This is a genomic window from Olleya marilimosa CAM030, assembly GCF_000518485.1.
Classification (GTDB): domain Bacteria; phylum Bacteroidota; class Bacteroidia; order Flavobacteriales; family Flavobacteriaceae; genus Olleya; species Olleya marilimosa.
In genome coordinates this window covers 57,672-173,014 of the sequence record NZ_JADR01000005.1, presented here as the reverse complement: position 1 = coordinate 173,014, position 115,343 = coordinate 57,672, and the positions used below count along the sequence as shown (strand labels likewise).

107 protein-coding genes (2 of these 107 cut by a window edge) are annotated in these 115,343 nt (G+C 31.9%); 64 read left to right on the top strand and 43 right to left on the bottom strand.

Annotation, left to right across the window (positions count from 1 at the left end; translation table 11 throughout):
- Positions 1-421: the start of an NAD-dependent epimerase/dehydratase family protein gene (locus M890_RS0106745; RefSeq protein WP_028282803.1), read on the bottom strand. It extends 521 nt beyond the left edge of the window; 421 of the gene's 942 nt are visible here — the first part of the coding sequence; it begins with the start codon at positions 419-421; the stop codon falls past the left edge of the window.
- Between the two features lie 94 nt (positions 422-515).
- On the opposite strand from M890_RS0106745, the gene M890_RS0106740 reads away from it, so the two are divergent.
- The 3 genes from M890_RS0106740 to M890_RS0106730 are packed head-to-tail and all read left to right on the top strand — an operon-like array spanning position 516 to position 3,479.
- Positions 516-1,229 (top strand): glycosyltransferase family 2 protein, encoded by a 714-nt coding sequence (locus M890_RS0106740; RefSeq protein ID WP_028282802.1) that lies wholly within the window; start codon positions 516-518, stop codon positions 1,227-1,229.
- A complete protein-coding gene (locus M890_RS0106735; RefSeq protein ID WP_028282801.1) occupies positions 1,229-1,852 on the top strand; it encodes a lipid-A-disaccharide synthase N-terminal domain-containing protein in 624 nt (207 codons plus the stop codon). The genes M890_RS0106740 and M890_RS0106735 overlap by 1 nt, the downstream gene beginning before the upstream one ends.
- Entirely contained in the window at positions 1,845-3,479 is a 1,635-nt protein-coding gene (locus M890_RS0106730; protein WP_028282800.1) for an ArnT family glycosyltransferase, read from the top strand. Before M890_RS0106735 ends, M890_RS0106730 begins: the two co-directional genes overlap by 8 nt.
- Here the strand turns inward: M890_RS0106730 and M890_RS0106725 are convergent, their stop codons facing one another.
- From M890_RS0106725 to mnmA, 7 genes are all read right to left on the bottom strand, one after another.
- Positions 3,480-4,055, bottom strand: a complete 576-nt coding sequence (locus M890_RS0106725; protein ID WP_028282799.1) for a phosphatase PAP2 family protein — start codon at positions 4,053-4,055, stop codon at positions 3,480-3,482.
- Between the two features lie 60 nt (positions 4,056-4,115).
- Positions 4,116-4,343 (bottom strand): DUF8828 family protein, encoded by a 228-nt coding sequence (locus M890_RS0106720; RefSeq protein WP_028282798.1) that lies wholly within the window; start codon positions 4,341-4,343, stop codon positions 4,116-4,118.
- Positions 4,344-4,372: 29 nt separating this feature from the next.
- Positions 4,373-5,755, bottom strand: a complete 1,383-nt coding sequence (locus M890_RS0106715) for an MATE family efflux transporter (RefSeq protein WP_028282797.1) — start codon at positions 5,753-5,755, stop codon at positions 4,373-4,375.
- Between the two features lie 39 nt (positions 5,756-5,794).
- Positions 5,795-6,559: an FkbM family methyltransferase gene (locus tag M890_RS0106710; protein WP_028282796.1), complete on the bottom strand. Its 765-nt coding sequence runs from the start codon at positions 6,557-6,559 to the stop codon at positions 5,795-5,797.
- Positions 6,560-6,582: 23 nt separating this feature from the next.
- Positions 6,583-7,524, bottom strand: coding sequence for an NAD(P)H-dependent flavin oxidoreductase (locus tag M890_RS0106705; RefSeq protein ID WP_028282795.1), 942 nt, complete (start codon positions 7,522-7,524; stop codon positions 6,583-6,585).
- Positions 7,525-7,586: 62 nt separating this feature from the next.
- Positions 7,587-9,218, bottom strand: a complete 1,632-nt coding sequence (locus tag M890_RS0106700; RefSeq protein ID WP_028282794.1) for a S8 family serine peptidase — start codon at positions 9,216-9,218, stop codon at positions 7,587-7,589.
- A 25-nt stretch (positions 9,219-9,243) separates the two neighbouring features.
- Positions 9,244-10,434, bottom strand: a complete 1,191-nt coding sequence (mnmA, locus tag M890_RS0106695; RefSeq protein ID WP_028282793.1) for a tRNA 2-thiouridine(34) synthase MnmA — start codon at positions 10,432-10,434, stop codon at positions 9,244-9,246.
- A gap of 181 nt (positions 10,435-10,615) precedes the next feature.
- On the opposite strand from mnmA, the gene M890_RS0106690 reads away from it, so the two are divergent.
- The gene (locus tag M890_RS0106690; protein WP_028282792.1) at positions 10,616-12,022 is read left to right on the top strand and encodes a fasciclin domain-containing protein; all 1,407 of its coding nucleotides are present in this window, start codon (positions 10,616-10,618) and stop codon (positions 12,020-12,022) included.
- Positions 12,023-12,127: 105 nt separating this feature from the next.
- Here the strand turns inward: M890_RS0106690 and M890_RS0106685 are convergent, their stop codons facing one another.
- From M890_RS0106685 to M890_RS0106675, 3 genes are all read right to left on the bottom strand, one after another.
- Entirely contained in the window at positions 12,128-12,817 is a 690-nt protein-coding gene (locus M890_RS0106685) for a toxin-antitoxin system YwqK family antitoxin (RefSeq protein ID WP_028282791.1), read from the bottom strand.
- A gap of 143 nt (positions 12,818-12,960) precedes the next feature.
- The gene (gene yidC, locus M890_RS0106680) at positions 12,961-14,865 is read right to left on the bottom strand and encodes a membrane protein insertase YidC (protein ID WP_028282790.1); all 1,905 of its coding nucleotides are present in this window, start codon (positions 14,863-14,865) and stop codon (positions 12,961-12,963) included.
- Positions 14,866-14,950: 85 nt separating this feature from the next.
- Complete coding sequence (locus M890_RS0106675) at positions 14,951-16,567, bottom strand: CTP synthase (protein WP_028282789.1); 1,617 nt, start codon at positions 16,565-16,567, stop codon at positions 14,951-14,953.
- Positions 16,568-16,869: 302 nt separating this feature from the next.
- Here M890_RS0106675 and M890_RS15865 point away from each other — a divergent pair, with 302 nt between their 5' ends.
- From M890_RS15865 to M890_RS0106660, 3 genes are all read left to right on the top strand, one after another.
- The gene (locus tag M890_RS15865; protein ID WP_051437470.1) at positions 16,870-17,388 is read left to right on the top strand and encodes a Crp/Fnr family transcriptional regulator; all 519 of its coding nucleotides are present in this window, start codon (positions 16,870-16,872) and stop codon (positions 17,386-17,388) included.
- Positions 17,389-17,470: 82 nt separating this feature from the next.
- Positions 17,471-17,881 (top strand): DoxX family protein, encoded by a 411-nt coding sequence (locus tag M890_RS0106665; protein ID WP_028282788.1) that lies wholly within the window; start codon positions 17,471-17,473, stop codon positions 17,879-17,881.
- A gap of 117 nt (positions 17,882-17,998) precedes the next feature.
- On the top strand, positions 17,999-18,868 hold the full coding sequence (locus M890_RS0106660) for a cation diffusion facilitator family transporter (protein ID WP_028282787.1): 870 nt from the start codon (positions 17,999-18,001) through the stop codon (positions 18,866-18,868).
- Positions 18,869-18,901: 33 nt separating this feature from the next.
- On the opposite strand, the gene M890_RS0106655 is transcribed toward M890_RS0106660, so the two are convergent.
- The 6 genes from M890_RS0106655 to bshC all read right to left on the bottom strand — a co-directional run bounded on the left by M890_RS0106655 (position 18,902) and on the right by bshC (position 26,384).
- Positions 18,902-19,132, bottom strand: a complete 231-nt coding sequence (locus tag M890_RS0106655; RefSeq protein ID WP_028282786.1) for a DUF3820 family protein — start codon at positions 19,130-19,132, stop codon at positions 18,902-18,904.
- 1 nt (position 19,133) lies between these two features.
- A complete protein-coding gene (locus tag M890_RS0106650; RefSeq protein ID WP_028282785.1) occupies positions 19,134-19,676 on the bottom strand; it encodes a DUF922 domain-containing protein in 543 nt (180 codons plus the stop codon).
- A 26-nt stretch (positions 19,677-19,702) separates the two neighbouring features.
- Positions 19,703-21,646: an amino acid ABC transporter substrate-binding protein gene (locus M890_RS0106645; RefSeq protein WP_028282784.1), complete on the bottom strand. Its 1,944-nt coding sequence runs from the start codon at positions 21,644-21,646 to the stop codon at positions 19,703-19,705.
- Between the two features lie 146 nt (positions 21,647-21,792).
- Positions 21,793-23,325, bottom strand: coding sequence for a glutamine-hydrolyzing GMP synthase (gene guaA / locus M890_RS0106640; RefSeq protein ID WP_028282783.1), 1,533 nt, complete (start codon positions 23,323-23,325; stop codon positions 21,793-21,795).
- A gap of 80 nt (positions 23,326-23,405) precedes the next feature.
- The gene (locus M890_RS0106635) at positions 23,406-24,779 is read right to left on the bottom strand and encodes a pyridoxal phosphate-dependent decarboxylase family protein (RefSeq protein ID WP_028282782.1); all 1,374 of its coding nucleotides are present in this window, start codon (positions 24,777-24,779) and stop codon (positions 23,406-23,408) included.
- Between the two features lie 3 nt (positions 24,780-24,782).
- A complete protein-coding gene (gene bshC, locus M890_RS0106630; RefSeq protein WP_028282781.1) occupies positions 24,783-26,384 on the bottom strand; it encodes a bacillithiol biosynthesis cysteine-adding enzyme BshC in 1,602 nt (533 codons plus the stop codon).
- Between the two features lie 130 nt (positions 26,385-26,514).
- On the opposite strand from bshC, the gene M890_RS0106625 reads away from it, so the two are divergent.
- Positions 26,515-27,774, top strand: coding sequence for a carboxypeptidase-like regulatory domain-containing protein (locus M890_RS0106625; protein WP_028282780.1), 1,260 nt, complete (start codon positions 26,515-26,517; stop codon positions 27,772-27,774).
- A 6-nt stretch (positions 27,775-27,780) separates the two neighbouring features.
- Here M890_RS0106625 and M890_RS0106620 read toward each other — a convergent pair whose 3' ends face one another.
- The 3 genes from M890_RS0106620 to rimO form a co-directional block, all read right to left on the bottom strand.
- Positions 27,781-28,416 carry a YiiX/YebB-like N1pC/P60 family cysteine hydrolase gene (locus tag M890_RS0106620; RefSeq protein ID WP_028282779.1) on the bottom strand — a complete coding sequence of 212 codons (636 nt, stop codon included), beginning with the start codon at positions 28,414-28,416 and terminating at the stop codon, positions 27,781-27,783.
- Positions 28,417-28,914, bottom strand: coding sequence for a DUF4878 domain-containing protein (locus tag M890_RS15860; RefSeq protein WP_036597245.1), 498 nt, complete (start codon positions 28,912-28,914; stop codon positions 28,417-28,419).
- Between the two features lie 78 nt (positions 28,915-28,992).
- A complete protein-coding gene (gene rimO / locus M890_RS0106610) occupies positions 28,993-30,300 on the bottom strand; it encodes a 30S ribosomal protein S12 methylthiotransferase RimO (RefSeq protein WP_028282778.1) in 1,308 nt (435 codons plus the stop codon).
- Between the two features lie 94 nt (positions 30,301-30,394).
- Between rimO and M890_RS0106605 the strand changes: the two genes are divergently transcribed.
- On the top strand, positions 30,395-31,471 hold the full coding sequence (locus tag M890_RS0106605) for a serine hydrolase domain-containing protein (protein ID WP_028282777.1): 1,077 nt from the start codon (positions 30,395-30,397) through the stop codon (positions 31,469-31,471).
- A gap of 52 nt (positions 31,472-31,523) precedes the next feature.
- On the opposite strand, the gene ftsY is transcribed toward M890_RS0106605, so the two are convergent.
- The 8 genes from ftsY to M890_RS0106565 form a co-directional block, all read right to left on the bottom strand.
- The gene (gene ftsY / locus M890_RS0106600) at positions 31,524-32,498 is read right to left on the bottom strand and encodes a signal recognition particle-docking protein FtsY (RefSeq protein ID WP_028282776.1); all 975 of its coding nucleotides are present in this window, start codon (positions 32,496-32,498) and stop codon (positions 31,524-31,526) included.
- A 296-nt stretch (positions 32,499-32,794) separates the two neighbouring features.
- Positions 32,795-32,947 (bottom strand): DUF4295 domain-containing protein, encoded by a 153-nt coding sequence (locus M890_RS16610; protein ID WP_084553580.1) that lies wholly within the window; start codon positions 32,945-32,947, stop codon positions 32,795-32,797.
- Between the two features lie 34 nt (positions 32,948-32,981).
- Entirely contained in the window at positions 32,982-33,164 is a 183-nt protein-coding gene (rpmG, locus tag M890_RS0106590) for a 50S ribosomal protein L33 (protein ID WP_028282775.1), read from the bottom strand.
- Positions 33,165-33,191: 27 nt separating this feature from the next.
- The gene (gene rpmB, locus M890_RS0106585) at positions 33,192-33,428 is read right to left on the bottom strand and encodes a 50S ribosomal protein L28 (RefSeq protein WP_028282774.1); all 237 of its coding nucleotides are present in this window, start codon (positions 33,426-33,428) and stop codon (positions 33,192-33,194) included.
- 82 nt (positions 33,429-33,510) lie between these two features.
- Positions 33,511-34,761, bottom strand: coding sequence for a competence/damage-inducible protein A (locus M890_RS0106580; protein WP_028282773.1), 1,251 nt, complete (start codon positions 34,759-34,761; stop codon positions 33,511-33,513).
- Positions 34,761-35,102, bottom strand: coding sequence for a hypothetical protein (locus M890_RS0106575; RefSeq protein ID WP_028282772.1), 342 nt, complete (start codon positions 35,100-35,102; stop codon positions 34,761-34,763). The genes M890_RS0106580 and M890_RS0106575 overlap by 1 nt, the downstream gene beginning before the upstream one ends.
- Positions 35,103-35,105: 3 nt before the next feature.
- Entirely contained in the window at positions 35,106-35,717 is a 612-nt protein-coding gene (locus tag M890_RS0106570; RefSeq protein WP_028282771.1) for a fumarylacetoacetate hydrolase family protein, read from the bottom strand.
- 3 nt (positions 35,718-35,720) lie between these two features.
- Positions 35,721-36,494 (bottom strand): 3'-5' exonuclease, encoded by a 774-nt coding sequence (locus tag M890_RS0106565; protein WP_028282770.1) that lies wholly within the window; start codon positions 36,492-36,494, stop codon positions 35,721-35,723.
- Positions 36,495-36,566: 72 nt separating this feature from the next.
- On the opposite strand from M890_RS0106565, the gene M890_RS16425 reads away from it, so the two are divergent.
- Genes M890_RS16425 through M890_RS0106550 form a run of 3 tightly spaced genes read left to right on the top strand, consistent with a single transcriptional unit; the run spans position 36,567 to position 37,982 of the window.
- Positions 36,567-37,205 carry a glutaredoxin family protein gene (locus M890_RS16425; protein ID WP_084553579.1) on the top strand — a complete coding sequence of 213 codons (639 nt, stop codon included), beginning with the start codon at positions 36,567-36,569 and terminating at the stop codon, positions 37,203-37,205.
- Between the two features lie 48 nt (positions 37,206-37,253).
- On the top strand, positions 37,254-37,679 hold the full coding sequence (locus tag M890_RS0106555; protein WP_028282769.1) for a hypothetical protein: 426 nt from the start codon (positions 37,254-37,256) through the stop codon (positions 37,677-37,679).
- Positions 37,680-37,682: 3 nt separating this feature from the next.
- Positions 37,683-37,982 carry a hypothetical protein gene (locus M890_RS0106550; protein WP_036597243.1) on the top strand — a complete coding sequence of 100 codons (300 nt, stop codon included), beginning with the start codon at positions 37,683-37,685 and terminating at the stop codon, positions 37,980-37,982.
- Positions 37,983-38,070: 88 nt separating this feature from the next.
- Here M890_RS0106550 and M890_RS0106545 read toward each other — a convergent pair whose 3' ends face one another.
- The 5 genes from M890_RS0106545 to recR all read right to left on the bottom strand — a co-directional run bounded on the left by M890_RS0106545 (position 38,071) and on the right by recR (position 42,127).
- Positions 38,071-39,384 (bottom strand): dihydrolipoamide acetyltransferase family protein, encoded by a 1,314-nt coding sequence (locus tag M890_RS0106545; protein WP_028282767.1) that lies wholly within the window; start codon positions 39,382-39,384, stop codon positions 38,071-38,073.
- Positions 39,385-39,499: 115 nt separating this feature from the next.
- Positions 39,500-39,937 carry an HAD family hydrolase gene (locus tag M890_RS0106540; protein WP_157243264.1) on the bottom strand — a complete coding sequence of 146 codons (438 nt, stop codon included), beginning with the start codon at positions 39,935-39,937 and terminating at the stop codon, positions 39,500-39,502.
- 178 nt (positions 39,938-40,115) lie between these two features.
- Positions 40,116-40,694 (bottom strand): phosphoribosyltransferase, encoded by a 579-nt coding sequence (locus M890_RS16420; RefSeq protein WP_028282765.1) that lies wholly within the window; start codon positions 40,692-40,694, stop codon positions 40,116-40,118.
- Positions 40,695-41,501 (bottom strand): glycosyltransferase, encoded by an 807-nt coding sequence (locus tag M890_RS0106530; protein WP_028282764.1) that lies wholly within the window; start codon positions 41,499-41,501, stop codon positions 40,695-40,697. It abuts the gene before it with no gap.
- A gap of 8 nt (positions 41,502-41,509) precedes the next feature.
- Positions 41,510-42,127 carry a recombination mediator RecR gene (gene recR / locus M890_RS0106525; RefSeq protein WP_028282763.1) on the bottom strand — a complete coding sequence of 206 codons (618 nt, stop codon included), beginning with the start codon at positions 42,125-42,127 and terminating at the stop codon, positions 41,510-41,512.
- Positions 42,128-42,296: 169 nt separating this feature from the next.
- Here recR and M890_RS0106520 point away from each other — a divergent pair, with 169 nt between their 5' ends.
- Positions 42,297-43,784, top strand: coding sequence for a sodium:solute symporter (locus M890_RS0106520; protein WP_028282762.1), 1,488 nt, complete (start codon positions 42,297-42,299; stop codon positions 43,782-43,784).
- Here the strand turns inward: M890_RS0106520 and M890_RS0106515 are convergent.
- Positions 43,768-44,130 carry a CoA-binding protein gene (locus M890_RS0106515; RefSeq protein ID WP_028282761.1) on the bottom strand — a complete coding sequence of 121 codons (363 nt, stop codon included), beginning with the start codon at positions 44,128-44,130 and terminating at the stop codon, positions 43,768-43,770. The genes M890_RS0106520 and M890_RS0106515 overlap by 17 nt on opposite strands.
- 101 nt (positions 44,131-44,231) lie before the next feature.
- Here M890_RS0106515 and M890_RS0106510 point away from each other — a divergent pair, with 101 nt between their 5' ends.
- A complete protein-coding gene (locus M890_RS0106510) occupies positions 44,232-46,673 on the top strand; it encodes a TonB-dependent receptor (protein WP_028282760.1) in 2,442 nt (813 codons plus the stop codon).
- A 403-nt stretch (positions 46,674-47,076) separates the two neighbouring features.
- On the opposite strand, the gene M890_RS0106505 is transcribed toward M890_RS0106510, so the two are convergent.
- Positions 47,077-48,087 (bottom strand): 3-oxoacyl-ACP synthase III family protein, encoded by a 1,011-nt coding sequence (locus M890_RS0106505; protein ID WP_028282759.1) that lies wholly within the window; start codon positions 48,085-48,087, stop codon positions 47,077-47,079.
- 246 nt (positions 48,088-48,333) lie between these two features.
- Between M890_RS0106505 and htpG the strand changes: the two genes are divergently transcribed.
- From htpG to M890_RS0106295, 42 genes are all read left to right on the top strand, one after another.
- Positions 48,334-50,250 carry a molecular chaperone HtpG gene (gene htpG / locus M890_RS0106500; protein ID WP_028282758.1) on the top strand — a complete coding sequence of 639 codons (1,917 nt, stop codon included), beginning with the start codon at positions 48,334-48,336 and terminating at the stop codon, positions 50,248-50,250.
- A 142-nt stretch (positions 50,251-50,392) separates the two neighbouring features.
- Entirely contained in the window at positions 50,393-51,262 is an 870-nt protein-coding gene (locus M890_RS0106495; RefSeq protein ID WP_028282757.1) for a DUF5694 domain-containing protein, read from the top strand.
- Positions 51,263-51,373: 111 nt separating this feature from the next.
- Positions 51,374-51,712 carry a PadR family transcriptional regulator gene (locus tag M890_RS0106490; RefSeq protein WP_028282756.1) on the top strand — a complete coding sequence of 113 codons (339 nt, stop codon included), beginning with the start codon at positions 51,374-51,376 and terminating at the stop codon, positions 51,710-51,712.
- Positions 51,709-52,140, top strand: coding sequence for a GldL-related protein (locus M890_RS0106485; RefSeq protein WP_028282755.1), 432 nt, complete (start codon positions 51,709-51,711; stop codon positions 52,138-52,140). The genes M890_RS0106490 and M890_RS0106485 overlap by 4 nt, the downstream gene beginning before the upstream one ends.
- A 24-nt stretch (positions 52,141-52,164) precedes the next feature.
- On the top strand, positions 52,165-52,350 hold the full coding sequence (locus M890_RS0106480) for a hypothetical protein (protein WP_028282754.1): 186 nt from the start codon (positions 52,165-52,167) through the stop codon (positions 52,348-52,350).
- A gap of 332 nt (positions 52,351-52,682) precedes the next feature.
- Positions 52,683-54,920, top strand: coding sequence for an FIDD domain-containing protein (locus M890_RS0106475; protein ID WP_084553578.1), 2,238 nt, complete (start codon positions 52,683-52,685; stop codon positions 54,918-54,920).
- Positions 54,921-55,292: 372 nt separating this feature from the next.
- Positions 55,293-55,724: a hypothetical protein gene (locus M890_RS0106470; RefSeq protein WP_028282752.1), complete on the top strand. Its 432-nt coding sequence runs from the start codon at positions 55,293-55,295 to the stop codon at positions 55,722-55,724.
- 135 nt (positions 55,725-55,859) lie between these two features.
- Positions 55,860-56,528, top strand: a complete 669-nt coding sequence (locus M890_RS16415; RefSeq protein ID WP_028282751.1) for a hypothetical protein — start codon at positions 55,860-55,862, stop codon at positions 56,526-56,528.
- Positions 56,529-56,726: 198 nt separating this feature from the next.
- Positions 56,727-57,944: an FRG domain-containing protein gene (locus M890_RS15840; protein WP_157243263.1), complete on the top strand. Its 1,218-nt coding sequence runs from the start codon at positions 56,727-56,729 to the stop codon at positions 57,942-57,944.
- A 224-nt stretch (positions 57,945-58,168) separates the two neighbouring features.
- Positions 58,169-59,011: a hypothetical protein gene (locus tag M890_RS0106455; RefSeq protein WP_028282750.1), complete on the top strand. Its 843-nt coding sequence runs from the start codon at positions 58,169-58,171 to the stop codon at positions 59,009-59,011.
- A 120-nt stretch (positions 59,012-59,131) separates the two neighbouring features.
- Positions 59,132-59,827 carry a hypothetical protein gene (locus tag M890_RS16410; RefSeq protein ID WP_084553575.1) on the top strand — a complete coding sequence of 232 codons (696 nt, stop codon included), beginning with the start codon at positions 59,132-59,134 and terminating at the stop codon, positions 59,825-59,827.
- A 162-nt stretch (positions 59,828-59,989) separates the two neighbouring features.
- Complete coding sequence (locus M890_RS0106445; RefSeq protein WP_028282748.1) at positions 59,990-60,652, top strand: hypothetical protein; 663 nt, start codon at positions 59,990-59,992, stop codon at positions 60,650-60,652.
- A 113-nt stretch (positions 60,653-60,765) separates the two neighbouring features.
- A complete protein-coding gene (locus M890_RS15830) occupies positions 60,766-61,329 on the top strand; it encodes a hypothetical protein (protein WP_036597241.1) in 564 nt (187 codons plus the stop codon).
- A gap of 380 nt (positions 61,330-61,709) precedes the next feature.
- Positions 61,710-63,545 (top strand): Xaa-Pro dipeptidyl-peptidase, encoded by a 1,836-nt coding sequence (locus M890_RS0106435; protein WP_394331861.1) that lies wholly within the window; start codon positions 61,710-61,712, stop codon positions 63,543-63,545.
- A complete protein-coding gene (locus M890_RS0106430; protein WP_028282746.1) occupies positions 63,545-63,892 on the top strand; it encodes a hypothetical protein in 348 nt (115 codons plus the stop codon). Before M890_RS0106435 ends, M890_RS0106430 begins: the two co-directional genes overlap by 1 nt.
- Positions 63,893-63,896: 4 nt before the next feature.
- On the top strand, positions 63,897-65,198 hold the full coding sequence (locus tag M890_RS0106425; protein ID WP_028282745.1) for an MFS transporter: 1,302 nt from the start codon (positions 63,897-63,899) through the stop codon (positions 65,196-65,198).
- A gap of 70 nt (positions 65,199-65,268) precedes the next feature.
- Entirely contained in the window at positions 65,269-65,880 is a 612-nt protein-coding gene (locus M890_RS0106420) for a YkgJ family cysteine cluster protein (protein WP_028282744.1), read from the top strand.
- A 43-nt stretch (positions 65,881-65,923) separates the two neighbouring features.
- A complete protein-coding gene (locus tag M890_RS0106415) occupies positions 65,924-66,871 on the top strand; it encodes a tRNA dihydrouridine synthase (RefSeq protein WP_028282743.1) in 948 nt (315 codons plus the stop codon).
- A gap of 48 nt (positions 66,872-66,919) precedes the next feature.
- Positions 66,920-68,251, top strand: a complete 1,332-nt coding sequence (locus M890_RS0106410; RefSeq protein WP_028282742.1) for an LTA synthase family protein — start codon at positions 66,920-66,922, stop codon at positions 68,249-68,251.
- A 5-nt stretch (positions 68,252-68,256) separates the two neighbouring features.
- On the top strand, positions 68,257-68,895 hold the full coding sequence (locus M890_RS0106405) for an MOSC domain-containing protein (RefSeq protein ID WP_028282741.1): 639 nt from the start codon (positions 68,257-68,259) through the stop codon (positions 68,893-68,895).
- A 67-nt stretch (positions 68,896-68,962) separates the two neighbouring features.
- The gene (locus tag M890_RS0106400; protein WP_028282740.1) at positions 68,963-71,164 is read left to right on the top strand and encodes a B12-binding domain-containing radical SAM protein; all 2,202 of its coding nucleotides are present in this window, start codon (positions 68,963-68,965) and stop codon (positions 71,162-71,164) included.
- Between the two features lie 51 nt (positions 71,165-71,215).
- The gene (locus M890_RS0106395; RefSeq protein WP_028282739.1) at positions 71,216-73,474 is read left to right on the top strand and encodes an FUSC family protein; all 2,259 of its coding nucleotides are present in this window, start codon (positions 71,216-71,218) and stop codon (positions 73,472-73,474) included.
- Between the two features lie 25 nt (positions 73,475-73,499).
- Positions 73,500-74,057, top strand: coding sequence for a hypothetical protein (locus M890_RS0106390; RefSeq protein ID WP_028282738.1), 558 nt, complete (start codon positions 73,500-73,502; stop codon positions 74,055-74,057).
- Positions 74,058-74,194: 137 nt separating this feature from the next.
- Complete coding sequence (locus tag M890_RS0106385; protein WP_198018201.1) at positions 74,195-74,857, top strand: carboxypeptidase-like regulatory domain-containing protein; 663 nt, start codon at positions 74,195-74,197, stop codon at positions 74,855-74,857.
- An 11-nt stretch (positions 74,858-74,868) separates the two neighbouring features.
- Positions 74,869-75,873, top strand: a complete 1,005-nt coding sequence (locus M890_RS0106380; protein WP_028282736.1) for a transglutaminase domain-containing protein — start codon at positions 74,869-74,871, stop codon at positions 75,871-75,873.
- A 77-nt stretch (positions 75,874-75,950) separates the two neighbouring features.
- Positions 75,951-77,192, top strand: coding sequence for a DEAD/DEAH box helicase (locus M890_RS0106375; protein ID WP_028282735.1), 1,242 nt, complete (start codon positions 75,951-75,953; stop codon positions 77,190-77,192).
- 19 nt (positions 77,193-77,211) lie between these two features.
- Positions 77,212-78,195, top strand: a complete 984-nt coding sequence (locus M890_RS0106370; RefSeq protein WP_028282734.1) for a peptidase associated/transthyretin-like domain-containing protein — start codon at positions 77,212-77,214, stop codon at positions 78,193-78,195.
- Between the two features lie 135 nt (positions 78,196-78,330).
- Positions 78,331-80,550, top strand: a complete 2,220-nt coding sequence (locus tag M890_RS0106365; protein ID WP_028282733.1) for a RelA/SpoT family protein — start codon at positions 78,331-78,333, stop codon at positions 80,548-80,550.
- A gap of 95 nt (positions 80,551-80,645) precedes the next feature.
- Positions 80,646-81,113: a Fur family transcriptional regulator gene (locus M890_RS0106360; protein ID WP_028282732.1), complete on the top strand. Its 468-nt coding sequence runs from the start codon at positions 80,646-80,648 to the stop codon at positions 81,111-81,113.
- A 2-nt stretch (positions 81,114-81,115) separates the two neighbouring features.
- Complete coding sequence (locus M890_RS0106355; RefSeq protein WP_028282731.1) at positions 81,116-82,387, top strand: adenylosuccinate synthase; 1,272 nt, start codon at positions 81,116-81,118, stop codon at positions 82,385-82,387.
- A gap of 171 nt (positions 82,388-82,558) precedes the next feature.
- On the top strand, positions 82,559-84,355 hold the full coding sequence (locus M890_RS0106350) for an OstA-like protein (RefSeq protein WP_232219135.1): 1,797 nt from the start codon (positions 82,559-82,561) through the stop codon (positions 84,353-84,355).
- 5 nt (positions 84,356-84,360) lie between these two features.
- On the top strand, positions 84,361-85,548 hold the full coding sequence (locus M890_RS0106345) for an aspartate aminotransferase family protein (RefSeq protein WP_028282729.1): 1,188 nt from the start codon (positions 84,361-84,363) through the stop codon (positions 85,546-85,548).
- A 142-nt stretch (positions 85,549-85,690) separates the two neighbouring features.
- Entirely contained in the window at positions 85,691-87,085 is a 1,395-nt protein-coding gene (locus M890_RS0106340) for a tetratricopeptide repeat protein (RefSeq protein ID WP_028282728.1), read from the top strand.
- 47 nt (positions 87,086-87,132) lie between these two features.
- Positions 87,133-88,143, top strand: coding sequence for a DUF368 domain-containing protein (locus M890_RS0106335; protein ID WP_028282727.1), 1,011 nt, complete (start codon positions 87,133-87,135; stop codon positions 88,141-88,143).
- Positions 88,144-89,163 carry a DUF368 domain-containing protein gene (locus M890_RS0106330; protein ID WP_028282726.1) on the top strand — a complete coding sequence of 340 codons (1,020 nt, stop codon included), beginning with the start codon at positions 88,144-88,146 and terminating at the stop codon, positions 89,161-89,163.
- A complete protein-coding gene (locus M890_RS0106325; protein ID WP_232219134.1) occupies positions 89,132-89,899 on the top strand; it encodes a shikimate dehydrogenase family protein in 768 nt (255 codons plus the stop codon). Before M890_RS0106330 ends, M890_RS0106325 begins: the two co-directional genes overlap by 32 nt.
- A 94-nt stretch (positions 89,900-89,993) precedes the next feature.
- Positions 89,994-91,901: a DUF349 domain-containing protein gene (locus M890_RS0106320; RefSeq protein ID WP_028282724.1), complete on the top strand. Its 1,908-nt coding sequence runs from the start codon at positions 89,994-89,996 to the stop codon at positions 91,899-91,901.
- 166 nt (positions 91,902-92,067) lie between these two features.
- Positions 92,068-92,292: a hypothetical protein gene (locus tag M890_RS0106315; RefSeq protein ID WP_028282723.1), complete on the top strand. Its 225-nt coding sequence runs from the start codon at positions 92,068-92,070 to the stop codon at positions 92,290-92,292.
- 32 nt (positions 92,293-92,324) lie between these two features.
- Positions 92,325-92,726 (top strand): OsmC family protein, encoded by a 402-nt coding sequence (locus tag M890_RS0106310; RefSeq protein WP_028282722.1) that lies wholly within the window; start codon positions 92,325-92,327, stop codon positions 92,724-92,726.
- A 188-nt stretch (positions 92,727-92,914) separates the two neighbouring features.
- On the top strand, positions 92,915-93,550 hold the full coding sequence (locus tag M890_RS0106305; RefSeq protein WP_028282721.1) for an arsenate-mycothiol transferase ArsC: 636 nt from the start codon (positions 92,915-92,917) through the stop codon (positions 93,548-93,550).
- Positions 93,551-93,552: 2 nt separating this feature from the next.
- Positions 93,553-94,599: an ACR3 family arsenite efflux transporter gene (arsB, locus tag M890_RS0106300; RefSeq protein WP_028282720.1), complete on the top strand. Its 1,047-nt coding sequence runs from the start codon at positions 93,553-93,555 to the stop codon at positions 94,597-94,599.
- 477 nt (positions 94,600-95,076) lie between these two features.
- Positions 95,077-96,201, top strand: coding sequence for a DUF5050 domain-containing protein (locus tag M890_RS0106295; protein WP_028282719.1), 1,125 nt, complete (start codon positions 95,077-95,079; stop codon positions 96,199-96,201).
- A gap of 213 nt (positions 96,202-96,414) precedes the next feature.
- Here M890_RS0106295 and M890_RS0106290 read toward each other — a convergent pair whose 3' ends face one another.
- Positions 96,415-97,875 (bottom strand): aminoacyl-histidine dipeptidase, encoded by a 1,461-nt coding sequence (locus tag M890_RS0106290; RefSeq protein ID WP_028282718.1) that lies wholly within the window; start codon positions 97,873-97,875, stop codon positions 96,415-96,417.
- Between the two features lie 197 nt (positions 97,876-98,072).
- Here M890_RS0106290 and M890_RS0106285 point away from each other — a divergent pair, with 197 nt between their 5' ends.
- The 3 genes from M890_RS0106285 to M890_RS0106275 all read left to right on the top strand — a co-directional run bounded on the left by M890_RS0106285 (position 98,073) and on the right by M890_RS0106275 (position 103,583).
- Complete coding sequence (locus tag M890_RS0106285; protein WP_028282717.1) at positions 98,073-99,140, top strand: DUF3810 domain-containing protein; 1,068 nt, start codon at positions 98,073-98,075, stop codon at positions 99,138-99,140.
- Between the two features lie 84 nt (positions 99,141-99,224).
- Positions 99,225-102,209, top strand: a complete 2,985-nt coding sequence (locus tag M890_RS0106280) for an amidohydrolase family protein (RefSeq protein WP_028282716.1) — start codon at positions 99,225-99,227, stop codon at positions 102,207-102,209.
- Between the two features lie 75 nt (positions 102,210-102,284).
- Positions 102,285-103,583 (top strand): amidohydrolase family protein, encoded by a 1,299-nt coding sequence (locus M890_RS0106275; RefSeq protein WP_028282715.1) that lies wholly within the window; start codon positions 102,285-102,287, stop codon positions 103,581-103,583.
- 70 nt (positions 103,584-103,653) lie between these two features.
- Here M890_RS0106275 and M890_RS0106270 read toward each other — a convergent pair whose 3' ends face one another.
- On the bottom strand, positions 103,654-104,472 hold the full coding sequence (locus M890_RS0106270; protein ID WP_028282714.1) for a DUF6503 family protein: 819 nt from the start codon (positions 104,470-104,472) through the stop codon (positions 103,654-103,656).
- Between the two features lie 245 nt (positions 104,473-104,717).
- Here M890_RS0106270 and M890_RS0106265 point away from each other — a divergent pair, with 245 nt between their 5' ends.
- Together M890_RS0106265 and M890_RS0106260 are read left to right on the top strand one after the other, a co-directional pair.
- On the top strand, positions 104,718-105,515 hold the full coding sequence (locus M890_RS0106265) for a TrmH family RNA methyltransferase (protein WP_028282713.1): 798 nt from the start codon (positions 104,718-104,720) through the stop codon (positions 105,513-105,515).
- Between the two features lie 4 nt (positions 105,516-105,519).
- On the top strand, positions 105,520-106,752 hold the full coding sequence (locus tag M890_RS0106260; protein WP_028282712.1) for a M48 family metallopeptidase: 1,233 nt from the start codon (positions 105,520-105,522) through the stop codon (positions 106,750-106,752).
- Positions 106,753-106,771: 19 nt separating this feature from the next.
- Here the strand turns inward: M890_RS0106260 and M890_RS0106255 are convergent, their stop codons facing one another.
- The 4 genes from M890_RS0106255 to M890_RS0106240 form a co-directional block, all read right to left on the bottom strand.
- A complete protein-coding gene (locus M890_RS0106255) occupies positions 106,772-107,674 on the bottom strand; it encodes a TIGR01777 family oxidoreductase (RefSeq protein ID WP_028282711.1) in 903 nt (300 codons plus the stop codon).
- Positions 107,675-107,768: 94 nt separating this feature from the next.
- Positions 107,769-108,458: a tRNA (5-methylaminomethyl-2-thiouridine)(34)-methyltransferase MnmC2 gene (gene mnmD / locus M890_RS0106250; protein ID WP_028282710.1), complete on the bottom strand. Its 690-nt coding sequence runs from the start codon at positions 108,456-108,458 to the stop codon at positions 107,769-107,771.
- A gap of 1 nt (position 108,459) precedes the next feature.
- Entirely contained in the window at positions 108,460-108,852 is a 393-nt protein-coding gene (locus M890_RS0106245) for a hypothetical protein (protein ID WP_232219133.1), read from the bottom strand.
- A 40-nt stretch (positions 108,853-108,892) separates the two neighbouring features.
- The gene (locus tag M890_RS0106240; RefSeq protein ID WP_028282708.1) at positions 108,893-109,414 is read right to left on the bottom strand and encodes a DUF4920 domain-containing protein; all 522 of its coding nucleotides are present in this window, start codon (positions 109,412-109,414) and stop codon (positions 108,893-108,895) included.
- A 107-nt stretch (positions 109,415-109,521) separates the two neighbouring features.
- On the opposite strand from M890_RS0106240, the gene M890_RS0106235 reads away from it, so the two are divergent.
- The gene (locus M890_RS0106235; protein ID WP_028282707.1) at positions 109,522-110,589 is read left to right on the top strand and encodes a branched-chain amino acid aminotransferase; all 1,068 of its coding nucleotides are present in this window, start codon (positions 109,522-109,524) and stop codon (positions 110,587-110,589) included.
- 74 nt (positions 110,590-110,663) lie between these two features.
- On the opposite strand, the gene M890_RS0106230 is transcribed toward M890_RS0106235, so the two are convergent.
- Positions 110,664-111,050, bottom strand: coding sequence for a pyrophosphohydrolase domain-containing protein (locus M890_RS0106230; RefSeq protein WP_028282706.1), 387 nt, complete (start codon positions 111,048-111,050; stop codon positions 110,664-110,666).
- A gap of 308 nt (positions 111,051-111,358) precedes the next feature.
- Between M890_RS0106230 and M890_RS15825 the strand changes: the two genes are divergently transcribed.
- Positions 111,359-112,687: a DUF5723 family protein gene (locus M890_RS15825; protein ID WP_051437464.1), complete on the top strand. Its 1,329-nt coding sequence runs from the start codon at positions 111,359-111,361 to the stop codon at positions 112,685-112,687.
- Positions 112,688-112,756: 69 nt separating this feature from the next.
- Here the strand turns inward: M890_RS15825 and M890_RS0106215 are convergent, their stop codons facing one another.
- Positions 112,757-114,796, bottom strand: a complete 2,040-nt coding sequence (locus M890_RS0106215; RefSeq protein ID WP_028282704.1) for a dipeptidyl-peptidase 3 family protein — start codon at positions 114,794-114,796, stop codon at positions 112,757-112,759.
- A gap of 92 nt (positions 114,797-114,888) precedes the next feature.
- Between M890_RS0106215 and M890_RS0106210 the strand changes: the two genes are divergently transcribed.
- A protein-coding gene (locus M890_RS0106210; protein ID WP_028282703.1) for an SRPBCC family protein crosses the window boundary here: on the top strand, positions 114,889-115,343 show its start. The gene runs 592 nt beyond the window's last position; 455 of the gene's 1,047 nt are visible here — the first part of the coding sequence; its start codon is at positions 114,889-114,891; its stop codon lies off the right edge, out of view.

Genomic DNA, 115,343 nt, shown 5'->3' with positions numbered 1-115,343 from the left:
TAGGCACTTCGGTTTCCGGAAAAGTTGCTTCTAATCCATAAATGGAAGATGTCCCAATATTTACAAATAATTCTAAATTTGGGCAATGTAAAGCATAATCTGTAAGATTTTTAGTCGCAATAATATTGTTAGTAAAATAATCTTCAAAAGTAGAACTTGCAGAAATACCTGGTTGTGCAGCAAAATGAAAAATATAGTTGATGTCTTTTGGTAAAACTTCTGCCAAATCCTGGTTTCGTAAATCGGTAGTAATTACTGTAACACCTTTTTGTAACAGTGCTTTTTCGTTTAAAGTTTTCAGCGCTAAGCTATAATAATTATTAAAATTATCTAAACCAATAACTTCATGACCTAAATCGTGTAAACGCTCACAGGTGTGAGAGCCTATAAAACCTACTGCTCCAGTGACTAATATCTTCATATGTGTTTTTCTGTATTACAAAGAAACAGATTTTTTTTCGATACTAATTTCAATTCTATAAAAAACAATACATTTGTAACACTAAAAAAGGTTTATGAATTACCAATTTACCATCGTCGTTCCTGTTTATAATGAGGAAGATAATTTACTTAGAGTGGAAAAAGAGTTATTAGCTTACACGCAAATAGCAACAAAAACTACTAAAATTTTATTTGTTAATGATGGCTCAAAAGATAAAAGTCAAGAATTAATTGAAGCTATTTGTAGCAGACATGATGCTTTTGACTACATATTATTTAAAGATAATCGTGGTTTAAGTGCTGCTATAAAAGCTGGTTTTGACTATACTACCACGCCTTTAGTGGGATATATTGACTCTGATTTACAAACTGCACCAGAAGATTTTAATTTATTACTAGCACATATTGGTGAGTACGATTTAGTTACTGGTGTACGTGCCAACCGTAAAGATAGTTTTGTAAAAAACATGTCGTCTAAAATTGCAAACGGAATTAGACGTGCTTTTACAAAAGACGGAATGGATGATACTGGTTGTCCATTAAAAGTGATTAAAACGGACTATGCTAAACGTATTCCAATGTTTAAAGGCTTACATCGTTTTTTACCAGCTATGATAATGTTGCAAAATGGTAAAACAAAGCAAATACCTGTACAACATTTTCCTAGAGTAGCTGGCGAAGCTAAATTTGGTGTTTGGAACAGGTTATTAGGACCTTTAATGGATTGCTTTGCGTATTTATGGATGAAGAAAAAATACATTAACTACGAAGTCGCTAAGCAAAAATAATGAGTAATTGGATTATACTTAGCATAGGTTTTTTAGCGCAAACCTTATTTTCTTCTCGGTTAATAATCCAATGGATTACTAGCGAGAAGCAAAAACGTGTGATCACGCCTACTCTATTTTGGACGCTTAGTTTAATCGCTTCATTTTTACTATTTATTTATGGGTATTTACGCGATGATTTTGCTATAATGCTTGGTCAAGGGTTAACCTATTATATTTATATCAGGAATTTACAATTACAAAACCAATGGAAAACCTTTTCTGTTAGTATACGATGGGTTTTATTATTAATGCCTGTTTTTATTACTGTATTTTATTTTAATAATAATGAAATTGATACCGTTAAGTTATTTAAAAACGAAGCAATCCCGTTTTGGCTACTTATGTTAGGGATTGTCTCTCAGATTGTGTTTACACTACGTTTTGTATATCAATGGATATATTCCGAAAAAAACAAAGAATCCTCTTTGCCTCTTGGCTTTTGGGCTTTAAGCTTGATTGGATCCTTATTAATTTTAACTTATGCTATTTTTAGAGTAGATTATGTGTTATTAGTAGGACACTCATTAGGAGCTATAATTTACTTCAGAAATTTGTTAATCCTAAAAAAGCAAGATGCCTAAACTATTAAAAGATTATCCAATTATCATTATTTGTTTGTTGTTAGCAATCATGCTACTACCTAATTTGGACACCATACAGGTAACTATAATGGAAGCGCGTAATTTTATTACTGCTAGAGAAATGTTATTGGATGATCATTGGTTATTAACTACCATGAATGGCGAGGCACGTTACGAAAAACCACCTTTACCAACATGGCTTACTGCTATTTCCGGATTAATATTTGGTGTTAAAAGTGTTTTTGGTATGCGGTTGGCAGCAATTATCATGATTATGGTATTAGCAGTTTACAGTTTTAAATTATCTAAAACCATATTAAAAAGCCGAGCACATAGCATGATTAATACTCTAATATTAATCACTTCTTTTTATATAATAGGGATTACTATCGAAGCGCCATGGGATATTTTTACACATGGCTTTATGATGGTTGCCATTTATCATTTATTTAAATTTTTTAAATCTGAAAATACAGATTGGAAACACGCATTATTTGCTGCATTAGGTATTGGCTTTTCATTATTAAGCAAAGGACCAGTTAGTTTTTATGCCTTATTACTACCTTTTTTACTAGCATTTAGTTTTAGTTTTAACTACAAAAACATTAAAAGTAAAGTGTTCCCATTAATCCTAATTGTGGTATTAGCACTAATTGTTGGAGGTTGGTGGTACTTTTATGTAAGGTTAGAGGATCCAGCAACTTTTGCAGCCATTACAAGCAAAGAAACTGGTAATTGGACTAGCTATAACGTAAGACCTTTTTACTATTATTGGAGCTTTTTTACACAAAGTGGTTTGTGGACTATTCCTGCCTTTATTAGCTTACTGTATCCCTATTTAAAAAAACGTGTTGTCCATTACAAAGCTTATAAATTTACTTTTTTGTGGACCATACTTGCGGTAATTTTATTGTCAATTATTCCTGAAAAAAAATCAAGATATTTGATGCCAGTTTTAATTCCGTTGGCTTTAAATATTGGATTTTATATCGAGTATCTAATCAGAAAGTTTAAAACGCTTAAAGATAAACGCGAAACCATACCTGTCTATTTTAACTTTGGCTTAATTGCCTTAATAGGTATTGTAGCTCCTTTTGTGTTGTATTTTCAGTATAAAACTCAATTAAATGATAGTTTATTCACTTTTATAATATTTGCAATTGTTGTATTTACTTTAGGTTTGGCTATACTTTCGCAATTAGTAAAAAAAGAGATAAAACATGTGTTTTTATTGACTACTGCTTTTTTTGGAGCTTTATTTTTATTTGGGTTACCATTGTTTAAAACTTTTACGAGCGACAATTTTAAACCCATAACAAAGTTATTACAAACACATAAACAGCAAGATATTAAATTGTATGCTATTGATTATGTTTCGCCAGAAACTATATGGCAATATGGAGCTAAAATTCCGCAAATTAAGCAAGGAAACAATGTTTATAACTTTCCGCTTGAAGCGGAATTTGGAGTTTTATCCAATGAAATAAATCCAAGGGATCAAGCTATTCTTTTTGAAAAGTATACCATAAAAAAAATAGCTACCTACGATTTAAATGAAAGCGAACCTGACAGTAAGCAATATAAAGACCGATTGATAAATACTTATTATTACTTTACTAAAAAGTAATTATTTTAACTGAAATCTAGATTGTAAGTACTTATCAAGTTTGTAAAACATAAATCCTGAAAGTCCACCAAATAGCATTCCGCTAATAACATCCAACGGATAATGAACGCCTATGTATATTCTGCTATAAGCCATAGTTAAGGACCAAACAATTAGAAAATAAATTAGGTATTTGTATTTATATCTTAGCATTAAACCTGAAAAAATAGCAACTGCCATACTATTACTAGCATGTCCAGAAAAGTAACCATATTTACCACCACACCATGATTTTAGTAATCGCATAGCTTGGACTAAATCATCCTCATGACATGGTCTAGGGCGCTTTACAAGAAAGTTTTTAAACAGATTTGTAATTTGATCTGTAAACAAAATCATTAAGGCAATGACCACTAATGTTAGTACAAACATTTTAGTATTCAACTTTTTATACATTAAAAAAGCTAATACAGCGTAAAACGGAATCCAATGTAATTTATCTGTGTAAAACAGCCAAAATCCATCCCAAGACGCTGTTCCTAAGTTATTTAAAAATAAAAAAAGTTCTTTATCGTATTGTACTAATTGGTCTAACATAAATTTGTTTTGCGGTTACCTAAAGTTAGGTTGTTTAGAAAAAAGCGTATTAAAAAGCGTTTACTCTTCGTATCTAGCGACCTCTCTATCGTAAAACGCTGTAGCTTCTTTAATTAAGTTTTCAGTCTCCAATTCTAATTCTTTTTCATCGTGTTGGTCAAAGTCTTCAAACCACTCTACATCATCATCTTCTAGATTAATTATAAATCTAGGAAATTCTGTATGAATCACAAAGATTGCGTTTGGTAAATCTGTATTATCACCTAATATAAATTTTGGTAATTCCATAATATATTTGCTTTTTTAAAGGTTAGCGACTAGTTTTTTTCAGAGCTCAAAATTAACCTTTTAGTTAGATAATTAAAACGTATAAACAATAAAATAGCAGCTGTTGTTAAACCAGCTAATAATCCTAACCATATCCCAAAACTACCATAGGCATCTGCTTTACCTAGATACCAACTAACCGGAAAACCAATTAACCAATAAGACACAAATGTGATTATTGTTGGTATTTTAACATCCTGAAGTCCACGTAAAGCACCAAGTACAATAACTTGTAAACTATCACTTATCTGGAATATAGCTGCTGCTATTAGTAATTGTGATGCTATTGTAACCACCTCTAGGTTATCTTTAAAATTAACAGCATCATCAAAATCGACGTATAATCTTGGGAAAAATTGATTAAATATTAAAAATAAAGAGGCAAAAATGACAGCAAAAATAAAACCCATTAAAAATAATGATACTGCAACACGTCGCAACTCAAAATATTGATGTAATCCTTTTTGATTACCTACTCTAATCATTGACGCCACACTTAATCCCATAGCTACCATAAAGGTCATTGAGCTTAAATTTAAGGCGACTTGGTTTGCTGCCTGAGGATTTTTACCTAATAATCCACTAAGCCAAATAGCAGCTGTAAAAATAGCAACCTCAAAAAACATTTGCATAGCACTTGGTGTACCTAGTCCTATAATTTTTTTTAGCATTAATTTATCCAAAACAAAAAACTTAATATTAGTAACATAGTCTTTGGACTTTTTACGACCTTTTAACAACCACCATAAATAAGCAACCATAATAACACGCGACACTAAAGTACCATATGCTGCTCCTACAATACCCATTTCTGGGAAACCAAACTTACCAAAGATTAGTAAATAATTTAAACCAACGTTAACGATATTAGCAGCAATTGTAGCATACATAGGATATTTAGTCAATGAAAGACCATCACTAAACTGCTTTATACCTTGAAAAATAATTAATGGAATTAAAGAGATTGCTACCAAATCTAAATACGGAATAGCTAGCTCTACCACCTCAATAGGTTGCTTCATTAAATACATTAATGGTTTAGCTAATAGCAATAGTAAAAAAAGTAAAACCCCTAAAACGGTACACAAAAACAGACCATGTTTAAATGCAGATTTACCCTTTTCAAAATCATTTGCACTGTCTGCTTCTGCAACTAAAGGTGTTATTGCTGTACTAAAACCAATACCAATAGACATTGCTATAAACATAAAGCTGTTACCTAAAGACACAGCAGCTAACTCTGCTGTTCCAATTTGACCAACCATGATATTATCCACAAAACTAACAAACGTATGACCTAACATTCCTAACATTACAGGTGCTGCCAATTGCCAATTATATTTAAATTCTTTAGTATAAGTGCTTAATACCATTTACTATTTGTGTGTGTTAAATTTTAAAAACTTCAGTATTTATCTTTTAGAAAACACAACGTTTTCTCCAGATTTAGAAATATCAAAATTAAATGTTCTTAATCTTAAGTACACTAAATCTGTGACACCTGGAGCATAAGTTTCGTGTAATTCTAAAAAGCCAAAAGTAGTCTTAGATAACCAATATTGATAGTTTTGTTCAAAAACTTTTTTTTCAGAACCTTCAATGTCCATTTTTAAAATATCAATAGTTTTTAAATCGTGCTCCAACATTATGGCCTCTAGACTATAACCTTTAAACTCTTTTGTATTATCCGATGCTTCTACCACTCTAAAAGCCCATTTACCAGCATTTTTATCTAAAATTTTTAAGTCTGCATTTACATCCCAAATACCGCCTTTTACTATATGAATATCTTTAATTCCTGATGTGTTTTTTTTAATCATCTCTATATTAGACATATCAGGTTCAATAGCTATTAGCTTAGCATTTTTAAACTTATTTTTAAAATATACTACAGAATATCCACAATTGGAACCAGCGTCCACAATAGTATTAACTTGGTCAGGATAATTGACATTATATTCTTCTTCAATAAAAATTTGCTTAAAAATTTTATAATCAGACGTATTTGGTCTTAAATAAATGGGTTGGTTATACCCTTTTAAATTAAACGTCAAATAGTTTTTTTTACTTGTTGTAGAAGTTAATAATTTAAAATATTGAAACCACCCAAGTACACTAATCCATTTAGGAATCCATTTAATTTGAGAGGTTCTACTAAGCAGTTTATGGAGAATCATTTAAAGTTATATAATAACTACTGTTATAGTTTAGAGACATTTATCTTAGCCTCCTCAAACTCAGAAATCATGTTCTTTACAATTTCTGAAACAGGTTTTATGTCATGAATTAATCCAGCTATTTGACCAATTTCTAATTCACCATCCTCCAAATCGCCTTCAAACATTCCTTTTTTAGCACGCGCACGACCTAATAATTCTTTTAGTTGTTCTGGTGTTGGACTTGTTTTGTACAGCTCTTGTAATTGGTTATAAAATTTATTTTTTACTAGCCTAACAGGCGCTAATTCTTTTAACGTTAATTGGGTATCACCTTCTTTTGCATCTACCACAACTTGCTTAAATGCTTGATGCGCACTACTTTCTTCACTTGCAACAAATCGGCTTCCTACCTGCACTCCATCTGCACCTAAAACCATACAAGCTAACATTGCTTTTCCAGTAGCAATTCCTCCAGCAGCTATTAATGGAATATGCAATTGCTCGCGTACCATTGGAATTAAGGTTAAGGTTGTCGTTTCATCTCGTCCATTATGTCCTCCTGCTTCAAAACCTTCTGCTACTATTGCATCAACTCCAGCCTCCTGAGCCTTTAGTGCAAATTTCACACTACTAACTACATGAACTACTGTTATCCCTTTATCTTGTAGCCATTTAGTCCATGTTTTTGGATTTCCTGCAGAAGTAAAAACTATTTTAACCTCTTCCTCTACAATTATATTCATGATTTCCTCAATGTTAGGATATAGCATTGGGACATTGATACCAAAAGGTTTGTCTGTCGCTTTTTTACATTTTTGAATATGCTCTCTCAACACATCAGGATACATACTTCCTGCTCCAATTAACCCTAATATTCCAGCATTACTGGCTGCTGAGGCTAACTTCCAACCACTATTCCATATCATTCCAGCTTGAATGATTGGATATTGTATATTAAATAATTGAGTAATTTTATTTGGCATTTTCTGTAAATATCTTTTGGTTATTTTTTAAAGTGAAAGGGGTTTTGCATCAACTAAAACCTCTAGTTTTTAATTATCTTTTTTGTCACAGCTAAACCATCCGAGTCAATCTTAACTAAATAAACACCTTTAGATAATGTGCTTGTGTTTATAGTTTTATTAATTGCTGTCACTTTAGTATCTAAAATTTTCTTTCCTAAAACATCATATAGTCTGACTCTGGCTTCTTCCAATTGACTAGGCATCTGCACAGTCAATTGATTAGACACAGGATTAGGATATATTTTAAGACTTAAGTTTTCATTTTGAAACTCGCTAACAGATAAACCTTGCGCTAACGCTAATGATAAATCAGGAATACCATAGCCTAAAAAGAAATCTGGAGCGTTATACTGCGAAGCAGATTCTCTAACTAATTGCATGATTTCGGCATTTGAAAGACTAGGTAACGCTTGCCATAAACACACAATTCCTCCTGCCATAATTGGCGAACTAAATGATGTACCATTAGATGTGGTAACCACATCCGAAGTTGTAATAATATAATTAGCTTGACCTTGTGCAACTACATCTGGTTTTTGGGTTGGTTGTGCGCTACTACCTCTAGAACTAAATGATGCATAAGTACCATCTGCCTTAACAGCACCAATACTAAAGACACCTGCTGCATCTGCTGGAGCACCAACAATTTGCCAACTTCCGCTACCAGAATTACCTGCAGAATTAACCACTAAGATTCCTTTTTGAAAAGCAATATTTGCTCCTTTAGTAATGTATGCTGTGTTACCATCCATTTCTGCAGGAGTATAATTGTAATTAGGGTTATCAAAAGTGGTGTATCCTAATGAAGAGTTAATGACATCCACACCTAGACTATCTGCACGTTCTGCTGCTTCTACCCAAAGACTTTCTTCTAAAGGGGTTTCAGTAGCTGCATCTTCTGTTCTAAATAAATAATAATTAGCGTCTGGTGCTGTCCCTACAAATTGATCTTGTAAATATCCAGCCATATCACTTAATACCCATGTTCCATGAGAGTTTCCTGTGTAGGCGTAAACATCAGTGTTTCTGTCTACAAAGTCATAACCACCTAAAATACCACCATTATCTCGCAAACGTTGAAAACCATTCATTGTGCTAACATTAGTAAAACCAGCGTCTATAACTGCAACAGTCATTCCTGTTCCTGTGTAACTATTAGGATGTTGATGTAAATCGTCTGCACCTATCATTACTGCTTGGTTTGCTGCATTACCATAATTAAATGTAGTTAGACTTGCTTCAAACTCATGCTTATCTTGATTTTGACTTATTCTAGCATCAAAATTATCGTCTGCAAAATCTATACTACTAACTATGGCTGTACCATTAACGGTTAAGGTATTTAATGCCATGATATCTGTTGGATTACCTATAACATGTAAGGCATTAAACCATTTAGATTTGGACATTACAGTGATACCTGGTTGTGCCTTGATTACAGTAATGTAGCTTTCATCTACAGGAACATCTTTAAAATCTATTGCAACATTATGTGCTGCTTTACGATCTAAAGCTTTTTGGGTTAAAATTGTATTGGGATTAGCTAATGCTGTTGCGCTATTTGGTTTATCCGACAAATACACCCAAGCGTGCTCTTGTCCAAATGACGAGACTGAATACGCTAAAATTAAAAAAAGAAGTAGGTTTCTCATAACAGTAACTTTTTGTTACTGCAATTTAAGAAATTACACCTGAACCAACTAATTCTTCATCTAAATACCATGCAACAAATTGACCTTCTGTAATTGCTGATTGTTGGTTTTCAAACTCAACATACATACCGCTTTCGACTTTGTGCAATATTGCTTTTTGTAAAACTTGTCTATATCTTATTCTTGCTAAAACCTTCATGGTTTGGTCTGTATCTAATGCTAAATCCTCTCTAACCCAATGCAACTCTTCATTAGAAACAAATAGTACATTTTTATAAAGTCCTGGATGCGTTGAGCCTTGACCTGTATAGATCACATTTTCTTTTACGTCAGTATCAATTACAAATAATGGCTCAGCTGTACCACCAACTGCTAATCCTTTACGTTGTCCTTTGGTAAAATAATGTGCCCCTTGATGCTTTCCTTTTACTACACCTTCGGTTATACTATAACTAGGTTTTCTAGAACGATATTTTAATTCTTCTAACTTATTATTAAAGCTAGGAAGCGTTTCATTATAAAAAGGGTTGTCTCTTGGTATTTCTACAATAACTCCTTCTTTTGGCTTAAGTTGTTGTTGTAAAAAATCGGGTAATCTAACTTTACCAATAAAACATAATCCTTGAGAGTCTTTTTTGTCTGCTGTTATTAAATCCTGAGCTTTAGCAATGTCTCTAACTTCTGGTTTTAATAATTCGCCAACAGGAAACAAAGCTTTAGCCAATTGCTCTTGAGATAATTGACATAAAAAGTAAGATTGATCTTTATTTGTATCCTTACCTGCTAATAATTGGTGAACCTCTTCTCCATTTTTTGTAATGGTTGTTTTTCTGCAATAATGACCTGTAGCAACATAATCTGCACCCAAATCTAAAGCGATTTTCATGAAGACATCAAATTTAATTTCTCTATTGCATAAAACATCTGGATTAGGTGTGCGACCTTTTTCATATTCGTCAAACATATAATCAACGATACGTTCTTTGTATTGCTCACTTAAATCTACCGTTTGAAAAGGTATTCCTAGTTTATCTGCAACTAACATTGCATCATTACTATCATCCAACCAAGGACACTCGTCAGAGATTGTCACAGAATCATCATGCCAATTCTTCATAAAAAGCCCTATAACCTCATAACCTTGCTCTTTTAATAAATAAGCAGCAACACTAGAATCCACTCCTCCTGATAATCCAACAATAACTCTTTTTTTCATGACTAATTTTAATAGACTGCAAAGATAAGTCTTTCTAAAAAAAATCAAACACTTATATATAAATGGAATGACTTATTAAATAATTGAAAAACAGTCTAATAAATAACTTTAACAAATCTTTAATTCTTTTTGTTTAATCTTTTTATAGATTTGTTAAACAAACCTATTAAAAAATATTATTATGAAAACATTGAAAAAATTATCGTTACTATTTTTAGCAACATTTGTCTTATGGTCTTGTACTGACGATGACGACGCGTCAACACCTATGACAACACCAACGCCAACAACTTTAAATATTGTTGAAACAGCACAAGCTACAGCTAGTTTAAGTAGTTTAGTTGCTGCAGTAGTAGAAGCCGATTTAGCCATTACTTTAAGTGGTCCAGGACCTTTTACAGTATTAGCACCTACAAATGAGGCATTTGCAGAATTTATGTCAGCTAACGGATGGGCAACTGTACAAGACATTCCTGATGCTGCTTTAGCACAAACATTATTAAACCATGTTGTTAGTGGTACTGTTACATCTACTGATTTAGTAAGTTTAGGTGGTGGTTATACTAACACTTTAGCTGATGGTGCAGGAGGAAATAAAGTTAGTTTATTATTTGATACATCAAATGGTGTAATGTTTAACAACATGTCTGAGGTGTTAACTGCTGACGTTACTGCATCTAACGGTATTGTACATATAGTAGATAAAGTAATTGCTTTACCTACAGTAGTTGATCACGCAGTAAATAACAGTAATTTTTCTAGTTTAGTAGCTGCTTTAGGTGCAGCAGATGGTGATTTAGTAAATGTCCTATCAGGAACAGGACCTTTTACAGTATTAGCACCAGACAATACTGCTTTTTCAACATATTTAAATGGTGCTGCCTTAGCTGATGTACCAACTGACGCTTTATCACAATTATTATTAAATCATGTTGTAGGTGGTGCATTATCATCTAATGACTTAACAACTTTAGTTTCTGGATATACAAACACATCTGCTAGTGGTCCAGGAGGAAACGCATTAAGTTTATACTTTGACACAACAAATGGTGTTAGCTTTAACGGAATATCTACAGTAACTGCTGCAGATGTAGTAGGTACAAACGGAATTATTCACGCTGTAGATACTGTAATAGATTTACCAACTATAGCTACTTTTGCAACTTCAAATCCTGCATTAAGTAATTTAGTTGCTGCATTACAATATGCGGACTCTGGGACACCAACAGTACCATATATTACAACTGTATCTGATGCAACAGCTGGACCATTTACAGTATTTGCACCAACAGATGCTGCTTTTGGAAGTTTATTAACAGAATTAAATGCAACTGCTTTAACAGATTTAGACACTGCTACAGTTGACGCAGTGTTAACTTACCACATTGTTGGAGCTAACGTACAATCTAGCATGTTAATGAGTGGACCTGTAACAACATTAGGTGGAGATATTACTGCAGACGCAACTAACTTTACCTTAACCGATCCTAACGGAAGAGTAAGTAACATTGTTACATCATTAGTAGATATTCAAGCAATTAATGGTGTTGTACACCCAATTGATAAAGTAATTTTACCATTACAATAAAAATATAGATTCTTAATTAAATAGTTTATTCCCTTAAAACAAACAATTTAATAGCAAAAACGCCTTAAGAGATTAAGGCGTTTTTTAATTTATAATAGCTAAAGCTTATTTTTTTGCTTTTTTATCTAAGTCTTTTTCTTCGACTAACTTCCCATCTTTATAGCGTTTCCAAACACAACATTTAAGATCATCTTTGTAATGTCCTTCTGTAGCAATAAGACCTTCTTTATTATACGTTTTATAAGGACCATCAAATTTGCCTGCTTTATAAGTAATCATTTTCATTAATGTACCATTTTCTGCGTACCATTTAGATTCGCCATCTAGTAATCCATCCTTATAAAAAGCTTGCTCTGCAATCTGACCATTTATGTAATAAACCAAACGCTCACCTTCAAGTTTACCTTTATCGTTATACAACTCTTGTGTCATAATTTGATTGATATTTTTATGATAAATAACCCATTTACCAATATAATCATGACCACGCATTTTACCTTCACTTATCTTTTTTCCGTTACTAGCATAAAAGGTTACTAAAGCAACATCATTATCTGTATTAAAAACCTTGGTGGCAGTTAAAACCGCTTTGTTATCAATATTTTTATAAAACTTAAAGGTACCAACCTCTTTTCCGTGGTCAAATTCACCTTCATATCTGACTACTTTAGTATTATCAAAATTCTTTTTCCATTTACCATGACGCTGTGCATTAGCATCAAACTGATTAAGGCTCTGAGCCATTACTAAACTAGTAGTAATTAAAAACACTAATAGGAAACTTATTTTTTTCATTGTTTAAATGTATTATATCGCTTTCGCGGAAACTATACCTTACGGTTTAACGTTATTATTTACTATTTGTTATAACAAAAAAGCTGCCAAACTAAAATTATAGCAGACAGCTTTTATTTATAAAATAAAAAAAATAAATCGACTTATTTACCTTTATTTTTTTGTTGCATTTGTTTTTGCTTTTCAGCTTGCTCCATCATTTCTTTCATTTTTTTCTGGAACTTGCTTTCTTTTTTAGGTTTAGCTTTTTGAACCTGAATGTTTGCATGAATTTTTTCTTCATCCAAAATAAAGTTCTTAATTACTAATAATATACCAATACTAATTAAGTTAGAGATAAAGTAATATAAACTTAATCCAGAAGCATATTGATTAAAGAAAATAAGCATCATGATTGGTGCAAAGTAAATCATATACTTCATCATCTTAGCCATATCAGGCATCCCTTCTTGTTGAGGCGCTGACATTTGGTTTTGACCTGTAGTTAACTTCATGTAAAAGAAAATAGCTACTGCTGCTAATATTGGAAATAAACTTACGTGATCTCCATATAATGGAATGTTAAACGGTAATTCTGCAACAACATCATATGATGATAAATCTTCTGCCCATAAAAACTTCTTTTGTCTTAAAGCAAATGCTGTTGGGAAAAACATAAATAAGGCATAAAATACTGGCATTTGAATTAATGCTGGTAAACATCCTGCTAAAGGACTAGCTCCTGCCTTGTTTTGAAGTGCCATAGTTTCTTGTTGCGCCTTCATTTTATTGTCTTTATACTTCTCTCTAATAGCATCAAGTTCTGGTTTTAAAACTTTAAGCTTCATTTGTGATAAGTATTGCTTGTATTGTACAAATGACATAGCTAACTTAATAAGTACTGTCATTACAATAATTGCAATTCCGTAAGGTAAGAATGAACTTAATCCGTTAAATAATGGTATGAATAAAAACTTATTAATCCATCCAAAAATTCCCCATCCAAATGGGATACTTTCTTCTAGATTATCATCATATTTTTTTAATATCTCACTATCTGTTGGACCATAATACAACTTTAAATTATTGTTTATTGAGGCTCCATTTAAAGCTAATGCTGTTTTAGTAGAGAATTGTTTTGTAAATACAGAATCTACTGCTTCATCTTCTACTAAGTTTTTAGATGTAATTGATACTTCCTTAAAGGCTTTATCAGACACTAGAATAGTACTAAAAAAGTGTTGTCTGTATGATAACCATGTTACGTCTTCTTCAACCTCATCATCGTCACCCATTTGAGATAACTTGTCTACATCACCATCGGTTTGATAGGTTAAACGTGTGTATCTATTCTCGTAACTTATACTTTGATCGTGTCTGTATGTTTTTTGTGTCCAATCTAAATTAATAGGGTTTGACGTATTTATTGCAGACTCCAATCCTTGAGATTTAATGGTAAAGTCTACCATATAATCATTAGGCTTAACTACATAATTGTACTCTAAAAATTTATCTTCGGCAGTTTTTAACTTCATGGACACTATCGTGTTAGCTCCACTTTTAGTAACTGTAGGCTGAAAATATAAATCTTTAGTATTTAAAGTACGATTATCTGTTGTTTGGAAATTGATATTAAATACTGAGTTACCATCTTTTACTAAGTAAATTGGAATGGAATCAAAGTTTACAAAGTTTTTTAGCTTAACTTCAGATAAATGACCACCTTTAGTATTAAATTTTAATGCCAACACATCATTTTCAACTGTCACCTCATTATCAGTTGCATTTGTAGTTGCTAAAGAATATGCAAAATCACCAATTTTAGATTGCAATGCTGCAACTTGGCTAGAATCTTTAGGCTTAGAAAAATCCAATGCAGTAGTAACTTTAGTCTCTGATGGAGCTGCAGCATCTGCTTTTTTCTGAGCATCAATTTGTGCTTGCTTTTCTAACTCTTGCGCTTTTAAATCTTCAGGAGTAGGCTGGTTTTGCCACATCATGAATAATAAGATCCCGAAAATTAATACAAATCCTATTATCGACTTAACGTCTAGTTTTTTTTCTTCCATAATTGTTTGGTTCCTCTAACTTATTTTAAGGAATAATTAATTAGTCAAATATACGACCACTTTTAAAATGGTGTCAAATTGACACTTATTTTTTCTTACTATGCTTTAAACTTGCTTTTACAAATGCCACAAATAAAGGATGTGGATTTGCTACTGTACTTTTATATTCTGGATGATATTGTACACCAACAAACCAAGGATGAGAAGGGTTTTCAATAATTTCTACCAATTTGGTTTCTGGATTATAACCAGTTGCTTTTAATCCAGCAGCTTCAACTTGATCTTTAAAATTACTATTAAACTCGTATCTGTGTCTGTGACGCTCTTTAATATCTTGTGATTGGTATACTTTATATGCTATTGATTCTTTTTCAATATGACAATCCCAAGCACCAAGACGCATAGTTCCTCCCATATCTGTTATGGTTTTTTGGTCTTCCATAATATCAATAACTGGATTTGTAGTCTTAGGATCCATTTCTGTTGAGTTAGCATCTGCTAATTCCATAACGTTACGACAAAATTCAATAACTGCCATTTGCATACCTAAACAAATTCCTAAAAACGGAATGTTATTTTCACGTACATATTTAATAGCTGTTATTTTTCCTTCAATACCACGTTCTCCAAAACCTGGAGCTACTAACACACCATCAAGATGTGATAATTTCATTTTAATATTATCTGCATTTAAATACTCAGAATGTACAGACTCTACATTAACTTTAACTTCGTTTTCTGCTCCAGCGTGAATAAATGCTTCTAGTATAGATTTGTAAGAGTCTTGTAACTCCACATACTTACCTATTAATCCAATTGTAATTTCGGATTTAGGATTTTTATGACGCTTTAAAAACTCGTTCCAACGTGTTAAATCAGGCACATCACTATTTAATGCTAATTTTTTAAGCACCACTTTGTCAAGACCTTCGTCTAACATCATATTTGGTACATCATAAATGGTTGATGCATCAATAGATTGTATAATTGCTTCTTCGCGCACATTACAAAACAGGGCTAATTTTCTTTTTAAATCTGAAGGCAATTCATGCTCTGTACGACAAACCAATATGTCTGCTTGTACACCACTTTCCATTAGTGTTTTAACACTGTGTTGAGTTGGTTTTGTTTTTAGCTCTCCAGCTGCTGTTAAATAAGGGATTAAAGTTAGGTGAATCACTAATGCGTTATTATCTCCTAAGTCCCATTTTAATTGTCTAACTGCTTCAATGTATGGTAAAGACTCAATATCTCCAACAGTTCCACCAATCTCAGTAATTACTATATCATAATCTCCAGAGTTTCCTAAGATTTGGATTCTGTGTTTAATTTCGTCTGTAATATGAGGGATAACTTGTACTGTTTTTCCTAAAAACTCACCTTTACGTTCTCTGTTAATCACGCTTTGATATATGCGTCCAGTGGTAACGTTGTTAGCTTGACTTGTAGGCACATTTAAAAAACGCTCGTAATGTCCAAGGTCTAAATCGGTTTCTGCACCATCATCTGTAACATAACATTCGCCATGCTCATACGGATTTAGTGTACCTGGATCTACATTAATATAAGGGTCTAATTTTTGGATTGTGGTTCTGTAACCTTGCGCTTGAAGTAGTTTAGCTAGAGATGCTGCTATAATTCCTTTTCCTAAGGAAGATGTTACTCCTCCTGTTACAAATATGTACTTAGTTTCTGATGTCATGTTGCGTTGTTAAACGCGAGCAAATTTACGATTTTATGTTGAAACTATTAGTCTTTACTCTTTTATTTTTGGAAGACATTGGTATTAAATTTTAAAACCTAGTAAACCGTTAACTGCGTTATCTTTAGACTTGTAATACTTTTAATACATAACATATTTCTTTAATAATTATTATATTTAAATTATCTAAAGCCTTAAACAAAATTATGCTAAAGTAAATAGACGTAAAATAACCTTATGTTTGTTTAAAGATTATGACAGCATAGCATTTTCTGTTAATTAAAAAAATGTAATCCATTATAATGAATATTATTAATTTAAATAAAACCGTTACAATTCCAAAAGGAGATATTTTATTAAAACAAGGGGATATTGCCAAATATGGTTATTTTGTTAAAAGTGGCTGTCTTAAAAGCTACACTATTGATCATTTAGGGAAGGAACACATAATGCAATTTGCGCCAGAAACATGGATGATAACAGACTTGGATAGTTTTTCTAACCAAGTTCCGTCTTTAGTATATATTGAAGCAATTGAAGCGTCTGAAGTATCCATAATATCAAATGCAGATGTAAAGGATATCAATCAATTTGAAAAAGCAGATTTAGTAGAAATGAACACTAAATTTAGAAATAATTTAATTGCAACTAACAAACGTATAATAGGTCTTTTAAGTGCTACAGCAGAGCAACGTTATACAAACTTTACAGATACCTATCCTTCTTTAGTACAACGATTACCTTTAAAACTTATAGCTTCATATATTGGTGTCACACCAGAATATTTAAGTGATATTAGACGTAAGATTGCTAAAAACTAAACTTAACTTATTTCTTAAGGTATCTTATTTTTATTAGTCATGCTTTACTGCAATTTTGCTGTATTAAACTAATATAAATACAATGACAGATCAAAAAAACAACAAAGCAATACATATATCGCTATGGATTGCTCAAGGATTACTAGCTATTATGTTTTTAATGGCAGGTGTAATGAAAATTTCTCAACCTATTGAAACCTTAGCTCAATCACTTCCTTGGGTTAACTCTACTCCTACTGGATTAGTTAGGTTTATAGGTTTAAGTGAATTTTTAGGTGGATTGGGAATAATTTTACCTTCTATACTTCGTATTAAACCTTTTTTAACTATTTGGGCTGCAATTGGCTTAGCAATAGTAATGCTGTTAGCTGCAATTTTTCATGGTGTTAGAGGAGAGTTTTCGGCAATAGGAATGAATTTTGTTTTATTTTTACTAGCAATATTTGTTGCTTGGGGAAGACATAAAAAGTCAATCATTACCGCTAAAACTTAAAAGGGTTAGTTAGTTAAAATTGATGCTTACACTTATAGCTAATACTGATATTATTTATATATTGTGTCTAAACGAACCCTAGTAAGGTTATCAGATTTTAAATGCATCAAAAAAACAATGACTAACGAGCAAACTGCAATACGAACAACTTACTTTAGTATTATCGGAAACACACTGCTTGCACTTATTAAAGGACTTGCAGGTGTTTTTGGTAATTCTTATGCATTAATTGCAGATGCAATTGAGTCTACAACAGATATATTTGCTTCACTATTAGTTTTATTTGGTTTTAAATATGCTAAACGTCCTGCAGATGAAAATCATCCTTATGGTCATGGGAAAATTGAACCTTTAATCACTTTTGCTGTTGTAGCCTTTTTAGTGGTATCTGCTACTATAATTGCATCAGAAAGTATTAATAATATACTAACGCCTCATAAAACGCCTAAATCATGGACACTAATTGTATTGGGTGTAATTATTATATGGAAAGAAATATCGTTTCAGATTGTAATAAAAAAGAGTAAACAAACTCATAGCTCCTCATTAAAAGCAGACGCTTGGCACCATCGTAGCGATGCTATAACGTCAGTGATGGCATTTATAGGTATCTCTATAGCAATAGTATTTGGTAAAGGTTACGAAACTGCTGATGATTGGGCAGCATTATTTGCTTCTGCCTTTATTTTATATAACAGCTATTTAATTTTAAGACCTGCTTTAGGTGAAGTCATGGATGAGCAAGTTTATGATGAACTTATTATTGATATTAGAGAACAATCCTTGAAAGTAGAAGGTGTCTTGGGTACCGAAAAATGTTTTATACGTAAAGCTGGTATGAAGTTTAATGTAGATTTACATGCTATTGTGGATGGTAACATTTCAGTAAAAATTGGACACGACATCTCTCACAACTTAAAAGATTATTTACGAGAACAAATTCCAAATTTAGGACATGTGCTTATTCATATAGAACCCAATGAATAATAATGTTGAGGCTCTTGAAAGTATAAGAATACTCTATTTAGGATATTGTTTTTTGATATTTCGGATTAAGTCTTCCAATCCATTTAACTTAACTGTGTAAATGGTTTCTAACATCTCTCCTAATTTTCCTTTAGGAAAACCTTTATTATGATACCAAACAATATAATACTCTGGTAAGTCTATCAAGAAACGATCTTTATACTTACCAAAAGGCATTTTGGTATGTGCCAATTTTATTAAAAATTCTTTATCTGGTTGAAGCAAATTATCCTTTAGATTTAAACTTATTTAAAGCCTTTAGTCGAACAGCAATACTGTCCTTCCATTTTTTTTGACCATCTACGTTAATTGAATATTCGCTTTGTACATCGTAAGTATTTTGCATCTCTGCTAATTGGCTATCAATAGCACTATGCATATCTTGAAGTGTTTTAGCTAAACCTTCATGTGGTTTTAATGCTGCAATGCGTTGTCTAAATAACCTTGCATGCAACTCTGTAATATCAAAATGTAATTGCTCGTGTCCTAAAACATGCGTATCTACTTGATCTGATTTACACCAAGAATGTTCTGGATAAAAAAAGGCTTTAACTAATGTTTTAAAACCATAAACTTTATCATCACGCTTGTTAATAGAATAACTAAAGGTAATACCAGATGCTGTTACTGCAACAGCATCTGTATCTTGATTAGGCTGTCCTTTAAAATCATCCCAACTTAGTTTGTAGTTTTCACTCCATGACATTTCTTCCATTACATCACTATGTAACAAGAAAAAACTTATGAATATTAATACGTATTTAAACATAATTGCTAAAAACTACTGACTTATTTTTAATTTTTTACTTCTACTATTTTTAAATCTTGGTATTTAACAATGTACACTGTATTGTTATAATATCCTCCAAATAACTTCTTTTTATAAGCAAATTTATTTTCGACATAAGATGTTATTGGTGTCTCATTTACAGAGGTATAAATATCCTCTGAAGTAACTAAACGTAAAACAACATCCATTGTTAAATCAAACCCTCTTACAGCATAAGTATTTGGTGATTCATTATAAATAGCTTTATAACGTTTTGCAAAACTATTATTTTCATCTTCACTAAAAGATTTATTAATAGATGCATAGGTAAACCCTAAATTAGACAAGTGTGTGCTTCTAACCTCATCGTCCTCAAACGCATTGTTTTTGTCTGTTGTAGTTAAAACTACAGACATGTTTGGTTTAATTTTAGAATTTAAAATACTAGAAACATTAGATACAAATCCTGCATTTTCAGTTTCTAAAAAGACAATATTCTTACCTGGTTTTAACACATTAACCATATCCTGATCAAATACGTAATAAGCATCTGCTCCTGTTTTTGACACTTTTCTAGATTTTACCATAGCAGCTTTAGGGAAAGACACCTTAAGTGCATCTGCTGTAGCTTTGTTTTTCATATCAGACACAATAATAAAGTGTGATGTGCTGTCTGTTTGAAAATAATTTAAAAGTTTATCTTTTAACAATGATTCGTCTGGTCTAGACTGAAACACATTTTCCTGTAAGTCTACCGTTTTTGTAATTGGAGATACTAATGGTATTTTTCTACTTTTTAAAGTGGCTGCTGCTGTATTAAATAGTTTAGGCATAACTGGTCCAATAACCACATCTACATCGTCAAAATTATTAGATTGTAATAAAGTTACAACCTTACTTTCTCTGTTTTCAGTGTCGTAAACATCTACTTTAAGGTTTACACCTAAAGTTGCTAAACTATCTATAGCTATTTTTACACCAGAATAAAAATCTAAAGAAGTACTTACATAAGGATCAGTTTTTATCAGTTTTTTTGCATCATAAACCGAGTCTGCATTTACCTTACTTAATTTAAAAGGTAGCATAATTGCTATGTGCTTAGTTTGGGTATCAAGATCACGTGTTGTTAAGTCTGATGTATATAACTTCTCTCCTGCTAAAGTGATACCTAAGCCTTCATTTTTTGCTCTAACATTAGCATCAAATGGTATTTTTAAAACCATACCTTCTTTTAACCCTGTCGTTAAAAGCTCTGGATTTAATTGCTCTAATTGTTCCTGTTCTAATCCAGTTTTTAATTTTAATCTGTAAAATCCTTCAGATTTTAAAACAGTATAATAACTGTATTTTTCATCGATTGTTTTAACTTCCTCTACTTCTAAATTAGGAACGTTTATAATGTCTCCTGGTTGTAAAACAGCTGACATATCAGGATTTAAATCTTCCAACTCTTGTACTGTTATACCATATTGGTAAGCAATACGCCATTTACCTTCTTTTGGTTTTACGGTATAACTTTTTGTTGCCAATTTAGCCTCAACTACTGTATTAGTTACTTTATAAAGTGGAATATTAATTTTATCTCCTTTACGCAAATTATTGGCGTATAAATCTGGATTATGCTTTTTAATTTCCTCCTGCTCTACATTGTACTTTTTAGATAAGCTATATAATGTTTCTTTACGCTTTACTTTATGTGTTTTAAATCCATCTAAAGTTTTAACTTCTGTTAAAGTTGGTGTTGCTTGTACTGCTTTACCATTTGGTATTATTAATACCGAATTTACTTTTACTTCTTTTCTTGCATCTGGATTTAATGCATAAATCTGAGATTTTGTGACACTATATTTTGCAGCAATTTGCTCTATAGTTTCTCCAGATTGCACTTTATGCGTTTTGTAATTTTGCGCTTTCGCGGAAACACAGCCAAACAATAAGACTACGCTTAGGATATATATTAATTTTCTCATATGTTATTTATACGTTTCAAACTGCGTTAGCGGTTGTAGTGGCATCCTTTTTTTTGCTGCCATATATGGCAAAAAAAAGATATAACGAAAAACGCGACCCTTGTGGTAACGCCCTACTTATTATACATGCATTAAAAAAGCGGTTATTATTCCCACTCAATAGTTGCTGGTGGCTTACTGCTAATGTCGTACACTACCCTATTAACGCCTTTTACTTTGTTTATTATATCGTTACTTGTTTTTTGTAAAAACTCGTATGGTAAATTTACCCAATCTGCAGTCATACCATCTGTACTTTCTACAGCTCTTAGTGCTACACACTTCTCGTAAGTACGCTCATCTCCCATTACTCCTACACTATTTACTGGTAGTAAAATAGCACCTGCTTGCCATACTTTATCGTATAATCCTGCGTCGCGTAATCCGTTTATGAATACTGCATCTACTTCTTGTAAGATACGTACTTTTTCTGCTGTGATGTCACCTAAAATCCTAATTGCTAAACCTGGTCCTGGAAATGGATGACGTCCTAATAGGTCTTTATCCATACCCATACTTGCACCTACACGTCTTACTTCATCTTTAAACAAAGCACGAAGTGGCTCTACAATTTTAAGTTTCATGTAGTCTGGTAATCCACCTACATTATGATGACTTTTTATAGTTGCACTTGGTCCTCCTGTTGCACTTACACTTTCTATCACATCTGGATAAATTGTCCCTTGTGCTAACCATTTTACATCTTCAATTAAGTGTGCTTCTTGGTCAAAAACTTCGATAAATGCGTTACCAATAGCTTTACGTTTTTTCTCTGGATCACTCAGTCCTGCTAATGCATCCAAAAAGCGTGCCGAAGCGTCTACACCTTTTACGTTTAAGCCCATTCCTTTGTATTGCTCTAATACATCAGAGAATTCGTTTTTACGTAATAATCCGTTATTTACAAATATGCAGTATAGGTTTTTACCTATTGCTTTGTGCAATAACATGGCTGCTACTGAAGAGTCTACTCCACCTGATAATCCTAGAACGACTTTATCCTCACCTAGTTTTGCTTGTAAATCCTCAACGGTTTCTTGCACAAATGCATTTGGTGTCCAATCTGGATTTACATTGGCTATGTTTACTAAAAAGTTTTCTAGTAATTGTTTACCGTCTTTAGAGTGGTATACTTCTGGATGAAATTGAATGGCATAAGTGGTTTCGCCTTCTATCTTAAAAGCTGCATTTTGCACATCGTGTGTACTAGCTAGTAATTTACCATTTGTAGGTAAACTTTTTATAGTATCACTATGGCTCATCCATACTTGACTTCCAATAGAAATTCCGTTAAAAAAAGCATCCTCTTCCACAAAACTTAAGTTGGCACGACCATACTCACGTGTGTTAGATTCGGCTACTTCACCTCCAGAAAAATGTGCTAAATATTGCGCACCATAACAAACAGCTAACATTGGTTTTTTGCCTCTAATCTCTGATAGGTCAGGATGAAAAGCATCCTCTGATCTTACAGACATTGGACTACCAGAAAGTATTACTGCCTTGTAATCGTCTACGTTTTTTGGTGGTTTGTTAAATGGGTGTATTTCGGAATAGATGTTAAGCTCTCTAACTCTGCGCGCAATTAGTTGTGTGTATTGCGATCCGAAATCTAAAATAAGTACTTTATCGTGTTGCATGCACAAAAATAGTAATTGCATTGATAAATACTATTTATGATTTATGAAATTTACACTATTTTTTTAACAATTAACAAATACTATTTCATTGACTCTAAAATTGCTTTAATATCCTGAGTTGTTGTATCTGGATTTATAAAGCAAAAACGCGAAACGGTTTCAAAACTATCACCTGTTTTCCATTTGGTTGGTGTTACTAATGCAAAGCCTTTGTCATGATTTTTAAAGGTCCAATCTCTGTAATCATTTGGTGTCCAACCTTTACGTCTGTAAAGCACACATGATAGACTTGGCTCTCTAACCAACTCGACATGATCCATCTCTTTAATTAATTGACCTGCTATAGTTGCTAACTCTAAACCACGCTCTACAGCTTCTTTATATCTATCTGTACCATGAGTAGCTAGACTAAACCATAGAGGTAATCCACGTACACGACGTGTTAATTGTATTTGATAATCTGTTGGGTTAAAACCATGTGCTCCTTCGTCTTTAAAAATATCTAAATAGGAACCTTCTTGTGCGTGCGCTTTTTTAGCTAATTCTGGTTGCTTATATATTACTGCACCACAATCGTATGGAGAAAACATCCATTTGTGCGGATCAATGGTAATACTGTCTGCTTTTTCAATTCCGTTAAATAAGTGTCTAACAGAATCTGCAGCTAAAGCACCTCCTCCATATGCAGCATCAACATGAAACCATAGGTTTTCTGCTTGACAGATAGTAGCTACACCATCTAAATCGTCAATAATTCCTGCATTTGTTGTTCCTCCTGTTGCCACCACAGCAAATAGACGTTGTTTTTGTTGTGGTGTTAAATTATCTATTGTATGTTGTAATGCGCTACCTTTTAAACGGTCTTCTGTATCTACCAACAACACATCCACATCTACAACTTTAGCCATAGCTTTAATAGAAGAATGCGCGCCAATTGAGGTAATTATTAAGCCTTTTCTATTTTTATTGTCGTCGTTTAGACTTCTCCAATACTCTCTAGCTGTTACAATTGCAGATAGGTTTGCTGCAGTACCACCACTAGTAAATACACCAAAAGCCCCTTGTGGTAATCCTGTTAAGGACACAATCCACTTCATAGCTTCGTTCTCGCAAAAAATACCTCCTGCTCCTTCCATCCAATAGGCACCATGAATGCTTGATGCAGAGGTTACCAAATCAAATAAAATGGACGCTCTAGTTGGAGATGCTGGTACAAATGCTAAGTGACGTGGATGGTCAATTTTTACATTGGCATGCATTAAATGTTGCTTCCATAGGTTAAAAGCTGTCTCGCCACCAATACCCTTGTTTGTCACTGTTTCTCCTACAAGTGCCTTTAAAGTTTCGGCTTTTTGAGGCTTACCAATAACGTCTTCGGTTTTTGAAATACGATCAATAGTATATTTCATGACGTCAAGCGTCATTTCAACTAAATCTAAATCTATTTTATGCATGGCTTATAATTCAAGAATTAAAAATTGACCTTGCAAAGGTTTTAAATTTTTAATTAACTGAGGTATTAAATCCGTACCAAATTCTAAATATAATTCTGAAAAATTGATGTTACGCTCTTGCAAACTATAATTTGGGAACAACTGATATTGTAAATCTGTCATCCGCTCGACTTGATCTTTTAGTTTTCTTTTTTGAGCGGTAAGCAATCTTTTTTCCAAGTGTACTAAGCCATTAATTTGCTTTTTTTCTTGAGAGGCTACTGCACCTACAAAAGACTGATCTGTCAATTCTGCGAGTTTATAAAGTGACTCAAATTGTGATTTCAGGTGTTTAACTTGTTCTGAAAAATCAATATCAATATTAGAAATTTCTCTTACTTTTTTATTTATAAAACTATCACGTTTTAAAAACAAATCTTTATTAGAAATGCCTAGTTTATTAAGTTTATCTGCTTGCTGTTTTGTTTTTATTAATACTGAATTACGTAATAATAATATTGGAAAAGCAATGTTATTGGCTTCAAAATTAGCTTTTAACTGAAACCAGTACGCTAACTCTCCGCCTCCACCTATGTAACATAAATTTGGTAAAATAACTTCTTGGTATAAAGGACGCATGATCACGTTAGGGCTAAAACGTTCTGGAGCTTCTTCTACATGTTTTAATAGTTGTTCCTTAGTCCACGAAAATGTCGTATTTAAAACAGTATATTTTTGATCTTTATAAACAATACGTTCTCTTACATTTTTAGTGATGTAAAATAGATTTATATCTCTAGGATTTACTTGTATTGAATAATTTTCTGATATTTGACTTAAGTGTTTTGATGTTTCTGTAACTTTTTGAAATGATGTATTATTAAATAACTCTGTTTTAATTTGAGGTATAAATAATGTTTTTAAATCTTTATTGTTAGCATCTATAATTACCAAACCATGCTCTCCAAATAAAGCATTTGCCAAATAATGTGTGGCTTGCGCTAAATTATCATGTTTTAAATAGGCATTTTCAAATAATGATTTTAAATATTTTGCATTATTGCCAATACCTAACTCTTTAGCAAAAAGGTCTAAAACGTCAGCTAATCCATTAGTATCTATATCACCAACTGCTCCTGATGCATTTTTGTTCCAGCGTATTTTTTTTCCTTTAAAATTAAAATAATTTATTTCTTCAAAATCATGATCCTCTGAAGCCATCCAATAGATTGGCACAAAATTATATTCGGGATATTGTATTTTTAATTGCTTAGTTAGATTTATTGTTGATACAATTTTATACAAAAAATATAAAGGCCCTGTAAATAAATTAAGCTGATGACCTGTCGTAATTGTAAAGGTTTTGTTGTCTGCTAACAACCTAATATTAGTATCTGTAGCTTCTGAAGTTTGTAACAGATTGTATTGCTCTTGCAATGTTTTTACTAAAACACTTCTATTTTTTTGCGAGAAGTTTTCTTGTTTTTGCTTTATCTGATCTTTAAAGTTTTCAATACTTGGAAACCTATTATAAAACGGTTTTAGTGATTCAGCTTCAGCTAAATAATCACAAATTAATTGAGAAAAATATCCTGTTTCTTTAAATGGTATACAATCTGTTGGCATAGTTGCAAATTAATCTGCTGTAAAGATAAGGCAGTTTACCCTTTATTATGTCTTAAAATTAACATAAAACCCTAGAGTAAAGTGTTGAAATTTGAGTAACTTTATAAGATAATCCACAAATATAACATCAGTGAATTCTCTCCAATTAACTTTTAATTTAAAGCACTATTTAGCCTTAATAATACTTATTACTTGCTCCATTAGTTTTGGTCAAAATGTTACAGAATTTAAAGGTATTGTTTTAGATAAAGACACAAACAGTCCTTTAGCTTTAGCAGACTTAATAATTACAAACTCTAACGTTAGTACTATTGCCAATAGTGATGGAGAATTTTTATTAAAAGTTCCGGAAAACTTGCTACAAAATACGGTTACCATATCTTATTTAGGGTATCAAAAATTAGAAGTTGCTTTATCCAATTTTAAACCAACTGACACTAAAATATATTTACAGCAAGCTGCAACAGTATTAGCTGCTATTGACATTGTTGCTCCTAAAGACGCTAAAGAATTAGTTGAAAAAGCCTTAGCCCTTAAAGGAGAAAACTATGCAACAGAAACAGTTTTTATGACTGGTTTTTATAGAGAAACCATAAAAAAACGTAATAGAAATGCATCATTATCTGAGGCAATTGTAAGCATTGATAAATCGTCTTATAAATCTAGTAAAAATGACCAAATCACCTTAATTAAAGCTAGAAAAAACACAGATTACTCTAGATTAGATACCATAGCCCTTAAAATTCAAGGTGGTCCTTTTAGCAGTCTTCATACAGATATTATTAAATATCCTGAATACATTTTTAATGATGAAACGCTGAGTGACTACACGTTTACTTTTGGCAGATCTACTCAGGTTGATAATCAATTGGTATATGTAGTAAATTTTAAACAAAAAGAAAATGTATACAGACCTTTATACTATGGCACACTGTACATTGATGCAAACAATTATGCATTAACTAGTGCTGTATATAAATTAAATGTTGAAAACCAAGTAGAAGCGACCAAATTATTTGTACGTAAAAAACCTAGAAAAGCTAATGTATATCCAACTGAAGCTTCCTATAAGGTAAATTACAGAACAAAAAATGGCAAATGGTACTTTGCTTACAGTAATATATTAATATCGTTCAAGGTGAACTGGGATAACCGATGGTTTAACAGCAGATACACTTTACAAAGTGAAATGGCTATAACAGATTGGAATATTAATAAAGATTTATTAACCAACAAACAAACTAAAAAACTTAAATCAAACAGTATTTTACAGGATCAGGTGTCTGGCTTTAGTGATCCAGATTTTTGGGGAGAATACAATATTATTGAACCTGAAAAATCTATTGAAACTGCCATTAAAAAGATTAAAAGGCAAGTTGAAAAAAACTAGGTACTTTTACTTTTGGTGGTTGATAATAATATCAAAATAATTTGGGTCGTAAAAGGTTTTAAGTGTATTATATTTTTGCTGATCTGTAAGACTATCTGCTACATTTAGAATTTTTAAATTATGCTCATAAATACGCCAAATTAACTCAGAGCAATAATGCTCAGTCGTATCTTTATAATTAAAACTATGATCAAAGGGTAATTGTTTTTTGTAGTAATACTCTATTTGCTTTACAATTTTATCTTGTTTTAAAACATCAATATTTTTTAATCGAGTTACCAAAATAGTGCTATCATGAGAGTTATGTACAAATGAATCTATAGCTTGCAAACGCAAACCATCTTGATTAGACACGCTACTTGACAGCGCATGTGCAATTTTTAAATTATCATTCTGCTTGATAACAACACCAAGATGCGTGACATCATAGTCTTCATTCATCATTTTAGAAATCATGGTGCTAACAAATCCGTAACCACGTCGCAAAATAATATCTCCTGTTTGAAGTTGTTTTTTTTCTCCTGAAGATAATTTATATAAAAAAGACGATTCATACGGTCTGTTTGAATCGTCTTTAAAAAATTTGTATGCTATAAAAATAACGACTAGAACTAGTGATATCTTAATAGTTGTTTTTATCATTTACTCAGCAGCTTCATAATCTTCTTCCTCAATCATCTCCTCATCCATGTCGTCATCAGACTCCATATCAGGATTTCCTGTTTCTTTATTAGCTTTATCTAAGCCTTCTTTATTCATAGACTCTTTATCCATACTTACCAACCATTTGCCATCAACTTTTACAAGATTCATTGGCATATCTTGGTCTTTTTCGTCTTGGCTGCTTGACATTTTAACAGTACAAACTGCTTTATCTCCATCAATTTTAGAGTCAACTACTTTAAAAGTAATATCAGCTTCTTTCATCTTATCTGCAAATTGATCCTTAGCACCAAAGGACTCTAACATAGACAACATAGATTTTGTGTCTGTAGTTGCATGTTTTTTAGCTGTTTCAAAATCTCCAGAATACATAGCCTCTAAAAAGCTAATTGTAGCACTTTCAGGTCCACCTCCTCCACAAGCTGTTAACATAAAAAAGCAAGCTACTACGACTGTTTTTAATACTGATTTTTTCATTTTTTTGGTTTGTTTAGTTTTTGTAAATATACTTTTTTAGGCTTAACATTCAAATTGTTTTATTTTGAATACCTTAATTTAAGCTTTTACTAACTCACCATAAAGGTCAAAATCTTCAGCTTCTGTAACTTTAATGTTATAATATTCTCCAGTTTTTAAATACGTATCAGTAGCATCGATTAGTACTTCGTTATCTACATCTGGACTATCAAACTCTGTACGACCAACAAAATAAGTACCTTCTTTACGGTCAATAACCACCTTAAAAGTCTCTCCAATTTTTTCTTGATTCAACTCCCAAGAAATTTGAGATTGAATTTCCATTATTTGGTTAGCCCTATCTTGCTTGACCTCTTGTGGTACATCGTCCTCTAAGTTATAAGCATGTGTGTTTTCTTCATGAGAATAGGTAAAACAACCTAAACGCTCAAAACGCATGTCTTTAACCCATTGTTTTAACTCTTGAAAATGTGCTTCAGTTTCGCCTGGATATCCAACAATTAATGTTGTTCTGATAGTCATTTCTGGAACAATTGCTCTGAATTGATGAATAAGATTTGTTGTTTTTTCTTTAGTAGTACCACGACGCATACTTTTTAATAAATCGTCACTTATATGCTGTAATGGGATATCTAGATAATTACAAATTTTAGGCTCACGCTTCATTAAATCTAATACGTCCATTGGGAAACCTGTTGGAAAAGCATAATGTAATCTAATCCATTCAATACCTTCAACTTTAACTAAGTTTTCAAGTAACTCTGCTAAGTTTCGTTTTTTGTATAAATCTAAACCGTAATACGTTAAATCTTGAGCAATTAAAATTAACTCTTTAACTCCATTTGCTGCTAATTTTTCAGCTTCTGTAACTAGATTTTCTATTGGTGTGGACTTATGCTTACCTCTCATTAATGGAATAGCGCAAAAACTACATGGTCTATCACAACCTTCAGCAATTTTTAAATAAGCGTAGTTTTTTGGTGTCGTAGTAAGACGCTCTCCTATTAACTCATGTTTGTAATCTGCACCTAAAGCCTTAAGTAAACCTGGCAACTCTGTAGTTCCAAAATATTGGTCTACATTAGGTATATCTTTTTGTAATTCTGGTTTGTAACGCTCACTTAAACATCCTGTAACAAATACTTTATCAACCTCGCCATCTTCCTTTTTCTGCATGTACTCTAAGATTGTATTAACACTCTCCTCTTTGGCATTATTAATAAAACCACAAGTGTTAATTACTACTACGTTACCTTCCTCTTCATGCACAACTTCTTTTCCGTTAGCTTTTAATTGTCCCATTAGGACTTCGCTATCATAAACGTTTTTACTACAACCTAAGGTTATAACGTTGATTTTGTTCTTTTTAAGTGACTTTGTTCTCATACCTCATTTTTGGACTGCAAAGATACTATCTAATTTTAATATAACAGATATTAAACCATTATGATTTATATTGGTCTAAATAAAAAACTATAGTATGAAACCAATTTATTTAACTTTAAGTTTACTATCTATAATTATATTAAGTTGCTCATCAAAAGATGATACTATTTTAATTGAAAATCCTACCACGCAAAACATATATTTCCCTCCTATAAATAGTAATACTTGGGAAACTAAAACTCCTTCAGAGTTGCAATGGAATACTTCTGCTTTAGCTGAATTATCTTCATTTTTAGAAGACACAAACACCAAATCGTTTATAATTTTACACCAAGGAAAAATTGCGTGGGAACAGTATTATAATGGACATAACGAAAACTCTATCTGGTATTGGGCTAGTGCAGGTAAAACATTGACTGCTATTACTACTGGTATTGCTCAAGATCAAGGTCTATTAAATATTAACAATAAAGTATCGGATTATATTGGTACACAATGGACTAGTCTAAATTTAGAACAAGAAAACTTAATTACCAATAGACATCTTTTATCAATGACCTCTGGACTAGATGATAGTTTAGGAGATGATGTAACACCCAACAATTTACAATATGTTGCAGATGCTGGTACTCGTTGGGCATATCACAACGTTTATGTCAAGTTACAGGATATTGTGTCACAGGCTAGCAATACAAATTGGTCCGATTATTTTACTGAACATTTAAAAGATAAAATAGGAATGACAGGACAATGGATTGATTTAGACAATTTAAGTGTTTATTGGAGTAACACCAGAAGTATGGCTAGATTTGGTTTAATGATTTATGCAAATGGTCGCTGGGAAAACAATCAAATTATCTCTCAAGATTTTTTAAATCAAGCGACTAACACGTCTCAAGATATTAATCAAGCCTATGGTTATTTATGGTGGCTTAATGGTAAATCAAGTTTTAATTTACCACAATCTCAAATCCAATTTAATGGTTATTTAATACCTAATGCTCCACAAGATATGTACTGCGCTTTAGGTAAAAACGATCAAAAGTTATATATAGTACCAAGTAAAGACTTGGTAATTGTTAGAATGGGTCAAGCAGCTGATGATTCTAATTTTGCTTTATCAGATTACGACAATGACTTATGGTTTAAGCTTAATGCTGTTTTTAATTAAAGATGAAAATTATTAGGTCTGACACTATCGCTTAAACCTTAAATAATCTACACTATTTAAAAAAAGAATCTACAAACTCAAACTTATTAAAGACTTGTAAATCCTCAATACCCTCTCCTACACCAATATATTTAACCGGAATTTGAAACTGATCACTAATACCAATTACAACACCACCTTTAGCTGTACCATCTAATTTAGTAACCGCAAGGCTTGTAACCTCTGTTGCTGCTGTAAACTGTTTAGCTTGTTCAAAAGCGTTTTGACCAGTACTACCATCTAAAACTAATAATACGTCGTGTGGCGCATCTCCAACCACTTTTTGCATGACACGTTTAACTTTTGTTAACTCGTTCATTAAATTGATTTTATTATGTAAACGTCCTGCTGTATCAATGATAATGACATCTGCATTTTGATTAACACCTGACTGTAAAGCATCAAATGCAACTGAAGCTGGGTCACTTCCCATATCTTGACGTACCATAGGTACATCTACACGATCTGCCCAAACTTGTAATTGGTCAATAGCTGCTGCTCTAAATGTATCTGCTGCTCCTAAAACTACTTTTAATCCTTGTTTTTTAAATTGATAAGCTAATTTACCAATGGTTGTCGTTTTACCAACACCATTAACACCAACAACCATTAAAACATAAGGTGTTTTAGATCCATCTTGTTGTTTTGGTAATTGCGGAATTTTATAGTCTGTATCCTCTCCAGAATTAGTTTCTGACAATAAGCCTGCAATCTCCTCTCTAAGTATTCTATTAAGCTCATCTGTACCAAGATATTTATCTTTGGATACTCTAGCTTCAATACGCTCTATTATTTTTAAAGTGGTATTAACACCAACATCGCTTGAGACCAATACTTCTTCTAAATTATCTAAAACTGCATCATCCACTTTAGACTTTCCAGCAACAGCTTTACTTAATTTACCTAAAAAGCTTGTACTAGATTTTTCTAAGCCTTTATCTAAGGTTTCTTTTTTTTCTGAAGAAAATATTTTTTTAAAAAAACTCATTTCAAATTATTGTTTTTGTTTATGTACTGATTCCTAAAAAGGAATCCAGGTTTAATATACAGTAATAATTACATGTGACACAATCCCTTATAAAAGTATATTTTACAACTTTAAATAAAGCGTATGTTATTACATAAATCACTTAATATTATTACCAACATAACAATTATGAAGCCTAATTTATCAGACTGCTACATTGTCATATTTTTATAATGTAAAGTAACGTAATATTTTAAAAACAAAAAAGCCACTTTCCAAAGGTAAGCAGCTTAATACTATATTAAAATAAAGTAAAATTATTTCTTATCTAAGAAATCTTTTACTAATTCTGGTGCCATGATTGACTCAACAAACATGTAAGCTCCAGTTTTTGGAGATTTCACCATTTTAATTGCTTTTGATAATCTTTTAGACGATGTCTGTAAAGATGCTACGGTTTTCTTTGCCATGACTTATATGTTTTAGTATTCCTTTAAGGGAATATTATTTAATTTCTTTGTGTACGGTCATTTTCTTCAAGATAGGATTGAATTTTTTAATTTCCATTCTATCAGGAGTGTTCTTTTTGTTCTTCGTTGTAATATAACGAGACGTTCCTGGCTTTCCAGACTCTTTATGCTCTGTGCACTCTAATATTACTTGTACTCTATTACCTTTCTTTGCCATAATACTTTAATTTACCTAATTGGGTAATTATTTTATAAATCCGTTTGCTCTAGCTTTTTTCAAAGCAGCAGCAATACCAATTTTGTTGATTGTTTTTAATGCTGATGTAGAAACTTTTAAAGTTACCCACTTATCCTCTTCTGGAAGATAAAAACGCTTTTTTATCAAATTAGCATCAAATGTACGCTTTGTTCTATTCATCGCGTGAGACACGTTGTTTCCAACCATCGCCTTCTTTCCTGTAAGTTCACAAACTCTTGACATTACTTTATAACTTTAAAAATATGTTATTAAAAATCGAGGTGCAAATATACTAATTATTTACTATTTGGCAATAGCTAAATAATTAATTTTCAAAAATTTCTTTTTGAAGCAACTCTAAAGCCTTATTTACTGTTTTATTTATTACGCGTTCTCTATGGTTTCCCATGTTAAATTCGTAAGCTTTTACTCCGTTTTTTGAAGCTATTGCTATAAAAACTGTTCCAACCTCTGCGTCTGAGTCTCCTTTTGTTGGTCCAGCATTACCTGTTGTAGCAACAGCATAATCTGTTTTAATTATTTTTCTAATATTGGTTGCCATAGCTTCTGCAACCTCTAAACTGACCACAGATTTCTGATTTATAACCTCTTCTGACACACCCAAAAGATCAATTTTAGTCTGTGTGGCATAACTAACAATTGCGCCTTTAAAAAATGCTGATGCGCCTGCATGTGACGTAAATTGTTCGGCTAATTTTCCACCTGTACAACTTTCTGCTAACGCTAATGTTTGTCCTTTTTTTGTTAATTGCCTAGCGATACTTTGCTCTAAACCTTCATCGTTATCTTGAAATCCAACAAAAACATCTTGAATTAATGGTAGTATTTTATCTATTTGAGACTGAATATCCAACGCTAAATTAGCTTCGTCCTCTCCTTTTCCTGACAAACGCAATCTTACTTTACCTAAACTTGGTAAATAGGCTAATTTAATATGTTTTGGAAGTGTGTCTTCTATTGCTTCTATACGTTCTGCTATAATGCTTTCGCCTAAACCATAAGTTAGTATAGTTTTATGCAAAATGTATGGTCGCTTATATTTTTTGATTAAGTTAGGAAGGACTTCATTATCTATTAAAGCCTTCATCTCGTATGGCACACCTGGTAAAGAAACAAAGGTTTTGTTTCCTTTTTCTAACCACATTCCTGGAGCTGTCCCAAACTTATTCATTAGCACTTTTGCCTTAGTTGGCACTAATGCTTGTTTTTTATTTATTTCGGAAATAGGTTGATTGATATACTTTTTAAATAATTGTTCTACGTGTTGTAAAACTTGATCATTTTGCACTAAAGTATCTTCAAAATAATCTGCTAAAGTATGTTTTGTAATATCATCTTTGGTTGGACCTAATCCACCTGTTATAATGATAATATCTGCATTATTTTCTGCTTCAGCAAACGCTTTTAACAAGTGCTCTCTATCATCTTGAATAGAGGTTATTTGATAAACAGAAACACCAATAGAGTTTAGTGCTTTACCTATAAATGCTGAGTTTGTGTCTACTATTTGTCCAATTAAAATCTCGTCACCAATAGTAATTATTTCTGCTTGCATTATAAATTAAAATCTTGAATAATCTCGTTAGTTGCTTTATCAATAGCGTCTAAAACGATGTTTAATTTATCAGTAATATCGATCTCTTTTTTTTCAAATTTACCCCAATCTTGCACCTCAATTATATCGTCTAAAATACCTAACTCAAACATATCTACTGTAGGTTTCATTTTGTGTGCTGTTTGATACGTCAATAGATAATTTTTATTTTCTACTGCTAATTTAAGCACTTTAGCATCACTTGGTACTTCATCTATAAAAGTTGAAGCTAAAGCTAAAATAAACTCTTGATCGTCGTCTGCTAATTCTTTTAGCCTATGAAGTTTGTAATATTGTTCCATGTATTATTTAACTGTTATAGAAAATAGTTCTTTATCTTCTAGATAACCTTTTAATTTATCATTGGCAACTACCTTGCCAACTCCTGAAGGTGTTCCCGTAAATATAATATCTCCAATCTTTAAAGTAAAATATTTTGACACATATTCAATCAATTCGTCAATTTTCCACAACATTAAGCTTGTGTTTGCGGTTTGAACCACACTTGAATTTTTTTCTAATCTAAAATTCAAATTATCGACGTCAGAAAATTCTGATTTATCAATCCAATCACCAATCACTGCTGCTCCATCAAAAGATTTAGCTTTTTCCCATGGTAAACCTTTTTCTTTTAATTGTTTTTGTAAATCACGCGCAGTAAAATCTATCCCTACACTTAGTTGATCATAATATTTATGTGCAAACTTTTTATCAATGTGTTTTCCTAATTTTGTTATTTTAACTAAAACCTCAACTTCATGATGCACATCGTTTGAAAAATCTGGAATAAAAAAAGGTTGTTTTTTTAAAAGTATGGCATTATCAGACTTAATAAACACTACTGGATCTGTAGGTTTTTCGTTTTCTAATTCTTTGATATGATCTGTGTAGTTACGACCTATACAAATTAATTTCATATTTTAAAATTTATTATTTAAAGCTCTTAATTTTATTGCTGTCAACACTTTTTTAGTGTACAACGGAAAATCTGCATTAAGCAGCCAACCAAAATATCCAGGCTCTTTATCAAGGACTTCTGTTACTAATTTACCTTTATGCTTTCCAAACGAAAACACTTCTTTGCCTTCCTTGTCATAACTTATAAAACCTGCAAAATCAGCAAATTTTTTGCGTGAGCTAAACTCGGCTAAAAATTTCGTGTCATTTTCAAGCTCGTCATAGCGTTCTACCTGAGCTTTTAAAACCTCATAGGTTGCTAATGTATCTGCTTCTGCAGTGTGAGCATTTTCTAAACTTTTATCGCAATAAAACTTATACGCTGCACCTAAAGTACGTTGTTCCATTTTATGAAAAATTGTTTGCACATCTACAGCAACACGACCTTTCATGTCAAAGTCTAAATCTGCGCGTAGCATTTCTTCCGCTAAAAGCGGAATATCAAAACGGTTAGAATTAAAGCCTGCTAAATCTGCATCTTTAATCATCGCATTAATCTCTGGTGCTAATTGCTTAAATGTAGGCTCGTTGGCTACTCTTTCGTCTGTAACACCATGAATTGCAGACACCACAGCTGGAATTGGCATTTCTGGATTAACTAACCAGGTTTTACTCTCTTTATTTCCGTTAGGAAACACTTTTAATATAGAAATCTCTACGACCCTATCGTTGGTAATATTGACTCCTGTAGTTTCTAAATCGAAAAAGCAAATTGGTTTTGTTAAGTTTAATGACATAAAAGAATTTATTGGTATGGTTTATGCAAATATAATTCTAATCTGTTACTTTTACTTTGTAATACTTTGAAAATGATTAGAAACCTTATACTGCTGTTTATCACTTTTACTACTATGACTGTTTATTCTCAAAACAATCACAAACATGTTTCTTTAAAAGAAGAGGTAAAAGGAAAACGTTATGAGCTTTATATTGAAAATACCGACTCCATATCCTATGATGTTTTTTTAAAAGTTGAAACTAATGATTTTAGACGTAGTAGTGAGCGTCCGATTTTAGAGACTATTCCTGGTAAAAGTAAAAAACGTGTATTAACGATGGTAAAGCTAAATAATACCGAAGGAAAATACACCTATATATTAGTGGTTAACGAGGTGTCTTACAGTTTAGAAATTGATAAAGACTTTGAAATAATAGACTTTAAATTAGACAGAGCATTAAACAACAAAAACGTCATTCTATATACTAAAGACGATTGTACAATTTGTCCTGATGCTAAACACATACTAACAAAAAACAAAATTAATTACACTGAATACAATTTAGATAAGGACACCGTAAATTATGATAAAATAATTGAAGAATTTAAAGCCATTAAGCCTAAAAGCGACTTTAATCAGATCCCTATTTTAAAGATTGAAGACAAACTTTACAACAATATCACTGGTTTAGACGAGTTTATTCAAGCTTTACGCGAAGGACTAAATTAACAAAAACTGCTGCCTAATTGGTTTTAAATTAATTATTCTTATCCTAGTATGAAAAAAATATACTTTGACAACCTTTCTAATTTTAAGAGTTCGTGGTTATCTAAAACTGTTTTTATAGTGGCCCTGTTATGCATCTTTTCAGGTTTTATTTTTCAAGCTATTGATGCAATTGATGACGTTTGGACTAAAAGAATACAACGTTTTGGATACATGCTTTTTACACTTTATTTTTTGAATAAAGTTTTTAGAAAAAACTATGTGCAATGGAACAAATTAGGAATGACTATTCGAATTAATAGTTATTTTAAAGAACACCGATTGACTTTTTCAAAAGTTAAATATCATACGTTTGAAAATAATAACTTAACGGTCCACCAAATAGACAACACGTTTACTGTAGACCTGAGTAATACAAACACATCTGATACTGATCAATTAATAAAAATTATTACCGACAATACAACTAATAAATAAGTTATGAGGCTTAACAGACTGTTTTCTGGCTTAGTCACGTTATTAAATGTGTCTTATATAGGTGCCTGGATATTTGTTTTTAATACTATTAGTAATCAAACGGATAGACAGCTTTCTTTTTTAAACGGTTGGTTTAATCTTTTTAAAAACATTAACCAACTAGACATAACGTTAGTTGTTTTAACACTAACCTCTATAGTTTCTACCATTTGGATACATAAACCAAATTTAAAACGGTTTGCCAAAATCACATTACTTGTCCATCTGCTATTTTTAGCCTACATGCTATGGTCACATTTATAAGATGCGTACTATTATAACCTAATGTAATTAAACACAAAAAAGCACAATCAAATGATTGTGCTTTTTTTTATAAAATACTTTATGTTATTTAAATCTCTCTGTTTTTATCCCAAGATTCTAAGTAATCTTTGACAGATTTAACAAACTGTCCTCCTAATGCTCCATTTACAACTCTATGGTCATAACTGTGCGATAAATACATCTTGTAACGAATTCCGATAAAATCGCCTTCTGGTGTTTCAATAACTGCAGGGACTTTACGAATTGCTCCTAAAGCTAAAATACCAACTTGTGGTTGATTAATAATTGGAGTACCCATTATACTTCCAAACGTACCAACGTTAGTTACAGTATACGTTCCACCTTGGATATCATCTGGTGCTAACTTACCATCTCTAGCACGTCCAGCTAAGTCATTTACTTGCTTAGTCATACCCACTAAGTTTAATTGATCTGCATTTTTAATAACAGGAACAATTAAATTACCATCTGGTAAAGCTGCAGCCATACCAAGGTTAATATTTTTCTTTTTGATAATCTTATCTCCTTGAACAGAAATATTCATCATTGGATGGTCGCGTAATGCCTTAGCAATAGCTTCCATAAATATTGGAGTAAAGGTTAAGTTTTGACCTTCACGTTTTGCAAAACTATCCTTAACTTTTTTACGCCAATTCCAGATATTAGTAACATCTGCCTCAATAAAACTTTGTACGTGTGCACTAGTTTGAGTAGACTCTACCATATGATGAGCAATTAATTTACCCATTCTAGTCATTTCAATAACTTCGTCTCCTGCAGCAACTTGCATTGGTGCCTGAGGTTTAGCTTGTTGTTTTGGTGCAGGTGCTGAAGTAGCAGGTTGCGCTGCTGCTTTAGCTGGTTGACTACTTCTATTTTCTAGATAAGTAACCATATCGTTTTTTGTAACACGACCATCTTTTCCTGTTCCAGTAATTGCATCTAGTTCTGATTGTGAAATCCCTTCTGCTTTAGCCATATTTTTTACTAATGGCGAATAAAAACGATCATCGTTTGATGCTATTGGAGCTGCTGCTTGTTGCGCCACTTCAACCGTTTTGGATACTTCTTTTACTGCTTCTGGTTCTGGAGCAGGACTACTGTCTTGCTTAACAGTTTCGGTTGCAGTGTCTCCTTCTCCTTCTGTTTCAATTATAGCTATGGTTTGACCAACCTGAACCACATCGTCCACATTAAATAGTACTTCTACTAAAACACCGTCAACCTCACTAGGTACTTCGCTGTCTACTTTATCTGTTGCAATTTCTAAAACTGCCTCGTCTGCTTCTATAGTGTCACCAACTTCTTTTAACCATGAGGTAATCGTTGCTTCTGCAACGCTCTCTCCCATTTTTGGTAATTTAAGTTCAAATCTTGCCATATTAATAATCTAATAGTCTTTTTACTGTGTTGAATTGCAAAATTAATAAAAAAATCAATCAAACGATTAAATAAGTTTAAAACATCAACTTAAAAAAACGTTAATAGCATTTTTATTATACAATATTAAAAAATATTTGGTTTTGTTTCAGGATATTTTGTGTCTGTTTACTAGGATTTACTAAAATTACTTGCTTAGCTATCTTAATTAAAGGTAAATCATCGTAATGATCTGTTACAATAGTATCCACATGTTCTATGCCTAATGATTGTAAATAATTGATAACAGACTGTTTTTTAACTTCTTTTACATTTTCAAAATCTTGTTGATAGTTATTTATTGGAGTATTAGTTGCCAAACAAACATCAAATCCTTCTTGTAAAGCAATGATTTTTGAGTAGCAGTTTGGTGCTGCTGTTGCTAATACTTTAATATCAAAAGTGGCACCTTCCATTATTTGTAATTGATTTTTATATTTTGACAAACTAGACACAAAAGCCTTACAGTTTATTTTATCATTTCCCTTAACAGCTTTTAAGATTATAAATTTCATTTTTGAATGATTAATAACTCTAAAAACTCTAAAAATCATGGCTTTTATAAGAGTAAAAAGCAATTTTACATTAAAAGTTATTAAACTAAAACGCACCAAATATTTGATAAAAAAATGAAAGGTATTAACGCTATACAACGTACCATCCAAGTCCATTACAAGTACTTTTTTATGTGATTTATTGCTGTTTATAATCATTGGACCAAGGAAATCTTAGTAATGTATTTTTATATAAATAATAGTCAGGTTTTACTATGGAAATATCGATAGTCCACGTCAATACTGCTATTTCTATTTTAGCCTCAGGAAACTTTTGCTTCAAATTATTTTTTACAATAAACATAGTTTTTCCTGTATCTATTGCATCATCTACAATAAGAATATTTTTTATTGATTTTGCTTTAGTATTTTCTATTTCAAATTTTAACACAATATTTTGCAACTGTTTTAAATTTATTTTAGAAATTTTGGATGTTACCTGCGTTGACTCTAAAACACGAAGCTTATTTAAGATACGATAAGGTAATACAGATAAAAAAGGTTTTAAGTAACGCTGCTTTATTTTGGTAGATTGTCTTTGTAAAGTTATTAACTCAAATAAACCATCGTTAATAGTTGGATGTTTTTTTATTGCTTCTAAAACATAGCTTCCACCTTTAACTATACCTACAACTAAATCTGGTTTAACTTCTAGTTTAGAAATTAATTTGAGACTCTCTTTTTCAAAAGTTTCATTATTTAATGTAAGTACTTTCATTTATTTATAAAAAAAAGTTTTTTTAAAGTATAGTAAAATAGTTTTAGGTATTAGACTAGTCGCAAAAGCTCTGACCAAACCTAAAGTTGCAGTAAATGTATAATTATAATTATCCTTAAGTAGTTTAATTCTGCTTTTAGTTTGCTGCTTTCTTTTTAAATTAGAAATACTATTTGGATTAACCTCATACTCTAGCAATAACTCTGGCAGTACCATTGTTTTAAAATGTTTAATTACTTTAAAAAAATAAGCATGATCTTCAAGAGCTGGATAATTTTCTGGATATAACCCAATTGTTTTAACAACTTCCACTTTATACATTACAGCTGGATGTATAAATGGATTGTATTTATATATCGCTTGTTGTAATTTGCTATGAGTTGTAGGTGGTTTAAAGTTAAATAAAAATGTGTTATTGACCGTTACAAAGGTCACATAACTAGAAACTAAACCTAAACTTGCATTTGCTTGTAATGCTTTGACCTGCTTAGCAAACCTGTTATTAATACACTTATCTCCTGCGTCTAATCTTGCTATATATTTAAAATGCGGTTGTTTGAGAATATAACTTAACCCATTATTTAATGCTGCAGTTACACCAAGACATTTTGTTTGCTTTATTAATGTAATATCCAACTTAGACTTAAAAGCAGCTATTAATTCATCTACTTCCATCTGGTTAGTGCTACCATCATCAATGACAATTAGTGTAAACGATTCTGTTTCTGGTAATAGCGACTGTAATGTAGCAGTTAACCCTTCAATATTATTGTAGTGAGGCAATAAAATGGCTAAGTGATGCTCCATTAATTAGATTATAATTTTAATGAAGACTCAAACGGAATTCTATTAATTATACTGCGTCCTAAGGTAATTTCATCTGCATATTCCAACTCATCACCAACTGAGATTCCTCTAGCAATCGTTGATGTTTCTATATTATAATCCTTAATTTGCTTGTAGATATAAAAGTTGGTTGTATCTCCTTCCATAGTTGGGCTTAAAGCAAAAATCAACTCTTTAACCTGTCCACTTTTTACTTTCTGAATCAAACTAGGGATGTTTAAATCATGTGGACCTACACCATCCATTGGTGATATTTTACCACCTAAAACGTGATATAATCCTTTATGTGACGCTGTATTTTCAATAGCCATCACATCTCTAATATCCTCCACAACACACACAACATCATCCTTTCTTAATGGGTTAGAACAAATATCGCATAGTTCGTTATCACTAATGTTATGGCATGATTTACATAGTTTTAAATCATTTACCATATGTAGCAAGGCGTTGCTTAAATTATGTGTATGCTCTTTAGGTTGTCGTAACAAATGCAAAGCTAAACGCAATGCTGTACGCTTACCAATACCTGGTAATTGCGAGATTTCGTTTACTGCGTTTTCAAGAAGTTTTGAAGAAAATTCCATAGCCACAAAATTAAGGCTTTTACTAATGATTCACGAATTTATTTTTGTTAAGAATAGACTAATAATAACTATTAATTTTAAATCAATATTATCAGACTTACAACTTTAAGCATTATATACTATAGTGCTTTTTAGTAATTTTGTACTTTGGCACTGATAAAACCCTTTTATGACTTCAATACAAATACTATTACTAATTGCAGCCTATTTTGGAGTGCTAATTTTAATCTCTTATTTTACAGGTAAAGACGACTCAAACGATGTGTTTTTTAAAGGTAAAAAACAATCGCCTTGGTATGTTGTGGCTTTTGGTATGATTGGCGCATCACTATCTGGTGTAACTTTTATATCTGTTCCTGGCTTGATTGCAGGACAACAATTTGCCTATATGCAAGGTGTTTTTGGATTTTTTGTGGGTTATCTAATCGTGTTACTAGTACTTCTACCTTTATATTACAGGCTTAACGTAACATCTATTTATCAATATCTAGAACAACGTTTTGGAATAGTAAGCTATAAAACTGGTGCCTTTTTCTTTTTGCTATCTCGTGTTACTGGTGCTGCCTTTAGATTGTTTTTAGTGGCTTTAGCTATGCAATATATTGTCTTTGAAACATTAGGTGTTCCGTTTTGGTTAACCGTAGTTATATCCATTGCATTAATTTGGTTATATACTAATCGTGGTGGTATTAAAACAATTGTTTGGACAGATACCTTGCAGACATTAGCTATGTTAACCTCTGTAATTGTAGCTATATTTTTAATTGTAAATAAATTAGATTGGTCTATAACTGAGGTTTTTAGCCAAGCATCTTTTAAATCAAAAAGTCAATTGTTCTTTTTTGATGACGTAAATAGTAGTACTTATTTTTGGAAATACTTTATTGGCGGAATTTTTATAACCATTGCTATGACTGGTTTAGACCAAGATATGATGCAAAAAAACTTAACCTGTAAAAACCCTAAAGACGCTAAAAAAAATATGTTTAGTATGTCTGTATTATTGGTCTTTGTTAATGTTATATTTTTATCATTAGGTGCTTTACTTTTTATTTATTCAGAGCAGTTTGGCGTATCAATACCTGAGGTAGATGGTAAAGTACGTACAGATTTATTGTTTCCTGAAATAGCAATGAATCAAGGTTTAGGTTTAGGATTACAAATCACCTTTTTAATTGGACTTATTGCTGCAGCTTATAGTAGTGCAGATAGTGCATTAACCTCTTTGACAACGTCGTTTTCTGTAGATTTTTTAAATATTGAAAAACTGCCAATAGCACAACAAAAACCTTTACGTAAAAAAGTACATATTGGTGTCTCTTTACTATTGATTATTGTTGTTGTTATTTTTAATGAATTAGAAGGAAGCGTCGTTAACAACCTATTTAAATTTGCAACCTTTACTTATGGTCCTTTATTAGGTTTATTTGCTTTTGGTATTTTAACCAAACGAAGCATTAAAGACAACTATGCTTGGATTGTTGGTTTAGCCTCTATTATTATCACCTATTTTATTACAGAGCTTCCTGCAAACTTTCCGGATAGTTTTATAGGTAAATATGCCTTCCATTGGGAAATCCTTCCTTTAAATGGACTTATAACTTGTTTTGGATTGTATTTAATTTCCGCGAAAGCGAAACCTAATACTGATTTGTAGATAATAACACCAAAGTACAAGCAACTTCGTAATCTATTCCGTTAGCTTTTAAAATTTGATATAATTCTGGGTTTTCTGTACCAGGATTAAATATTACGCGCTTTGGATGTAGACTAACTATATAATTATAGTAGTCCTTTTGTCTTGAAGGATTTAAATATAAAGTCACTGTATCTAAAGCGTCATAGTGTTGTAATTGTGTGTCAATTGCAACACCTACCACCTCTCCTGCTTTCATCCCAAAAGCCACAGTATCATGATTATACTTAACTAATTTTCGCAACGCAATGTTGCTATATCTATCAAGCTTTAAAGATGCGCCAAGCACTAAAGTTTTCTTATTCATAAATGTTAAATTTTAAAATAAATGTTATTCAAGCGTAACAGATCACTAATTAAGGCGTCTTTATAGCATAACCAAGTTTCATCAATCAATCAAAATCAAAAATGAAAAAACTACTCACTATTGCTTTACTATTGGTAGCCTTTAGTATTCAAGCACAAGACAAAACCAATTTACCCAAAATAGGAACCATTACTGGTACTGTATTAGACGTAACACTTAACCAACCCTTACCTTATGTAAATGTAATTGTTAAAGACACTAATAACAAATTAATTACTGGCGGAATTACAAATAACGATGGACAATTTGAGGTTAAGCAAATCCCAGAAGGGACTAATATTGTTACTATTGAATATCTAGGTTTTTTACCTCAAAACAAAACTATTGTTATTAGCAATGACAACAAAATAATAGATTTAGGAACTATAAACTTAGAAGAGGCTGCAACCAATTTGGACGAAGTGACTATTGTTGCAGAAACCTCAACAATACAACAAAAAGTTGACCGAAAAGTCATTACTATTGGTAAAGATTTACAGACTGCTGGAGCAACTGCTAGCGAGATTATGAACAACCTACCATCCGTTAGTGTGGACCAACAAACTGGTTCTATTAGTTTACGTGGTAACCAAAACGTTAGAGTTATGGTGGATGGCAAATTGTCTAATATTCCTGCAGAGCAATTACTTAAGCAAATACCATCGTCTTCTATTAAAAGTATCGAGTTAATTACCAATCCGTCTGCCAAGTATAATCCTGAAGGCATGAGTGGATTAATAAATATTGTACTTCATAAAAACACTAAAATTGGATTTAACGGAAACATAAATATTGGTCTATCGCATGATATTGAAGCTAAATTTAACAGCTCAATAGATGCCAATTACCGTAACGGAAAATTTAACGTCTATGGATCGTACAATAATAGTGTGACTAAAAACTTTAATTTTGGTGAAATAAACCGAATTGAACAGGATATTCAGCAAAAATTTGAAATTTTAAATAATAACAAATCACACTTATTTAAAGTTGGTGTGGATTATTATTTAGATGAAAAAAATACGATTTCAGTCTTTACCAATCAAAACCTATTTGATGGTTGGGTTAACGTAAATTCTGGAATAAACTATTTAGCTAATCCGTCTTTAAACGAATCTCAGTTTACAAGAAACGACAACGATAACGATTCAGAACAATACAACTTTAATTACAAACACGACATAAATGATGAAGGTCATAGTATCGAGCTAGAAGTTGACCATAATACATATAATGGTTTTGGATTTACAAGAAACACTTTTTTTAGCTCGCAACGTCCAAATTTTATTGAAGACACAGATACAGACAGACAAAGTACTACTATAAATTTAGATTATAGTAATCCTTTATCTGAAACAACTAAACTAGAATTAGGCTTGCAAGCACGATTGTTTAATACCAATATTTTTTATCAATCTGATGCCAGAGAAACAAATCAATTAGGTCAATATATACCTACAACGACAACGTTTGATTACACTAGAGACATCTATTCTGCTTATGCAACATATGGAAAAACTTTAGACAAATGGAGCTACCAATTAGGTTTACGTGCAGAGACTGTAAATGTAAATTCTGAGGCTTACAAAAAAGACTTAGCGTCTAATGAGCAAACTAATATTCCGTTTACAAATGATTATTTTAGATTATATCCTTCTGGATTTTTAACCTATACACCATCCGAGAAAAACGCGTACCAATTTAATTACAGCAGACGTGTAGATCGTCCTGGTATAAATCAGGTTAATCCTTTACCAGAATGGAATACGCCTTTAATTTCTCAGTTTGGTAACCAAGCGTTACGTCCACAGTTTACAAACTCGTTTGAAACTAATTACACAAGACAATTAGAAAAAGGAAGCATTACAGCTGGTGTGTTTTACAGAATTATTGAAGACGAAATACAACAAGCCATATTAATTGACAGAACAGATACAAATAGATTAATTTTTACAGATCTAAACTTTGATAACTCAACTGCATACGGAATTGAGTTATCTTCAAATTACAAGCCAACAAAATGGTGGAGTGTTAATGCTAGTTTTGATTTGTTTTCGCAAACTCAAAAAAGTATTGCCGAGTCTTTTGACACCAACCAAAACATTGTTTTAAATACGGTTAAAATTGACAATATCGTTTGGAATGTAAGAGCCTTTAACAACTTTAAAGTTACTAAAGACCTTAGCTTATCTGCTTTTGGAATGTATAGCGGAAAAAACAAAAACATTCAATTTGAAATGAATGATATGCTTATGGTAAACCTAGGTATGCGTTACAGCTTTTTACAAAACAAAGCTAGCTTTAGCTTAAGCTACAATGATATTTTTGATACCATGTATGCACAGTTTGAAGGTGACAGACCTTTTGCCCAAGTGGGACGTTTTAACTGGGAAAGCCAACAAATTTCCGGACGTTTATCGTACCGTTTTGGTGGTGGAAATTATAAGGCTAAATCAAGAAAACAAAGAGATGATGACACAAAATCTGGAGGCGGATTTATGTAATACTATAAACAATACCATCTAGAGGTTATTTAGTAGCTAATAAACAGTTAATGGTTAGTGTTTAAGTTAGTTGCTAAATAAAAACCCTAAAGCCTGATCAGCTTTGGGGTTTTGTTTTTTAACACGTTTTTTAGTTTAACCCCTTAACATTGTTAAAAACACGTTAAATATTGATTATCAGCGTAATAAAATTGACTTTTTGGCGTCTTAATAGTAACAAGACAGTAAATCGTTTTTATTTTTTATTTGAATTAGTCTTCACAAAAAACCCAAAAAAAGATTTATAAAGTTAAGTTTAAGTAGTTAGTTAATAGAAAAAGCCAGAAACATAAATATATGTTTCTGGCTTTTCGTTTTTATTTTTTTAAGCGTTGTTACTTGACCATTTAATAACTTAAATGTATTACCATTTAATTATTGCACTTCCCCAAGTAAATCCACTTCCAAAAGCAGCCAACACGACGTTGTCGCCTTCTTTAATTTTTCCTTCTTCCCAAGCTTCAGTTAATGCAATAGGTATGGATGCAGCAGTTGTGTTACCATATTTCATAATATTATTAAATACTTGGTCGTCACTTAAGCCAAATTTCTTTTGTATAAATTGTGCGATACGCAAATTAGCTTGATGTGGTATTAACATATCAATTGCGTCTTTATCCATATTGTTTTTAGCTAATCCTTCCATAATCACTTCACTAAAACGGACTACAGCATTTTTAAATACAAACTGACCATTCATATGCGGAAAATAACTTTCGTCATTAGGATCATTATCTGCTATAATATCATTCACCCAACGTTTACCCATTCCTGGCGCAACTAAAACTAGCTCTTCAGCATGTTCTCCTTGGCTATGTAAATGTGTAGATAATATCCCTTTACTAGTATCTTCTTCTCTTGTTAAAACTGCTGCTCCTGCTCCATCACCAAAAATTACAGTCACACCACGACCTCTTGTGGTTTTATCTAATCCATGAGAGTGCAGCTCGCTACCAATTACCAATATGTTTTTATACATACCAGTTTTAATAAAATTATCTGCAACAGATAACGCATATACAAAACCAGAACATTGGTTACGTACATCTAAAGCTCCAACCGTTTTAATATCTAAAGCATGTTGTACTTGTACACCTGGTCCAGGAAAATACATGTCAGGACTTAACGTTGCAAAAATGATAAAATCTATATCATCTTTATCTATTCCAGCACGTTCTATTGCTTGTTTGGCAGCTTTTACTCCCATTGTTGCAGTGGTGTCACCAGAGCCTTCTTTTACCCAACGTCTTTCTTTAATTCCAGTACGTTCTGTAATCCACTCATCATTAGTATCCATCATTTTGGATAAATCGGCATTTGTGACGATGTTGTCAGGTACATATTTACCTAAACCAATAATTTTTGAATTGTACATTAATTTTAATTTTATAAATTCTAAGCTATTTTTCTGTTTAAAAAAAATAGTATCGCAATTTACTGCTTTCATAAATAATCAATTCACAATTATTTTTTATTCGTTATGCATGCATAATACTTTTCGTTTATTTTTAAATGTCATCTTGTCACCTTTCAGCAATTGGCATTTTTGTTGTCTATTAACTAATCAGAAATTAATAAAAGGGTTTCGCTTAAGCGGAACTAAAAAAACAAACATAAAATCATGGCAAAAGGAAATATTAACGTTTCAGTAGAAAACATTTTTCCGTTAATCAAAAAATTCTTGTACAGTGATCACGAAATCTTTTTACGTGAGCTAATTAGTAACGGAACCGATGCAACATTAAAATTAAAACATTTAACTAGTATTGGAGAGTCTAAGTCTGAGTACGGAAACCCAATAATTGAAGTTAAGATTGATAAAGAAGGTAAAAAACTTCATATTATTGATCAAGGGTTAGGGATGACAGCAGACGAGGTTGAAAAATACATCAACCAAGTGGCTTTTTCTGGTGCAGAAGAGTTTTTAGACCAATATAAAGATAGTGCTAAAGATTCTGGAATTATCGGACACTTTGGTTTAGGATTTTACTCTGCTTTTATGGTTGCAGAAAAAGTTGAAATCATTACAAAATCTCATAAAGAAGGGACTACTGCTGCACATTGGACGTGTGATGGTTCGCCTGAGTTTACTTTAGAGCCACACGATAAGACTGATAGAGGTACTGAGATTATCTTACACATTGCAGAAGACTCGACTGAGTTTTTAGAAGAAGCACGCATTAGCAGCTTACTGTATAAGTATAACAAGTTTATGCCTATTCCAATTAAATTTGGAACTAAAGAAGTAAACGATCCAGACCACAAACCAGAAACGACTACAGATGCTGAAGGTAAAGAAACTACTGAACCTCAGAAAAAAATTACTGTAGACAACATCATCAACAACCCTAATCCAGCTTGGACTAAACAACCAACCGATTTAGAAAGCGATGACTATAATAACTTTTATAGAGAGTTATATCCATCTCAATTTGAAGACCCATTATTCCATATTCATTTAAATGTGGATTATCCGTTCAACTTAACAGGTATTTTATACTTCCCTAAGATGACTCAGGATATGGCTATGCAAAAAGACAAAATTCAGTTATACCAAAACCAAGTTTACGTTACAGATAATGTAGAAGGTATTGTACCTGAGTTTTTAACGATGTTACGTGGTGTGATTGACAGTCCAGATATCCCATTAAACGTATCTAGAAGTTACTTACAAGCAGATGGTGCAGTTAAAAAAATTAGCTCGTACATTACACGTAAAGTAGCAGACAAACTTAAATCACTATTTAATAATAATCGTGAGGAGTTTGAAGCTAAATGGAATGACATTAAAATTGTTATTGAGTACGGAATGCTGTCTGAAGACAAGTTTTTTGACAAAGCAGATGCTTTTGCTTTATACCCAACTGTAGATGGTAAATATTACACTTACGACGAGTTATACAATGCCATTAAAGCTAAACAGACAGATAAAGACAATAAATTAGTAATCCTTTACACAAGTAATCAAGAAGAGCAACACAGTTATATTGAGGCTGCTAAGGACAAAGGTTACGAGGTCTTATTACTAGACAGTCCAATAGTATCGCATTTAATGCAAAAATTAGAATCTACTAAAGAAAACATCACATTCTCTCGTGTAGATGCTGACTCTATTGACAAGTTAATTGCTAAAGACGAAACCGTAATCTCTAAATTAGACGAGGACCAAACAAAAGCTTTAGATGCGTTATTAAAAGACGTAATCCCATCAGAAAAGTTTATGGTACAGTTAGAGCCAATGGATAGCAACGCAACACCATTTATGATAACACAACCAGAATTTATGCGTCGTATGAAAGAGATGCAAGCGTCTGGTGGTGGAGGCGGAATGCAAATGTTTGGTAACATGCCAGAAATGTACAACCTTGTGGTTAACACAAACTCTGACTTAGTTAACGAGATTTTAAATACCGAAGCTAAAGACAAACAAGCACATTTAATTACACAAAGTTTAGACTTAGCACGTTTATCTCAAGGTCTTTTAAAAGGAAAAGAATTATCAGACTTTATCAAACGTAGCTACGAGTTACTAAAGTAAATCACATAATTATATCGCTTACGCGGAAATTAAAAACCACCTGTAATAGGTGGTTTTTTTATGCTTGAATGTCTCGATTTTAAAAACTAACTTCGTTATTAATCAACAACATATATTTATCAATCAAAAAAATCAATCCAACATGAAACAGTTTATCGTATTAGCTTATTTACTTTTTATTGTAAGTTGTAATAACACAAATACACCACCCAAAACAATAAAACAAAACAATGAGGTAACCACCAGTAACAACAAAATTAAAGTTTTAAACTTTGGAAGCTTTCATTTTGGCGAAACCACAGATGCTAACAGCACAGAATTTGACGAGACTAGTCCTGAAGCCCAAAAACAAATAAAACAAATTGCGCAAATGCTAGCAGCATTTAAACCTACCATTATTTGTGTAGAAAATTTACCAAGCCTAAATGACACCTTAAATAAAGACTATCAAGCGTTTCTTAAAAACCCAGACCAACTAGACACTAGTTTTGGCGAAACTAGTATGATTGGTTTTGAAGTAGGACGCTTAAATGCAGTTAGCAAATTATACGGAATTGACAATCACATGGGTTATAATTATAGCGTTGGCGATTTTTTTGAATCCAGTCCAGAATACACAAACGCTATAGATCCAAAAACCTATTTGCAACTAACTAATCAGCCCTTTAAAGATTATCCTGAAATGGCTAAACGCGATCAAAATTATGAGAAGCTTTCACTTTTAGAAAAACTAAAACTAATTAATGAGCCTTTACAATTGGATCAATCCATTGTTGCCAATGCCGACAAATTACTATATGTTGGTACTGAGGATAATTTTGAAGGCGCAGATAATGCTGCTAAATTTTATCATAGAAACATGAAAATATATTCTAATTTAAATAGAATACCAATGACTAAGCAGGATAGGGTTTTTATTATCATGGGATCTGCACACACAGCATTTTTAAGAGAATTTATAAACAGAAGTCCAAAATTTGAAATGGTCAATACCTTAGAGTACTTAAAATAATGTAAAATCTATAAATTATAAAACCACCTATTTCTGGTGGTTTTTTTATACCAATCAAAAAAAATAATACCTTTTATTAAAATGTATTCAAAAAAAATGTATATTTGACCTATGTATAGCAAAGAACTCACAAAAGGAACATTACAACCTATCATTTTAAAGCTACTAAGTCAGCATGATAAAATGTATGGTTACGAGATTACTCAAAAAGTAAAAGACCTGACTAAAGGTAAAATAGACATCTCAGAAGGTGCCTTATACCCTATTTTACACAAGTTAGAAAGCAATAATATTCTCGAGACCGAAAAAGTTTATATTGGCAAACGTGTTCGTAAATACTACTCGGTAACCAAATCTGGTCAACAAGTCATTATAGATCAAAGCAACCAGATTAACGACTTTATCAAAACCTTATCGTTAATATTTAACCCTAAACCAACGGTAAAATGAGACTAACAGACCAAAACATAGACTACATAGCTAATAATTTAGAGTTATATGGCTTAAAAAATCCAGATTTAAAAGAGGATATTTTGGATCATATTTGTACGTATCTAGAAAACGAAGAGCAACTTAGTTTTGATGAAGCTTACAAACTAGCCATCCAACAATTTGGTGGTTATCTGTCCATTACCCAAATACAACACGAAACCAACGCTCAACTATATTTTAAATCGGCTAAAAACCGTAGCAAAGTGCTTATAAGTTTCGAGTTTATAACAGCCTTATTAATCATTACAGGAAGTTTATTTAAAATCATGCATTGGCCTTTTGCAGGCATTTTAATATTCTCTGGATTTATAGTGTTAATACTAATCACACTGCCATTATACTTTTACAATAAGTATAAAGCGCAGACACTTAAATATCAATCTTAATACGAACATTAAATCAATCAAAAAATGAAAAAATCAGTTTATGTTTTAGGCTTTCTAGCCTTATTTACACTAAGTACAGCCTCTTTATTTAAAATTATGCATTGGCCTTATGCAGGCATCCTAATCTTTATAGGTTTTTTGTTACTAAATTTTGGATTTTTACCAACACTATTTTATAAATTATATAAAAAAGATGCCATTAGTAACTAATGTAACGCTGTAGCGGAAATTTAAACAACCACCTTTTAAAGGTGGTTTTTTTAGTTTTAAACAAAAAAAATAATAAAAACAACCCAGAACACAACACGAGTTAAAACACTGTAAAACAGTACTTAAAAACTAACTTCACACGTAATAATTCTCCCAATGAAAACAACCGTAAATGCTTAATGCCAAATCCATTAAACACAAAACCTGTTGATTAATAAAAAAGTGTAGCTTTGTTACACGTGTAAAATCCCTAACTAAAATCGCTTTTACTAAACAAGATTTTATACAAACGCTAATCAATCATTTTAACCAACTTCGCTAAACCAAACTTAATGAAATCACTTTTCAGTTGTCTAATTTTTATTTTATGTATTTCCTTTAGCTATTCGCAATGTAACAACAAAGTATTGTTTATTGTGGACGACTCAGGCTCTGTTGACTTTTCCGAACGTCAAGACATGCAAGCCTCAATTCAGCAATTATCAAATCAAATATTTATTCAAAACCCATCAACCGAAATTGGTTTAGTGCAATACGGACAACCTGATGCCTCATCAAACTCTCAACCTAGTTATTATGCCACTTACCCTTTTTCAATCAATCCAACCATTACCATTTTAGATAATCCTGGAGGAAATAATTTAATTCAAGATGTACTACCCAACTCCATTAACACCATGATTAATGATGGATTATTCACCACTGGTGGATTATTTGAAAACACTTCGGCTATATTTATTTTTACAGATGCCTTATTAAATTCTGGTTGCTCGTCTGTGTTAACTAATTGTACAAGTTGTAATGTATCAGATGTCTCTTGCGGATTTGGTTATTTAACAGATTTAAGTAATAGCTTAGGTGGTATTCCTATTTCTACCTATCGTGTCATTTCCGCTTTTAATCCAGCTACTGCAGATGGTATTCAACAAGGTGCAGGTGTTTTAATAGAAGGTTCAAACTTTCAGTTAAACAGTACACAAATAGATATTTTAACCGACAGTTTAATATGTATCGATGCCGATTATGATGTTTTTAATACCTGTGTTGGAGACACCACACAATTCACTTTAACAACCTCAGAACCTATTACTTCAGCCTTATGGGATTTTGGAGATGGTAGCCCAACGTCTTCTGACTTAAACCCAACGCATACCTTTCCTAATCCTGGAGATTATGTTATTACATTAACGTTAAATAGTAATGGCGAGGTCATTACAACCACAAATACCATTACAATAAGCCAGATTCCGGTTGCTAACCCAATACCAGATTATATCCTTTGTGATGACAGCTCCAATGACCAAACAGAAGGGTTTGATTTATCGACCAGAGACACTTTTATATTAGCAACGCAAAGCGACATAGACTTTATTGTAAATTATTTTGCAAACTTTACAGACGCAGACACCAATCAAAACCCATTAAACATCAATTACTTTAACACCTCTAACAACCAAGTTATATATGCTAGAATCCATAACATCGATAATCCCGAGTGTTATAGTATCACAGACTTTACACTAATTGTAGACGCACAACCTATTGCTAATCCAGTACCAGATGTTGTGGTCTGTGATGACGACTCCAATGATGGTGTAGCCACCTTTAATTTATCAAGTATTGATAATGCTGTATTAGCAGGACAATCGGCAACCACCTTTACCGTTACTTATTATGATTCTAATACAGATGCAGTAAACAATAATAATCCACTACCAAATAATTATACAAGTAACTCATCAAATCAAGTTATTTACGCTAAGTTATTTAATACCGCAAACACAGACTGCTATGCTATAACCACTGTAAACCTTGTTGTTAATGTTAAACCATTAGCTAATCCAGTTGCAGATGTTGTTATATGCGAAAACCAGTCTAACCTAATTAACCTTAATCAGTTTACAGACACAGTACTTGGCACACAAGACAGCACAGATATAACAGTCACGTATTATACCTCTAATAGTGATGCCATTGCTGGACTAAACCCATTACCTAATAATTATCAAGTAGACCAAAATACTACAGTATACATTAAAGTAGAAAATGTAATTGGTGAAGGTTGTTACGCTATTACAACAGTAAACCTATCTATTTTTGAATTTCCGTTTATGGACACTCAAACACTAGAAGATTGCCTACCTAATAATTACACGATTAATGCAGATATTGGACTAAGTAATGCCACTTATTTGTGGGATTCAGGTCAAACCACAGCAGCCATTAACGTTAATAATTTTGGCGATTATACAGTACAAATCACCATTGGTAATTGTACAAAAGACAAAACCTTTACGTTTGTAAAAGCAAATAATTGCGAAATACAACAAGGGATTTCGCCAAACAACGACAACAAAAACGACTACTTTGATATTAGCTACTTAGACGTAGACAACATTATAATTTATAACAGATACGGAACCGAAGTGTACAGTAAAGCCAATTATGCTAAAGAGTGGTATGGACAGTCTAACTCTGGACAAGAACTACCAACCGGAACCTATTACTACGTTATAAAAACCAAAACAGACCCTAAACCATTAACGGGTTGGATCTATTTAGCAAAATAACATAACGCTTTCGCGGAAATTAAAAACCACCTTTTAAGGTGGTTTTTTTATGCTTTTATTTAATTAATCATTCTTGGTACAATCCAATATTTCTGAGTTGTAATTACTTTTAAAAAAAATCTAATGCTAAATAATTGTAAATGAAGACTTAAAAAAAGGCACTTTAACTTTTTTGTTTTTTATAAACATTCTAAACAACTATAATCATCTGAAATCCAGAATACATAGGGTTTACCAAATAAAATATACGTAGTTCTACGTATACAAATGTTTCAAAAAAAGATATAATTTTGCTTAGCATCTAATCAAAAACAATAGATGTAAAATAAAAAATAAACAAACCAATATTAACCAAATCTTAAACATTTTTTTATGAAAAAAAGTACTTTACTAATTATGGCTATTACCTTATCATCTTCATTTTTACTTTCAAGCTGCGGAGTGATTTTTGGAGGTAGCAAGTACAACGCTAGAATTGAAGTAAAAGAGCATCCAAACGCATTAATATATGCAAATGGTGAGAAAATAGGAATGGGAGTTGCAACTTCTCAGTTTAAAAGAAACCAACCTTTAAAAATCGAAGTAAAGCAAGACAACTGTGAACCTAAAACAAAAAATTTCGAAAACAAATTCAGAACTGGTAATTTTATTTTAAGCACAATATCTTTCGGATTAATTGGAGTTGGTGTAGATTTAGGTACAGGAGCTTCATACAAACCAGACCACATAAATGACCCTAACATTGAGAAGATTTCTACTAAAAATTTCAGATTTACCGTAGACTACTCAGAATGTAAAGAATAATAATTATAGCCTATTACCAAAACCACCTTCTAAGGTGGTTTTTTTATGCTTTTATTTTTAGTTTACGGTTTACCGTAAACAATAATGAAACAAGTGTTATAACTTGGCTTTGTTAAAAAATCTAAATTTAAATAAATGAAAAAAATTATTTTATTAATCGCTATTACACTTATGTCTTGTGGTACAACTATAAATGCTGTTTATCCAGAAAGACTATCTGAAAACGATGTACTTCTAGAAAAAGAATACACAAAAGAAATAGGTAGCCCAATTGTCACCAAAGGAGATTTCTTACAGCAAAAAGCCTTAAAAATAACTAAAATGAAACCTTTCAAAATTAGTATGATGAATTTCCCTTATACTATCGGTGAAAAACTGCCAATGAATGGTCAAAACAATTTATATTATTTCTATTACAACAACAATGCTTCACAAAATAATACCTACCAAATAGGTATTGCTGAAAACAAAAAAACTGGAGATTTTAAAGCTTTTGTAAACTCATATTCTGGTGGTTTTTATACCAAGGAAATAACTGATTTTGAATATGAATTAACAAATGCTACACCTAAGGATTGTGATAGTTGTTTTAAACAAGAATTCATATATAATGGTAGAGTAGATAATGATTTAAAATTTGTATATCGCGAATACGTAGACAATTTAGCACGTTCTAGTTTTACTCAAGAATTACAATATGACATTAATAGTAGTAATATAATTGGCTTTAAAGGTTTAAGAATAGAAGTCTTAAACACAACTAACACATCGATTACCTACAAAGTATTAAATCCTTTTAATTAGTTAACCTACTTATATATTACTAAAGCCTAACAACTCTTGTTTTAGTTTAATTGTAGCAATAAATTTACGTAGTTCTACGTATATTATAGTTTGAAAAAATAACCTAGTTTTGACAGACACTAAAAAAAAAGGATAGCAAATAGGAATAAACTCCTTTGGGAGTTTAATTGATTGTTAGGCACAATTAAAAAAACACAATTGAGAAGATTACAAGAATACATAACGACCTTCTTTTATAGAGAAATCGAGAAAAAAGGTTTTTGTCATATAGCGGATAAAGATTTATTTGTTCTTGATGAATTAGCTGATATAATTAAATCTTACGATGTTAATTTTAAGGAATCAAAAATTACTGATAGAAAAAAGACAATTGAAAATTTAATTGCGATTGTTAACAATGAAGAAGCGTTTAATGATAAGCCACAAATAAAACAACATTTTTTGATTTTAGTAGAATATCAAATGTTTTTAGACGAAAAAGGCTTTGACAATAGATTCAAAAGAAAAGTAAGAGAATTAATAACAAAAGAGTTTTTAAAATTACACAAGAATGTTAAAGTAGTTAGAGAAAATTATTTTTTTGACCCTAAAAAAGTAGAAATTAATTTTATTGACAACCTCAATAATTTAATTAACTATCTTCAAAAAGAAACTAAAAATAATACTGACTTTTTTTATCGTGGACATTCAAATTTAGATTGGGAACTTTTACCAGCTATATATCGGAATGATTGGGTTAAAAATGAGCATAATATGTTCAGAGAAATCATTTTACGTAATTCAGAAGAATTTGCTTCAACAAAATCTGCATTTGAGAAATTAACAATAATGCAACATTACGGACTGCCTACTAGATTACTCGATATAACAAAAAACCCTCTAGTTGGACTCTTTTTTGCTTGCAATGACAAATCACAAATCGATGTGCCTGGAGAATTAATTGTTTTTAATCCAAAGCCAAATCTTGTTAAATATTATGATAGTGATACTGTAAGTATTTTGTCTAATTTATCAAAAGCAGAAAGAACGCTAAAGTTAATTTCTAATAAGGTGAAATTTAATTCAGATTTATCAGGTTTAAAACTACTTCATCTTATAAAAGAAGAGAAACCATATTTTCTTCCAGAAATTGTACCAACTGATTTAGAAAAAACACTAGTGGTAAGACCAATTAATAATAATGAAAGAATTAAAAGACAACTAGGGTATTTTTTCTTGTTTGGGTTTAAAAAGACTGTCACAAAACCAGCTGATATAAATTCTTTATATATTACAAAAGGAATACAACCAAAATTCTTTATAGAAGAAGATAAAAAAGATAATATTCTTGCCGAATTGGAAAGTTTAGGAATAAGTCCTAATACGTTATTTCCAGAAATTGAAAACGGAACTGAATATATAAAAAATAAATATTAAAAAACTTTGCCTAACACCGTTTATAAAACATAGCTAATAAGTGCTAAATCCAAGGGTTTGTGGTTATTTACAAAGTCCGCCAAAATTTTTAATTTGGCTTATTAAAAGAAAGATAATAAGAAAATTAAATAATTCGGCTCGCACTTAACCAAAAGGCAATCGTTAATTTGCACGCAACAAAACATATGCAAACACGTTAGACACAAGTAAAAACAACGACCTATATGATTAAACAAAACCCTTTTTCCGTTTACGATTTTCTTGGCTATTTAATCCCAGGTTCTTTAGTTATTTACTCATATCTAGTTATTGACTACCTAAAGAAAAATAGTTTATTTGACGTTTCTGAATTCATAGAAAATTTTTCAAACGTAAAACTTGAGGGGATTTTTTTCTTTGTTATTCTTTCTTATACTATCGGTCATTTAATAAGTTTTGCTTCATCAATAACAATTGAAAAATATGCAAATTGGAAATATAGTTACCCTTCAAAATATTTACTTGATATTGAATATAAAGGCTACTGGAAATCTTCGCAAAATTGGAAAGACATTGTGTGGAGAATTAGTATGATTTTCACACTATTTCCTTGTGTGTTTTTTGATTGGATTTTTGGTCAATTTTTAGGGTTTAAAAGATTTTACACAAAATCACTAGATGAGTTTTTACAAGATATGATTGTATCTAAAGCTAATAGACTTATTAATCAACTTGGATTAGAAAAGTTAGAGCAACCTGAAAAATATGATAATGGAAAAGGGAATGATTTTGATTTTCATAGAATTATAACTCATTACGCATATGAAAACAGTAAAAATCATCAAGCAAAAATGAGTAATTATGTAGCTCTTTATGGATTTTTAAGAACTTTAAGTTTAATCTTTAATTTTCTAGCCATTTATTTTTTAATAAGAGTGTTTTTTTTCTTGGAATTTAATCTAAATAATGGTATTATATTATTTGTATTAAGTGGAATTTCTTATTTATCATTTATGGCGTTTATGAAATTTTATAGAAGATATACATTAGAGGGATTAATGATTATAGTAATAGATAAAGAAATTTAAAAACCAGTGCCTAACATCATGTAAAAATAATTGTTTGTGACTTGCCTACTTACTAAATTAGATTCTCAAACACATAAAAGACCATAATACAATCAAGTTGTGATGCTTTTAAAAAATATTATGAATACAAGACTATTACTTTTCATTTTTTCAATGACTTTGATGTCATGTGCTGGAGTTAAAAAAAATATCGTCGTACCTGAAACGTATACAAAACTACTACCAGAATTAAATAAAATTAAAAGCTCTGAAATTGGAAGCATTGTTGTTTATAAAGAAAATGGGTTTCAAGATGATGCTATTGAAATTGCAAAAACATTTAATATTAAACCAGATGGTGTTTTAAAAGTAATTGAAGAAGGTCAAATATTTATCCATCAATATAATACCAATGATTATGAATTTTATGGCAGTGCTTCTAATTCAGAATTTGGCGTTGCGATTCCTATAAATGGAGAAAACCCATTGATTTACTTTAAAAGCATTATTGATGGCATTTACTCAACCGGAATTAATTACAATGGACTAACCTTAATAAAACCAAAAGAACAAATAGATTACAATCACATAAAAGTAAGAACAAAGAATAAAGATTATTTTAAAGAAGAATTCATTTATAATGGTCGTGTTGGTGAGGCACTTAAATTTATTTATCGCGAATATCTAAATGATTATGCAAGACCTGCTTTTACACAAGAAGTGCAGTATGATTTATCAGAGAATAAAATTATTGGTTTTCGTGGCATGCGCATTGAAATTATTAATGCCACAAACACAACAATTGAATACAAAGTTTTAAATTATTTTGAAAAATAAAAACATGGTGCAATTGTCAGTATTATCAATTGCTGATTAATAAGTGTCTTACGAAAATCCTCGCGGATTTTCCGTTTTGTTTATATTTACTAATTTACGCACACAAACCACGCAACTAACCAAACACAATCACATTTTTAACCAGCATAAAAATCAAAACTCATGAAATACAAATTTAATCGTAAAACAAAATTTGGATTCCAAAATATAATGGTCATTTCAACCATTTTTAGTGTTTTACTGTGCTTTTCTTGTAAGGAAGAATCTAACGCTTTAAAAACCACAGAAAGTGATTTAATGACAAAAATAAATGCTGTTCAGGAACAAGTGATGGCTCAAGGTAATATGACAGCAGAAGAAGAACAGGCTTTATTAAGTTTATGCAGCATTGTGTCGCATGATGACGGATTAGCAACTTATACTACCGACAATAGTATGTTATTAAAAGATGTAGACATTGCTCCAGTCTATAATGGTTGTGAAGCGCGCTCAAAAGAAGAAACAAGAGCATGTTTTGATAATAAAATAGCGACGTTTATTAAAAGAGAGTTTAACTTAAGTATCTCTAAAGATTTAAATCTTTCTGATCCTAAACAAGTGGACGCCTTTTTTATTATCAACGAAGACGGTAAATTAACAGGAATGAAAGTGAGAGATTCAGAAGTAACCATTCAAGCAGAAATATTAAGAGTGCTTAGAAAAATGCCTGTAATGCAACCTGCTAACCACAATGGAAAACGTGTTTCTGTATTATGTTCCATAGTCGTAACATATGGAAACACAATAAATGTAGACGTTGTTTATATTCCTGAAAGACCAGAATAATCTTTAATATACTAACAAAAACATATTGGCAACAATGGCTCTAGACCATGGCTTGTTGCTAATTACTTCTCAAAATCAAAACCCAACAAAACAACCAACCACCAAAACCAAAAATGAAAAACACCCTTACCCTATTGCTACTTGTATTAACTACAATGGTTACTCAAGCACAAATTACCAAAGACAAATCGTTAAATGTACAATTGGGTTATGGTATTTCTGTACCTTATAACAGTATTACAGACGTAGCAGACAAAGGTGTTTTTGCACAAACCGAGTTAGTCTTAAAAGTAAAATCTTGGTTAGAGCTAAGACCTTACGCTGGTTTTATTATAACAAACTCTAATGGTAAGGATTTAAACAACAATCCTACGTTTGAGATTGCCGAAACTAAAGCCTTTTTACTTGGTGGTAAAGCCAGATTACGTGCACCAATTCCGTGGGTTGCGCCTTATCTAGAATTAGGTATCGGAACATCTATTGGTAGTTTTAAAACCTTAACTGCTTTTGACACTGTGGACAAAGGTGGTATTATTTATCATATTCCGTTAGCGTTTGGTTTAGAACTAGGAAAAAATAATAATGTGGATTTAGGCTTCACTTATTTTTTTCAACCTTCGGTTAAACAATTTGCTGGTGCAATTGCTGTTGGTATGACCTTTCCGCTTAACAATTAAAAGTGCAACACTACTCTATACTAAAAAGTAAACCAAAATAAGACGCAACACTCCAAGTTTAATACTATACATAGTACTTGTTTTAGCAACCCTAATTCATTTAGCCATTCATGGATTCCCTAAAAACGATAACACTTATTAATCCATTGGATTAGTAGTTATACTTGGCGTGTTAAGTTATTTAATTTTTAAAGACACTCAGTCTAGACTCAATAAAAAGACGCTAAAATCTAGTGTAGTGTTGGGCTTAGTAAACATTAGCTGTAATAAATGCGCTAAAATTCACCTTTAAAACATTTACAATTCCCTTAACATTTAAGCGCTTTAGGTGTTATAAAAAATAACTAACTTGTAACCAACAAACTTTACAACCAGTTATTATGACAACATTAAGCATGACGTCAAGGCTTTTTGCAGCACTATTTTTTGTGGCTACAATGGGTTTTGCACAAGACAAAACGGTTCCTGTTTTTGAAAATGGAGAAGCGCAAATTGTCGAAGGATTTAAAAACTACAAAGACTATATAAGACATGACCTTTGGGTACAAACTACATTTAATACAGATGGAGACGACACATTAGATCGTGTACACGTGTCTGTAACTAGACCAAAACAAACAGATACTGAAGGTTTAAAACTACCTGTAATATACGTGACTAGTCCTTATTTTGCTGGAGTTGCACCAGATGTTCCTGGTATTATGTGGAATGTAGAGCATGAGTTAGGTGAGCTACCAACCCAAGAGCGTGCACATCCTGAGGTAAAACGTTTAGGAGCGCGTCCAATTATATCAAATTCGCATATCTCTAAATGGGTACCACGTGGTTATATTGTTGTACACTCGTCGTCTCCAGGTACAGGATTATCGCAAGGTAGTCCAACCGTAGGTGGACCAAACGAAGCATTAGCACCAAAAGCAGTTATTGATTGGTTAAATGGTCGTGTAAAAGGATACACAACACCTGATGGTGATGAAGAGGTTAAAGCGTATTGGTCTACAGGAAAAGTTGGTATGACAGGGACTTCGTACAATGGTACGTTACCTTTAGCTGCAGCAACAACTGGAGTGGAAGGTTTAGAGGCTATTATCCCAATTGCACCTAACACCTCATCATATCATTATTACAGATCTAACGGTTTAGTGCGTCATCCTGGAGGTTATTTAGGTGAAGATATTGATGTGTTATATGACTTTATACACAGTGGTGACGAGAGCAAACGTCCTTACAACAACAAAACGGTTAGAGATACCGAAATGGCTAACGGAATGGACAGAAAAACAGGAGATTTAAATGACTTCTGGAATGATCGTGATTACCTAAACCAAATGGATGGTATGAAAGCTGCGTTATTAATGTCGCATGGTTTTAATGACTGGAATGTGATGCCAGAACATAGTAACCGTATTTACCAAAAGGCTAAAGCAATGGGATTACCAACCCAAATTTACTACCACCAAAATGGACATGGTGGACCACCACCAATGACTATGATGAACCGTTGGTTTACACGCTATTTACATGGTGTAGAAAATGGTGTAGAAAACGATAAACAAGCTTGGATTGTAAGAGAAAATGACCAACGTGATCAACCAACTGCTTATGATGCTTATCCAAATCCAGAGGCTAAAGACGTGACTTTATATTTAAACAAAGGTGGTAACCAAATAGGAATGCTATCTACAAAAGCTAGCAAACGTCAAAAAACAGAAACGTTAGTGGACGATTTTACCATTTCTGGGAAAGACCATGCGCAAGCATCAAACTCGACACACAGATTATTATACGCAACACCAACCTTAAAACAAGACTTACATTTATCTGGAGAAAGTACTATTAGCATAAGCTTATCTAGTAGTAAACCTGCTGCTAATTTATCGGTTTGGTTAGTCTCGTTACCATATACAGATAACGCCAAAGTGTTAACAGATAATATTATTACACGTGGTTGGGCTGATCCACAAAACTATAAGTCCTTAACCGAAAGTGAACCTTTAAAACCTGGTAAATTTTATGACTTATCGTTTAAATTACAACCAGATGATCAAATTATTAAAGCTGGTCAGCAAATAGGATTAATTATTTTTTCAAGCGATAAAGACTTTACCATCCATCCAAAACCTGGAACTGAGTTAACTGTAGATTTAGACAAAACTACATTAACGTTACCTGTTGTTGGTGGTTTAGAGGCTTTAAAAGCTGGAACTGAATACTAATGACTATTGTTATAAATAGTATTGAAATCAATAAGACCAACATCCTAAATTTAGTATCTAAAGGCAAAAAGCTTCAAGCTATTAAAAGCGTTAGAGAACAATTGGATGTTGGACTTTATGAAAGTAAAATTATAATCGAAAATTTAGAACAAAATCCTAATTTTTACGACGGAAGACCTCACACGATTACAACAGATTTCCCAGACATGGATACCATTGAGACCCAGTCGACAAGATCCAAAAGTGGTCATATTATATCTAATACTTCTAGCAAATTTAAAGACACTGTCATTATCCTTTTAATTATAGCTATTGTGGTATTATTATTAATTCAATTTAGCAACTAACCTTTTGTCCTTAACCGAAAAATTATATCGCTTTTTAAACAACGAAACAGAACAACGTGTTTGTAAAGACATCTCTGAACAAGCTTGTAAGGTTGTCCCTAAAAACTATTTTTTATTAATTTTTAGTAGTGTGTTTACCAAATTAGGAGACACATTAAGCAACCCAAAAACGGTATTAACGTGGTTGATGAGTTATGTTAGTGCGCCTGTATATTTAATTAGTTTAATTGTACCTATTAGGGAATCTGGCTCAATGGTTCCGCAGGTATTTTTATCTATATATGTCAAAAAGCAACCTATTAGAAAATGGATTTGGGTCTTTGGTTCTTTTTTACAATTTCTAGCAATTGCTTCTATTGGCTTTATAGCCTTAAATTTTGAAGGTACAACTGCAGGATGGCTAATCATAATAGCAGTTATAATATTTAGTCTGTCCAGAAGTATTTGCTCGTTATCGTCAAAGGATGTAACCGGAAAAACCATTCCAAAAACAAGACGCGGAAAACTGAAAGGTTACACAGTATCTGTTTCTGGAATTTTAGTGCTTGCTGCTGGATTGTTTATTTTATATCAATCTAAAAGCGAACAAACCATTACCTTTTATAGCTATTTAATCTTTTTTGCTTCGGCAATGTGGTTAATTGCTGCTGTAATTTATTCTAGAATTAAGGAGTTTCCAGAAAATACTGATGCGTCGGACAACGACGACACTTCTTTTATTTCAAAATTAAAACTATTAAAAAAGGATGCGCATTTTAGAGATTTTGTAATCGCACGATCGCTATTATTATGTTCGGCTTTAACAGCACCTTATTACATATTATTAGCGCAAAAATACATTGGTAAAGAAGTGTATTTGCTTGGATTATTTATAATAGCCAAAGGGATAGCATCCATTGTAAGCTCGCCAACTTGGGGAAAACTAGCTGACAAATCCAGTAAAAATGTGATGGCAATTGCTGTATTAATTGCATCTGGATTAGGGATTACATTATTTTTTATAATTACCTATTTTGATACAGTTAGAAATCTAGTTTGGTTATATCCTGTAGCTTTTTTTATTTTAGGAATTGCTCATGGAGGCGTCCGACTAGGTCGTAAAACTTACATTGTAGATATGGCTAAAGGCAACCAACGTACAGACTATGTCTCAGTTAGCAATACAGTTATTGGTATAATATTGTTATTTACTGGTGGACTTAGCGCGTTAGTATCTTTAATATCTATTGAAGGTGTGGTTTTAATTTTATCTATATTCGGTATTTTAGGCGCTTACAAAAGCTACAAGCTACCTGATGTTGAGTAAATAGTAGTATTATATAAGTGTAATAAACATAGTAAACGGTAGATTTATAGTGTACCTTCAACAAAAAAGGATGTCTATAGAAAGAAGAGTGCAATTGGTGGAAGCGTTATTTGAAAAGTTAGACACCCAAATTTCAACCTTTCAGCATAAAACAAATTTAAAGTGTCAAAGTGGTTGTGGTCATTGCTGTACTAATCCAACTATTGAAGCCTCTCCTTTAGAATTTTTACCCTATGCCTTTCATCTGTTTTTAAACGGTCAAGCCGAAACTACTTTAACAACCCTAAAGACCAAACAAAACACTACTATTTGCCACCTGTATAGTCCTTTAAACATTGTAGACAATACAATAGGTCGTTGCGGAAATTATAAATATCGTGGTCTAATTTGTCGTCTTTTTGGCTATGCTGCTTCCAATGACAAGTATGGACAAAAACGACTAGTAACGTGTAAAATAATCAAGGAAGGTCAACAACATGCCTACCAAGACACACAGGACGCAATTAATAAAGGCTTGTATATTCCCATGTTTACAGAGTATTACATGCAATTATCACAGATAGACTTTACAATGGGAAACGTAATTGTACCTATAAACAACGCTTTAATTTTGGCTATTGAGGCTGTTCTACAATATTATGCTTATAGACCTTTTCCAAGTGGTTTAGTAAATATTGCGTAATTGTAATTTTTTGAAACTATATTTGCGCAACTTAATTTTACCAATGTCTACTACTTTATTGTCTTCGCCTTTACAAGGTTTTACGGATTTTAGATTCCGTAACGCGTTTAATCATTATTTTGGTGGTATCGATACATTTTATGCACCTTATATTAGACTTAACGGTAAACTAAAAATTAAGCAATCGTATCAATTAGATTTACAACCAGAAAATAACACGACTTTAAATGTGATTCCGCAAGTCATGACCAATGATGCTGATGAGTTTATGTTTGTCGTAGATTATGTGCAAAGTTTAGGTTATAAAGAGTTAAACTGGAATTTAGGTTGTCCTTATCCAATGGTTACTAAATCCGGAATGGGTTCTGGTTTGATATGCAATCCAACAAAAATTGACGAAATTTTAAAGCGTGCACATAACGAGAGCGACATAACAGTTTCCATGAAAATGAGAATGGGTTATGAACATGCTGCCGAAATTTTAGACACCTTCCCTATTCTAGACAGTTATCCACTTAAAAATATTGCGATACATGCCAGAATTGGTAAACAATTATACAAAGGACCTGTAGATTTAGAGGCTTTTGAACGTTGTATTACTGGCACTAAGCACAAACTGTATTACAATGGAGATATTACATCTGTAAACGCTTTTAAAGCTATGGAAGCACGCTTCCCTAGTATTGACCATTTTATGATTGGTCGTGGACTAATTGCAGATCCTTTTTTACCAAGTATGATTAAAAATAATACCACAACATATCCTAAAGACCGATGGGAGATTTTTAGTCAATTTCATGATACGATTTACCAACAGTACGACGCGTATCTTTCTGGTCCAACACCAATAAAAATGAAAATGTTAGGCTTTTGGGAGTTTTTCTCGCAGTCGTTTTCTAATCCTCAAAAAACTTATAAAGCTATTAAAAAAGCTAGTAATCCTGTAAAATACAAACAAGCAGTAGCCACTATTTTAAATAACGAAAAGTAGTTTTTCAATATTTACTCTATATTTACAAAAACCAACTAGAGTAACACCATGCAAAATAATTATAGATCCAAAGCTTTTAAAGCTTGGCTTGACAAACTACAACAAGAAAGTTGGCAGTTAGAATTAATTATTTCTGGGTTTTCTATATATGGATTATCACAAGCGTTTGAACCTTTAGAGTTATATTTTAATATTTCTCAAAACGAAAGCAACTCATATTTAACCACAATCTTAATGATTGCGCTTATCTCTTGTACTATTTTATTATTTACACTATTACTACATGTTGTACTTAGAGGTTTATGGATTGGTGCCTTAGGATTACGCTATGTCTCAGGAGATATAGACTATAAAAAATTAAATTACAGACCTAAATTTGACCGTTATTTACGTAAAAAAGTAGGGTCTTTTGACAAGTATATTGCAAAACTAGAGGATTATTGTAGTATCCTTTTTGCGGTTTCGTTTTTGCTTATTTTTTACATACTATCCGTATTTATAGTTATTGGAAGTATTGTCGCAATTGCCTATCTGTTTCTTCGTAATCACCAAAATCAACACTTTGTGTTATTTGTAATAGGCATGGTATTATTGTTTTTTATACTTATTGGGATGCTACTTACTTTTTTAGATTTTGTCACACAAGGTTATCTTAAAAAAAACAAATGGTTGGCTAAAATTTACTTTCCGTTTTATTGGGTGTTTAGCTATTTAACGCTATCCTTTTTATATCGTCCATTAGTTCATAATTTTTTGGATAACCGCTTTGGTAAACGACTAAGCTTCACTTTAATTCCTATTTATTTTGTTATTATGCTTTTAGCTTCCTATAATTATAATCGTTCCAACTATTTTTCAGCAGTGGACGACTCTAATAGTTTTATTGCTAATGCTAATAATTATGACGAAAGCATCACAGAGAAAGGCGTATTTATTTCAGATGCCTCTATTCCTTCTAAAATAATAAACACCAACTATTTACCTGTTTTTATAGAATACCAAAATGATATAGAAGATATTGTTTTTGAGTACAACACATCTCTTAAACCAGAACAAGATAAACGTGGCTTAAAATCGGATATATTTTTCACAACTAAGCAATTAGTTGCTAAAAAAAATAAAGATAGTATTAAGGCAGAATACATAAAAACACTATCATCCATTTATAGTTTTAAAATAGACAGTTTGGACTATGATAATCCTGACTTTATTTATGCTAAACACAATAATAACCAACAAGGTTTTGAAACGGTTTTATCATTAAAAAATATTACAGAAGGCAAACACGTTTTAACCATTAACAGGCTAATTAAAAAGGATAGTATTTTTAATAAAAAACCAATTTTAAGTATTCCATTTTGGTATTTTAATAGTAATTAAAGTTTATGAAAATTATTGCTACCAATATTGCAAAACCTACAACCATTGTCTGGAATGGAAAAACACAAACAACCGGAATTTATAAATACCCAACAAAAGAAGGGATTTATCTAAATAAGGAGGAGGTTAAAGGTGACGAGGTCTCTGATCGCAAACACCATGGTGGCATTTTTAAAGCCTGTTATTTATTTTCTGAAGACCATTATGCGTATTGGCAAAACTTATATCCAAATTTAGATTTTAATTATGGTATTTTTGGCGAAAACCTAACCGTTAAAGGTTTAGACGAAACTAAAATTAGTGTTGGCGATATTTATAAAATTGGCACTGCTTTAGTACAAGTCACCCAACCAAGAGAACCTTGTTTTAAATTAGGTATTCGTTTTGGTACGCAAGCCATTTTAAAACAATTTATTAAGCATGCACGACCAGGAACTTATGTTCGTGTTTTGGAAGAAGGCTTGATAAAACCTGGAGATAAAATGATTTTGGTACAAGCAGCAACAAACAGCTTAACCACTACGCAATTATTCAGCTTGCTTTTTGCAAAACAAAAAGACCAATCTCAATTAGCTTTAATTGTAAATAATGATGCAATTCCACTAAAAAAACGTCAAAAACTAGCTGCTTTTATAAAAAACTAATAGAACACAAAACCGATAAGCTACATTAACTTATCTTTGCTGCAATCTATTTTTAAAGCCATTTTTTTTGAAAGATCTTTTACTAATAACGCCTCCTTTTACGCAATTAAACACACCTTATCCTGCAACTGCCTATTTAAAAGGATTTTTAAATACGATAGGTGTTTCTGCCTTTCAGATGGATTTAGGGATTGAGGTGATTTTAGAATTATTCAGTAAAAAAACATTTGAAAAACTTTTTGATTTAGCAATAGAAAACGATTCAATTGCAACTGAAAACTGTCAACGTATTTACACCTTAAAAGAGGATTATTTACAGCCTTTAGATGCTATAATTTTATTTCTTCAAGGTAAAAATCAAACCTTAGCAAGACAAATATGCACCACAAATTTCCTACCACAAGCCTCTAGATTTGAACAACTAGAAGATATGGATTGGGCTTTTGGCGAAATGGGAATGCAAGATAAAGCCAAGCATTTAGCAACCTTATATCTTGAGGATTTATCGGATTTTATTATAGAGTGTATCGATCCTAATTTTGGGTTTAGCAGATATGCTGAGCGTTTAGGACAAAGTGCCAATGCGTTTGACGAGCTGTACGATAGTCTACAAAATAAACCAACATTTATAGACGACCTAACACTTAACATATTAGAAGACAAACTAAAAACGGTACAACCAAAGTTAATTTGTTTTTCGGTTCCCTTTCCAGGGAATTTATACAGTGCGTTTAGATGTGCACAATTTATAAAAGCCAATTATCCTGAAATTAAAATAGCAATTGGTGGAGGTTTTCCTAATACCGAATTACGTCAGGTCACAGACACACGTGTTTTTGACTTTTTTGACTTTATTACTTTAGATGATGGTGAACTGCCAATTGAGTTATTGCACCAAAACGTATGTAATACTCAAAATAAAACACTTTGTGAACAAGAATTTAAAAGAACTTTTATTCTTGACAAGGGTACAGTTGTATATAAAAACAACACCACACGACCTGATTACAAACAATTACAAGTTGGCACACCAGATTACTCAGATTTGTTGCTAGAAGATTATATTTCGGTTATTGAAATTGCTAATCCAATGCACAGTTTATGGAGCGATGGACGTTGGAATAAACTAACTATGGCTCATGGTTGTTATTGGGGAAAATGTACCTTTTGTGACATATCCTTAGATTATATTAAAATTTACGAACCCATTGCTGCGTCACTTTTAGTGGATCGTATGGAGCAATTAATTGCGCAAACAGGAGAAAACGGATTTCATTTTGTGGACGAAGCTGCTCCTCCTGCATTAATGAAAGCCTTAGCTTTAGAAATTTTAAAACGTCAATTAACCGTTACATGGTGGACCAACATCAGGTTTGAAAAAAACTTTACACAAGATTTATGTTACTTACTAAAAGCCTCAGGTTGTATTGCAGTCTCAGGAGGTTTAGAAGTAGCATCAGACAGACTATTAAAGCTAATTGATAAAGGTGTAACTGTGGAGCAGGTCGCACAAGTTACGCGCAACTTTACACAAGCTAACATTATGGTCCACTCCTATTTAATGTATGGTTATCCTACACAAACAGTACAAGAAACTGTTGATAGTTTGGAGATGGTCAGACAGTTGTTTGAGCTTGGTATTATACAATCCGGTTTTTGGCATCAATTTGCGTTAACAGCACACAGTCCTATTGGATTAAATCCTTCTTACTATGGGATTACACCAAACTACAAGTCTATAACATTTGCAAATAATGATATTGATTTTACGGACAAAACTGGCATTGACCATAATATGTTTAGTTTCGGATTAAAAAAGTCGTTATTTAATTTTATGCATGGTATTGGTTTTGACATGGACTTACAAGAGTGGTTTGATTTTGACATTCCGCAAAGTACAATTACACCTTATTATATTGAGGATTGCTTAAACACCCAAGCTAGTTTAACAACCAAACCAACTGCCAAAATAGTGTGGTTAGGTCATTTACCTTTAGTTAGAGAATACACAAAAAATAAAAAAGGATTTGTAAATGAATTGCTAGAGCTAACGTTTCATGATAAAACGGATCGACTTCAAATTACGGTTAATAAGCCTGAAGGCGAATGGTTGCTTGATACGCTAGAAACCTTAAAACCAACCACAGGAAAAGCACTGTCTTTTTCAGCATTAAAAAAAGATTTTGAATCCCATTTTGAAGATTTTGAGCTCTTTTGGTTTTCTAAACAAATGCAAAAATTAAAGGATTTTGGATTGCTTCAATTATAATTAACACAACATTAATCTAGCTAATACACATTAAAAACTACCTTTGCTTTAATGCAAAACAAGCTAAAAATACAGTTAAAAACTATCGAATTATTCCTTAAAGGCTCAAGCTTTTACAGAGGAGTTGTGCTTACCATTGCTGCTGTGTTACCTTTAGTAATATTTAGTGCTATAGACTTATTTGTCTATGCTCCTTCCATAGCTGTTGGTGCGTTTTTGAATGCTCCAAGTGATGTTCCTGGTAGTTTAAGACGTAAAATTAATGGGATACTAATTAGTATTGTACTTACCATGTTGGTAACGTTTATCATTTTTATTACTAAACCTGTTTTTGTCTTATTAATACTTGCTATTGCAGTGTTAAGCTTTGCAATTAGTTTAATATCTGTTTATGGATTTAGAGCTTCTTTAATATCGTTTTCTGGATTATTAGCTATTGTTTTAGCTTTAGCTATTAGTAAACCAGATCCTGCTGCTATTTTTTTACATGTTGGTTTAATGGGAGTTGGAGGTTTATGGTACTTATTGGTTTCATTATTTTCTAAATGGATTGCGCCTAAAAAGGATGACGACCAGTTATTATCTGACACTTTAGCTTTAACTGGCGAGTATTTAAAAATTAGGGGTAAACTGCTAACTAAATCTAATAAACGAGAAAAATACGCTAAAAAAGCACTGATCCTACAAACACAAATAAGCGAAAAACATGAAACTTTAAGAGAACTACTATTGGAAGGCAGAAAACGTTCTGGTCGCTCCTACTCTAATGAGAGACGTCTTTTAATTTTTATATCGCTAGTTGATATTTTTGAATTAGCCTTAGCAAACACCTTAGATTATTCTAAAATAGATACGTTATTTGGACTTCAAAAATCATACTTAACACCTTTTAAAGATTTAAATAAAGCTTTAGGTAATCACCTTATTACCTTATCTGAGTTATTAATAAAAAAAGATACATTACCAGATATTGAAGCTATTAATAATGTTGCAACTAAAACTAATGTTGCTATACAAGACTATATAGCAGAAGTAACTTTACCAAAAGCAAGAGAAGGTGCGATTACACTAAGAAACCTTCAGGATTACCAAAAGCAATTATTACAAGAGGTTAAAGCCATAAGACGTGTTTTAAGCAAAGTAAAGGACAATACTAAAGCTGCTTTAAAAACACAGGATTCTAAACAGTTTTTAACCTCACAAGATTACAATTTAAATATTTTAGTACAACATTTTAGTTTAAAATCGCCAATGCTAAGACATGCTTTTAGGGTCAGTTTAGCAATGGTTTTTGGTTTTTTACTAGGAAGTCTTTTTGATTTAAAAAACGCCTATTGGATTGTATTAACTATAGTGGTTATTATGCGACCTAACTATGGATTAACAAAAGAACGCTCTAAAAACCGAATTATAGGTACTATTATTGGAGCAATTATAGCAACAACCATTGTATTGATTACCCAAAACACCATTGTATATATGGTATTGGCAGTCATATCTTTAACCTTTGCTTTTTCATTAATACAGCAAAGTTATAAAGCAGGAGCTGCATTTATAACCTTAAACATTGTTTTTGTATATGCATTGATTGATCCAAATGCATTTGCTGTAATTCAATACCGAGTAATTGATACTGTTATTGGAGCAACCATTGCTGTTTTGGCAAATTACCTATTGTTTCCTAGTTGGGAATATAAAAATTTAGATGCAGTTATAATCAATGCCATTACATCTAACAGTAATTATTTAAAGGCTACTAAACAGTTATACCATAATAAAGAAGCTAAAAACTTGGACTATAAAATTTCTAGGAAAGAAGCCTTTTTAGCTATGAGTAATCTAAATGCAGCTTTTCAAAGATTAACGCAAGACCCAAAATCGAAACAAAAAGAATCGGTTTTAGTTTACGATATCGTTACTTTAAATCACACCATTTTGTCTGCTGTAGCATCAATTGGAAGTTATATTTTAAATCACAAAACAACATCTGCTTCAGAAGAATTTGATACTATTATTGATGGTATAACAGACACCTTAAAACATGCCACTTTAAAATTAGAACAAGACAAAACCATTCCTTTTACAGAAGTTAAAGATATTAACCAAGCGCATAAAACGTTACAAAACAAATATGCAAATCTTTCTGAAAAACGAGATATTGACATACAAGCAGGTCAGACTGAAATTGACTCAAACACCTTATTAGATCTTCAAGAAGCACATTTAATAAGCAATCAATTGCTTTGGTTAAAATCGTTATCTGTTAATTTAACCAATGCAACGTCTAAATATAAATCTGTTTTTAATTAACTTGCTAAGTATTTAAAATCTATCATTGAAAACTACCTTTTCAGATCGTAAAAACTTTATAAAGCAAGCCACAAAACCACACTTCGGGATTTTAGGAATTGGTTTTGCTATAATTTTATTTGGTGTTTTATTTGCTTTTATAGGTTTAAAAGTTGAAAATGGCTTAGGATTTATAATATTTGGAGGTCTTTTTATTGCCCTAAGCTTGGCCTTTATGCTATATACATTACCTTCTAGTTTTATGTATTATTATGAGCAAGCCGAAATAAAAAAATATGGTAGTTATACAACTGCTAAAGTTATAAATAAGCGTGTAGACGACTATTCGCATAGTAACTCCACGTTTAATGGTGGTTCAAAAAAAACTATTGAAACCTACTTGTACGTTATTGTGTTTGAGTTTACTTATAACAATACCATTTATAATAGCGAATGTTTTTTTGAGCATAAATCCACATACGATGCAATTGCAATCCACTCAACATTACCTATTAAGTTTTTAAAAACAAAACCTCAAAAAGTTACTTTACGTCGCAAAAAGTTAGCTAATCAATTAGGTGTTTCTGCTAAAATGTGTCAATAATCAACCAACTGTAATTTTGCTTCCTCTGTAAAAGACATGCTTTACTCATCCAAAAGGAGGATTAACTAAGTGTTGGTTTTATGACTTCAATTGTTACCATAGGTTTGTTACATAATAATGTATTAAACTTATATATCATGAAAAATCAAATAAACTTAGACATCACGACGCCTTGTAATCAAAATTATAATCAATTTACGCCTACACCTAAAGGTGGTTTTTGTAACGCTTGCACAAAAGAGGTTATCGATTTTACTAAAATGACTACAGAAGACATCAGTATGTACTTCAATACTAGAAACACAAATAATGTTTGTGGAAGATTTAAAAACAGTCAATTAACAACATATCCTTCTCAAGCTAAAAAAAGTAAACTTAGTTTTATAAGCGCCATTGGATTAGCTTGTTTAGCTTTATTGTCTTTAACATCTGCAAAAGCACAAGACAATGTATCCAGAGTCAAAACCCCTAAAATAAAAATCAATCAAAATCAAGCCAATATTACTGTAAAAGGAACTGTATATGATAACGATGGTTTACCTCTTCCTAGCGCAAACGTAGTTTTACAAGGTACAACTATAGGTGTTACAACTGATTTTGATGGACAGTTTACATTTCCTGAAAAGCTAAAAGAAGGTGATATTTTAGTGTTTAGCTATGTTGGTTATGAGTCTAAAAAGATGGTTATTCAAAATCCAGACAGCATGTCTAACGTACTTTTAAATGTAAGCTTAAGTAACGATTCTTATATTATGATGGGTAAAGTTGCTGTTAAATCCGTTTATTCTTCTAAAAAATAAAGCGTTTTAATATGAAAAAACTAAGCCTACTCTTTTGCTTATTATTTAGCTTCTTGTTAACAGCTCAAATCACCGATTTTGATGACATCAATTTTAACAGAGCTGATAATATAGCAAAACGTCATAGCAACTTAGATTTAAAAAACCTTCCCTTACTTGCTCATAATTTGACTTTTGATTTACCTACTGAAGCAGAAAAATTTAGAGCAATATACACTTGGGTTTGTAGAAATATTAAAGGTGACTTAGTACAAGATAGTAAGGTTAGTAAAAACAGAACAAAGTTTCAAAAGGATAGTGTTGGATATTTAAATTGGAATAATGCGTATAAAAATAAAGCCATAAAAAAGCTATTAAAGCAAAACAAAACCATGTGTACAGGTTATGCTTATTTAATAAAAGAATTATGCTTCTTGGCTAATATAGAATGTAAAATAATTAATGGTTATGGACGTTCTACAACCACTAATGTAGATACCTTACAGTTAGTTAATCATTCTTGGAATGCAGTTAAACTAAATGACAAATGGTATTTATGCGATGCCACTTGGTCAAGTGGTTATTTTATAAATGATGTATTTATTAAAGACTATAATCTGGGTTACTTTTTAACGGAACCTATTCTATTTGCAAAAAACCATTATCCAATTAATAAAAAATGGTTATTGGATAGCACTTTAATATCAAGTGATTATACAGCATCTCCAATGGTTTATGGTAAGACGTTTACGCATCAAATCACACCTATTAGTCCTTCAAATTTAAACACAACTGTAAAAGAAAACGAAATCATTAATTTCAGCTTTAAAATTCCTGACACTATTAATACAAAGGATGTCACATTAATACAATATTCTGGTTTTAATGAAATTACTCGTGATTTAGAATACATAAAACAAGACAATGGTCAGGTAACATTAGCTAGTAAATTTAAAAACATAGGTACTTTTGACGTACACTTAAAACTAAAAAATGATATTGTCACTTCCTACACCATCCAAGTAGCAAAAAAGTAACACCTTGTATAGTGTAAAAAAATATTAAGCCTCAATAAATGCTTGGAAAAAACTACCTTTGTAGCAAATCTTAATTCATGTCATTTAAAGACTTACAACTTAATAGACCTATTTTACGCGCAATTGCCGAAAAAGGATACGACAACCCAACGTTAGTACAAGAAAAAACAATTCCTGTAGTACTTAACAAAAAAGATGTTATTGTCTCTGCCCAAACTGGTACTGGTAAAACAGCTGCTTTTGCATTACCTATTTTACAGTTATTATTTGACAAACAAGACGCGCCTAAAAAAGGAAGAAAAATTAAAGCATTAATTGTTAGTCCAACGCGTGAACTGGCAATACAAATTGCCGAAAATTTTGAAGCCTATGCGACTTACACTACCTTAAAAAGCGCAGTAATATTTGGTGGAGCGTCTATCGATCCACAAAAAGAAATACTTCGTGATGGTGTTGATATTTTAATTGCAACGCCAGGACGTTTATTAGATTTACATAAGCAAGACCTTGTCAATCTTGACTATGTCCAAACATTAGTGTTAGATGAAGCAGATTTGATGCTAGACATGGGCTTTATTGATGATGTCAAAAAAATTGAAAGGTTATGTCCTAAAACTAAACAAACCCTATTATTTTCGGCAACAATACCTTATAAAGTAGAACAATTAGCAAGTACAATATTAAACCAGCCACAACGTATAGAGGTTGCCCAAAACAGTTCGACGTCTAAAAATGTCAATCAATTACTATACTTTGTTCCTAAAAAAGACAAAATAGAATTAGGTTTACATTTACTACGAAACACCATAAAAGGTAACATCATTATTTTTAGACGTACTAAATACGGTGTAGATAAATTAGAAAAAACGCTGCTTAAAAACAGTTATAAAGTGGACAGTATCCATGGTGACAAAAGTCAAACAGCAAGACAAGAAGCATTAAATAAATTTAAGAAAAAAGAAGTCAATATATTAATTGCAACAGATGTTGCTGCGCGTGGTATTGATATTGATAATTTAGATGCAGTAGTCAATTTTGACCTTCCTAACGTCCCAGAAACTTATGTGCACAGAATTGGTCGTACTGCGCGTGCTGGACAAACTGGTATGGCTTACTCGCTTTGTAGTGCAGACGAGAAAACTTACTTATTGGAGATACAAAAACTGATTCATTTACAATTAGATATTATAGATGATCATCCTTACCCATTAGACCCAAAAGCAAAACCAATCATTCATAAATCTGCAAAAAAAGGGAGTAAACATAAAAAAGGACGTAAAAGCGAAGCGTCGAAAAAGAAGAAAAAGCGTTGGTATTAATCATTATTACATAAACTGTATGCACTTTAGACATTTCATTATTTTACTTTCAATACTATTTACAATTAATAGTTTTAGTCAAACTAGAATTATTGATAGTATTACAAAAAATGGCGTCTCGTTTGCTACAGTTTCGTTTGGAAACGGAAATGGAATATTTGCTGATGATGATGGCAAATTTTTCTTTACCAAAAAGCTATATTCAGATATCGATTCGCTTTTCGTTTCAGCATTAGGTTATAAAGATGTCAAACTTGCTTCAAAAACACTAAAAGACACCCTTTATTTAACACCACAATCTGATCTTTTAGATGAGGTTATCGTTACTGCAAGACCTTCAGGAAAACACAAAGAAGTTACACTAAAGCCAACAGCACACGATGACTATTATAAATGTTGGTTACCCACTATTGAAAGCGAAATTGCTGTATTTTTTCCTAACACTGACAACAAGCCAAAGCATGTTACTAAAGTGCTAATTCCTATTAAAACCGAAGCTAAAGATTGGGACAAAAGAGGTAAAAGTAATAAGGCAAAACGTCCTTTTTCAACGTTATTTAGAGTCCAATTTTACGAAAACAATAATGGGCTTCCTGGTGATGTTTTAACCTACGAAAAAGTAATATTCATTGCTACGCAAGACACCAAACCTGTTTTTGAATTTGATGTCTCTGGATTTGATATTTTTATACCAAAAGATGGTATTTACATTTCCATACAAGTTTTAGGCTTTACAGACAAAAACGGAAAATTACTTCCAAATAAAAAATATCAAGAAGTCAAAACTAGACGTGGTATTGTTAAAGTATCGACAACCTTTAGACCTTTGCTACCTTTTACAGACCAAATTTCTGAAAAAACTACCTTTGTAAAACGTGTTTTTCAAAACAATGGACAATGGGTTCTTTTTGACAAAAAAAACATCGATAACTCTAATCTTTTAAACGCTGGTTTAAACAATTATGGTATGGGTTTAAAAATGGAAGTCTATAAAGAAGAATAGTCTTTTTATTTTAAAAAAAGCGTCACAAAATATCCTTATTCAGTTTTAATCAAAATTAGACAAATGTGTGTTGTCTATTCATAATTTTGTAGTATTTTTAGTATTCATTCTATTTTAAATGAAGGAGAGCAATCTATGACAGAAATCGATATTGAAAAAGAAAATGCAGACATTGCCAAAGCGTATAAACAACTGTTAAAAGTTAGTTATCGCACATTGTCTACAGAGGACAAAAAACTAATACGAAAAGCATTTGACGTAGCTGTTGAAGCGCATCGTCCTCAACGCAGAAAAAGTGGAGAAGCCTACATCTTCCATCCTATTGCTGTTGCCAAAATTGTTGCGCAACAAATTGGTCTAGATGCAACATCTATTGCTGCTGCGTTACTACATGATGTGGTTGAGGATAACGAAAACTACACCATTAAAGATATCGAAGATTTATTTGGATCTACCGTTTCTAAAATTGTAGATGGCTTGACAAAAATTTCGTCTTTAAGTAAAGAAAAAGACATGGACGTGTCTTTACAAGCCGAAAACTTTAGAAAAATGCTACTAACTTTAAATGACGACGTTAGAGTTATCATTATAAAAATAGCAGACCGTTTGCACAACATGCAAACCATGGACAGTATGCGTCCTGATAAACAAGAAAAAATAGCATCCGAAACCCTATACATTTATGCACCTTTAGCGCATAGAATTGGGTTATATAATATTAAAACAGAATTAGAAGATTTAGGACTAAAATATACTGAGCCTGATACTTACAACAAGATTCTTAATAAAATCAAAGAAAGTAAGGAAGAACAAGATGCCTATATAACCGAGTTTAATGATGTTATTAAAAAATCCTTAGACAAAGAAGGCTTAAACTATACCATAAAAGGACGACCTAAATCCATTTTTTCCATCAAACGTAAAATGGACAAGCAAGGCGTCACGTTTGATGAGGTTTACGACAAATTTGCAGTCCGAATTATATATAAAAGTGATCGTGAAAACGAAAAGTTTTTAGCCTGGAAAATCTACTCCATTGTAACCGACCATTTTAGACCCAACCCAACCCGATTACGTGATTGGATATCCTCTCCAAAATCCACTGGTTATGAAGCTTTACACATTACTGTAATGGGACCAAAAGGACGATGGGTAGAAGTGCAAGTACGTAGTGAACGCATGAATGAAATAGCCGAAAAAGGTTATGCAGCACACTACAAATATAAAAATGCCGAAGACAAAGAGGATAATTTAGACATGTGGATTAATCGTTTGCAGGAAGCGCTAGAAAATGCGTCTACCAATGCAGTCGATTTTGTAGAGCAGTTTAAACTAAACCTGTATTCTAAAGAAATTTTTGTTTTTACACCTAAAGGAGAATTAAAGTCCTTACCTAAAGGCGCTACACCTTTAGACTTTGCATTTAGTATACACACAGAAGTTGGTAAAAAAACTAGAGGCGCCAAAGTTAACGGAAAACTAGTGCCTTTAAGTCACGAATTAAGTAGTGGTGATCAAGTAGATATTATCACTTCAGAAAACGCAAAACCTAATCCTAACTGGTTAGATTACGCAACCACAGCAAGAGCTAGAGGTAAAATTAAATCGTTATTAAAAGAAGATACTAAAGTAATAGCCGAAGAAGGAAAAGAAATTTTAAGACGTAAACTAAAACAACTTAAAATTACGCTTAATGAAAAATCGGTTAATGAAATGGTAAGCCATTTTCATTTAAAAACTAGTTTAGATTTATTTTACCGTGTAGGTACAGGTAATATTGATAACACGATGCTTAAGGAGTATGCTGCTTCGCGCAGTAACGCTTTAGTAAGTTTCTTTAAAAATAAAATTACCAGAAAACAAACTATATCTGCAGAGGAGGTTAATAAAGATGAAATTACAAATAAATATGACCTATTAGTATTTGGTAAAGAAGAAGAAAAACTAGATTACAAATTAGCCAATTGTTGTAATCCAATTCCAGGAGACGCAGTATTTGGATTTATAACTATTAATGATGGTATTAAAGTCCACAAAAAAAACTGCCCAAATGCTATAAGTTTACAATCTAATTATGCGTATCGCATCATGCAAGCAAGATGGATAGACTCTTCTCAACAAGAGTTTGCAGCTCAAATAATACTATCTGGAATAGACAATTTAGGATTAGTAAACCACATTACTAAAGTCATATCTTCAAACATGCATGTCAACATGAACAGTATAAGTTTTCAGAGTGATGATGGCATTTTTAAAGGAAAAATAAATGTTATTGTACGCAACAAATCCATGCTTAAAAAGCTAATGGATAATCTTAAAAAGCTTAACGGAATTGATAAAGTAACTAGGGTTTAAAGTAGCGTTGTTAATAACTGTCTAATAACACATCTGTCAAAGTCTAAATTTTATGATTACAACCTCAAAAAAAGATGTAAATTTGCTTGGTATTTATGAGCGCAAAAACAGATATAAAAAATCAAGAGATTGTAAAAAACGTATTCACTTCTTTTTTAGAAGCGAATGGTCATAGAAAAACACCAGAACGTTACGCTATACTTCAAGAAATCTATTCTAACGATGAACATTTTGATATAGAATCCCTATATCTAAACATGAAAAACAAGAAGTATCGTGTTAGTCGTGCTACGTTATACAATACTATCGAGCTGCTTCTAGATTGCGGCTTAGTTAGAAAACACCAGTTTGGTAAAAATCAAGCACATTACGAAAAGTCTTATTTTGATAAACAACATGACCATGTTATACTTCAAGATACAGGAGAAGTTATAGAATTTTGTGATCCAAGAATTCAGGCAATTAAAAAAACAATTGAAGAAGTCTTTGATATCGAAATCTCTAAGCACTCACTATATTTTTACGGAAATCGAAAAAAAAATAATAACAACACAACTAATTAAAAATGGCAGTAGATTTACTACTTGGTTTACAATGGGGAGATGAAGGCAAAGGAAAAATTGTCGACGTTTTAACTTCAAATTACAATATCATAGCACGTTTTCAAGGTGGTCCAAATGCAGGACATACACTTAAATTTGACGGAATAAAACACGTACTACGTACTATACCTTCAGGAATTTTTCATAAAGATGCTATGAATGTTATTGGAAATGGTGTAGTAGTCGATCCAGTTGTTTTTATTAAAGAATTAGAGGGTTTAGACCAATTTGATGTTGATTACAAAGCCAAACTAATTGTATCTAGAAAAGCACATTTAATTTTACCAACGCATCGTTTATTAGATGCAGCTAGCGAAGCCTCTAAAGGAAAAGCTAAAATTGGTTCTACTTTAAAAGGTATTGGTCCAACATACATGGATAAAACTGGTAGAAACGGTATTAGAGTTGGTGATCTAGAACTAGATAGCTGGAAAGAAAAATACAGAGCTTTAGCTAATAAGCATGAAGCTATGATTGCATTTTATAATGTAGACGTACAATACGATCTAGAAGAAATGGAAGTTGAATTTTTTGAGTCTATTGAAAAACTCAAAGAATTACAATTTATAGATAGCGAAGCTTATTTACACCAATCCCTTAAAGATGGTAAAACCATTTTAGCCGAAGGTGCTCAAGGATCGCTTTTAGATATCGATTTTGGTACCTATCCATTTGTAACATCAAGTAATACAACTGCAGCAGGAGCTTGTACTGGTTTAGGTATTGCACCAAACCAAATTAAAGAAGTCTTTGGTATTTTTAAAGCATACACAACACGTGTAGGTTCTGGACCTTTTCCAACAGAATTGTTTGATAAAGATGGAGAAGAAATGGCTAGAGTTGGTCAAGAATTTGGAGCAGTAACAGGTCGTGCTAGACGTTGTGGATGGTTAGACTTAGTGGCTTTAAAATACACTTGTCGCGTTAATGGTGTTACACAATTAATGATGATGAAAAGTGATGTTTTATCTGGTTTTGAAACTTTAAAAGTAGCAACTGCTTATAAATATAAAGGTGAAACGATTACGCATTTACCGTTTAACATAGAACCGGAAAATGTAGAACCTATTTATACCGAGTTTAAAGGTTGGAGCGAAGACTTGACTAAAATGAGTGAAGCTTCTCAACTACCAAAAGAACTTAATGATTACATCGCTTTCTTAGAAGAAGAATTAGAAACTCCTATTAAAATAGTATCTGTTGGACCAGACAGAAAACAGACTATTTTTAGGTAATTAAAAAATAAATTACAATTACTAACCTGCTATTCAATATAATAGCAGGTTTTTTCATCTTAAATAATTCCTAATAGATAATACTAAGTCTATTAAATCGTTATTTTTGTGCCAAACAATAACATCTTGAAAATTAATAAACACATATATTTTTTATTCTTAATGCTAACTATGCAATTAGGAATAGCGCAACAAAAAACCATCGAGATTAAAGACTCTGGTGCTTTTGGTGATATTGACGAAGAAAACTTTCCAGGAGCAAGTATCCTAACCAGAAGTGATCAAGGTCAAGTCCATATTTACCATGATGGTATTGATATGTTTTGTGACAAAGCCATATTTTATGGTAAAGAAGATTTTGTCGAAGCCTACGGAAATGTTAACATGAAGCAAGGTGACACCATTAACTTAACGTCTAAATACGTGGAGTATTCTGGTAAAACACAATTAGCGTTTGCAAGTGGTGATGTTGTATTGACAGATCCTCAATCTACCATAACATCTGACACGCTATACTTCAACAGAGCAAAACAGGAATCCTATTATAAATCTGGAGGTAAAGTTGTAAGGGACTCATCTGGGACAATTACAAGTCGTATTGGTCGTTATTATATGAATGACAAAAAATACCGTTTTGTAGATAGCGTTAAACTCGTCAATCCAGATTACGAGCTTAACACAAAAACCCTGGATTATTATTCTGATAATGGTCACGCATACATGTATGGTCCTTCAACAATAGTTGGTGATAGCAGTAAAATATATAGCGAGCGTGGTTTTTACGACACCACAAACGATACTGGCTATTTTGTCCGAAACTCAAGAATAGACTACGATAATCGTGTTATTGTTGGTGACAGTTTACATTTTGACAGAAGATTAAATTTTGCATCAGCAACCAATAATATAACAGTTACAGATACCATTAATAGCAGTATCATTAAAGGACATTATGCAGAGGTCTATCGTGCTAAAGACTCTGTGTTTATTACCAAACGTGCATTAGCAATTACTATCCAAGAAAAAGATAGTATATACATGCATGCAGACACGTTGATGGTTACAGGAAAACCAGAACATCGTGTTACTAGAGGGTATTACAATGGTAAAGTGTATAAATCAGATATTAGTGCCAAAGCAGATTCGATTCATGCAGACCATAAAACAGGACTAACACAGTTAATCAACTTAAAACGATTAAATAAAGGCGATGCGTTTTCGGCTGCAAGAAAACCTATACTTTGGAATCTGGACAATCAAATGACAGGTGACACAATTCATTTAAAATCAAATCCTAAAACCGAAAAATTAGATTCACTCATCGTTTTTTATAATGCTTTTTTAATTAGTAAGGATACGATTAGTAAGGACTCATATAATCAAATTTCTGGTAAACGCTTAATAGGAATGTTTGATGATGATAATCAAATCAAGCAAGTAGATATACTTAAAAATGCAGAATCTATTAACTTTAGTAGAAATGATAAGCAAGAGTTAATAGGTATAGAAAAATCAAAATCTTCAGATATTATTATTTATTTTGAAGAAAAAGAAGTTGTTGAGCTTAGAAAACTTTTACAATTTGAAGGTAAGCTTTACACAGAAGAAGATTTACCATTAAACGCTAGAAAACTTAGAGGTTTTGATTGGCGAGATGATGAACGTCCAAAATCTGTTGAAGACTTATTTAAAGACGATCCACCATTTACATTACCTGTAATTAAAGGACTAGAACCCTATCAAGAAGGTGAAGAGTTTTTTGGTGAAGCCTTAATTGGACGTGTTAAAAAAGCAGACGACGAAGCTGAAAAGAAGAATTTAAACAAAAAAGACGAAGCTCCTAAAGCCTCTAGAAATGTCCCTAAAAAATTCTTAAATACAAATACTAACACTCCTGCTGTACAAAAAGCAACTTCAAAAAAGAAAACAGTTAATCAAAAAGTACAATCTAAGACTGACCAGGATTAGGAGTTATGAAGGATAGATTTTTTAAACATCAAGCACAAACGTCACCATATCCTTTAGCTCTAGAAATTTCTCATGCTAAAGGAAGTTACATTTACGACACCAATAACAAAGCTTATTTAGACTTTGTTGCAGGTGTATCTGCATGTACATTAGGACATAGCCACCCAAAGGTAGTAAATGCTATTAAACAACAAGCAGACAAGTATTTACATGTTATGGTTTATGGAGAATATGTCCAAAAACCAGCAGTAGATTTATGTAAATTTATAGCAGATCATTTACCAGAACCATTAACGTCTACATATTTAGTAAATTCTGGTACAGAAGCTATTGAAGGTGCTATAAAATTAGCACGACGTGTTACTGGACGTAGTCAGATTATTGCAGCACATAATGCCTATCATGGTAATACTTTAGGATCTTTAAGTTTAATGGACTTTGAAGAACGAAAAGCACCTTTTAGACCATTACTGCCAGATATTAGTCACATTACGTTTAATTACCAACCTCATTTTAAACATATCACAACAAAAACTGCTGCAGTAATAGTAGAAACTATTCAAGGTGGAGCTGGTTTTATAGAGCCTAAAAACGACTATTTAGCAAGTTTAAAAGCTAAATGTCAGGACGTTGGAGCGTTATTAATTTTAGACGAAATACAACCAGGTATTGGCAGAACAGGACAATTATTTGGTTTTCAAAATTATAATGTAGTTCCAGACATAGTCGTTACCGGAAAAGGATTAGCTGGAGGCTTACCAATTGGCGCATTTACAGCGTCTAAAACGCATATGGATGCCTTTCAGGATGGACCAAAGCTAAGCCATATTACAACTTTTGGTGGTAACCCATTAATTGCAGCTTCGGCTTTAGCCACATTACAAGAGGTAACAAATAGTGACTTAATGTCACAAGCTTTAGAAAAAGAACAATTATTCAGGCAACACTTACAACATCCTTTAATTACCGAAATTAGAGGTCGTGGTTTGATGTTGGCAGCAATTACAACAGATGCTAAAGTCACTGACCAAGTGGTACTACAAGCGCAAAATCAAGGATTAATACTTTTTTGGCTGCTGTTTGAGCCTAAAGCAATACGCATTACACCACCTTTAACCATCAGTAATGAAGAAATTATTAAAGGGTGTGGCATTATTATTGACTTATTAAATAAAATAACGGACTCTAATTAAAGAGTAAGACGCTTTCAATCAATCAAAAACACATCAAAACCCGTAATTGTTGATTACTTTGTTAAAAACAAAAGTGGCAAATGCCATTTAAAAAGTAATAGAACATTACATTTATTACAATAGAAACACCTAAACAGTGCCTATGGAGTTTAGTCAAGAAGAACCAAATAAAGTATCGCTTAGCAAGTTTGAATCGATGTTAAAAACAAACAATGTGTTGTTTTTTGACTCGGACGAATTTGAAAATATAATACACCATTACCTAAACCAAGGTAAAGTATCTTTAGCAAAAAAGGCTATTAAATTAGGCTTAGAGCAACACCCTACCTCTACTAATCTAAAATTATTTAAGGTAGAAATTTATGTGTTTGAAAATAAGCTAAAAGAAGCGAATCAGTTACTAGATGCTTTGTATGTATTAGAGCCTTCAAATGAAGAAATATACATTCAAAAAGCAAATATATTATCTAAAGATGATAAGCATCAAGACGCGATTAAAGTTTTAAATATAGCTTTAGATTTAGCAGAAGAATCCTCAGAATTACATTCTTTAATAGGAATGGAATATCTATTTTTAGATAATTTTGAAGAAGCAAAACAAAGCTTTATGCGTTGTTTAGAAGATGACATGGATGACTATTCTGCGTTATACAACATTATGTATTGCTTCGATTTTTTAAATGAAAATGATGAAGCCATTACCTTTCTAAATGATTATTTAGACAAAAATCCATATTGTGAAGTTGCTTGGCACCAGCTAGGTAAACAGTATTTTACATTAAAACAATACGAAAAATCTTTAGGAGCTTTTGAATTTGCTATTATATCAGACGACACATTTGTAGGTGCCTATATTGAAAAAGGTAAAGTCCTAGAAAAGTTAAAGCGTTACAACGAAGCAATAGAAAATTACGCAGTAACCTTGGAATTGGAAGACCCTACATCTTTTGCTTTATTAAGATTGGGACGATGTCATGAAAAACTAGGTCAGATAGAATTAGCAAAACAATATTATTATAAAACTGTAAAAGAAGATCCATTACTTGATAAAGGTTGGATTGCTATTACAAAGTTTTATAACAAACAAAAAAACTATCAAAAAGCATTATATTATATTAATAAAGCTATTAATATTAATGCAGATAACGCTGTATATTGGAAACTTTATGCACAAATAAACCACAGACTAAACTTTTTAGAAGAATCTGAACGTGGCTATAAGCGAGCTTTAGAACTTGGAAATTACGAGTTAGCCTCTTGGTTACAAAGAGCTGATATTTTAATTCAGTTAGGAGAGCCTGAAGCTGCAAGCTTAAATTTAATCCAGGCAGCAGAATTTTATCCAGAGGATGCTGAAATTGAGTTTAGATTAGCTGGTATTTATTATAGTTTATTAGAAACCGAAAAAGCAAGCTACCACTTAAAAAATGGACTGACTTTTGACGAGGAGCTAATTTTTATAATTGAAGAAATTTTTCCGATGGTGTACCAATCTACAACCTTTAAAAACGCGTTAAAAAAGTTACATAAATCATAACATAAAATGATTTTTGCATACCTTTGGTTACCAACAAAACTCAAATTATGCAAAGACGCTTAAAAGATTATCTTGTCATTAGCTTAAAAGGTATTGCTATGGGAGCAGCAGATGCAGTTCCTGGCGTATCTGGAGGGACTATTGCTTTTATCTCTGGTATTTATGAAGAGCTAATTAGTACAATAAGTGGAGTAAATTTATCCTTACTAAAAACCTTAAAAAAAGATGGTTTTTTCGCCTTTTGGAAACAGTTAAATGGTAATTTTATTTTAGCGCTATTAACAGGTATAATAATTAGTTTTGTCTCTTTTATGAGATTAGCTAAATATCTAATAGAGCAGCATCCCGTTTTAATTTGGTCCTTCTTTTTTGGATTAATAATAGCTAGTATATTTTTTGTTGGTAAACAAATTAACAAATGGTCTGTTAAAACCATTATTGCTTTAATTTTAGGTACCATTGCTGCTTTTTATATTACTAGCTTACCATCTTTAGCTAGTAATACCAACGCCTATTTTTTATTTGTTGCTGGAGCATTAGCAATTTGTGCTATGATTTTACCAGGTATTTCAGGTAGTTTTATACTAGTTATTTTAGGAGCTTATAAAACTTTAAGTGACGCTTTTCATGACTTTGACTTTAAAAAAATAGCCTTATTTGCAACTGGAGCAATTGTTGGTTTATTAAGTTTTAGTCACGTTTTAAAATGGCTTTTTAAAAACTATCACAACACAACTTTAGCAATACTAACAGGTTTTATATTAGGATCATTAAACAAAGTTTGGCCTTATAAAAAAACTATTTCTGTAATGGATGATGCCTCAGGTTCTGTTGTAGATTTTATGGGACTGTCAGACTATCAAACATTAAGTGTGTTTCAAAAAAATAGCTTGGATTTTGATAGCTACAAAACAGTTTTAGAGCAAAGCGTACTACCATCAACTTATTCTCAAATTAATGCAAATACAGATGCACAGTTAGTCTTAGCTATAGGATTAATGATTGCTGGTTTTTTTACTATTTTTATTCTAGAAAAAGTAGGTAACAAAGCTAGATAAATGCAAAACACACGTACATTTAAAGATAAACTATTCTTAATCTTAAAAGGATTAGGCATGGGAGCTGCTAATAAAGTTCCTGGTGTATCTGGTGGTGTTGTAGCATTTGTTGCTGGTTTTTATGAAGAGTTTATACATTCTTTACAAAAAGTAAATAGTACTGCTTTTAAATTGCTTTTAAAAGGACGTTTTAAAGCCTTTTACAATTACATAAATGGACGCTTTTTAAGCTTACTTTTTTTTGGAATGATAGTCAGCTATTTTAGTGTTTCAAAAATCCTAGATTACCTAATTACACACTATCAACTATATGTTTGGAGTGTTTTTTTTGGGATGATTATTGGATCCATTTATTATATAAGCAAAGATTTTAAAGACTGGAAAACAACAACCTATTTTGCTTTAGCTATAGGAGCTGTTTTAGGTCTTGGTATTAGTTTTTTAGATCCTGCAACTGAAAACGACAATCTGATTTTTGTGTTTTTCTGTGGCATTATTAGTGTTTCTGGAATGACATTACCTGGTTTTTCAGGTTCGTTTATCTTAATTTTACTTGGCAATTACGTCTTACTTTTAGTAGATTCTGTCAATGCGTTATTTGATACTTTTTCCGAGGTTTTAATTGGCGATTTTAGTTTTACATCAAATCTAGAACGCTTAAGAATGTTAAAAGTATTAGCGGTATTTACATTAGGTTCTGTTGTAGGTTTAGTCACCTTTTCACATGCATTAAATTACATTTTAAAACATTACAAAAGTGTTACTTTAGCCTCTATCATTGGATTTATTGTCGGCTCACTTGGCGTTGTATGGCCATTTAAACACACCATTTTTAAAACAAAAGCTACGGGAGAATTTTTAGTTGACTCTAGAGGTCAAAAGATAATTGAAAATTACGAACGTTTCTTACCAGAACTTAATACCGAAACTTTAATTGCTTTTTTCTACACCATAATAGGAATAGCAATCGTATTAGGATTAGAAATTTATGGACAAAAAACAAAGCAAACACATGCGTAACTATGGATTAATTGGTAAGGATATCTCCTACTCTTTTTCGCAAAACTATTTTTCAATAAAATTTAAGGACGAAAATATTACTGATGCTAAATATCAGAATTTTGATATTCAGAATATTAATAAATTTAAAGAAAACATATTAACCACCAAAGGGTTATCTGGTTTAAATGTTACCATCCCTTATAAAGAAAGTATTATTCCCTTTTTAGATTCTTTGGACAAAAAAGCAAAAAAAATTGGAGCTGTCAATACGATAAAATTCACTAAAAAAGGACGCCTTAAAGGTTACAATACAGATATATATGGTTTTAAAAAAAGCATAAAACCACACATTAAAAAGCATCACAAAAAAGCTTTAATTTTAGGTACAGGTGGAGCTAGCAAAGCAATTGCGTATGTTTTAAAACAGTTAAATATCCAGTTTCATTTTGTATCAAGACAGCAGTCAAAAGCAGTTAGTTACACCTATGACACTTTAACAGAAACCATTATTAATGATCACCAAATCATCATAAATTGTTCACCTGTTGGGACGTTTCCTGATGTAAATGAGGCACCAAATATACCTTATGGTGGTCTTTCAAATAAACATATATTATTCGACTTAATTTACAATCCCTCACAAACCGTTTTTTTAAAACATGGCAAAAACCATGGTGCCACTACAATTAATGGTTATGACATGTTAGTTTTTCAGGCTGAAAAATCATGGAAAATTTGGAATAAAACTCTTTAAATTAAGACTTAATCAACAAATTATTGGTAGTTTTTCAACTTGTCACTATCTTTAAAAGCTAAATACATAAATATCAACTAAAAACATTTTAAAAATGTCAGAGCTAGATAACCTGCAAAATGCAGATGGAACGAAAGAAAATACTGAAAACGTACAACCAAAAACACCACAAGAAGTAACTTCTAATACAGAAGATAACGATGATGTTTTAAATGAAATTGAAGATTCTAACGCGGAAGACGCTGAAGATGAAGGTAACGTTGACAGACACAATATTGAAGACAAAGATTACGAGTCGCTTAATTTAGAGCAATTGGTAATAGAGCTTGAACGTTTGGTGAAAAACGAAAAAGTACAAGCCATTAAAAAGCATGTAGACGCTATTAAAACAGAATTTGACAAGCAGTTTCATGAGCTTTTAGATGAGAAAAAAGAAGAATTTTTAAGTAGTGGTGGTAATGAGATTGATTTTAGATATCACACACCTTTACAACAAAACTTTAAAGACATATATAAAGATTACAGACAGCGTTTAAGTGCTCACTACAAAAATATAGAGCAAAACCATAAGCAAAATCTTACTAATCGATTAGCCATCATAGACGGTATTAAAGCATTAACAGAAGATGCTGAAGACTCTATGAATACTAAATACAAAAAATTTAAAGACTTACAGGACCAATGGAAAACTGCTGGTCCAATACCAAGAGACAAGTATAACAACGCTTGGAATAGCTATCATTTTAATGTAGAACGTTTTTATGACTTACTACATTTAGACAGAGACCTACGTGATAAAGATTTTGAACATAATTTAGAGCTTAAAACTAAAATTATCGAACAAGCGGAAGCGTTAGCTGATGATGAAAACACAAACAGAGCTTTTAGAGAACTTCAAAATTTACATAAAATTTGGAAAGAAGAGCTTGGACCTGTAGCAAGAGAGCATAGAGAACCAATTTGGGAACGCTTTAAAGAAGCGACTAAAAAAATTAATGCTAAGCGTCAAGATTACTTTAAAAACTTGGACACTGTTTATGAGCAAAACTTATTAAACAAACAGGCTATTATCACGCTTATTGAAGAGAAAGCAAATGAAAAAATTACTAACCATAGTGGTTGGCAAAATAAGATTAAAGAAATTGAAGCCTTAAGAGAAGAGTTTTTTAAAGCAGGTAAAGTACCTGTTAAGGTTAACGAAGCAACATGGGCTAAATTTAAAGAAGCGGTTAGACGTTTTAACAGAAACAAAAACGAGTTTTATAAAAACTTAAAAAAAGACCAATACGACAACCTAGAGAAAAAACTAGCGTTAATTAAAATTGCCGAAGACAATAAAGACAGTGAAGATTTTGAAGCAACAACACAGTTGATGAAAAAAATTCAAGGCGATTGGAAACGTATTGGACATGTACCTAGAAAAGATAGTGACAAAATTTGGAAGCAATTTAAAAGTGCTTGTAACCACTATTTTGATCGTATTAAAGAACAACGTAATGCTGCTAGTGCAGAAGAGGAAGAGGCTTTTACACAAAAAGAAGCCTTACTATCTGAGGTTAAAAACCTGACACTTTCTGGAGATCAAAAAACGGATTTAGCAACTATTAAAACACAAATTAATAGCTGGAAAACTTTAGGTCGTGTACCACGTAATAAAAGACAAATAGAAAGTGACTTTAACGATACACTGGATGGATTATTTAAATCTTTAGATTTAAACAAAACTGAAGCAGAGCTAATTAAATTTGAAAACAAATTAGATCAATTAGCGTCTGGAGATGACAGCAGAGCTATTGATAACGAACGTTTTTATATCCAGAAAAAAGTTGACGACATTAAAGGAGAAATAATTCAATTAGAAAATAACCTTCAATTTTTCTCTAATGTAAAATCGGATAATCCTTTAGTTAAAGAGGTGCATAAAAACATCAAAAAACATAAGGACGACTTACAATTATGGAATACAAAACTTAAAAAAATAAAAGGATTGTACGACCAATAAAATCTAACAATAAAATAACTAAAGTTGTTATAAACATTACCTAAGTAATGGATATAGCAACTTTTTTTTTGCTTTAACAATGCTAAACAAAAACTAAATATAGTTTAGTAAAATAATAACCTTATACATATTAAAGTATATGGTTTTAAATTACTAAATTACTGTTATGAAAATAAACCTATTATCCTGCGACGCGATTAGACCTGACAAAAAAGGAATTGCTAATTGTATCGAAGCTATTGCAAAAGATATTAATGCAGCACAAGCCTTTCAATTTACAGAAATTTTATTAGAAGGAGATCCTGTAGATTTTGAAGTAAATGACAAAAACTCTGGATCTGCGTTAAGAGCCTTGCGCAAACTGGATATAGATTATCAAATATTAGACTAAAATATTAGTAACAACATTGTAAGTTATTTATTATGACATATACTATTAACGCTAAATCCTTTGCCAATAAGGACGCTTCCATCACTATAAAAGAGACTTCGATACAATTTGGTACTACACCACAATCTAACGATACGCTTGCTAGTCCAGCTGATTTATTTTTAAGCGCATTTGCTGCTTGCATTTTAAAAAATGTGCAACGTTTTTCTGTTTTAATGAAATTTGAATATGCTTATGCAGACATTACAGTAAACGCAATCCGATTAGAAAAACCTCCTAGAATGGATCATATAGACTATCAACTAACAGTGTACACAAACGATCAAAATCTAAATAGTGCTTTACTAAAAAAGAATATTGAAAAGTTTGGCACCATTTATAATACAGTTAAATTAAGTTGTACTATAAACGGAACCGTTACAACAAAAACATAAATCCATTAACAGACTACAATTCTAAGATTAACTTTATGTAAAGTAATACATAATTGAGATATAATTTATTTGAATGTTAAAATATTAATCGTAACATTGCAATGAATTAATTAATAATAGAATTAATTTAAATATCAAAAAATATATTAGTCATATAATACAAACTGTTTTTTTAAAATCAACTTACAATGAAGTCTAATACACAGCCTATACTATTTGAAGACATAGAAAAAACAATTAAGCAATTAAGACCAGATACCATTTCTGAATCACGAAAAGAAGTATTACAGCCTTTAGCTGATTATATACAATCAAAGGTGAATAATAACCAAGAAATACGTATTAATTTTATTTGTACACATAATTCTAGACGCAGTCATTTATCGCAAATTTGGGCACAAACAATAGCCAGCTACTTTGCTATTAAAAACGTATTTTGTTACTCTGGTGGTACTGAAGCAACAGCAGTATACCCAATGGTTATCAAAACATTAAACCAATCTGGGTTTAAAATAAATGCTCTATCAAACGATAAAAATCCAATTTATTCAATCAAATATTCTAATAACGAACATCCAATTATTGGTTTTTCAAAAACATTAGATAACGATTTTAATCCGCAATCACAATTTGCTGCAATTATGACTTGTAGTCAAGCAGATGGTGGTTGTCCATTTATTGCTGGTGCAGAGCAACGTACACCTATTACTTTTGAAGATCCAAAAGCATTTGATAACACACCACAACAAGAAGAAAAATACAAAGAAAGAAGTTTGCAAATAGCAACTGAAATGTTATTTGTTTTCTCTCAAATAAAATCATAGAAATGGCTACAAAAAAATTAAGTTTTCTAGATAAAAATCTAACACTATGGATATTTGTAGCAATGATAATTGGTGTTGGACTTGGGTATTTTATACCAACCTTTCCAGATATTATAAATTCCTTTAGTAGTGGATCTACAAATTACCCAATTGCAATTGGTTTAATTTTAATGATGTATCCACCATTAGCAAAAGTTAATTACGCTTTATTACCAAAGGTTTTTAGAAACACTAAAATATTGTCAATTTCGCTTATTCTAAATTGGATTATTGGACCTGTTTTAATGTTTATTCTGGCTATTACGTTTTTAAAAGACTATCCAGAATATATGGTTGGGTTAATTTTAATTGGTTTAGCACGTTGTATTGCAATGGTCTTGGTTTGGAATGATCTTGCAGAAGGTAGTAGCGAGTATGGTGCAGGTTTAGTCGCTTTAAATAGCATTTTTCAAGTATTTGCTTATAGTTTTTACGCTTGGCTTTTTATAACCATATTACCTCCTTATTTTGGATTTGAAGGTGCTATAGTAGATATTGCAATAGGTACCATTGCAGAAAGTGTAGCTATATATTTAGGAATCCCTTTTCTTTTAGGGATTTTAAGTAGACAAATCTTAGTAAAATTAAAAGGTGAAGATTGGTATACTAATACATTTATACCAACAATATCTCCTATGACTTTAATTGCACTATTATTTACAATAGTCATTATGTTTTCGTTAAAAGGTGAGTTAATTGTACAAATACCAATGGATGTTTTGATTATTGCAGTACCATTACTTATCTATTTTTTACTAATGTTTATTATCGGATTTTTCTTTACAAAAGCTTCTGGTGCAAAATATGATAAAACCGCTTCTGTTGCTTTTACTGCTGCTGGTAATAATTTTGAATTAGCTATTGCTGTCGCTATTGCTGTTTTTGGACTTAATTCTGGACAAGCTTTTGCTGGTGTTATTGGTCCTTTAGTAGAAGTTCCTGCACTGATTTTATTAGTGAGAGTCTCGTTCTGGCTAAGAAAAAAATATTATGGAAATGCTGCTTTGTAAAAGACTGAAACCATTATAAATAAACAATTATTGTATAGATAATTACAAGTAATAAAATATAAAAAAGCACAATCTATAGATTGTGCTTTTTTAGTATAAAGTTAACCTTGCTAAAAACGTTTACTTTTTAGAAATCTCCTTTAAAATCTACATTACAAAGTTCCAGTATTTTTGAGCAGAAGATATTTGCGTGTATTAATCAACTTTATCTTAACCTTTATTCCGATACTGCATTAATTGCAAATTTGACTTTGTCATTTTTTTCAACTAAATTCGTTTAACCTCGAATATAATTCATTGAAACGGAATCATATTCGCTATGCTTTGGTAAACATTCATCAGAATTCGATTAATTCCTCGAGCTAACAAGGTCAAAAAGATAATGAAAATGGAAAAGTATAATTAACTGATTATCAATAACTAAATTTGACATTAGTCAAGATTTTAAAGAATAACAACTTAAACAACAAATGAAATATGGAGTTAATACAAAAATCTAATGAAGCTTCTCACAACAAGCTTACAAGAGTTCTCTGCTTTAAATTGATATTAATCACTAGTTTATTTCAGGTCAATGCTCAAAATGCCCCGAGATTATTAATAAACCATTTTGGTGGAGCAGGTGGTGCTTCTGCATATAACCTAAGAATTAACCAATCCTCATTATTTCACGATGTTATTGATACTTATTATAATAGTTATATCCTAAAAATTAATGTTGATGAACAGAATCCAACTCCCATTAATGTTGCATCCAGTAGTAATGATGGGTTTCTAGGAAATTATGAAGTGAATAATAATTATATTTTTCAATCTTTTATAGGTAGTAACGAGATAATAAAAAAAGATAGAATAACTGGAAATATCAGTAATGTATGTTTGTCATGTGAAGCAAAATGGATAAGACAGCATGGTGATTATATATATTATGTTAATGAGAATGAAGATATATACAGAACAAATTTTATAGACTCTGATTTAAATGATAAGGAATTAGTAGTTAATATTGCCTCTAGCGGAATTAAATTGTTAACATTTTATGGGGATGAATTATTTTTTTTAGATAATGCAAATAAAAAAATTTCAAAAATTAATGCAAGTAATAATATTGTAGATATTGTTTCTTTCACTAATAATGGTACATTCACAATAGATGGAGATTTTTTATATTACATAGACATTAATGATGATTATAGTGAATCATCATTATTAAAGTTTGACTTGATTAACTATGACACACCAATTGTTTTATCCTCTGATTTTTGGTCTAGTAGTATTGTTGCTAAAGATGATTATTTGTATTATATGGTTGGTGCTGGCACTGGCATTTCGATTTATGAAATTAGCTTAGAAAGTTTAACTCTGTCAATTGAAACACATAATAATATCAGTGATGTTCAGATAGAATATACAACAACGAACTATATAAAACTTATTAATTTGAAAACCTCAAAAGACTATCTAATTTATGATTTATCTGGTCGAGAAGTTCTAAGTGGTATAGTTTTTCCAGATGGAAAAATTGATATAAGTAAAATATCATCAGGATTGTGGGTTTTAAAGTTAGATAATAGTAGTGCCTTTAAGTTTATAAAAAAATAAACGTTTGCCAACAACATATATAATTTATTGCTAGTTCTAGCCTACTTACGAAAATCCTCGCGGATTTTCTAGTTGGTTTTTATTTACTAAATTACGTGCTAAACCACGCAACAAACCATATACAAACACGTTAAACGAACATTAATAAATCACATAAAAAAGCACAATCTAAGATTGTGCTTTTTCTATTTTATATAATACTATTTAAAACGATTACTTTTTAGGAATCTCTTTTAAAATCTCTAATACAAAGTTCCAGTATTTTTGAGCAGAAGATATTTGCGCACGCTCATCAGGACTATGTGCACCTTTAATATTTGGTCCAAAACTAATCATTTCCATATCTGGATAATTCTGACCCAAAATACCACATTCTAAACCAGCGTGACAAGCAGCAATATGTGCTTTTTCGCCATTAAGTTTTTGGTATAAATTATCTAATACTTTTAATATCGAGCTATCCATGTTTGGTGTCCATCCTGGATAATCTCCAGAAAACTCAACCTCACAACCAGTAAGCTCAAAAGCAGCACGTAGCGTATTTGCTAAGTCCATTTTACTACTTTCTACAGAGCTACGTGTTAAACACCCTATTTTTACGTGACCATCCTTAACAATTACTCGTGCAATGTTATTAGATGTTTCTACCAATTCAGGGATGTCAGCACTCATACGATACACACCATTTACTGCTGCATATATAGCACGTGTTAATCCTTCTTGCACACCAAGATCCATAATTAATTCAGGAGCTTCAGTTTTAGAAACTTCAATCACTAAATCAGGTTCCATAGTTTTAAGTTCGGTTTTAATGGTGTTACCTAACTCCTCCATTTCGTTAATAAAAGCAGCTTCATGTATCGCATCTATTGCTACTACTGCTCTACTTTCTCTTGGTATAGCGTTACGTAAACTACCACCATCAATCTCTGAGATACGTAAACCAAAGTTTTCAAAACCATCAAATAATAAACGGTTCATTATTTTGTTAGCATTACCTAAACCTTCATGTATTTGCATACCTGAGTGTCCACCTTGTAAGCCTTTTACTTTTATTTCAAATCCAATTTTAAATTCAGGTGTTTCTTCTTGCTCATAGGCTCTTGTTGCAGTCACATCAATACCTCCTGCACAACCAACACCAATCTCGTCATCTTCTTCTGTATCTAGGTTTAACAAGATTCCGCCAGTTAATAAACCACCTTTTAATCCCATTGCACCTGTCATACCAGTTTCTTCGTCAATTGTAAATAAAGCTTCAATAGCTGGATGTGGTATGTCAGTACTTTCTAAAATTGCCATAATGGTTGCTACTCCTAATCCGTTATCTGCACCAAGGGTTGTTCCTTTTGCTTTTACCCAGTCACCTTCCACTACCATTTGGATGCCTTGTGTGTCAAAATCAAAATTGGTATCTGCGTTTTTTTGGTGTACCATATCTAAATGCGATTGCATTACAATAGTTACACGATCTTCCATACCTGCAGTTGCTGGTTTTTTGATAATCACATTTCCAACCTCATCTTCTATAACTTCTAAACCTAAATTGGTACCAAAGTCTTTCATAAATTTAATCACGCGCTCCTCCTTTTTTGAAGGTCTTGGTACTGCGTTTAAATCTGCGAATTTATTCCATAATGCTTTTGGCTCTAAAGCTCTAACGTCTTGACTCATTTGTATCGTTTTTATTGAATTACAAAAGTACAAATTGCAGTTGCATTTAGAAACCTTTTTGGGTTAGAAATAACATTAGTCGCTACTCCTGATGGTAGTGACATCCTTTTTTGCAAAAAAAGATATAACGGACAGCAGGTAGAAACCTTTTAAATAAACCTAAGTGATTGGTCCTAATTTTTAATTATTTTTGAGTCATGCTAAAAAACAAAAAACTGTGGATTGCCCTACTGATTATACCAATGTATATATTGGTTAAAGTTTCGGCTAAATTTCCGGACACAATCGAGGTTGTGTATAGTACTGGTTTGTATCCTTTTATCTCTAAATTGTTTAGGTATACTTTGGGTTGGTTGCCTTTTAGTTTTGGCGATTTGTTATATGCTTTTAGTATAATTTTTATAATCCGTTGGCTAATTTTAAACGTAAAACGCATCTGGAAAGATACTATCCATTGGCTAATTGATGTATTTGCTGCTGTTAGTGTTATTTTTATGGCATTTCATTTATTTTGGGGTTTTAATTATTACCGAAATCCTTTGCATAAAAATTTAAATTTAGAGGATGATTACACCACTGAGCAATTAGTTACAGTAACTAAAAACTTGATTGAAAAATCAAATACCATCCACCTACAGATTACTAAAAATGATAGTTTGAAGGTCGAGTTACCTTTTACAAAATCCGAAATTTTAGCATTAACGCCTAAAAGTTATGAGGCTTTAAAAACTGATTTTACACATTTGGAATACCATCCTAAAAGTTTAAAAAAATCGTTATTTAGTGTCCCATTAACTTACATGGGTTTTAGTGGTTATCTTAATCCATTAACCAACGAGGCACAGGTGGATTATATGATTCCTGTGTATAAATTTCCGACCACTGCTGCACATGAAGTGGCACACCAATTGGGTTACGCTAAAGAAAATGAGGCTAATTTTATTGGCTTTTTAGCGACTATTAGCAATCCTAATATCTACTTTAAATATTCGGGTTACACCTTTGGTTTAAGGCATTGTCTAGGTGAAGTTTTTAGACGTGATCCTGATCTATACTACCAATTATTACCAACTATTAATATAGGTATTTTAAAAAACTATCAAGAGGTTAGAGACTTTTGGAATGATTACAAAAACCCATTGGAGCCAATTTTTAGGTCCACATATACGTCCTATTTAAAAGCCAACAATCAAGCCAAAGGTATGGATAGCTACAGTTACGTGGTAGCGTTATTGGTTAATTATTTGGAAGATAAAATCTTATAAAAACGTTAAAATCCTAATTGGATGTTGTTTGGCATATTGCCTATTACGTATCTTTAGTCTTTATCAACCTAAAACTAACAACCAATGATTAAAAAATGGGCAGCATTAAGCCTGCTGTTGTGCAGTTATTTATCTTTTGCACAAGAGTATGTTCCTAAAAACGATGGTGTAAAAACCAACACATCTAACTACACAGCCTTAACAAACGCTAAAATTTATGTCACTCCTAATCAAGTTATTGAAAAAGGAACCTTACTTATTAAGGATGGTAAAGTAGTCTCGTCTGGAGCTTCTGTCACCATTCCCAAAAATGCTGTTGTTATTGATGTAACTGGTAAATCTATCTATCCTTCTTTTATAGATATCTATACAGATTTTGGTGTTAAAGCACCAAGCAGCGCTTCTGGAAATAACAGAAGTCCGCAATATGACGCCAGTCGCGAAGGTTTTTACTGGAATGACCATATTAGACCTGACCAAAATGCAATAGACCATTTTGAATTTGATAGCAAAAAAGCTGAAGAGTTACGTAAAGCTGGGTTTGGTGTTGTAACCTCACATATAGATGATGGTATTATCCAAGGTACTGGTGTTTTAGTAACATTAGCAGCTTCTGGTAGCGATGCTACTAGACTATTGGACGACAAAGTTGGGCAATTTTCTGGAACATCAAAAAGCAAAACTTCTAGACAGGCGTATCCAACATCATTAATGGGAACTATGGCGTTATTACGACAAGTAAACCACGATGCAGATTGGTATGCTAAAGGAAATATTAAAGAAAGAGATCGTGCTTTAGAAGCTTACATTGCTAACAAAAATTTAGTTCAATTTTTTAATGCTGGTAAAAAAGTAAATGCGTTACGCTTTGACAAATTAGGAGATCAATTTGGTATCCAATATGTATTTGTTGGTGGTGGTGATGAGTATGAGCTTATTAAGGACATTAAAAATACCAATGCAAAATTTATTTTACCTTTAGATTTTCCGGATGCTTATGATATGGAAGATCCATTATTAGCACAATCTGTTAGTCTTGAAGATTTAAAAGCTTGGAACCAAAGTCCTGCTAACCCTAAAATTTTAGCCGAAAACAATATTCAGTTTGCGTTAACGACGCACAAATTAAAAGACGCTAAAACATTAATGCCTAACCTTTTAAAAGCTATTGAATATGGTTTAGATAAAACTAAAGCTTTAGAAGCATTGACAACTGTACCTGCCGGAATTATTGGTAAATCAACAGAGCTTGGACATTTAAAGTCAGGTGCTTATGCAAACTTTTTAATTACGTCTGGAGACATTTTTGATAAAGAAACTACTATTTATGAAAATTGGGTAACAGGCATCAAGGATGAGTTATCAGCAATGAATACTACAGATTTACGTGGTAACTACACCTTTAATTTTGACAATACGGATTATGAGTTAGAAATTTCTGGCGAAATTGAAAAACTAAAATCTAAGGTTAAAACCGAAACTAAAGAATTTGGTTCTAAAATAAACTTTAGCGATAATTGGATGCAATTAACTTTTGCTACTGCAGATAGTACCAAAAAAGAATTTGTTAGAGTGGTAACAAACGTAACCAACCCTAACATGTTAAGTGGTAAATTATATTATCCAAATGGTAACGAAGGGACTTTTTTAGCTACTAAACAGGCTTCAGATGCTAAAAAGGAAGACAAAAAAGACATTGAGGACAAAGACGATAAAACACCGACTATATATCCTGTAACGTATCCAAATATGGCGTATGGTATGGAAAGCCTACCACAGCAAGAAACGTTATTGTTTAAAAACGTAACGGTTTGGACTAATGAGGACGATGGTATAATAAAAAACACAGACGTCTTAATTAAAAACGGAAAGATTGCAAAAATCGGCACTAATTTAAGTGCTGGTAATGCAACTGTTATTGACGGAACCAACAAACATTTAACGTCAGGAATTATTGACGAGCACTCCCATATTGCAACAGAAAGTGTTAACGAAGCAGGACACAACAGTACTGCAGAAGTCACGATTGAAGATGTTTTAGATGCTGAAGATGTAGACATTTACCGTAATCTTGCTGGTGGTGTTACTAGTATCCAAATATTACATGGTTCTGCCAATCCTATTGGAGGACGATCTGCAATCATTAAATTAAAATGGGGAGAAAAAGCAGATAACTTAGTCTACCAAAACAGTCCTAAATTTATCAAATTTGCTTTAGGAGAAAATGTAAAACAAGCCAATTGGGGAGACAATGCAAGAACCCGTTTTCCGCAAACCAGAATGGGTGTTGAGCAGGTATTTACAGACTACTTCCAACGTGCGCAAGAGTATGATGCTTTAAAGAAAAGCGGTAAACCTTACCGTAAAGATTTAGAGTTAGAGACTATTGCCGAAATTTTAAATAAAGAGCGTTTTATATCATGTCACTCTTACGTGCAAAGTGAGATTAATATGTTAATGAAGGTTGCCGAAAAATTCAACTTTAGAATCAACACGTTCACACATATTTTAGAAGGTTATAAAGTCGCTGATAAAATGGTAGAACATGGTGTTGGAGGATCCACATTCTCTGACTGGTGGGCTTACAAGTACGAGGTTAATGATGCCATCCCTTTTAACGCGCCAATCATGCATAACGCTGGTGTTTTAGTAGCCATAAATAGTGATGATGCAGAGATGTCTAGACGTTTAAATCAAGAAGCTGCAAAATCTGTTAAATATGGAGATATTAGCGAGGAGGACGCTTGGAAGTTTGTAACCTTAAATCCTGCTAAATTATTACATATCGACGATCGTGTAGGTAGTATCAAAGTTGGTAAAGATGCAGATGTTGTGCTATGGAGTGACAACCCATTGTCTATTTACGCTAAAGCGGAAAAAACAATCATTGAAGGAAAAGTTTATTTTGATTTAGAGCGTGATGCTAAACTAAGAGAGACTATCAAAAAAGAGAAAAACGAACTAACAATGCTAATGCTTCAGGCTAAAAACAAAGGTTTAAAAACAAAACCTATTGAGAAAAAAGAAAAAGAGCTATTGCATTGCGATTCTATTGACCACCAACACTAGTCAATAAGTAAAGTTAAACGTAAAATTCACACTCATAAATGTTTCGCTTAAGCGGAAATTAAAAGATAATAAATCATGAGAACACTCAAAATATTAATCCTAACGCTATGTGTTTCGGTAATTAGTTTTGCCCAACAAACGCCTGGAGATAAACAAACCACAGCCATTACTATTGAAGGTGCAACTGCACATATAGGAAATGGTGACGTTATTGAAAACGCATTAATAATGTTTGAAAATGGTACACTAACGTTTGTTGGTAGTTCCAATACAAAAATTGCAAGAAAAGGAACCATTATTGATGCTAAAGGTAAGCATGTCTATCCTGGTTTTATTGCACCAAACTCAACTTTAGGTTTAGTTGAAGTTGACGCTGTACGTGCTACCAACGACGATGACGAAGTTGGTGCTATGAATCCACATATACGCAGTCTTATTGCTTATAACACCGAATCTAAAGTAGTAGAATCTATGCGACCAAATGGTGTATTAATGGCGCAAATCACACCTCGTGGAGGACGTATTTCTGGAACATCAAGTGTTGTACAATTAGATGCTTGGAACTGGGAAGATGCAGCCATAAAAACAGATGATGGTATACATTTAAATTGGCCAAGCACCTACTCTAGAGGTCGTTGGTGGTTAGGAGAACCAAATGTTTTAAAAGAAAACAAAAATTACGCTAAAGAGATAGAAGAACTTACCAATTACTTCGCGCAAAGCAAAGCCTATAATGCTAATAAAACATCTCCAAAAGATTTACCTTTTGAGGCTTTAGAAGGGTTAATGGATGGTAGCAAAAAACTTTTTGTACATGTAGATAACGAGAAAGGTATAACAGACGCTATTAATTTTGCTAAAGCAGAAAACATCAAGCACTTAGTTATTGTTGGTGGTTATGAAGCTAACAATGTTGTTGATTTATTAAAAGAAAATAACATTCCAGTATTATTACAACGCATCCACTCTAGACCAAATGGAGATGATCATGATTATGATTTACCATATAAATTAGCGACTCAATTAGTTAAGGCTGGTATTTTAGTAGGATTAGAAAATGCTGGTGATATGGAACGTATGAATACTAGAAACTTACCGTTTTTAGCAGGAACTACTGTTGCTTATGGTTTATCTAAAGCACAAGCTTTAAGTTTAATTACTTTAAATACAGCAAAAATATTAGGTGTTGATGATAAAGTAGGCTCATTGGAAGTTGGAAAAGATGCTACATTATTTATTAGCCAAGGTGATGCTTTGGATATGAGAACAAACAAATTGGATCAAGCCTTTATCCAAGGTCGTAACATCAGTTTAGAAACACATCAAACAGAATTGTACAAGCGTTATTCTAAAAAGTACAATAACAAACAATAATATTTTATTCCAATTAAAATTAAAAAAGCGACCTATTAGGTCGCTTTTTTAATAGATATATCACACCATATTAATCAACAAATTTTGCTTGTTCTGGCTTAACAAACATTGCTGCATCTGGTGCTGTTGTAGACAACTTTACGTCTGTAAAAACATTGGGAGCTTTAGGTGTTGTTGGTTTATCATCTTTATAACCATAACCTGTAATTGTATTTGGTAAAAGTAGACCGTTTACTTCTTGCCAATCGCCATAACGTCTAAAATGTAATTCTTTAGTATCAATTCCTGGCACAAAGTTTACTGTGTAACCTAACCATTCCATTTTAAATGTCTCAGCATTATAATAAAGTATGTAAATATCTTCTGGTGTTGCTCCTACACCATTATCATAAGATATTTTAATTCCTGGATAAGTTACACCTTCAAAAGTAAGTGCTTCTGCTTCAGAAAATTTAATTCCGTCGTCAGACAAAATAAAAGGCATAGTATAAAAATAGAACATTAGATTGTAGCCAAATTTAGGATCATACCCTTTATATTCTTTATCAGTTTTATTTAATAACCATGGTTTTTGACCATCAAAACCAATCGCATAGTTTTCAGATGCTAACAATGCTTTTCTGTTGTATAAATCTGTAGTGGTAACTTCTTTTCCATCAGGTTTCTCTTGCGTATACTCTAAAGATCTCATAGATTTCCATAGGTCTAATCCTCCATGCGCATTAAATACTTTTACTAAGTTTTCTGGATATTTTTTTGTTTCCTTAACTGCTTTTTCAATTGCAGGTTTATCCTCTTGGTTTGTGATCGTTTGAGTTTCGGTTTTGGTTTCAGTTTTACAAGAAAACAAGAATAATCCTAATGATAATGTGTAAAGTATTTTTTTCATTTAAATATTGGTTTTAGTATTCTACAGTCAGTCGAAATTAATTACATTTCTTTACAAAAAAAAGGTTGCAAATTGTTATTTTTTTAATGAGCCCTATTTTTGAATTATCTGTTATTTTAAAGGGTATTTATTATGTTTTTACACTTAATTATCAAAAAATATTTTAGATAATCCAACAGTCTTGTAGACTGCAAGATTTAGCTTAAATTTGTACCATATTAAATTTAGGATTTTAAACATCTAAAATGGCAAATAAACAAATAAGTAGCACTCAAAATCCATTAATCAAACACATTGTCTTATTAAAAGACAAATCTCGCGAACGCAAAAAAACAAATACTTTTGTTTTAGAAGGTGAACGCGAAATACAATTGGCTTTAGATGGTGAGTATGCTATCCAAACTATTTTAGTGTTACCTGAGATTTATGATATTACAAAACTTGGTAATTTCCCTGAGACTATTGATATTATAGAAGTCTCAAAAGAAGTTTATCAAAAAGTAGCTTATCGAGAAACTACAGAAGGGATTTTGGCTATTGCCAAAAGTAAACCGCATCAATTAGAGGCTATCGTTTTTAATAATAACAATCCTTTAATTTTAATTGCTGAAGCACCTGAAAAACCAGGAAATATTGGTGCCATTTTACGTACAGCAGATGCTGCAAATGTGGACGCTGTAATTATTGCAAATCCAAAAACAGACTTGTATAATCCAAACATTGTACGCTCTAGCGTTGGCTGTGTTTTTACTAACCAAATTGCCACAGGAACGACAACGGAAATCATTACATTTTTAAAGAAAAATAATATTGATATTTACAGTGCTATATTACAAGACGCAGTGCATTATCACGAACAAGATTATAGCAAAGCAAGTGCTATTGTTGTTGGTACGGAAGCTGATGGTTTAAGTGATACTTGGCGAAAAGCGTCTAAACAAAATATAAAAATCCCTATGCAAGGTGCCATAGATTCCATGAACGTGTCTGTTGCTGCTGGAATATTAATTTTTGAAGCTAAACGTCAGCGTAATTTTAAATAAACTAATGACTGCAAACACTTTATTTTACATTTTAATTGCCATACTAATTATCAGTTTTATAATTGATAAAATTCTAGATGCACTTAATGCAAAACATTTTAACGATACTTTACCAACAGAAGTAAAAGATGTTTATGACGACGCAGAATACAAAAAATCGCAACGTTATAAAGCAACTAACTATAAATTTGGATTGCTTACGTCAACGTTTTCTTTAGTACTTACATTAGGGTTTTTCTTTTTTGATGGTTTTGCTTACGTTGATCAAATAGCTAGACAATTAACAACGCATTCTATTTTGATTACTTTAATTTTCTTTGGAATAATCATGTTAGGTAGTGATGTAATAACCACTCCGTTTTCTTATTACAAAACCTTTGTAATAGAAGAACAGTTTGGGTTTAATAAAACAACTAGAAAAACCTTTATCCTAGACAAAATTAAAGGTTGGTTTATGACCATCTTTGTTGGTGGTTTAATACTAGGTGCATTAACTTGGTTTTATCAAACTACAGGTTCAACATTTTGGATATATGCTTGGCTATTAATAACCGTTTTCACGGTGTTTGTTAACTTGTTTTACTCTAGGTTAATTGTCCCTATATTTAATAAACAAAGTCCTTTAGAAGATGGAAGCTTGCGCACTGCAATCTCTGACTATGCCAACACTGTAGGTTTTAATTTAGATAAAATTTATATCATAGATGGCTCAAAACGTAGCACAAAAGCAAACGCTTATTTTTCTGGTTTTGGAAGCGAAAAACGTGTCACACTTTATGACACATTGGTTAATGATTTAAATGAAGAAGAAATTGTTGCTGTTTTAGCCCATGAAGTTGGACATTACAAAAAGAAACACATAATTTTCAACTTAGTAACCTCTGTACTTTTAACTGGCTTTACCTTATATGTTTTATCGCTTTTAATAGGAAACCCAATGTTGAGCGAAGCATTAGGTGTGGCAACACCAAGTTTTCATATAGGCCTAATTGCTTTCGGAATTTTATATTCGCCATTATCTGAAATCACAGGATTATTAATGAACTGGTTTTCTCGTAAGTTTGAATATCAAGCTGATGATTATGCCAAAACAACCTACAAAGCAGACCCTTTAATTACATCGCTTAAAAAATTATCTAAAAACAGTTTAAGCAATTTAACACCACATCCAGCGTATGTTTTTATGCATTACTCGCATCCTACATTACTAGAACGAATTAAAAATTTAAGACAGTAATTATTTCACTTTAAAACAATTAATACTCCTCTTGCAAAGCACTTTGCAAATTGTAATGCTCAAAACTAAAACCAGTATCTTCTATTTTTTTAGAACTTACACGCTGACTTTCAAATAACAAAATATGCATTTCGCCTAAAATTAGTTTCATAAAAGACTTTGGAATGTTAGGCAAAAATAAAGGCCTTTTTAACTGTCGCGCTATAGATTTTGTTAGCTGTAAATTAGTTTCTGGATTTGGTGCTACACCATTATATACACCTTCTAATTTGTTTACTAATACATGTAAAAATAGATTTGCTAAATCTGTAATATGAATCCATGATTGCCACTGTTTACCAGAACCAAAAGCTGCTCCTGCTCCATATTTAATTGGTTTAGCCATTTCTGGTAGTGCACCTCCTTTTGCAGATAAGACTAATCCAATTCTAACCTTAGACACTATGACGTTTAAAGTAGAAAAGGCATCTACAACCTGCTCCCATTGCTCAACCACTTGACCTAAAAAAGATGTGCTAACTTCTTTATAATCCTCTGTATAATAATTAGTTAATGAATTTGGATAAATACCAATAGCACTAGCAGACACAATGTGTTTAACCTGATTGGGATTGTTTTTAAGCGTATCAAAAAGTAATTGAGAGGTCTGGACACGACTTAACAAAATTGTTTTTTTATAAGATTCGGTCCAGCGTTTTGATATACTTGCTCCAACCAAATGTATAATTGCATCAACACCGTTTAAACAAGTTGCATCTATTTCATTTTTAGAAGGATTCCAATAAAACCCTTGATAATTAGAATCTGTTTCTAATTTGGATTTACTTGTTGTAAGATAATTTACAGAAATATTGTTAGCATGACATTGTTTTACAATTTCGCTACCAATTAATCCTGTTGCTCCTGTAATTAATATGCGCATTTTTTTTTATAAAAATACAAATAAGTCTGCCTAGTACTTATTGCTTTAAGTAAGCTTTAACGTTTGAAATAGTAAAATAATTATGTCTATTTACTTAAGCTAGTTTTACAGCTCTAAGTATATGACGTTTACTTGGTGGACCAGGAAGACGGTCTACCTTAAAACCTACACTTTGCATAGCACGTCTTGCTGCACCTTGAGCGCAATAGGTCATTAGTACACCATTAGGTTTAAGTGCTTCAAACATTATTTTAAATATTGAAGCGGTCCATAATTCAGGTTGTTCGGTTGGACCAAAAGCATCAAAATAAATGACATCAAATTGATTAACAGCCTTTAAATTAAAGATGTCATGATTCCTTTTTTCTAATGTAAATCTTGGTGTTATTTTATGTGGCACATCCCATGAGACCTCATGCATTGTATTAAATACGTTTTGCTGTTCTGGAACCAATAATTCTTCAGCAAAATTTAATTGATTAATTATATCCATGGTAACCGGAAAAGTCTCTATACCAACATAATTAATCGTTAATGGTAATGATTCTGTTTTAACAAGCGTATTAAAAGCATTTAGCCCAGAACCAAAACCTAGCTCTAAAATAGAACAGGATTGTACTATTTCTTGACGTTGTAAAGTAGACAAAAAATAAAACAATCCTGATTTAAGATATACAAAATCAGACTCTTCTATTGCTCCGGAAGTAGAATGATAATGTGCTTTGTATTTTGGGTGCAACAGCGTTGAAGAACCATCTTTTGTAATTTCGATTTTTGGTTTCAACCTATTGTGAGATTAAAAGTTTTTTAATTTTAGGAATTGGTCCTGTACATTCTAAACTATGACAAGAGATACAAGTATTGATATTATTATTAAATCTATCTTTTAAACTTATATCAGATTTAGTATTATAGATTTCCTTTTGAGCAGTTAAGAATATATTAGAAAAACTTTTAAATCGTTCTGTTCTGGCCTTAAAGTTTGATAATTGGGCTGTATGAATATTTAAAAATTGTTCAGGTAAAGGTGTTAATGCCTCATCGTTTACAACCTGTTTTTTAAGCTGAAGATTAAATGCGTATAATTCTTTCATTAATACAGTCATTTCTGAAGGCACATACATATCGTACACAACTTCTGCTTTTTCATCTTTCTTTGTTTTGTCGTTACACGACATAAAAAAGATAAGTATTATAACCCAAAAACCATGTTTCATATTATTGCTTTTCTACTAATAAAACACCATCAGCTAAAAACGAAAATGTACGTTTAGGCTCTGTAATAACTTCAATTTCTTCTTTAGTTGCTCCTTTATCTTCAGCGTAGTGACGTTGCTCGTCTACTGACACTTCTTCAACAAAAGCTAATCCGTTTACAATAACTTCATGTTCTGCAATATTTTTTGGCATAAAAAATCCGTAGTCTTTAAACTTAACCATAACCTCATTACCCTCTCCTAAGTCAGCAGTCATCCAACAACCTTTATTTTGGCACACTTCTTTTACTTTTAAAGTTACTTTAGTTGGGATACTGTCTCCTGCTTTCATGTCTACATAATGACTTAACATAGATTTAGACGCGATAGCATCATCAGCTACAATCTCTTTTCCAAAAGATTTATAATTAACCTCAACGGTTTCAGTAACAACTTCGTCGTTAACTGTGTCGTCTTGTTTTGTTTCGTTTTTACAAGCTACTATTGTTAATAATAATGCAAATAGGATTAAAAAATTTTTCATGGTGTTTTCTATTATAATTTGTTACCCAAAGATAGTATTTTAAGCGTAATAGCATACTTTCTAATATATATTTCTGTATTTTTGTGTCAATAATTTAACCACATTACATGGCGACTTTAACCAAAAAAGATATAAAACTTACTAGAACTGAAACTTCAAAACTAAGCACAGTTGATTTTAACAACTTAGCTTTTGGACAAGTATTTTCAGATCATATGCTAACTTGTGATTATAAAGATGGAAAATGGCAACTGCCAGAGATTGTACCATATAGTCCAATTACATTAGATCCATCTGCCAAAATTTTTCATTATGGACAGTCAATTTTTGAAGGTATGAAAGCCTACAAGGATAGTAATAATGATGTATTTATGTTTAGACCTTTAGAGAATGTAAAGCGTTTAAATATTTCGGCTAAACGTTTAGCAATTCCGGAAGTACCAGAAGATTATTTTCTTGAAGGTTTAAAAGCGCTTTTAGAAGTTGAAAAAGATTGGATTCCAACTAACGAAGGTAGCTCACTATATATTAGACCTTTTATTTTTGCCTCAGGAAAAGGCTTTCATGCCTCACCTGCTGATGAGTATAAATTTATTATTTGTACTGCTCCTTCAGGTGCTTATTTTTCTGGAAAAGTAAATGTTTTAATTGAAGAAACTTACTCACGTAGTGCTAATGGTGGTGTAGGTTTTGCTAAAGCTGGAGGTAATTATGCTGGACAATTTTATCCAACACAATTAGCAAAAGCTAAGGGTTACCAACAGGTAATTTGGACGGATGATACAACACACGAATTTATTGAAGAAGCTGGTGCAATGAATGTTTTTATTCGTATCAACGACACCTTGTTAACGTCTCCTGTCAGCGATAGAATTTTAGATGGAATTACCAGAAAAAGTATCCTACAATTAGCTGAAGCTGAAGGTATAAAAACTGAAGTAAGAAAAGTAAAAGTTAGCGAGCTGGTAGAAGCGTCCAAAAACGGTAGCTTAAAAGAAATGTTTGGTGCTGGAACTGCTGCTGTAATTTCGCCAATTTCTGGTTTTGGTTTTAGAGGTGAAGATTTTGAAATACCAGAACAAGACCAGTCATTTGCGTCGCAATTAAAACAACGTATTATAAATATACAAACTAATAAAACTGAAGATCCTTTTGGATGGCGAGTAAAACTTTAATTTTAATAAATAGTTTTATCTAATTTTAGATAACAAAAAAAGCAACCAAATGGTTGCTTTTTTTATGCCTTATACTATTTATCTAAAATTGCTTTAATATTAGGTTTAAAGTAATTTGGTCCCTTTAGTACTTTACCATCTTCTCTGTAAATAGGTTCTCCATCTTCACCTAATTTACTCATATTACTACGTTGTATTTCTGCAAAGACTTCTTCTATCTTATCTTGCATACCATGCTCTATTATTGTACCACATAATATGTAAAGCATATCGCCTAAGGCGTCTGCAACTTCAACTAAATCGTTATTTTTTGCTGCTTCTAAATATTCTTCATTTTCCTCTCGCATCAACTCGTAACGCAATAGGTTTTTATCTAGACCTAAATCTGCTTTAGGTGTTTCTCTGTGTCCTATTTTAAAAGCAGTGTGAAATGCTTTTACAGCTTCTATTTTATCTTGCATGTAATTGTTGTTTTATTCCTTGAAGTTAGTGCTTAGTTTTACTAATTTTGCTTAAAAATAAATTATGTTTAGTAAAGGACAAATCGTTTTTGGAATTTTATTCGCCATCGCATTTATTATCGTGTTGATTAGAATGTACCGTAAGGATTTAAACTTACACAAAGTCCATTACAAAGGTGTATTATGGATACTGTTAGCTTTTCTAGCTTTTATAGGTATGATTGTCGCCATTAAAGTGATTTTTAAATAATTTTTAGCTTAATTAAATAAATTGACTTTATTTGTACTTAAAATAACACCTTTTAAATATGAATTATTTTAAGTCTGCAATAGCTTATACTGCTTTTTTTATTTCTTTTTTTAGCGTAGCGCAAAGTTACGTTGGCCATTCCATTGATAATTATTCTGGAATACATGGAGTTATTGATAATCCTTCAAACATTGTAGATTCTAGATTTAAGACAGATGTTAATCTTGCGTCTGCTAGTACTTTTATTGGAAGTGATTATTATGCTATAGATTTTGGAAACATTTTTAATGAAGATATTGACATTGAAGATAATTCTAAAATCTCGCCATCAGATTCTAATAATTTTTTCTCTAATGCAGAGGTTGTAGGTCCTTCTTTTATGTTTAATCTTAATGACACTAACAGTGTAGGAATAGTAACTAGACTTCGTGGATTTGCTAATATTAATAATATTAATGGATCTTTATTTGAAAGTTTAAATGAAGAATTTGAAAATGCTGAAGATTTTTCATTTGATTCTAGCAATTTAGTATCTACCTACCATGTTTGGGCGGAAATAGGCTTTGCCTATGGACGCGTGCTATATAATAAAGAGGATCATTTTTTAAAAGGAGGTATTACCTTAAAATTATTGCAAGGTGCTGGTATTTCTTATTTTAATAGTCCTGGTTTTTCTGGGAATTATGATGCTTCAGCCCAAACAATTACCACTAACGGAAGTATTAATTACGGAAACATTGATGATATAAATAACGACGAAGATTTTAATTTTGATAATTTACAAACTGGTTTTGGTGCAGACCTAGGTGTTACTTATGAATGGCGAAAAGGCAATGAAACAGACAGTAAAGGGTTTAATAAATATGTGCTTAAATTAGGATTGGCTATTACTGACATTGGATCCATTACCTATAAAAATATTAAACAATATAGTTTTGATTTAAATAATCAAACAGAAAGCACTATTGGCTATAATGATACTGAAGCCTTTTTAGATGAAAATTATACGTCTGTGGAAACTACTAAAAAGTTAAAGATTAATTTACCTACAGCATTGCGTTTAAGCGCAGATTATCATGTAGACAAATCAATTTACGTAAGTGTTTTAGGTGCTTTTTCAATGGTTAAAAACAACACGGAATATGCTAACAAAATTAACAACGCTGTGACTTTATCACCTCGTATTGAAACAAAATGGTTTAGCTTTTATTCTCCTGTAAGTTTTAGACAATATGATGACTTTGCTTGGGGAGCAGGTTTAAGATTAGGACCTCTGACTGTGGGATCTGGATCTATATTATCTAATGTGCTGTCTAAAGAAGCTAAAACTACAGATATATATCTTGGTTTAAAAGTTCCTATTTACCAAAGTAAAAAAACAAAATAGTTCAATATAAAAAAAGCCTTAATCTAAATTAGATTAAGGCTTTTTAATTTCCGCGAAAGCGTTATAATTTTAGTTTTCTTCTGGTAGAAAGTTGTAGTTTTTACTGTAAAATAACATTTGACCATCAAAACTTTCTGGTTGTGTTACGTTAATAGCAGTAATCTCTCCAGCGTCATTAGTTTCTGGTACTAAAACAGGGTTAACAAATCCACTATAAGGAGGAGATGTAAATTGCTTGTTACGCTCTAAAACCTGAGCATGTATTGCTTGATCTACTTTTACTCCATATCCTTCTACTAAATCCTCAACCGCTTTATAATCTCCTTCAGATTTAATACGTTGTGTTTCGCGTAGTAATTGTCCAAATAAATCATGTAACTTGTCATAGTCGTTAATATTGAAATACGTTTTTCCGTCTCTTGTTATTTTTTCAATAACATTGTCTGCTTGACCCTTTTCAAATACCCAAGCACTAACCCATTGTCTGTTACGCATGTGTGCTTCTTCTACATCATCTCCTAGATTAAGTCTTATTAATTGTGACATCAAACCATTGCGTATGTAACCATCATAGGCAGCCATACCAACACTTTTCCAGTCGTCAACTAATCCTAATTCTTGTAATTTTGGATTGTATAAATAGTATAATCCTACTAAATCTGCACGACCTTCTTCCAAGGTTGAAGCGTAGTTTTTAAGGGTTTCTTTAGTTTCTCCAACACCTGGATTTAATTGTCCTGACGCGTGTCCAATAACTTCGTGTAAAGCTGTATGTAATTTGTCTGCTAGTTGACCATATTTTTCTTCTAACTCATACTCTTGATCATCGTTTACAAATTCTTTTAAACGTCCTGTACTTCCTGCGTTATTATAAGCGTGAATGATGTTACCTAAGGATACTGACTTACTTCCTACTGCTGCACGAATCCAATTTGCATTTGGTAAGTTTACACCTATTGGTGTGCTTGGTGAAGCGTCTCCAGCTTCTCCTGCAACGTTTACAACTTTGTAAGTTACACCAACCACGTTTTCTTTTTTATGTTCTTTCATTAAAGGAGAATTATCCTCAAACCATTGTGCATTTTCAGATAATACTGCCATTTTTTGAGACATATCAAAATCATTAATTTGCACTATAGTTTCATATGACCCTCTATAACCTAATGGGTCATTGTAAACTTCAATAAAACTATTAATATAGTCTACATTTCCAGCAGTTGCAGCTGTCCAAGCAACGTTATAATCGTCCCATGTTTGTAAATCTCCCGTTTTGTAATACTTAATTAAAAGTCCTATGGCGTTACCTTGCGCTTCGTTTTCTGCTACTCCTTGAGCTAATTCTAACCATTTTACAATTTGATCAATTGCAGAACCGTATAATCCACCTGATTTATAAACACGTTCTTTTAACACACCATCCTCTTTAACTAACTGCGAGTTTAATCCGTATGATAATGGCTTTTTAGGATCCGGAGATTTCATTTTACCATAAAAAGATTCGACATCTGCATTAGTCACATCAGGACCATAAAAGTTAACAGCACTTTCTAACACATTATCTACACCTTTAGCTTGATTAACCTTTTTAGCATCTTGGTCGTTAAAAATCACATCAAAAGCTTCTCCTACTAATGTTGTGTTAGTTGCAGACATAATTTCTTTTAAATAGTCTTGAGAAAATTCTGGTTTAAGTTTGTCATTAGAGTAATGGTGGTGGATACCATTACTAAACCAAACACGCTTAAGGTAAGTTTCAAACGCTAGCCAATTATCTGCTGTTTTATCACCTTTATATTTAGTATACACGTTTTCTAATGCTTTTCTAATCTTTAAATTGTGTCTGTAGTTTTGGTCCCACATTATATCACGACCTGCTAAACCTGCTTGCGTTAAGTAGTATACTAATTTTTGCTCTTTAAGTGTTAGTTTTTCCCAACCAGGAATTTGATAGCGTAGTATTTTAATATCTGCAAACTCTTCGACATTAAAGTTAAACGCAGTTTCTACTTTAGGTTCCTCTTGGGTAGTTGGCTTTTCTGCTTTGTCATTACCACAAGACCATAATAGTGTTGCAACAAATGCAACACTTAATATTGATTTTAATTTCATAATTAATTAGTTTTTAAAAAGTCTTTAAAGATAAGAATTTAACAAATTGTAAATTGATTATCTTTGAAATAACAACCATTTAATTTTTAAGAATGAAATACTTGAAACACCTATTATTTTTGTTACTTATTGCAATCATAGCTACAGCCATTTATGTTGCAGTACAACCCAACGATTTTAGTGTATCTAGGACTAGAACTATTCAGGCTCCTGCCAGTTTAATATATAATGAAGTGATAGATTTTAAAAACTGGGAAGATTGGAATGCTTGGACAGAAGAAAAACCTGATATGACTATTAATTATCCAGAACAAACAAAAGGTATTGATGGATCATACTCTTGGATTGATAATGGTGAAACTGGCATTATGCGAACTACAGACACTAACCCTAATAAATCCATAACACAAACCATGCAGTTTGCAGATTACCCAAGCTCTGATGTTGTTTGGAATTTTACACCAAATGCAGATGGTAGTACTGATGTAAAATGGACCATTTCTGGTAAAGATTTACCTTTTGGGTTTAAAGCCTATGCAGCTTTTAC

What these genes read in the sequence shown, in the direction of transcription:
- M890_RS0106740 (WP_028282802.1), top strand. Translation starts at nt 516, where the DNA reads ATGAATTACCAATTTACCATCGTCGTTCCTGTTTATAATGAGGAAGAT.
- M890_RS0106735 (WP_028282801.1), top strand. Translation starts at nt 1,229, where the DNA reads ATGAGTAATTGGATTATACTTAGCATAGGTTTTTTAGCGCAAACCTTA.
- M890_RS0106730 (WP_028282800.1), top strand. Translation starts at nt 1,845, where the DNA reads ATGCCTAAACTATTAAAAGATTATCCAATTATCATTATTTGTTTGTTG.
- M890_RS0106725 (WP_028282799.1), bottom strand. Translation starts at nt 4,055, where the DNA reads ATGTTAGACCAATTAGTACAATACGATAAAGAACTTTTTTTATTTTTA.
- M890_RS0106720 (WP_028282798.1), bottom strand. Translation starts at nt 4,343, where the DNA reads ATGGAATTACCAAAATTTATATTAGGTGATAATACAGATTTACCAAAC.
- M890_RS0106715 (WP_028282797.1), bottom strand. Translation starts at nt 5,755, where the DNA reads ATGGTATTAAGCACTTATACTAAAGAATTTAAATATAATTGGCAATTG.
- M890_RS0106710 (WP_028282796.1), bottom strand. Translation starts at nt 6,559, where the DNA reads ATGATTCTCCATAAACTGCTTAGTAGAACCTCTCAAATTAAATGGATT.
- M890_RS0106705 (WP_028282795.1), bottom strand. Translation starts at nt 7,524, where the DNA reads ATGCCAAATAAAATTACTCAATTATTTAATATACAATATCCAATCATT.
- M890_RS0106700 (WP_028282794.1), bottom strand. Translation starts at nt 9,218, where the DNA reads ATGAGAAACCTACTTCTTTTTTTAATTTTAGCGTATTCAGTCTCGTCA.
- mnmA (WP_028282793.1), bottom strand. Translation starts at nt 10,434, where the DNA reads ATGAAAAAAAGAGTTATTGTTGGATTATCAGGAGGAGTGGATTCTAGT.
- M890_RS0106690 (WP_028282792.1), top strand. Translation starts at nt 10,616, where the DNA reads ATGAAAACATTGAAAAAATTATCGTTACTATTTTTAGCAACATTTGTC.
- M890_RS0106685 (WP_028282791.1), bottom strand. Translation starts at nt 12,817, where the DNA reads ATGAAAAAAATAAGTTTCCTATTAGTGTTTTTAATTACTACTAGTTTA.
- yidC (WP_028282790.1), bottom strand. Translation starts at nt 14,865, where the DNA reads ATGGAAGAAAAAAAACTAGACGTTAAGTCGATAATAGGATTTGTATTA.
- M890_RS0106675 (WP_028282789.1), bottom strand. Translation starts at nt 16,567, where the DNA reads ATGACATCAGAAACTAAGTACATATTTGTAACAGGAGGAGTAACATCT.
- M890_RS15865 (WP_051437470.1), top strand. Translation starts at nt 16,870, where the DNA reads ATGAATATTATTAATTTAAATAAAACCGTTACAATTCCAAAAGGAGAT.
- M890_RS0106665 (WP_028282788.1), top strand. Translation starts at nt 17,471, where the DNA reads ATGACAGATCAAAAAAACAACAAAGCAATACATATATCGCTATGGATT.
- M890_RS0106660 (WP_028282787.1), top strand. Translation starts at nt 17,999, where the DNA reads ATGACTAACGAGCAAACTGCAATACGAACAACTTACTTTAGTATTATC.
- M890_RS0106650 (WP_028282785.1), bottom strand. Translation starts at nt 19,676, where the DNA reads ATGTTTAAATACGTATTAATATTCATAAGTTTTTTCTTGTTACATAGT.
- M890_RS0106645 (WP_028282784.1), bottom strand. Translation starts at nt 21,646, where the DNA reads ATGAGAAAATTAATATATATCCTAAGCGTAGTCTTATTGTTTGGCTGT.
- guaA (WP_028282783.1), bottom strand. Translation starts at nt 23,325, where the DNA reads ATGCAACACGATAAAGTACTTATTTTAGATTTCGGATCGCAATACACA.
- M890_RS0106635 (WP_028282782.1), bottom strand. Translation starts at nt 24,779, where the DNA reads ATGCATAAAATAGATTTAGATTTAGTTGAAATGACGCTTGACGTCATG.
- bshC (WP_028282781.1), bottom strand. Translation starts at nt 26,384, where the DNA reads ATGCCAACAGATTGTATACCATTTAAAGAAACAGGATATTTTTCTCAA.
- M890_RS0106620 (WP_028282779.1), bottom strand. Translation starts at nt 28,416, where the DNA reads ATGATAAAAACAACTATTAAGATATCACTAGTTCTAGTCGTTATTTTT.
- M890_RS15860 (WP_036597245.1), bottom strand. Translation starts at nt 28,914, where the DNA reads ATGAAAAAATCAGTATTAAAAACAGTCGTAGTAGCTTGCTTTTTTATG.
- rimO (WP_028282778.1), bottom strand. Translation starts at nt 30,300, where the DNA reads ATGAGAACAAAGTCACTTAAAAAGAACAAAATCAACGTTATAACCTTA.
- M890_RS0106605 (WP_028282777.1), top strand. Translation starts at nt 30,395, where the DNA reads ATGAAACCAATTTATTTAACTTTAAGTTTACTATCTATAATTATATTA.
- ftsY (WP_028282776.1), bottom strand. Translation starts at nt 32,498, where the DNA reads ATGAGTTTTTTTAAAAAAATATTTTCTTCAGAAAAAAAAGAAACCTTA.
- M890_RS16610 (WP_084553580.1), bottom strand. Translation starts at nt 32,947, where the DNA reads ATGGCAAAGAAAACCGTAGCATCTTTACAGACATCGTCTAAAAGATTA.
- rpmG (WP_028282775.1), bottom strand. Translation starts at nt 33,164, where the DNA reads ATGGCAAAGAAAGGTAATAGAGTACAAGTAATATTAGAGTGCACAGAG.
- rpmB (WP_028282774.1), bottom strand. Translation starts at nt 33,428, where the DNA reads ATGTCAAGAGTTTGTGAACTTACAGGAAAGAAGGCGATGGTTGGAAAC.
- M890_RS0106580 (WP_028282773.1), bottom strand. Translation starts at nt 34,761, where the DNA reads ATGCAAGCAGAAATAATTACTATTGGTGACGAGATTTTAATTGGACAA.
- M890_RS0106575 (WP_028282772.1), bottom strand. Translation starts at nt 35,102, where the DNA reads ATGGAACAATATTACAAACTTCATAGGCTAAAAGAATTAGCAGACGAC.
- M890_RS0106570 (WP_028282771.1), bottom strand. Translation starts at nt 35,717, where the DNA reads ATGAAATTAATTTGTATAGGTCGTAACTACACAGATCATATCAAAGAA.
- M890_RS0106565 (WP_028282770.1), bottom strand. Translation starts at nt 36,494, where the DNA reads ATGTCATTAAACTTAACAAAACCAATTTGCTTTTTCGATTTAGAAACT.
- M890_RS16425 (WP_084553579.1), top strand. Translation starts at nt 36,567, where the DNA reads ATGATTAGAAACCTTATACTGCTGTTTATCACTTTTACTACTATGACT.
- M890_RS0106555 (WP_028282769.1), top strand. Translation starts at nt 37,254, where the DNA reads ATGAAAAAAATATACTTTGACAACCTTTCTAATTTTAAGAGTTCGTGG.
- M890_RS0106550 (WP_036597243.1), top strand. Translation starts at nt 37,683, where the DNA reads ATGAGGCTTAACAGACTGTTTTCTGGCTTAGTCACGTTATTAAATGTG.
- M890_RS0106545 (WP_028282767.1), bottom strand. Translation starts at nt 39,384, where the DNA reads ATGGCAAGATTTGAACTTAAATTACCAAAAATGGGAGAGAGCGTTGCA.
- M890_RS0106540 (WP_157243264.1), bottom strand. Translation starts at nt 39,937, where the DNA reads ATGAAATTTATAATCTTAAAAGCTGTTAAGGGAAATGATAAAATAAAC.
- M890_RS16420 (WP_028282765.1), bottom strand. Translation starts at nt 40,694, where the DNA reads ATGAAAGTACTTACATTAAATAATGAAACTTTTGAAAAAGAGAGTCTC.
- M890_RS0106530 (WP_028282764.1), bottom strand. Translation starts at nt 41,501, where the DNA reads ATGGAGCATCACTTAGCCATTTTATTGCCTCACTACAATAATATTGAA.
- recR (WP_028282763.1), bottom strand. Translation starts at nt 42,127, where the DNA reads ATGGAATTTTCTTCAAAACTTCTTGAAAACGCAGTAAACGAAATCTCG.
- M890_RS0106520 (WP_028282762.1), top strand. Translation starts at nt 42,297, where the DNA reads ATGACTTCAATACAAATACTATTACTAATTGCAGCCTATTTTGGAGTG.
- M890_RS0106515 (WP_028282761.1), bottom strand. Translation starts at nt 44,130, where the DNA reads ATGAATAAGAAAACTTTAGTGCTTGGCGCATCTTTAAAGCTTGATAGA.
- M890_RS0106510 (WP_028282760.1), top strand. Translation starts at nt 44,232, where the DNA reads ATGAAAAAACTACTCACTATTGCTTTACTATTGGTAGCCTTTAGTATT.
- M890_RS0106505 (WP_028282759.1), bottom strand. Translation starts at nt 48,087, where the DNA reads ATGTACAATTCAAAAATTATTGGTTTAGGTAAATATGTACCTGACAAC.
- htpG (WP_028282758.1), top strand. Translation starts at nt 48,334, where the DNA reads ATGGCAAAAGGAAATATTAACGTTTCAGTAGAAAACATTTTTCCGTTA.
- M890_RS0106495 (WP_028282757.1), top strand. Translation starts at nt 50,393, where the DNA reads ATGAAACAGTTTATCGTATTAGCTTATTTACTTTTTATTGTAAGTTGT.
- M890_RS0106490 (WP_028282756.1), top strand. Translation starts at nt 51,374, where the DNA reads ATGTATAGCAAAGAACTCACAAAAGGAACATTACAACCTATCATTTTA.
- M890_RS0106485 (WP_028282755.1), top strand. Translation starts at nt 51,709, where the DNA reads ATGAGACTAACAGACCAAAACATAGACTACATAGCTAATAATTTAGAG.
- M890_RS0106480 (WP_028282754.1), top strand. Translation starts at nt 52,165, where the DNA reads ATGAAAAAATCAGTTTATGTTTTAGGCTTTCTAGCCTTATTTACACTA.
- M890_RS0106475 (WP_084553578.1), top strand. Translation starts at nt 52,683, where the DNA reads ATGAAATCACTTTTCAGTTGTCTAATTTTTATTTTATGTATTTCCTTT.
- M890_RS0106470 (WP_028282752.1), top strand. Translation starts at nt 55,293, where the DNA reads ATGAAAAAAAGTACTTTACTAATTATGGCTATTACCTTATCATCTTCA.
- M890_RS16415 (WP_028282751.1), top strand. Translation starts at nt 55,860, where the DNA reads ATGAAAAAAATTATTTTATTAATCGCTATTACACTTATGTCTTGTGGT.
- M890_RS0106455 (WP_028282750.1), top strand. Translation starts at nt 58,169, where the DNA reads ATGATTAAACAAAACCCTTTTTCCGTTTACGATTTTCTTGGCTATTTA.
- M890_RS16410 (WP_084553575.1), top strand. Translation starts at nt 59,132, where the DNA reads ATGAATACAAGACTATTACTTTTCATTTTTTCAATGACTTTGATGTCA.
- M890_RS0106445 (WP_028282748.1), top strand. Translation starts at nt 59,990, where the DNA reads ATGAAATACAAATTTAATCGTAAAACAAAATTTGGATTCCAAAATATA.
- M890_RS15830 (WP_036597241.1), top strand. Translation starts at nt 60,766, where the DNA reads ATGAAAAACACCCTTACCCTATTGCTACTTGTATTAACTACAATGGTT.
- M890_RS0106435 (WP_394331861.1), top strand. Translation starts at nt 61,710, where the DNA reads ATGACAACATTAAGCATGACGTCAAGGCTTTTTGCAGCACTATTTTTT.
- M890_RS0106430 (WP_028282746.1), top strand. Translation starts at nt 63,545, where the DNA reads ATGACTATTGTTATAAATAGTATTGAAATCAATAAGACCAACATCCTA.
- M890_RS0106420 (WP_028282744.1), top strand. Translation starts at nt 65,269, where the DNA reads ATGTCTATAGAAAGAAGAGTGCAATTGGTGGAAGCGTTATTTGAAAAG.
- M890_RS0106415 (WP_028282743.1), top strand. Translation starts at nt 65,924, where the DNA reads ATGTCTACTACTTTATTGTCTTCGCCTTTACAAGGTTTTACGGATTTT.
- M890_RS0106410 (WP_028282742.1), top strand. Translation starts at nt 66,920, where the DNA reads ATGCAAAATAATTATAGATCCAAAGCTTTTAAAGCTTGGCTTGACAAA.
- M890_RS0106405 (WP_028282741.1), top strand. Translation starts at nt 68,257, where the DNA reads ATGAAAATTATTGCTACCAATATTGCAAAACCTACAACCATTGTCTGG.
- M890_RS0106395 (WP_028282739.1), top strand. Translation starts at nt 71,216, where the DNA reads ATGCAAAACAAGCTAAAAATACAGTTAAAAACTATCGAATTATTCCTT.
- M890_RS0106385 (WP_198018201.1), top strand. Translation starts at nt 74,195, where the DNA reads ATGAAAAATCAAATAAACTTAGACATCACGACGCCTTGTAATCAAAAT.
- M890_RS0106380 (WP_028282736.1), top strand. Translation starts at nt 74,869, where the DNA reads ATGAAAAAACTAAGCCTACTCTTTTGCTTATTATTTAGCTTCTTGTTA.
- M890_RS0106375 (WP_028282735.1), top strand. Translation starts at nt 75,951, where the DNA reads ATGTCATTTAAAGACTTACAACTTAATAGACCTATTTTACGCGCAATT.
- M890_RS0106370 (WP_028282734.1), top strand. Translation starts at nt 77,212, where the DNA reads ATGCACTTTAGACATTTCATTATTTTACTTTCAATACTATTTACAATT.
- M890_RS0106365 (WP_028282733.1), top strand. Translation starts at nt 78,331, where the DNA reads ATGACAGAAATCGATATTGAAAAAGAAAATGCAGACATTGCCAAAGCG.
- M890_RS0106360 (WP_028282732.1), top strand. Translation starts at nt 80,646, where the DNA reads ATGAGCGCAAAAACAGATATAAAAAATCAAGAGATTGTAAAAAACGTA.
- M890_RS0106355 (WP_028282731.1), top strand. Translation starts at nt 81,116, where the DNA reads ATGGCAGTAGATTTACTACTTGGTTTACAATGGGGAGATGAAGGCAAA.
- M890_RS0106350 (WP_232219135.1), top strand. Translation starts at nt 82,559, where the DNA reads ATGCAATTAGGAATAGCGCAACAAAAAACCATCGAGATTAAAGACTCT.
- M890_RS0106345 (WP_028282729.1), top strand. Translation starts at nt 84,361, where the DNA reads ATGAAGGATAGATTTTTTAAACATCAAGCACAAACGTCACCATATCCT.
- M890_RS0106340 (WP_028282728.1), top strand. Translation starts at nt 85,691, where the DNA reads ATGGAGTTTAGTCAAGAAGAACCAAATAAAGTATCGCTTAGCAAGTTT.
- M890_RS0106335 (WP_028282727.1), top strand. Translation starts at nt 87,133, where the DNA reads ATGCAAAGACGCTTAAAAGATTATCTTGTCATTAGCTTAAAAGGTATT.
- M890_RS0106330 (WP_028282726.1), top strand. Translation starts at nt 88,144, where the DNA reads ATGCAAAACACACGTACATTTAAAGATAAACTATTCTTAATCTTAAAA.
- M890_RS0106325 (WP_232219134.1), top strand. Translation starts at nt 89,132, where the DNA reads ATGGACAAAAAACAAAGCAAACACATGCGTAACTATGGATTAATTGGT.
- M890_RS0106320 (WP_028282724.1), top strand. Translation starts at nt 89,994, where the DNA reads ATGTCAGAGCTAGATAACCTGCAAAATGCAGATGGAACGAAAGAAAAT.
- M890_RS0106315 (WP_028282723.1), top strand. Translation starts at nt 92,068, where the DNA reads ATGAAAATAAACCTATTATCCTGCGACGCGATTAGACCTGACAAAAAA.
- M890_RS0106310 (WP_028282722.1), top strand. Translation starts at nt 92,325, where the DNA reads ATGACATATACTATTAACGCTAAATCCTTTGCCAATAAGGACGCTTCC.
- M890_RS0106305 (WP_028282721.1), top strand. Translation starts at nt 92,915, where the DNA reads ATGAAGTCTAATACACAGCCTATACTATTTGAAGACATAGAAAAAACA.
- arsB (WP_028282720.1), top strand. Translation starts at nt 93,553, where the DNA reads ATGGCTACAAAAAAATTAAGTTTTCTAGATAAAAATCTAACACTATGG.
- M890_RS0106295 (WP_028282719.1), top strand. Translation starts at nt 95,077, where the DNA reads ATGGAGTTAATACAAAAATCTAATGAAGCTTCTCACAACAAGCTTACA.
- M890_RS0106290 (WP_028282718.1), bottom strand. Translation starts at nt 97,875, where the DNA reads ATGAGTCAAGACGTTAGAGCTTTAGAGCCAAAAGCATTATGGAATAAA.
- M890_RS0106285 (WP_028282717.1), top strand. Translation starts at nt 98,073, where the DNA reads ATGCTAAAAAACAAAAAACTGTGGATTGCCCTACTGATTATACCAATG.
- M890_RS0106280 (WP_028282716.1), top strand. Translation starts at nt 99,225, where the DNA reads ATGATTAAAAAATGGGCAGCATTAAGCCTGCTGTTGTGCAGTTATTTA.
- M890_RS0106275 (WP_028282715.1), top strand. Translation starts at nt 102,285, where the DNA reads ATGAGAACACTCAAAATATTAATCCTAACGCTATGTGTTTCGGTAATT.
- M890_RS0106270 (WP_028282714.1), bottom strand. Translation starts at nt 104,472, where the DNA reads ATGAAAAAAATACTTTACACATTATCATTAGGATTATTCTTGTTTTCT.
- M890_RS0106265 (WP_028282713.1), top strand. Translation starts at nt 104,718, where the DNA reads ATGGCAAATAAACAAATAAGTAGCACTCAAAATCCATTAATCAAACAC.
- M890_RS0106260 (WP_028282712.1), top strand. Translation starts at nt 105,520, where the DNA reads ATGACTGCAAACACTTTATTTTACATTTTAATTGCCATACTAATTATC.
- M890_RS0106255 (WP_028282711.1), bottom strand. Translation starts at nt 107,674, where the DNA reads ATGCGCATATTAATTACAGGAGCAACAGGATTAATTGGTAGCGAAATT.
- M890_RS0106245 (WP_232219133.1), bottom strand. Translation starts at nt 108,852, where the DNA reads ATGTCGTGTAACGACAAAACAAAGAAAGATGAAAAAGCAGAAGTTGTG.
- M890_RS0106240 (WP_028282708.1), bottom strand. Translation starts at nt 109,414, where the DNA reads ATGAAAAATTTTTTAATCCTATTTGCATTATTATTAACAATAGTAGCT.
- M890_RS0106235 (WP_028282707.1), top strand. Translation starts at nt 109,522, where the DNA reads ATGGCGACTTTAACCAAAAAAGATATAAAACTTACTAGAACTGAAACT.
- M890_RS0106230 (WP_028282706.1), bottom strand. Translation starts at nt 111,050, where the DNA reads ATGCAAGATAAAATAGAAGCTGTAAAAGCATTTCACACTGCTTTTAAA.
- M890_RS15825 (WP_051437464.1), top strand. Translation starts at nt 111,359, where the DNA reads ATGAATTATTTTAAGTCTGCAATAGCTTATACTGCTTTTTTTATTTCT.
- M890_RS0106215 (WP_028282704.1), bottom strand. Translation starts at nt 114,796, where the DNA reads ATGAAATTAAAATCAATATTAAGTGTTGCATTTGTTGCAACACTATTA.